The organism is Cryobacterium sp. TS_SC_7 (assembly GCF_056156285.1).
Genome location: NZ_CM149589.1, coordinates 3,198,164 through 3,310,792, shown reverse-complemented (window position 1 = coordinate 3,310,792; position 112,629 = coordinate 3,198,164). Strand labels below are relative to the sequence as shown.

Sequence of the window (112,629 nt, the reverse complement as noted above, 5' to 3'; positions counted from 1 at the left end):
AGTTCGACGACGAGTTCGGGTCGGAAGTTCAGGGCTTCCGAGACGGCCTGGGGGCCTTCCAGCAGGAACAGCCCCGTCTCAGAGCGAGCGGCTCGATTCGCCAGTTTCGCGACAGCCCGCACACGCGGAGAACGGGGATTATCTAACATGCCTCCAGCTTACTTGCCGAGGCCGCACCCGGGGCGCTCTGGCACGCGCCCTGGCACGCAAAACGGGAGCGGGCGCTGGGCCCGCTCCCGTGAAGAGTGCGTGATGGTGCCGGTGCCGGCGGAAAGCTACGCGGCGACCTTGGGTGCCGACGTGTCGGCGGGCAGTGCTGCCTTGGCGCTCTCGACGATGGCCGCGAACGTGGCGGGCTCGTTGACGGCCAGCTCGGCGAGCATGCGACGGTCGACCTGGATGCCGGCCAGGGCGAGGCCCTGGATCAGACGGTTGTAGGTCAGGCCGTTCGCACGGGACGCAGCGTTGATCCGCTGGATCCACAGGCGACGGAAGTCACCCTTGCGTGCACGACGGTCACGGTAGCTGTAGGTGAAGGAGTGAGTCAGCTGCTCCTTGGCCTTGGTTACCAGACGCGAGCGCTGGCCGCGGTAGCCCTTGGCGCGTTCGAGAATTACGCGACGACTCTTGTGGGCGTTGACGGCCCTCTTTACTCTTGCCATTTTCTTAGTTCCTTACGGGGTACGGGTCTAGCGACCGAGAAGCTTCTTGATGACCTTGGTGTCGGCCTTGGCCAGCACCTGGTCGTGGTTCAGGCGGGACTTGCGCTGGGTGCTCTTGACCTCGAGGTTGTGGCGCAGGCCGGCCTGCTGCTTCATGATCTTGCCGGAACCGGTGACCTTGAAACGTTTCTTCGTCCCGGAGTGGGTCTTCATCTTAGGCATCTTTTTCCTCCAGTTTCGCTGCCTTATCAGCAACTTTGTCAGCCTTGTCGGCTACCTTTTCTGCCCGATCGGCAGCCTTGTGTGCGTTGATCTCAGCCTTGGCTTCCGCTTTGTTCTTCAGCGGGCCAACGACCATGACCATGTTTCGACCGTCGATGGTCGGGCTCGATTCCACGGAACCGAACTCGGCGACATCCTCGGCAAATTTTTGGAGCAGACGTACGCCCTGGTCGGGACGGGACTGTTCACGGCCACGGAACAGAATCATGGCCTTGACCTTGTCGCCGGCCTTCAGGAAGCCTTCGGCGCGTTTGCGCTTGGTCTCGTAGTCGTGCTTATCGATCTTGAGACGAAAACGAACCTCTTTCAGGATCGTGTTCGCCTGGTTGCGCCGGGCTTCTTTCGCCTTCTGCGCAGCTTCGTACTTGAACTTGCCGTAGTCCATGATCTTGGCAACTGGCGGCTTGGAGGTCGGTGCAACCTCAACGAGGTCAAGGTCGGCCTCCTGTGCAAGGCGCAGCGCAACATCGATGGCCACGACCCCTACCTGTTCGCCGTTGGGACCAACGAGACGAACTTCGGGGACGCGGATACGGTCATTTGTACGGGGATCGCTGATGCGTCTCTCCTCTTCTCATGCATCGTGGCTACAGCCAGGTGACGGATGTCGCCCGGAGACGAAGAGAGGAAGATCGCGTCTGGATTGCCGAGGATTTCTCCTCGTACATCACAGACGACACCCTGTCTACCTTCACGAACCGGACTCCTGTCGGAGTCCAGCGCCGCGAAGGCGGAGTGCAACTACCCGGTAACCTTGATGAAGCGGTATGCGCGGGTGGGAGATTATCCACTTTCGTACCGAGACTTGCATCTCGGAGCCCGGACGAGTCTAACAGAGGAATGCAGTGAGCAATAGCAACGACCAGGATGCCGCCCAGGCGACACGCGATATCGCCGATGTGCCGGCCGTGGAGATCATCACGACGGCCTCCGTCCACCTGATGAGCGCCGCCGCGGTCAAGGTCGGCCTCGCCGACGACCCGGACAACCAGATCGACCTGGACGAGGCGCGCAAGCTGATCACGGCCCTGGCCGGACTGATCACCGCCGCCGCCCCGGACATCGCCGACATGCATGCGCGCAGCCTCCGCGACGGCCTGCGGTCGCTGCAGCTGGCGTTCCGCGAGGCCTCGGCCATCCCCGACGCGATCGGCCAGGGCCCGGGCGAGAAGTTCACCGGCCCGGTCAACTAGCCCCCTCACTCAGAAACCCGGCGAACCGACAGCTTCGGGGGGTGCGGATGTCTCCGCACCCCCCTTTCTTGTCGGTTCGGCGGGTTTCTTCAGGTCTGGCAGCGGGGGCACCAGGCGGTCACCCGCAGCTCGAGGTCCGAGCGGCCGAGGAGTCCGCGCTGGATGGTGCTGCCGCAGCGCCGGCAGGGCTGGCCGGCACGGCCGAAGACCCAGCTCTGCATGCCCCGGCGGCCGTTGCCGGTCGTGATCCGGTCCGTCCGGTCGCGGTTCGCCAGGATCAGGCGACGGGCCAGGGCCACCAGGCCCGGCACATCCGTCACCTCGCCGACCGGTCGGGTCGGCAGCAGGCCGCGCAGGAAGCACAGTTCGGTGACGTACTCGTTGCCGAGTCCGGCCAGGTTGCCCTGGTCGGCCAGCGCGACGGCGACGGGCCGGTCGGGCCGGCTCTCGACGCGCCGAACCGCCTCCTCTGCGTGCCAGTCAGGGCCGAGCAGGTCAGGCCCGAGGTAGTCCAGCAGACCGGCTTCGGCGGAGATCGGCACCACCTCGAGCAGCCCGAGCTCGAAGCCCACCGCAACCCACTCCGCCGTCTCGAGCACGATGCGGGCCTGGAATGCGGGGCGGCGCCACGTGCTCCCCGGGCGGTAGACGTGCCACGACCCCTCCATCTTCAGATGCGAGTGGATGCTGGCCTCCCCCACGCGCATCAGCAGATGCTTGCCGCGACTGAGAACCTCGTGCACGGTCTCCCCGGTCAGGTCGACGGTGGCGAAGGCCGGCACCCGCACATCGCAGCGGGTGAGCCGGGCACCGGCGAGGGCTCGGTGGAGGTTCTGGGCGCTGCGGTAGACGGTGTCGCCCTCAGGCATGGCGGTTCTCAGGCATGCAGTTTCAGCCCCCGCGGGGTGACGTCGAAGCCGGCCGCCTGCAGGGCGGTGCCCACCGGGGTTCCGATCACGAACACCCCGTTGACGGTTTCGACGCCGATCTTCGCGACCCGCCCGGCGGTGACCGTGCGGGCGAGGGATGCGGCGGCGGCGGACACCGTGGCATCCGTTTCGGCGGCCGGTTCCGCACCTCCGTCCGGCGCGGCCGGGTCGGCTGCGACGTCGAAGGCGAGCACGGTCTTGCCGCCGCGCTCGACGTAGAGCACCAACGCGCCGTCGACTAGCACGACCAGCGCACCGGCCTTGCGCCCAGGGCGGTGCCCGGTTCCGGTCGGCAGCGGCGGCCAGGGCAGCACGGAGCCGTACGGGTTGGCCGGGTCGGTGGCGGCCAGGGTGACGGCGGCGTGCTGCGGATGCTGCCCCTCGGCCACGAAGGACCGCAGCCGGTCGATCGTGCCGACCGTGGCGAACTGGGCGGCGCCGAGCCCCTCGATGAAGTAGCCGCGCCGGCACCGGCCCATCTCCTCGAAGCCGCTGAGGGTGCGGTAGGCGAGCGCGAACCCGCCGGTCACGCCCTCACCCATCACCGCGCCGCGCGTGACGACGCCGTAGCGTTCAAGCAACGTCTCGCCGAGGGCGTGCGCCCGCCGGGTGGGTGAGTCGTCGGCGACGGGCACGATCGACCAGCGGCCGGACACGGTGGGCGGCCCGGTGCGGGAGGGCAGGGTGCCCCGCGCCGGGATCCGCCCGCCGTGCAAGCGTGCCCGCGGGGCCGGCCGGCGGGTGCTGTGCGCCGCACGCCCGCCGGAGAGCAGGGCGCGCACGGGGGCGAACGTGTCGTTGCCCACCAACCCCGCCCAGACCAGGTCCCAGAGGGCGGCGGCAAGGGCGGCGTCGTCCTGGCTGCCGACGGCATCCGCCAGCTGCCGGAAGAAGAACCCTCCCCCACCGGCCAGGGTCGACAGGATCTCCTGCTGCAGCGCCGTGGTCTCCAACGGGGTGGGCAGCGGCAGGGTGAGCGGCGCTGTGTCGCGCAGGTGCAGGCTGACCCAGCCGTCGTTGCCGGCCAGCGTGCCGGCGCCTGCCCAGAGCACCTCGCCCGTATTGGTGAGCTCGTCGAGCAGGGCCGGCCGGTAGTCGGAGACGCGGGACGGCAGCACGAGGCTCTCCCAAGCCGACGCGGGAATGCGCGCGCCCTCCAACTGCTCGATGACGGATGCGACGCCGTCGATTCCGCGCAGGCGCCCGCCCACGTGCTGCCAGGCCGGCAGGAACCGGCCCATGGTGACCTGGTCGACCGGCTCCACCTCGTGCCGGAGCGCGGCCAGGGACCGACGGCGGAGGCGCCGCAGAACCTCGGCGTCGCACCACTCCGGCCCGGACCCGTGCGGACGGAATTCGCCCTCCATGAGGCGGCGGGCTCCGCCGAGACGTCGGAGGGCGACAAGGGCGACCGCCGGGCCGAGTCCGAACCGCGCGGCCACCTCGGCGAGGGTGAACGGCCCGTGGGTGCGGGCGTAGCGGCTGATCAAGTCGCCGAGCGGGTCGGGCACCGGCTCGGTGAACACCGCCGGAACCCCCTGCGGCAGGGGAACCCCGAGCGCGTCACGGAGCCGGGCGGAGTCTTCGATGGCCGCCCACCACTGCTGGCCGGCGAATCCGACCGAGATGATGCGGCGGGTGCCGACAAGGACCTGCAGGCCCTCGGCTGCTCCCGGGGCAACGGCCGGGTCGAGGCGGGCGGCCACCTCTGCCTCGGTGAGCGGTCCGAGGCCGCGAAGCAGGTCGGCGATGCCTTCCACGCCGCGCGCCTTCCGATCGGGGGCGAGCCGTTGCAGTTCCAGGTCGGTCTGTTCGATCACGGCCGGGTCGAGCAGCTCCCGCAGCTCCACCCGGCCGAGGAGCTCCGCCAGCAGGCTGGAGTCGAGCGAGAGCGCGGTGGCGCGTCGCTCGGCGAGCGGGGAATCCCCCTCGTACATGAACGCGGCCACGTAGCCGAAGAGGAGGGTGCTCGCGAAGGGGCTGGCGGCATCCGTCTGGGTCTCGACCAGGCGCAGTGCCCGACTGTCGATGCGACGGGTGAGGGCCAGCAGCGCGGGCAGATCGTAGACGTCCTGCAGGCACTCGCGCACGGTCTCGAGAATGATCGGGAAGGTGGGGAAGGCGCGGGCCACGTCGAGCAGTTGGGCGGCCTTCTGCCGCTGCTGCCACAACGGCGACCGGCGACCCGGGTTGTAGCGCGGGAGCAGTAGGGCCCGGGCGGCGCACTCGCGGAACCGTGCGGCGAACAGAGCCGATCCGCCGACCTCGTCGGTGACCAGCTGTTCGAGCTCGGCCGGGTCGAAAACGAAGAGGGAGCTGCCGGGCGGGTCGGACTCGGTGTCGGGGATGCGAACGACGATGCCGTCGTCGCTGGCGACGCAGGCCCCGTCGAGCCCGTAGCGCTCCCGCACGCGGGCGCCCACGGCGAGGGCCCAGGGGGCGTGCACCTGCAGCCCGAACGGAGAGTGCAGCACCACCCGCCAGTCGCCGAGTTCGTCGCGGAAGCGCTCGACGACGAGGGTGTGATCCGTCGGAAGGTGGCCGGTCGCGGCGCGCTGCTCCGCCAGGAAGGCCAGCAGGTTGTTGCCGGCCCGCTCGTCGAGGCCGCCCGCTCGGCAGCGAATCCGTGCCTCGTCGGCGGGGAGCGCCGACAGCTCCCGCAGGAACGCGCCGATCGCCTCGCCGAGCTCGGCCGGCCGCCCCAGGCCGTCGCCCTTCCAGAACGGGAGCCGTCCCGGTTCGCCGAACGCGGGGAGAACCAAGACCCGGTCGTGGGTGATCTCCTGGATGCGCCAGCTGGTCGTGCCGAGGGCGAAGACGTCGCCGACCCGGGACTCGTAGACCATCTCTTCGTCGAGTTCTCCGACCCGGCGGCCGGTGGTCTCGTCGCCGCCGACCATGAAGACGCCGAACAGGCCTCGGTCGGGGATGGTGCCGCCGCTGGTCACGGCCAGACGCTGGGCGCCGGGACGGCCCGTGAGGATGCCGGTGTCCCGGTCCCAGACGATGCGCGGGCGCAGTTCGGCGAACTGGTCGGACGGGTACCGGCCGGCGAGCAGGTCGAGGGTGGCCTCGTAAGCAGACCGCGGGAGCGAGTGAAAGGGTGCGGCGCGACGGACGGTGTCGAACCATTCCTCGGCGTGGATGGGTTCCAGGGCGGTGGCTGCCACGGTCTGCTGGGCGAGGATGTCGAGCGGGTTGGACGGCACCTGGAGCGATTCGATCAGGCCGGCGGCCATGCGCTCGGCGGCGACGGCCGCATGGATGAGATCGGCCCGGTGCTTGGGGAAGATCACGCCGCGGGAGACCTCGCCCACCTGGTGCCCGGCCCGGCCGATGCGTTGCAGTCCGCTCGCCACCGACGGCGGGGACTCCACCTGCACGACCAGGTCGACGGCACCCATGTCGATGCCGAGCTCCAGGCTGGACGTGGCCACCACGCACCGCAGACGCCCGGCTTTGAGGTCGTCTTCGATCAGGGCCCGCTGCTCCTTGCTCACGGAGCCGTGGTGGGCTCGGGCGAGCAGCGGCTCGGCTCCGTCGCTGTGGCCGCTCGCGCCCATGAGGGCGGCCGGCGCGCGGGACGCCGCTACGCCGACCGGCACCAGCGCCGGCTCCAGAGCATCTTCCAGGCGCTGTGCATAGATCTCGTTGAAGCGAGCGGTCAGTCGTTCGGCCAGCCGGCGGGAGTTCGCGAAGACGATCGAGGAGGTGTGCGCCAGCACCTCGTCGACGATGGCCTCCTCCACATGCGGCCAGATGGATCCGGTCTGCGGGGCGGCCGCGGCCGTGGCCCCCTCCCGCACCGGCACCGGGCCGACCTGGCTCATATCGTCGACGGGTACGACCACGCTGAGGTCGAATCGTTTCGTCGACACCGGCGCCACGATCTCCACGGCCGCGGACCCGCCGAGGAACCGGGCGACCTCGGCCGCCGGTCGCACGGTGGCCGACAATCCGATGCGCTGCGCCGGATGCTCCAACAGGTCGTCGAGGCGTTCCAGGGAGACGGCCAGGTGCGCGCCGCGCTTGCTCGCCGCGACCGCGTGAACCTCGTCGATGATGACCGTGTCGACGCCGCGCAGGGATTCGCGCGCGGCCGAGGTGAGCATGAGGAACAGCGATTCGGGGGTCGTGATGAGGATGTCCGGCGGCGTTTTGACCAGGCTGCGGCGCTCGGCGGCCGGGGTGTCCCCCGACCGCACCCCGACGGTCACCTGAGGAGGTGCGAATCCGAGTCTCTCGGCAGCCTGGACGATGCCCACCAGTGGCGCACGCAGGTTGCGTTCCACGTCGACGCCGAGCGCCTTGAGCGGCGAGATGTAGAGCACGCGGGTGCGCGGGGGTGCCGGGACATCCGTGACCTTCGTGGCCTTCAGAGCACCCGTGACCTTCGAGGCAGCCGGAGCAGCTGCTGTAGTCGCAGCATCCGCGGCCAACCGGTCGATGGCCCAGAGGAACGCGGCGAGCGTCTTGCCGGACCCGGTGGGAGCCACGACCAGCGCGTGGGCGCCGCGGGAGATCGCATCCCACGCCCCGAGCTGCGCCTCGGTGGGTGCGGCGAAGGCCTGCGCGAACCAGGCCCGGGTCGCCGGTGTGAATCGGTGCAGAACCTCGTTCATGTGTCCATCCTCGCCGATACGTCTGACATCACCCACCGCGCCCGCTCGAACAAATTCGACGGAGATTTCGAGTCAAACACGCGATTTTGACGACAAACGGGGCGTTTTGGGCAAAATCTCCGTCGAATTCGTCAGGAGCAGGGATGCGGTCGACTACTTGGAGGCGACGAGCTGCACGGTGAGCGAGTCGACCTGCGTGGCGATCAGGTCGCTCGCCGACCAGCGGGCGGCGAGCCGGGCAAGGGTCGCGTCGAGTTCGGTGCGGGTCAGGCCGTCCACGAGTTCGAGGCGCACGACCAGTTCCGGGCCGGCGAGCCGGGCGGCCGGGTCGCCCGGGGCCAGCTCCACTCCGAGCACGCTCAGTTCGGTGGCGACGGACTCGGCGAAGGCATCCGCGACGGGCCGGCTGGCGTAACTGGGCGTCCAGGGCAGGGACTGCGCGATGGCCCACAGGGCGGGCCGGCGCACGACGAACTCGGTCGGCGCGGTCGGGTCGAGCACGACCAGGTCGGTGTCGTCCTGGGCCGCGGCCAGCGCCACCCGGATGCCGTCGGACGGCACGGGACGAGCCTGCGTGTTCCAGGCCGACATCGCGGCAACGGAGGAGAACACCGGCAACACCGTGCGTCCGTCGGGTCCGGCGACGGTGATGATCGAGAGTTCCTGGGTCTTGTCGACGACGAGACCGGCGTCAGTGGTGCCCGAGTCGCCGAGCGCGGTGACCAGGGGGATGAGCAGACGGGCCGTGCGCAGGGCGTCGACGACCGTCTCCTCGCCTGCCTCCCGGGAGTGGAACCGGTGCAGCGCCTCGAGCAGGAACTCCGGTGCCAGCCCATCGTCGTCGGAGTGCAGGCTGGGCGAGAACGTGCGCCCGGCCCACGGCTGCCCCGCGGAATCGCCGCCGCCGGGACCGGGGCCGCCGGGCAGGCCGGTGGAGCCGAGGTTACGCGCCCGCGACATCCAGCGCCTCGCCCAGGGTGAACGCCCCCGCGTAGAGGGCCTTGCCGACGATGGCACCCTCGAGGCCGAGCGGCACCAGTTCGCGCAGCGCGCGGAGGTCGTCGAGGCTGGAGATGCCGCCGGAGGCGACGACCGGGCGGTCGGTGCGCTCCATCACCTGGCGGAGCAGGTCGATGTTCGGGCCCTGCAGTGTGCCGTCCTTGGTCACGTCGGTGACGACGTAGCGGGAGCAGCCGGCCTCTTCGAGGCGGGCGAGCACCTGCCAGAGGTCGCCGCCCTCCTTGGTCCAGCCGCGGGCGGCGAGGGTCGTTCCGCGCACGTCGAGGCCGACAGCGACGGCGTCCCCGTGCCGGGCGATGACCTGGGCGGCCCACTCCGGGTCTTCCAGGGCGGCGGTGCCGAGGTTGATCCGGCTGACGCCCGCATTCAGCGCAGCGTCCAGCGACGCATCGTCGCGGATGCCGCCGGACAGCTCGATCTTCACGCCCGTGACCTCCCGGATCACGGTGCGGATGACATCCGTGTTGTTACCGCGGCCGAACGCGGCGTCGAGGTCGACGAGGTGGATCCACTCCGCACCCTGGCGAGCCCAGTCCCGGGCCGCGTCGACGGGGTCACCGTAGTTGGTCTCGGTACCGGCCTCACCCTGGGTCAAGCGCACGGCTTTGCCGTCGGCGACGTCGACGGCGGGCAGCAGAACGAGACGGGGGGCAGGGTTGTTCTCAGTCATGGGTGTCCTCGGTTGGGAGTGGTCGCGGCGACCGGTTCAGTCAGGAAAGGGGAAGCTAGTCGTGGAGGGTGCCCAGCCAGTTGCTGAGCAGACGGATGCCGGCCTCACCGGATTTCTCCGGGTGGAACTGGGTGGCTGTGAGCGGTCCGTTCTCGATGGCGGCCAGGAACGGCCGACCGTGCTCGGACCAGGTGAGGATCGGCTTCGGGAACGGCGGCATGACGTCGAGGGTCCAGTCCTGGGCGGCATAGGAGTGCACGAAGTAGAACCGCTCCTGCTCGATGCCGCGGAAGAGGGCTGACCCTTCCCCCGGCGTGACCGTGTCCCAGCCCATGTGCGGCAGAACGGGCGCGTCCAGCCGGGTCACGGTGCCCGGCCATTCGCCGAGGCCTTCCGTGTCGATTCCGCGTTCGACGCCGTGCTCGAACATGACCTGCATGCCCACGCAGATGCCGAGCACCGGGCGTCCGCCCGCGATCCGCCGGTCGATGATCTCATCGCCCCGCACGGCGGTCAGCGCCTGCATCACGGCGCTGAACGCCCCCACACCGGGCACGACCAGGCCGTCGGCCTCGAGCGCTTCACGGCGATCGCTGGTCAGCGTGACGACAGCCCCGGCCAGCTCGAGAGCCTTGACTGCCGAGTGCACGTTTCCCGTGCCGTAGTCGAAGACGACGACGTTGGTCACAGTGCACCCTTGGTGGACGGGATGCCCGACACCAGCGGGTCGAGCGCCTTGGCCTGCCGGAAGGCACGGGCGAAGGCCTTGAACTCGGCTTCGGCGATGTGGTGCGGGTCGCGACCGCCCTGCACCGTGACGTGCACGGTGAGGCCGGCGTTGAAGGCCACGGCCTCGAACACGTGGCGCACCATCGATCCGGTGAAGTGGCCTCCGATCAGGTGGAATTCGAAACCCGCCGGTTCTCCCTGGTGCACGAGATACGGGCGTCCGGAGATGTCGACGACGGCCTGCACGAGCGCCTCGTCGAGCGGCACCAGGGCGTCGCCGTACCGGGAGATGCCGGATTTGTCCCCGAGGGCCTGCTTGATGGCCTGCCCGAGCAGGATTCCGACGTCTTCGACGGTGTGGTGCACGTCGATCTCGATGTCACCGCGCGCCCGCACCGTGAGGTCGGTCAGCGAGTGTTTCGCGAACGCGGTCAATAGGTGGTCGTAGAACGGGACCGAGGTCTGAATGTCGGACTCACCGGTGCCGTCGAGGTTGAGCGACAGGTCGATGCTCGACTCGCTCGTCTCACGCTGCAGGTGGGCGAAACGGGGCGGAGTGGACGCTGAAGAGAAGCTCATACGCCTAGTTTATTGGCCTGATCCGGTCACGGCTGCCCGAGCGCTTCGATGGCGGTGAGGAAGGCGGTCGTCTCCGCTTCGGTGCCGGCGCTGACTCGCAGGTGGCCGGGGATGCCGACGTCCCGCACGAGGACGCCGTCGGCCAGCAGGGCTTCGAACGTGGCCCGCGGGTCTTCGACCCCGCCGAACAGCACGAAGTTGCTCGCACTGCGCAGCGGCGAGTACCCGAGGCAGGTCAGTTCGGCCGAGATGCGGTCGCGCTGGGAGCGGATGTCGTCGACCATCGCGAGCATCGCCGGCGTGTGGGCGAGGGCGGCGACTGCGGCCGCCTGGGTGAGCGCCGACAGGTGGTACGGCAGGCGCACGAGGCGCAGCGCATCCGTCACGGCCGGGTCGGCGGCCAGATACCCGACGCGGGCTCCGGCGAAGGCGAACGCCTTGCTCATGGTGCGGGAGACCAGCAGACGCTCCCGGCCGGGCAGCAGGCTGAGCGCACTCGGCGCGTCGGTCGGGCCGAACTCGTAATAGGCCTCGTCGACGACGACGACACCGTCGGTCGCGTCGTAGACGGCCGCGATGGTGTCCAGGGACAGCGGTGTGCCGGTGGGGTTGTTCGGCGAGCAGAGGAAGACGAGGTCGGGGGCGACCCGGTTGACCCAGTCGACGGCCGTGGCCGGGCTGAGCTCGAAGTCGGCGTCGCGCCCGCCGGCGATCCAGCGGGTGCCGGTTCCGGAGGCGAGCAGCGGGTACATCGAGTATGTCGGTGCAAACCCGAGCACGGACCGCCCGGGACCACCGAAGGCCTGAAGCACCTGCTGCAGCACCTCGTTGGACCCGTTCGCCGCCCAGATGTTCTTGCGGGTCAGCCCATGGCCGAGGTATCGGGCGAGGGAATCGCGCAGTTCTGTGAATTCCCGATCGGGATACCGGTTGACGGTTTTCACCGCGACCGCCAGCGCAGAGACGATGTCCTGCGCCACCTCGTCCGGGATTCCGTGTGTGTTCTCATTCACATTGAGGGCCACCGGCACATGCAGTTGGGGGGCCCCGTAGGGAGTGAGTCCGCGCAGATTATCGCGGAGGGGCAGGTCGCTGAGACTGGTCACTTCCCCCATATTACCGGCGGACGTATCGCGCGAACGGGTTCGGCCGAATCAGGGCCCGCTGGACCAGGACTGAGTGAATCAAAACTCGTTCGGCAGGGCGAGCCTCTGTCCGGGCTGCACGCTGTCGGACGGGAGCTGGTTGAGGCTCACGATCTCGGCGATGACGTCGCGCGGGTCGGACGTCGGGGCGATGGTCTCGGCGAGTTGCCAGAGCGACTGCCCCGATTGAATGGTCACGTAGTCGAAGGCCGTGGCCACACGGCCGACCGTCGAGCTCTCGGCGGCTGCCAGTCCGCCGTTCAGAACGACGACGAATGCCGCGGCCACGAGCGGAAGGCCCGCCAGCGCCGTGAAAACAACGCGACCGCGCCGGGTCAGACGCAGTCGGCTGCGCCCTGTCGCGATGGGGGCGCCAAGATCAAGTGCAGTGCTCATATCCAACCTCCTGTAAGAAGACGCATCCGGCTCTCGGCCGGGAGAGCCGGATGCGAACTTATGTTCCGAATGTATATTCGATATTTCGAACAATCAAGCCCTATTCGGTACTTTCTGAAAAGATTTTTCCGACACACTCGAATACATGTTTGTTTTCTGAGCGTGAGATGGATACAGTTTCGATTGTCTGTTTGAAACTCAATCAGGCACCCCCGACATTCGCGTGAAACGGTCGCCGTCACGGCTGCTGCCAGCGCACCACTCAACACGAGGAGCGACGAACGTGGCACAAGACACCAGCGGTCCCCGCGACAAGGGCGGCACCAGACGGCGCAAGAGCCTGAGCGAGAAACAGCTCGCCATCCTCGACGTGATCCAGCGCTCGGTCAGCCAGCGCGGTTATCCGCCGAGCATGCGCGAGATCGGCGACGCCGTCGGGCTCGCCTCCCTGTCGAGCGTCACCCACCAGCTCAACCAGCTTGAACTGAGCGGTTATCTGCGCCGCGACCCGAATCGTCCCCGCGCCCTCGAAGTTCTGATCGAGATTCCGCAGTCGCCCGAAGACGCCACGTCCGGCACGGAGAGTTTCCACACCGGGGTCCAGGTCGGTGATGCCGCGATGGTGCCGCTCGTCGGCCGCATTGCGGCCGGAATTCCGATCACCGCCGAACAGCAGATCGACGAGATCTTCCCGCTCCCCCGCCAGCTCGTCGGTAAGGGCGATCTCTTCATGCTCAAGGTGACGGGCGAGTCCATGATCGACGCGGCCATCATGGATGGTGACTGGGTCGTCGTTCGGCAGCAGAAGACCGCGGAGAACGGCGAGATCGTCGCGGCCATGCTCGACAACGAGGCCACCGTGAAGGTGTTCCGCCAGCGCGACGGACACACCTGGCTGCTCCCCCGCAACACGAACTTCGAACCGATCGTCGGCGACCACGCCGAGATTCTCGGCAAGGTCGTGGCGGTGCTGCGCTCGGTGTAGGCCGGATCACGGCTCGGGGTCTCGCGGTCTCGACAGGCTCGACCAGCGTCGTGGAGACTCTGATTTGTCGGGTCACCACAGGGTTCAGGAGGCCGGGCACGAACACCGTTTTTCGGTGTCGTGCCCGGCCTTCTGCGTGGGTGCGGCCGGCGCGGACTACGCGGGAACGGCCAGGCGCGTGCGCACGGCGCGGGTGGCGGCGAGCATGTTCCGCAGAGACTGCACCGTCTCGGCATAGCCCCGGGTTTTCAGGCCGCAATCCGGGTTCACCCAGATCTGGCCGGACGGGATGGCCCGGGCGGCCCGCTCGAGCAGGTCGGTCAGCTCGGCGACACTGGGAACCCGCGGCGAGTGGATGTCCCACACACCCGGGCCGATCCCGTGGTCGAAGCCGGAGGTCTGGATATCCCCGACGACCTCCATGCGCGACCGTGCCGCCTCAATGCTGGTCACGTCGGCGTCCAGATTACGGATCGCGTCGATGACGACGCCGAATTCGGAATAACACAGGTGCGTGTGGATCTGCGTCGCCTCGGCCGCACCGGCGGTGGCCAGGCGGAACGAGCCCACCGACCAGTCGAGGTATTCTGCGTGGTCCTCCTTCTTCAGCGGCAGCAGTTCTCGCAGTGCGGGCTCGTCGACCTGGACGATCTGAATTCCCGCTCTCTCGAGGTCGGCGATTTCATCGCGGAGCGCCAGGGCCACCTGCCGGGCCGTGTCGCCGAGCGGCTGGTCATCGCGCACGAACGACCACGCGAGGATCGTCACCGGGCCGGTGAGCATCCCCTTCACCGGTTTGAGCGTCAGACCCTGGGCGTACGCCGACCACTCGACCGTGATCGGCTGCGGCCGGGACACATCTCCCCAGAGGATCGAGGGGCGCACGCACCGGCTGCCGTACGACTGCACCCAGCCGTTCTCGGTGACGGCGAACCCGTCGAGATTCTCGGCGAAGTACTGCACCATGTCGTTGCGCTCCGGCTCGCCGTGCACCAGCACGTCGAGGCCGATTTCTTCCTGCACCGTGACCACGCGCGCTATCTCGGCCCGCATCAGGTCTCGATAGTCAACGGTGCTCAGCGACCCCTTGAGTAATTGCGCCCGGGCCCGACGGATGTCCCCGGTCTGCGGGAACGATCCGATCGTGGTCGTCGGCAGGAACGGCAGATTCAGGGTGGCCTCCTGGGCCGCCACCCGTGCGGCGTAGTCCACGCGGGTGAAGTCGGTCGGGGTGAGGGCCTCCGTGCGCACGCGTACGGCGCCGTCGTGCACGCCGGGCGCGACCCGTCTCGCGTCGAGGGCTGCGGAGGCTGCCGCGAGGTCGGCGGCGATGGCAGCACGCCCCTCGGAGAGCCCCCGGGCGATCGTGGCCACCTGGGTGACCTTCTGGTCGGCGAAGGCCAGCCAACTCTTCAACTCGTCGCTCAGCGCCGATTCGTCGTCGACGTCGTGCGGCACGTGCAGCAGCGACGTCGAGGTGGAGACCGTGACCCGGGGTGAGAGCCGCTCCAGACCGGCCACGGTCTCGAAGGCCGTCGCTAGGTCACCGCGCCAAATGTTGTGGCCGTCGATGACGCCGGCAACCAGCGTCGTCGTCTCCAGCCCGGCCGTCACGGCCGGCACTTTTCCCCGCACCAGGTCGAGCCCGATGGCTTCCACCGCGGTCGCTGCGAGAACGGGCAGGGCGTCGTCGAGGCTGCCGTAAGGTGCTGCGACAAAGATGGAGGGGCGCTCGGCAAGGCCCCCGAGCGTGGTGTACGCGGAGTGAACGGCGGTCAGGGCATCCGCTCTCGGGATGTCGATGCTCTCGCTGACGAGGGCAGGTTCGTCCAGTTGCACCCATTCGGCGCCGGCGGCGCGCAGCCGCTGCAGCAAGGCCGCGTAGACGGGCACGAGGTCGTCGAGGCGTTCCAGCGGGCTGAAGCCGGCGGGAGCCGCGTCGCTCGGCTTGCTGAGCAGCAGGAACGTGACCGGGCCGACGATGACCGGACGGGTCAGGAATCCGGCTGCCTTCGCCTCCACGAACTCCTGCACGAGACGGTCACTGGCGAGGGAGAACGCGGTCTCAGGACCGATTTCCGGCACCAGGTAGTGATAGTTGGAGTCGAACCATTTGGTCATCTCGAGCGGCAGATGGTCGCCGGCACCGCGGGCGAGGGTGAAATACCCGGCCAGGTCGAGGCGTCCGTCGGCATCCTGGAGATGAGCGAACCGGGCCGGGACGGCGCCCACCGTGCACAGGGCGTCCAGAACCTGGTCGTAATACGAGAACGATTCCGGGATGGAGGAGTCGTCCCGGCCGAGTCCGAGCCGCACGAGGCGCTCCCGGGTACTCCCGCGCAGGGCAGCAGCGGTGGTTTCGAGCTCCCCCGCGGTGACCGATCCGGCCCAGAACGCTTCGACGGCCCTTTTCAGTTGACGGCGCGGACCGATGCGGGGATAGCCGAGGATGGTGCCGGCGGGGAACGCGGGGAACGTGGTCATGAGTACTCCTTGGCGGGGGCAGAGACAGAAGGGGCAGGGACGAGAAGACCGCAGCCGTCCAGAACGGAGAGCACGGTCTCGTGCTGGTTGAAGGCGTACAGGTGCAGACCGGGGGCGCCGCCGGCGATGAGTTCCCGGGCCAGTTCGGTGGCCTGACGGATGCCGATGTCACGCTGGCCCTCTTTGGTCGGCTCCACCTCGAGCGCGATCGCAAGCTCGGACGGAAGTTCCTCGCCGGACAACTCCAGGATGCGGCGCAGCCGGGCCGGACTCGTGACCGGCATGATCCCGGGCAGGATCGGGAACTCGACCCCGGCGGCCCTGGCCCGTTGGATGAAGCTGAGGTAGTGGTCGGCATGGAAGAACAGCTGGGTGATCGCCAGGTTCGCGCCGGCGGCCTGCTTGGCCAGCAGCGTGTCGATGTCCTGGGCCGTCGACCGGGAACGCGGGTGCCCGTTCGGGAAGGCCGCCACGGCGATGCGCACCTTTGTCCGGTCGCGCTTGATCGAGCGTGCTGCGGGGAGTCCGGGGATGACGGATTCGCGGTACGGCTCCCGCTCGGCCTGCACCCGGTGGATCAGCTGCACCAGTTCCGCCGCACTGCCCAGGTCGCCGAGGAAGGCCTCCCCCTCACGAACGCCCTCCGGCGGATCACCGCGCAGGGCCAGGAAGCTCCGCACCCCGGCGTCCAGGAATTCCCGGATCAGCTGGCTGGCTTCCGCGTTCGACGATCCCACACAGGTGAGGTGGGCCAGCGGGTCCACCGTGGTGGTGCGCAGGATGTGGGTGAGCACGTCCAGGGAGGATCGCCGGGAGGAGCCGTTCGCGCCGTAGGTGACCGAGATGAACTCGGGGCCCGCAGCGGCGAGCCGCTCGATGGTGGCGTGCAGCGCGGACGTGGCGGCATCCGATTTGGGCGGATACAGCTCGAACGAGAACGGGACGTTCCCGCAGTCAGGGTCCGAGGTGTTGGACATTGCTCCTCATTCGACAGTTGCCAGTGGCGGGCACTGGGGCCGGGCGGCCGCGGACCGCCAGTCAGGACAGGCGGGTTTTCGCGGGCGGGTGCCGGGCTCGGCTGTCGCTCCATGCCGCCGGCCGGAAGGCCCGCGGCAACGATTGAGAAGACTCTAACAAGCACGCCGCACGGGAGGCAGGCCTGTGACCGAATGTGTCACGAGACCAGACCTCAGCGGCACCGGCGAGCAGGCACGGCGCGGAAACGAGCGCAACGAGACGCGTTCTGTTACGGCGAGGCCTGACCGGAGTCGGTGCGGAACGGCAGCGAAGATCAGCCGGCGACGGCCGGCCGAACAGCGAACGGCTCGAACTGGGCCTGGATCTCCTCGGTCACCAGCGCCGTCACCTCGGTGCCCGTCTCGGCATAGTCGGTGGAGAGAACGGTTCCCTGCTCGTGCAGAACGGCGATCAGGTCGCCCCGCTCGTAGGGGATCAGCAGCTCGAGCTTGATCGACGGCCGCGGCAGCAGGTCGGCGGCGGTCGCGAGCAGTTCTTCGATCCCCTCACCGGTGCGGGCGGAGACGAAGATGCCCTTCGGCCAGAGTCCACGCAGCACGAGCCGGTCGTCCTCGCTGATCAGGTCGCTTTTGTTGAAGACGACGATTTCGGGGATCTCCCGGGCGCCGACCTCGGCGATCACCTCGCGCACGGTGGACAACTGGCTGGCCGGGTCTGGGTGCGAGCCGTCGACGACGTGCACGATGACGTCGGCGTCGGCGACCTCCTCGAGGGTGGAGCGGAACGCCTCCACCAACTGGTGCGGCAGGTTACGCACGAACCCGACCGTGTCGGTCAGCGTGTACAGCCGTCCGTCGGTCGTGGTGGACTTGCGCACCGTGGCGTCCAGGGTGGCGAAGAGGGAGTTCTCGACGAGAACGCCGGCTCGGGTGATGCGGTTGAGCAGGCTGGACTTACCGGCGTTGGTGTAACCGACGATGGCAACGGATGGCACGGCGTTGCGCTTGCGATTGGCCCGCTTGGCCTCGCGGGCGGGTTTCATTTCCAGGATCTGCTTGCGGAGCCGGGACATCCGGGTGTGGATGCGTCGGCGGTCCAGTTCGATCTTGGTCTCTCCGGGGCCGCGCGAACCCATGCCGGCACCGGCACCACCGACCTGGCCACCGGCCTGGCGGGACATCGAGTCACCCCAGCCGCGCAGGCGGGGCAGCAGGTACTCGAGCTGGGCGAGTTCGACCTGCGCCTTGCCCTCCCGACTCTTGGCGTGCTGGCTGAAGATATCGAGGATCACGGCGGTGCGGTCGATGACCTTGACCTTGACGACATCCTCGAGCGCGCGCCGCTGGCTGGGGGCGAGCTCGGTGTCGGCGATGACGGTGTCGGCGCCCATCATTTTGACGATGCCGGCGACTTCCTCGGCCTTGCCCTTGCCGAGGTAGGTGCTGGCGTCGGGCTTGGCCCGGCGCTGCATCAGGCCGTCGAGCACGGTGGCGCCGGCGGTCTCGGCCAACGCGGCGAGTTCGCGCATGGAGTTCTCGGCATCCGCCACGGTTCCGTGCGTGTACAGGCCGATCAGTACGACGTTCTCGAGCCGCAACTGACGGTATTCGACCTCGGTGACGTCCTCGAGTTCGGTGGAGAGGCTCGGCACCCGGCGCAGGGCGTTGCGGTCCTCACGGTCCTGCTGCGCTCCGTCGTGGCCCTCGTCGCCCGGCGACGGGGCAGACTCGGCCTGCAGCGCCTGGGCGGAGCCGCTGCGGAAGAGCGAATAGCCGGCGGCCTTGCTGTCGGCGCTGGCGAGAACGCGTGCGACCACGTCGTCGGTGTCGTCGGTGTCGATTGACTCAGTCATTCCTTTAACACTAGTTCCTCGATGCTTGGTAAGTTCCCTCTATGCCTTCCGACCACTACTTCACCCCGGCGCCCGACAACACCCTGAAACTGCGCCAGGTGACCGTGCAACTCGGCGGCCAGACCCGCGAACTGACCACCGCCAATTCGGTGTTCAGTCCCGACCACATCGACACCGGTACGCAGGTGCTGCTGAACAGCGCGCCCACCCCTCCGCCCGGCGGTGACTTCCTCGACCTGGGCTGCGGCTGGGGCCCGATCAGCCTGCACCTGGCTCTCGCCTCCCCGCGGGCCACGATCTGGGCCGTGGACGTGAACGAGCGCGCCCTCGACCTGGTGCGGTTGAACGCCGAGAAGCTCGGCCTCACCAACGTCACCGCGGTGCTGCCCGAGCAGGTGCCCGCCCATGTCACTTTCCGCACCATCTGGTCGAACCCGCCCATCCGGGTGGGCAAGACCGAACTGCACACCATGCTGCGCACCTGGCTGCCGCGCCTGGAGCCGGGTTCGGATGCCTGGCTCGTCGTGCAGCGCAACCTCGGCTCCGATTCCCTGCAGCGCTGGCTCGACGGTGACCTTCCCGACGAGTTCAGCACCTCTCGCCACTCCATCAGCAAGGGCTTCCGGGTGCTGCGGGTCGACCGCAAGGGCTAGCTAGCCCGCCCCGCGGACCTGCGCGGCGGTCGGCGCGGCTCAGCCGAGGTGGAAGACCCCGTCGAAGACGAGTTCCGCCGGGCCGGAGAGGGACACGTGTTCGCCGTCTTCGGTCGGGAACATGCGCACCCCCAGCGTTCCGCCGGTGACCTCGACCTGCCATTGATTGGGGGCGCCCGCGCCGGCCCAGTGCCGGGTGGCGAGGGCCGCGGCGGCCGCGCCGGTGCCGCAGGAGAGGGTTTCACCGCTGCCGCGCTCGTGCACCCGCATCCGGATGCGGCCGACGCCGTTGACGATCAGCGGGTCGTGCGGCAGCACGAATTCCACGTTCGCTCCGGCGGCCGGGTTCGGGTCGAGCTGGGGCACGAAGGTGAGGTCGACGCCGGCGAGTTCGTCGTCGTCGGCCAGGGCCACGACCACATGCGGGTTGCCCACGTTGATGCCGAGGCCGGGTCGGGCCACGGGCAGGTTCTTCGCCCGCACGAGCGGTTCGCCCCCATCGAGCCGCCACCGGCCGAGGTCGACCTGGTAGCCGGCCGCGCCGCGCTGCACGTCGCGCACGCCGCCGCGGGTGCCGATGCTGAGGGTTTCACCCCGGTCCAGGGTGGCCAGCCCCTGCTCGACCAGGAAACGCGTGTAGACCCGGATGCCGTTGCCGCACATCTCGGACACGGTGCCGTCGGCGTTCCAGTAGTCCATGAACCAGTCGGCACCGTCGTCTTCGGCGAGGGCGGCCGCACCGGCGGCCAGGTTCTTGGAGCGCACCGCGCGGATGATGCCGTCGGCGCCGATTCCGAAACGTCGGTCGCAGACCGCTCGGATCTGGCTCGGGGTGAGGTCGATCTGCCCGTCCGGGTCGGAGAAAAGCACGAAATCGTTGCCGGTGCCGTGGCCCTTGGTGAATAGCAGATCAATACCCATGGAATCAGTTTAGGAGGCCGGGCCGGGCGTCCAGTGTTCGGCCGGCTGGGCAGGGTCGGCGAGACGGGCCAGCGCCAGGGCGACCCGGTCCGGGGCGCCGGCGTCGATCCAGTGCGTGTCTGCGGAGCGCTTGAACCAGCTCACCTGACGCCGGGCGTACCGGCGGGTGATCTGTTGCGTCTCCTCGATTGCCTGCGCCTGACTGATCGTTCCCGCCAGTTGGCCGAGCGCCTGGGCGTAGCCGATGGCCCGGCTGGCGGTGACGCCGCTTTCGATCCCGTCCGGGATCAGGCCGCGCACCTCCTCGACGAGCCCGCGGGCCCACATCCCCTCCACCCGGGCGTCGAGGCGGGGGGTGAGCTCGGCGCGCTGCACGCGAAGGCCCACGGTGACCGCGGGCATCCAGTAGACGGGTTCGTCGGGCAGAGCGGCGGTATGGGGTGCCCCGGTCAGTTCCACCACCTCGAGGGCACGCACCAGGCGACGCCCGTTGCTGGCGCCGATGCGAGCCGCCGCGACGGGGTCCACGGCCTTGAGCCGGGCGTAGAGCGCGCCGGGGCCCTGTTCGGTCAACTCCGCCTCGAGTCGGGCGCGCAGCGCGGCGTCCGTGCCGGGGAACTGGAAGTCGTAGACCACGGAGGACACGTAGAGGCCGGATCCTCCGACCAGAATGGGCACGCCGCCGCGGGAGAGCACATCGGTGATCGCCGCACGGGCCTCCGTCTGGAACCGGGCGACGGTGGCCTCGTCGGTCACCGCGAGCACGTCGAGCAGGTGGTGCGGGATGCCGCGGCGTTCCGCCACGCTCAACTTGGCCGTACCGATGTCCATGCCGCGGTAGAGCTGCATGGCGTCGGCGTTGATGATCTCCGCCGCACGCCCGTCCCCGGCCAGGCGTGCGGCGAGGTCGAGCGAGAGATCGGACTTTCCGGTGCCGGTCGGCCCGACGATGACGACGAGCGTCGGCTCGGCGCCGATCGGTCCGGGAGCAGCGACCGCCGGCTTCGGAGCGGGCACCGGCCTAGCGCTCCCCGTCGGTGACGTCGTAGATCGGAGTGGTGCTGGAGGCGCTCGTGACCGGCGACCCCACGCGCAGGGTGGGGAGTCCGAGGGACACCGCTCCGGGCGCACCGACTGGACCACCGTGGCTGGGCACGCCGCAGGACTCAGCCTCGAGGCGGTCCCACGCATCGCCGGCGATCGTGCGGCGGATGCGCAGCGGCGCCCCGTCGACGGAGTCGGCGATCAGGTGGAACGGGGCGGCCTGCGTCACGGTGACGGTGACCAGGTCGCCGGGCCGGGGCTGTTCGGATCCTGCCGGCACGTCGAAGTGCACGAGCCGGCTGTCGGGTGCCCGGCCACTGAGCCGGTGTGTGTCGGCATCCTTGCGGCCCTCGCCGTTGGCGACGAGGAGTTCGACCTCGCGACCGACCAGGGTCTGGTTCTCCTCCCAGGAGATGCGCTCCTGCAGCACCGCGAGGCGCTCGTAACGGTCCTGAACGATCTCTTTGGGGACCTGATCGGGCATCGTGGCCGCGGGAGTCCCAGGACGGATGGAGTATTGGAAGGTGAAGGCGGTCGCGAACCGGGCCAGTTCGACAACCCGCAGGGTCTCCTGGAAGTCCTCCTCGGTCTCCCCCGGGAAACCCACGATGATGTCGGTGCTGATCGCGGCGTGCGGCATCTGCGCGCGTACCCGGTCGAGGATGCCGAGGAACCGCGCCGACCGGTAGGAGCGACGCATGGCCTTGAGGATCCGGTCCGACCCGGACTGCAGCGGCATGTGCAGCTGCGGCATGACCGAGGGGGTCTCGGCCATGGCGTCGATCACGTCGTCGGTGAAGGCGGCCGGGTGCGGGCTGGTGAAACGGATGCGTTCCAGTCCCTTGATCTGGCCGACCGCGCGCAACAGCTTGCCGAACGCGAGCCGGTCTCCGAATTCCACCCCGTAGGAGTTGACGTTCTGGCCGAGCAGAGTGACCTCGATGGCCCCGTCATCGACCAGGGACTGCACCTCGGCGAGGATCTCGCTGGGCCGACGGTCCTTCTCCTTGCCGCGCAGCGCGGGCACGATGCAGAACGTGCAGGTGTTGTTACAGCCGACCGAGATGGAGACCCAACCGCTGTAGCTCGAATCGCGTTTGGTGGGCAGGGTGGACGGGAACGTCTCGAGGGAATCCAGGATTTCCAGCTGGGCCTCGCCGTTGTGCCGGGCTCGCTCGAGCATGCTCGGCAGGGATCCCATGTTGTGCGTGCCGAAGACGACGTCGACCCAGGGGGCCTTCTTCAGGATGACGTCTTTGTCCTTCTGGGCCAGGCAACCGCCGACGGCGATCTGCATGCCGTCGTGGCGACGCTTGACCGAGGCCAGTTGACCGAGGTTGCCGTAGAGCTTGTTGTCGGCGTTCTCGCGCACCGCGCAGGTGTTCAGCACGACGATGTCGGCTTCCGCGCCGTTGGCGGGCACATAGCCGGCCGCCTCGAGCGAGCCACTGAGCCGCTCGGAATCGTGCACGTTCATCTGACAGCCGAAAGTGCGCACCTCGTAGGTGCGCGTGCGTCCCTCTGAGTCGTGCGCCGCCGACGACGGAGCAATCAGGGTCGGTGCGCTGAGGCTGGGTGAGGGGGGCGTGGCGGTGCTGCTGGTCATAGTGACTCCAGCTTACGCGGGGGACCTGCGAAACCGGGCCGTGGTCGGTTCTGCGTCCGGAGCCGGCCCCGACCCCGGGACCACGGACTACTGGAACCGGACGCGCGACGTCGATCCGCCGCGGGAGTCCATGGCCGCCTTGACCGCGACGCGCACGATGGACGAGTTGTACCCCTTGCGCATCAGGAACGCGTTCAGCCGGCGATCGATGGTCTGGTCATCGAGCCGGCTGAGCTGACCCACCCGTTTGCACGCGATCTCGATGGCCCGTTCCGTCTCGTCGTCGGGCATCTCGTCGAGCTTCTCGACGATCAGCTCCGAGTCGAGTCCGCGGCGGCGCATCTCGGCCTGCACCCCGGAGCGGCCCAGTCCCTTGCGCTCGTGGTGGCTGTGCACGATCTGGTCGGCGAGTCGCCCCTCGTCGATGTAGCCGAGTTCGATGAAGCGCTCGATGACCTCTTCGATCTCGTGCGGGTCGATCTCGGTTCCGGCCAGAACCGCGCGGGCCTCGGATGCCGACAGTGACCGTGCACGCAGACGCAGCAGCAGAACCGCTTCGGCACGCTCACGGTCGACCACGGCCCGCGCCGCAGCGCTCTCCGGGGTTTCTTCCTCTTCGTCACCATCAGCCTCATCCGCGCCGTCGACGCCGTACGGGACGGCGTACGGAGCATCGCTGTCGGGCGGGCCGACGTGGGGAGCGGAAGCGACCGGGGCGAGGGTCGCCGGCGCGGCACCGCCGAGGTAGGCGACGGGCGCCAGGCGTTCCCCGCTGGGTTCGGCCACTCCGGGCTCGGCCGAATGTGCCGCGGAAGCCCGCCCCGCGCTGGTGCCGCGGGCCGCGCTCTTGCGGCGTGCTGCGCTCAGCGATGCGACTTCGTCGGCCGGCTCGAAGTGGACCATGCGCTACGCCCCCTTGCGGGCGGCGAGACGCGCCTGAACGGCCTCGGCCTTGGCGGCGGCGGCTTCCTTGGCGGCCGCCGCGGTCACCAGCGCCGCCGCGGCGTCGATTGCCGCCTGAGCCTTCTTGGCTGCCGCACCCTCCGGGCTGATCCCGAGCTTGAAGAGGATCTTCTGCTCGATCTCGTTGGCCATGTCCGCCTCGCGCAGCAGGAAGTTGCGCGAATTCTCCTTGCCCTGGCCCAGCTGGTCGCCGTCGTAGGTGTACCAGGCGCCGGACTTCTTGACGATGCCGTGGTCCACACCGAAGTCGATCAGGCTGCCCTCCCGGGAGATGCCGATGCCGTAGATGATGTCGAATTCGGCCTGCTTGAAGGGCGGTGCCATCTTGTTCTTGACGACCTTGACCCTGGTGCGGTTACCGACGGCCTCGGTGCCGTCTTTCAGGGTCTCGATCCGACGGATGTCGAGGCGCACCGACGCGTAGAACTTGAGCGCCTTGCCGCCCGCGGTGGTCTCGGGGCTGCCGAAGAAGACACCGATCTTCTCGCGCAGCTGGTTGATGAAGATCATGGTGGTGTTGGTCTGGCTCAGTCCACCGGTGAGCTTGCGCAGGGCCTGCGACATCAGCCGGGCCTGGAGGCCGACGTGCGAGTCGCCCATCTCGCCCTCGATCTCGGCGCGCGGCACCAGGGCGGCGACGGAGTCGATCACGATCAGGTCGATGGACCCGCTTCGCACCAGCATGTCGGCGATTTCCAGGGCCTGCTCACCCGTGTCGGGCTGCGAGACGAGGAGGGCGTCGATGTCGACGCCGAGCTTGCGGGCGTATTCGGGGTCGAGGGCGTGCTCGGCGTCGATGAACGCGGCGATGCCGCCGTTTTTCTGAGCGTTGGCGATGGCGTGCAGGGTGAGGGTGGTCTTACCCGAGGACTCCGGCCCGTAGATCTCGACGATCCGGCCGCGGGGCAGGCCGCCTATGCCGAGAGCCACGTCCAACGCAATCGACCCGGTGGAGATAGTTTCGACGGGGGCGCGTTCGTCGCTGCCCAAACGCATGATCGAACCCTTGCCGAACTGGCGGTCGATGGCCGCGAGGGCGGTGTCGAGTGCCTTTTCGCGATCTGCTGATGATGCCATGAGTGGTCTCCTTCGGTCGTGCGTTTCGGCGCCTATAGGCTGTCGAACCTGGCTGCCGGGAGGACCCCGGCACCCGCTCTCAACAAGGCATGTGCTCTCTGTCGATGACAACCCCGACTGTACGTGGCGCCACCGACACTTGATCGGGGGCTGCCGCGGAAGTGGATGGATCGAATGCGACTCCTGCTGTTGAGGAGCCTATCAAAAGCGAACACGCATTCGAGCAACCCATGAATCTGGTCAGCGGCGTGTCGAAACCCCCGGCGACCGCATCGCAGGGTGGCGGTTCAGTAATCCAGCTCCGGCCATCGCGCCGCCCAGGACTGGAGCCAGCCCTCCATGTCGGCAGCCGGCATCGGGCGCGCGATGAAATACCCCTGGGCAAGGTCGCATTTCGTTCGGCGCACCAGATCCCAGTCGACGCGGTCCTCCACTCCTTCGGCCACGACCGTCATGCCCAGCTGCTTCCCCAGGCCGAGGCTGGCGCCGTACATCGCCCGCGCTGTCTTGTCATGCGAGGCCTGGTGAACGAAGTTCCGATCGATTTTGAGTTCGTCAAAGCGAATGTCGCGCATTTGGGCCAGCGAGGAGTGACCGGTCCCGAAGTCATCGATCGAGAGCTGGAAGCGCTTCAGGCGAAACCGCGTCAGGATCTCCAACGGCGCGCGCTGGTCCAGCATGAGCCGGCTCTCCGTCACCTCGAGAATGACATCCTGCGGTGCGACGTCGGTCGCCGCCGCCGCATCGAGAACCTTCTGGACGAAATCCACTGACTTCAGGTTGTCCATCGAAATATTGATGGCCACACGCAGTTTTATGCCCAGTTGCCGCCAGGCAGCTGCCTGCGCCAGCGCACCGACCAGCACCACACGGGTCAGCTCGTCAATGAGTCCATGCTGTTCGGCAACACCAATGAATCGGTCGGGGAAGATCAGGCCATCAGTCGGATGGCGCCAGCGCACGAGCGTCTCGACACCGATAAGGTCGCCGGTCACGACGTCGACCTGGGGCTGGTAGTGGTTCTCCAGCTCGCCGTTCGCGAGGGCGGACCGCAGCTCGTCCGGGCCGTACGACTTGGATTCGCGGGGGGCGGGGGGCGGCGACCAGGAGTTCACCATCGTGGCCAGCACCGCCGGTGAGATGGGCTTCGTCATCTGGCCGAGGACCGAGATCCCGTGCGCGTGCACCAGGGCAGCCGCCATGCGCAGAACGCTTTCGTCTTCGCAGCTGATCAGGATGAGGCTGCCCACGTAGTCGCGCTCGACCAGTTCGCGAACGAATTCGATTCCGTCCATCCCCGGCATGTTCAGATCCAGAAGGATCAGGTTCGGCGGGAACGGGGCCTCCACCAATTCCAGCGCGGCCGGACCGTTCTCGCATGCCCGCACCGAGTCATAGCCCAGCTCGGCGAGCATATGTGTGTGCAGTTTGTTCATGAAGGGCTCGTCGTCGAGCACAAGGATGCGGACGGGCGATTCAGGCATCGTCACTCGTCGCCGGACTGCAGAGTTGATCCACGAGAGCAATCACGGCGTCGAATTCGTGTCCGAACAGAGGAAGCATCTCACTGAGCGTCCCGGTCCGACCGGCTTGCCCCGCCGACGCCATGTCCGCGCACAGGTCGGCGAGCGAATGCGCGCCCACGACGCGCGCCGACGACTGGAGCTTGTGAGCCTGCTCACCCGCCTCGAATGCCCGGCCCTGAATGCTGGCTTCCTGCAGGTCCTGCGCAATGCGGACCGCGCCCGTCCTGAACTCGGCCAGGAACTCGAGTACGACGACCGGGTCGTTCCCGACGAGGTTCTCGAGCGCGCTCACATCCAAGGGGCCGGACCGAATCAGCGGTTCTGCCTCGGCCGCCGGCTCGGAGGGCGGTGCCGACGTCGCAGGGTCGGCCTGTCCCTGACCGGGGGGGCCTCCGGCCATGAGGAGGGCCTCGATGACCTGGGTCAACTCCGCGTAGCGCAGCGGCTTGGAGATGTAGGCGTCGCACCCGGCGAGTCGGGCCCGCTCCTCGTCGGCCTTCATCGCCATCGCGGTCAGCGCGATGACGGGGATGCCGGCGGTGACCGGATCCTGCTTCAGCAGGGCAGTCGCGGCCAGTCCGTCCATGCCGGGCAGCTGGATGTCCATCAGGATAAGATCCGGCCGTTCACGGCGGGCCATCGCCAGGCCGGCCTCCGCGTCGACAGCTTGCAGCACGGTGTAGCCGGCACTGCTCAGAAGGAGAGCGCTCAACTTCATATTCGTTGCGTTGTCTTCGACGATCAGCGTCCGGACCATGATGCCCCCCTTGTGTCAGTGCCAAGCCCTCTACTTCGGCACCAGTGCGCGAGCGACTTCGTCCACGAAATGGGTGCCATCAAAGCCCGTTTTGTACACAATACCGATAATCCTGACCACCGCGCCGTTGAGCGCCAGGTGCTCCCCCGGCGAGACCGGCTGGGCAGTCACGATCAGGATTGGAATGTGCGCCGTCGCGGGGTCCCGCCCCAACGCGTCGATGACGTCGAACCCGGTGACGTCAGGCATGACCAGGTCGAGCACAACCAGGTCAGGCCGGAACCGAAGCGCCAGCGTGATCGCCTCACGTCCTCCGTAGGCGCGCACGACCTCGTGACCGGGGGCCGGGAGGAGAGCGGCCATCACTTCGACCGCGCGGGGGTCCTCGTCGACGATCAGCACCCGGTGGGAGCTCGAGGCAGGACGGCTGAGCACGGTGGGAGAAGGCGGGAGGTCGCCGACTGCCTCCGTTCCCTCGACGGACACACCAGAGGTCACGGCCGCTGTCGGCAGCGCCAACCACACCGCGAAGAGCGCGCCCTCGCCTTCCGCGCTGGCCAGGGCAACGGTTCCCCGGTGTAATCCTGCAAGCTGTTTCACCATGGCAAGGCCGAGGCCGGTGCCCTCGAATTTTCTGGCCAGCGTGCTGTCGATCTGATGGAAAGCCTGAAAGAGCGTGGCCATGCCGGCCTTGGAGATACCGATGCCGCTGTCGCCCACGCAGATTTCCAGGAATTCCTGGCAATCGCTCTCGGGCAAAGGGAAGTCCTGCACCGGCCAGGATCCCGGCATCGTGCCGACGACGCTGCGCGGAACCCGGCGGGCGCGCAGTGTCACGCATCCTCCGGCGGCGGTGAACTTGACCGCATTCGAGAGCAGGTTGTACACAATTTGCTTGGTTTTACGCAGATCCAGTCGCAGCGCCCCCAGGTCGTCACCTGTTTCAATTTCCAACCGGATACGCTGAGCCGCCGCCTGCCCCCGGACGACGGAGAGACTGTTCACAAGCAAGCCGCCCAGGTCGACCTGCTCCAGCTCGAGCTTCATCATCCCTGCCTCCACCTTGGACAGATCGAGGATGTCATTGATCAAGGACAGCAGATGCTCCCCGCTGGTGAGGATATCGCCGATGTACTCGGACTGGGTGTCGCTCATGGCACCGACGAGGCCGTCTTTGAGAGCCTCGGAGAATCCGATGATGGCGTTCAGCGGCGTGCGGAGTTCGTGCGACATGGTGGCGAGGAAGGCGGACTTCATTCGGCTGGCATGCCGCAACTCGGCGTTGGTCTCCTGGAGGGCACGCTCGAATCGCTGGCGCTCGGTTACGTCTCGCGCCGACGCGACGACTCCCTGCACGATGTCGTCGCGGTCGCGGTATGTCGCCGCGTTGTAGGACACTTCCGTTTCGTCGCCGTTCCGAGAGCGGACGGTCAGCTCGTAGTTGCTCAGCTTGTTTTCGGCGAGAACCCGCTCTATGGCGGCATCCGCCCGGACCGGATCGGTGAAGAAGTTCCGGCAGGGGGCGCCGAGCAACTCGTCGAGCGTGCGCCCGGTGAGCGTGAGCATCTGCTGGTTCACATCCGTGATGATGCCGTGGGGGTCGGTCGTCATGAGCGCGTCGATATTTGACTCGATCAACGAACGCGTGTAGAACTGCTGGTCACGCAGGCGCTGGTCGAGCAGTGCCTGCGTGGCCTCGACCTGTTTGCGGTCTGTGTTGTCGGTACCGATCAGCAGGTAGCCGATGATGGCTTCCGACGCATCCCGCAGTGCTGCGACCGACACAATCGCGGGGAAACGACTCCCGTCCTTGCGAACGTAGGTCAGCTCGTAGATGTCTTCAATTCCTCGGGACGCCTTGAACACCAGGGCCTCAAAGCCCGCCGTGATCGGCGTGTCCAGTTCGTCGCTCAGGGCGCTTGCCCGGGAGATCAGTTCTGCAGGATCCGAGATGTCGGCCGGTGTGATCCGGTTGACGACGTCCGCTGCCGTGTATCCGAGCATGCGTTCAGCTCCGACGTTGAAAATCTGGATGACGCCGTGCTCGTCCGTCGCGATGCTCGAGAAGTTGGCACTGTTGAAGATCGCATCCTGCAGCGCCCCCCTCTGCAGCGATGTCACCCGACGACGTACTTTTTTGAGCGCCCGATCCCCGCTGCCTGGGTGTGCGACGTCTTCGTTTTTCGTCATTCTGCCCTCCGCCCCTGTCAGAATCCGACTGGACCCGCCAGAGCCTCACCAGTATGGCGGATGCCGTGCGCGGTCAGGGACGTGCGTAACGCTTACGCCCGGGCGGCGGGAAGGCCGGCGCCGTACCAGCGGGCCTTCGGGACATCCGTCTCGGCACAGAGGGCCAGCCAGACGTCGCGCGCCGAAGCACCGCCGGCCAGAGCCTGGTCGGCGGTGCATCCGAACGGGGTCAGGATGAGATCGCGAGTGAGGACGCGGCCGTAGCCGTCGCCGAACTCGTCGCTCAGAGCCTGTCGGAACTCGCTAAGACGCATGCGGTGGAACTAGCGCACCATCATGCCGTCGTAGGTGGCCACGAGTTCGTCGGGCACGGTGTCGGGGAATCGATCGATTCCCTCGATGACGGCGAGCCGATCGCCGACTTCGCGCATGATGACCGAGATCGGGGTCTCCAACGCCTCTGCAACGGATGCCAGAATCTCCGAAGAGGCTTCTTTCTGGCCACGCTCCACCTCACTCAGATATCCGAGGGCCACGCTGGCCTTGCTCGCTACCTGACGGAGTGTGCGCCCTTTCTGCAGGCGGAAGTCCCTGAGCACATCGCCGATTTCCTGTCGAACAAGAATCATCGGAACCTCCTTCTCGTACTGATTCGTCGTGCGTATCGAGTACTGCTTGATACTTCTGGCGCCCACTCAACCGGGAGGTTTCGTGTGTTGGATCGCAAGAGTACTACAACCTTCAACACCCTGACACTACCGACAACGACTGGGCTTTTCTTGTGAATACGCTCGTTGTAACCGCCGAATTCGGGGAACTATTCCACCGGTTCACGGGCTATCAGCTGGTACACAGCTTCGATGGCAGCGGCCGCTGAAGCCGCTCGGATAGCGGCCCGGTCGCCGTGCAGCCGGAGCGGGATGACCGACGTCTCCCCCTCCCGGGAGAGGCCGACGAAGACGGTTCCCGGAACCTGAGCGCCCTGGGAGTCGGGACCGGCCACGCCCGTGGTCGCCACGCCGATATCAGCCGGCCGACCGTCGACGGCCAGGCAGGTGCGCACCCCCGCGGCCATTTGAGCGGCCACCTGCGGATGCACGGGTCCATGTTCGTCGAGCAGGGCCCGGTCTACTCCGAGGAGGGTGTGCTTCAGGGCGGTCTGGTAGGCCACGACTCCCCCGTTGACGACGACGGATGCGCCGGGGATGCGGATCAGTTCGGCCGTCAGGCCTCCGCCGGTGAGGGACTCGGCGACGGCGATGGTGAGGCCGCGACGGGTGAGCTCGGCGATGAGTTGCGCCGTGGCATCCGTGGGTGTCGGGTGGTCAGTCATGGTCGTGGTGGCGGCGATTCTCGCGCCGCGCGGCCACGAGGTAGTCGATGCCGGTGATCACCGTGAGGATCAGGGCGAGCGCCATCGCGGTCCAGTTGACCCAGTAGATCCACTCGCCGAAGACGAGCCAGAGCGGCAGGAGCGCAAGCGAGATGGCCACGGACTGCAACAGGGTCTTGAGTTTGCCGCCCCGGGACGCCGGGATCACCCGGTCCCGCAGCATGACGAACCGGAACACGGTGATGCCGATCTCCCGGACCAGGATGACGATGGTCACCCACCACCACAGCTCGCCGAGTATGGACAGGCAGACCAGTGCGCTGCCGGTGAGCACCTTGTCGGCGATCGGATCCAGGATCTTGCCGAGGTCGGTGACCAGGTTGTGCCGGCGCGCGATGGCCCCGTCGATCCCGTCGGTGGCGATGGCCACGATGAAGAGGGCGGCCGCCCACCAGCGGAGCGCGCCGTCCTGGCCGGCGTCGGCGAGAAGCATCCAGATGAAGAGCGGGGCGAGCAGGATGCGCACGACCGTGATCAGGTTCGGGAGGTTCCAGTTGCTGGGCCGGACAACCGGCGTGGATGGTGTGGCCATGGGTCAGTCCCTGTCGGTCAGTTGCCAGGCGTCTTCATCGGGGGAAGCGTCCTCTTCAGGGTACCCCTCCGACATTTTGGCGACCGGGTCGTCGGCGTAGCGCGGATCCGGCGGGCCGGGCGTCTGGTGGGCAGCGGATGCCTGTGCGCTGGCGGTGGCGGCGTGGTGTTCGGCATCGGAGCCGCGCAGCAGGGCCAGCACGCCGGGCAGCTGCTCCACGGAGACGAGCACGTCGCGCGCCTTCGATCCCTCGGACGGACCGACGATCTCACGGGACTCGAGCAGGTCCATCAATCGACCGGCCTTGGCGAAGCCGACACGGAGCTTGCGCTGCAGCATCGAGGTGGAGCCGAACTGGGTCGACACCACCAGTTCCGCCGCGGCGAGGAGCACCTCGAGGTCGTCGCCGATGTCGGAGTCGATCTCCTTGCGGGGGGCAACCATGGAGACATCCGGGCGGTAGTCGGGTCGGGCCTGCAGGGTGACGTGCTTGACGACGCGCTCGATCTCGGCCTCGTTCACCCAGGCACCCTGCACCCGGATGGCCTTGGACGCGCCCATCGGCAGGAACAGGGCGTCGCCCTGGCCGATCAGCTTGTCTGCGCCCGGCTGGTCGAGGATGACCCGGGAGTCGGTGACGCTGGTCACGGCGAAAGCGAGACGGGACGGCACGTTGGCCTTGATCAGACCGGTGACGACGTCGACGCTGGGGCGCTGGGTGGCGAGGACGAGGTGGATGCCGGAGGCGCGCGCCAGCTGGGTGATGCGCACGATCGAGTCCTCGACGTCGCGCGGGGCGACCATCATCAGGTCGGCCAGCTCGTCGACCACGACCAGTAGGTAGGGGTAGGGCTTGAGGCTGCGCAGACTGCCGGCCGGGAGCACGATCTCGTTGTTCACGACGGCCTTGTTGAAGTCGTCGATGTGGCGGAATCCGAAGCTGGCCAGGTCGTCGTACCGCATGTCCATCTCTTTCACCACCCACTGCAGGGCCTCGGCGGCCTTTTTCGGGCTGGTGATGATGGGGGTGATCAGGTGCGGGACGCCCGCGTAGGCGGCCAGTTCCACCCGCTTGGGGTCGATCAGCACCATGCGCACATCGCTCGGTTTGGCGCGCATGAGCAGGCTGGTGATCATCGAGTTGACGAAGCTGGACTTACCCGATCCGGTGGATCCCGCGACCAGGAGGTGAGGCATCTTGGCGAGGTTCGCGAGCACGAAGCCGCCGCCGACGTCTTTTCCGACGCCGATGGTCATCGGGTGGGTGCTGTTCGCGGCGGCCGGAGAGCGGAGCACGTCACCGAGGGTGACGATCTCGCGGTCCGTGTTGGGGATCTCGATGCCGATGGCGCTCTTGCCGGGGATGGGCGAGAGGATGCGCACCTCGTTGGAGGCGACGGCGTAGGAGAGGTTCTTGCTCAGTGCGGTGACCCGCTCCACCTTGACGCCGGGCCCGAGCTGGATCTCGTACTGGGTGACGGTGGGTCCCCGGGAGAACCCCGTGACCTTCGCGTCGACCTGGAACTGGTTCAGCACCTCGGTGATGGACTTGACGATCTCGTCGTTGGCCGCCGAGCGGGCCTTGGCGGGCGGGCCCTTGGTCAGGGTCGTGTCCGAGGGCAGCACATAGGGGACGGCAGGTTGGTCGGCAGCCGGGGAGGCCGGGGGCACAAGGGACAACGGCACGTCGGTCGAATCGGCGCCGGCACCGGTCGCGGCCGGGTTGAGCGCACCGAAGCCGGGCAGGACCTCGGTCAGTCCCGTCTGGTCGTCGGCCAGGAGCCCGGTCGACGAGCCGTGGGGCAGGTCGATCGCACCGGTGAACCGTTTGATGGCGTCTTCGGCCCGCAGCAGGTCTTCGAGGACCTCGGTGCCGTAGTGATCTTTGTTGGGGCCGACGGCCGGTGGGGTCGTCTCGAGGGCGGTGTCGAAACTCCCCCGTTTATCGCCTCCGAGCAGAGTGTGGAGCGGGTCCGCCCCATGCGGGCCGGCCGCGCCGGGGTCGTCGGTCCCCGACCCGGAGCCGTGCTCCGTGCTGAGTGCCCCGCCGAAGTCGGGGTCTTCCTCACGCTTGCTCGTGTTGCGCCGCCACCAGGGCAAGGCTCCGGGGTCTTCATCGGTGTCGTCGACGCCGTCCAGTTCGACCTGCACGGCTTTCTCGTGCTTGGCCTCCCGGGCCGCGGCACGCTCCTCGGGATCGGGGAGTTGGGCGCCGAAGAGCCACGCGTACAGTTCCCGGCTGCGTTCGCCGATGCGGTTGGGCGGGGTCTTGGTGATGATGAACAGGCTCAGGACCAGCAGCAGGATGACGACGATGGTGGCACCGATCGACGTCGTCAGGTAGATCAGCGGTGCGGCGATCATCCAGCCGATGACGCCGCCGGCCAGCGCGAGGGTCTCCATGCCGTCGCTCGGGGCCGGTTGCCCGCCGAAGATGTGGCAGAGGCCCGACACGGAGACGAGCAGCAGGGACAGGCCGATTCCGATGCGCCCGTTGTCGTGCACCGAACTGGGTTTGCGGAACAACCAGAGCGCGAAGAGCAGCATGATCACGGGCAGGGCGAATGCGACGCGGCCGAACAGCCCGCCGAAGCTCCACGCGTCGAGGGTCTGGGCCACGGGGTTGTTGATCAGGAACCACTCGATCACGGCGCCCGCGATCGACAGGAGCACGAGGAAGAAGGGCAGGCCGTCGCGGCGCTCCTCCTTGGAGAGCTGCTCGGGGCCGAGTGCGCGGGCGGCACCGCCGGTGACGTGGGCCAGGGCCATCCAGGACCGCACGAACAGGCTGGGTTTCACCTCGACCGCGGTGAACTTGACGGTTTTCTGGGCGCTGGTGCGGGCTGCGGGCTTGCGCGCCGGAGTGCCCCGCGCAGGCGTGCTGCGGGCGCGACCGTTCGACTTAGTGCTCGTAGCCATGCAACTACGGTACTTCGAACCCCCGACATTGGGGTGCAGGCACGCCAGAATGCCGACGGCGTCGCGGCATCCGTCGCCCCGGCCGGGTCAGGCCTCGATCACCAGGGGGACGATCATCGGGCGGCGGCGGAACGCGGTGTTCACCCATCGGCCGACCGTGCGGCGCACGATCTGCTGCAGGGCGACGGGGTCGCGCACCCCGTGCTCGGCGGCCTCGGCCAGGGCTGCCGCGATCTTCGGCCGCACGGCGTCGAACACGGAGTCGTCTTCGGCGAAGCCCTTCGCGTGGATCTCCGGCCCGACGATCACCTTGCCCGTGGCCGCGTCGACCACGATGATGATCGAGATGAAGCCCTCCTCGGCGAGGGTGCGGCGGTCCTTGAGGTCGGCTTCGGTGATCTCGCCGACGGTGGACCCGTCGACGTAGACGTAGCCGAGGTCGAGCTGGCCGACCTTCGTCGCCACGCCGTCCCGCAGGTCGATGACGGTGCCGTCCTCGGCGAGGAGCACGTTCGCCTCCGGCACGCCGGTCTCGATCGCCAGCTTCGCGTTGGCCACGAGGTGCCGGTATTCGCCGTGCACGGGCAGCACGTTCTTCGGCTTCAGGATGTTGTAGCAGTAGGTCAGTTCCCCGGCGGCGGCGTGCCCGGAGACGTGCACCTTGGCGTTGCCCTTGTGCACGACGGCTGCGCCGAGCTTGGTCAGCCCGTCGATGATGCGATAGACCGCATTCTCGTTGCCGGGGATCAGGCTCGACGCCAGGATGACGGTGTCCCCGGGGCCGACCTCGATTTGGTGGTCCTGGTTGACCATCCGGCTGAGCACGGCCATCGGCTCACCCTGTGAGCCCGTGGACATGTACACGATTTTTTCCGCGGGGATGTTACCGGCCTTCTTGAAGTCCACCAGCACGCCCTCCGGTACCTTCAGGTGGCCGAGGTCGGCGGCGATGGTCATGTTGCGCACCATCGAACGGCCCAGGAGCGCGACCTTGCGCCCGTTGGCGTGGGCGGCGTCGAGAACCTGCTGCACCCGGTGCACGTGGCTGGAGAAGCTGGCCACGATCACGCGGCGGGGAGCCCGCGCCAAGACACCGTCGAGCACGGGGCCGATGGAACGCTCCGTGGGGGTGAAGCCCGGGACATCCGCGTTCGTGGAATCGACCAGGAACAGGTCGACGCCCTCGGTGCCGAGGCGCGCGAACTCGCGCAGGTCGGTCAGGCGGTTGTCCAGCGGCAGCTGGTCCATCTTGAAATCGCCGGTGTGCAGCACCGTGCCCCCGGCGGTCTTGATGGCCACGGCCAGCGCGTCGGGGATGGAATGGTTGACGGCGACGAATTCGAGGTTGAACGGCCCGAGCCGTTCCGTCTGACCCTCCTTGACCTGCAGCGTGTACGGCGTGATCCGGTGTTCCTTGAGCTTCGCCTCGATGAAGGCAAGGGTCAGAGCGGATCCGATCAGCGGGATGTCCGCGCGCAGCTTCAGAAGGTAGGGGACGGCACCGATGTGGTCCTCGTGGCCGTGCGTGAGCACAACCGCGAGGATGTCGTCGAGGCGGTCCCGGATCGGGCTGAAGTCGGGCAGGATCAGGTCGACGCCCGGCTGGTGCTCCTCGGGGAACAGCACCCCGCAGTCGACGATCAGTAGTTTGCCGTCGATCTCGAAGGTGGTCATGTTGCGGCCGATTTCGCCCAGGCCGCCGATCGGCGTCACGCGGAGGGTTCCCGCCGTCAGGGGGGCCGGGTCGTACACGTCGATGGGCACAGGCCCTCCTCAGGGTTCGGTGGTTCGGTGCTGCGGTTAGCGTGTCGTTCCGGCGACCTTCGGCAGGGCGCCGCCGGCTGCGGCGTTGCGGTCCGGGCGGAAGTTGGAGAAGTCCACCCCGGGGATGTTCTTGACCAGGTCGATTTCGTCTTCGATCTGAGCAGCTTCCCACTCTTCCGGCCCGACGAGAGGGAGGCGCACGCGCGGGCTGTTGATGCGGCCGAGGCCGTGCAGGATGTACTTGACCGCCACGGTTCCGGGAACGTGCGTCATGCAGGCCCGCACCAGAGGTTCGAGCTGCCGGTGCGCGGCGGTGGCCGCCTTCAGGTCTCCCGCGTTGACGGCGTCGACCATCTGGCGGTACGGGGTGGCGGCGATGTTCGCCGTGACGCCGATCAGCCCGGTCGCGCCGATCGACAGGTGCGGCAGCACGTTGGGGTCGTCGCCGGAGAAGTACATCAGATCGGTCTGGTTGAGCACCCGGCTGACCTGGGCAAGGTCGCCCTTGGCGTCTTTGACGGCGAGGATGTTCGGGTGTTTAGCGGCACGCAGGATCGTCTTGTAGTCGATCGGGATGCCGGTGCGCCCCGGGATGTCGTACAGGATCACCGGCAGGTCGGTGGCGTCCGCGATCATGCGGAAATGGGTGAGCACGCCGGCCTGGGTGGGCTTGTTGTAGTACGGCGTGACGATCATGTTGCCGTCGGCGCCCGCCTTCTCGCTCTGCTTGGCGAGCTGCATGGCGTGGGCGGTCTCATTGGACCCGCCGCCGGTGATGATCTTCGCGCGCCCGCCCGAGACGTCCTTGCCGACCTCGACCAGGCGGATCTTCTCCGCGTCGGTGAGGGTGGACGTCTCACCGGTGGTGCCCGTGACGACGATGCCGTCGGCTCCGGCGTTGATGACGTCGTCGATGTGCTTCGCCACCCCCGGCCAGTCGACTTCGCCGTCGGCGGTGAAGGGAGTCACCAGGGCAACGAGGACCTGGCCGAAGGGATTCTGAGACATAGACACGAGAGACAGGCTACCGGTCAGCGTTCGCCCGTGCAGCGCAGCGGCGTCACGTTACGGGGCGACGCGCCCGTTCTTGTTGAAGGCGGCGTAGGTGAGCGGCATCAGGAGCGCGAACTGGTCTTCCATCTTCTCGGCGCACATCTCGATCTCGCGCTGCGGGAACGACGGGAAGTGGGTTCCCTCCCGCTTGGTGCGCAGGCTGAGAAAGTTCATCAGCGCCCGGGCGTTCATGGTCACGTACATCGAGGAGAAGATGTTGAGCGGGAGCACGATGCGGGCGACCTCGCGGGCAACGCCGGCGTCGAGCATCCGCTGGTACGACGCATAGGCGTGTGCGGAGGCCTCGCGGGTCGACTGGTCGACCAGGGCGGCCTGTTCGGCGGTGCCGGGCAGGAAGTCGTAGGCGCCGGGCTTGCCGACCTGCACGAGGTTGCGAGTGGGGGCCGGAACGTAGAAGACCGGGTTCAGCTCGCGGTAGCGGCCCGATTCCTCGTTGTAGGAGGCGATGCGGTGCCGCATGAATTCGCGGAACACGAAGATCGGCGCCTGCACGTAGAAGGTCATCGAGTTGTGCTCGAACGGGGAGCCGTGGCGGTCACGCATCAGGTAGTTGATCAGACCTGCGTCGCCCTTGCTCGCTCCGGCGTCGTCCGATTCCTCGAGAAGGGCCTTGGTCAGGGTCTGCTCCCCCTGCGTCGACACCCGTGCGGCGAACAGCACATCGGAGTCGTGGGCGCTGGCACGCACCAGCTCAACGGTTACATCGCTGCGAAACTCGATTTCAGGCACGGCTAAACGATACCTGCTCCCCACGTAACGTGTCGTCACACACCGGCGACCGGCCGGGAAGCCGGATAACGTCTTTGCATGGACCCGATCATCGCGCTCAGCCTCGTGCTGGCCCTCGTCGCCGGAGCCACCGTGCTCGGCCTGGTCTGGCGGGCCCGTCAGGGGCGCGCCGCCGTGGTCGCGCCGGGCGCGACGGCCGCGCAGGACACACCGCTCACGCCGGCGGATGTCGCCAGCCGGCTTCCGTTCGGCGCGAACGGCACGCTCGTGCAGTTCTCCACCGATCACTGTGCGCGCTGCCCCGGCACCCACGTGTTGCTGGCCGGCCTGGCCGGGCAGCGTCCCGGCGTCGCGCACGTCGACGTGGACCTCACCCACCGGCGCGACCTCGCGAACCGTTTCGGGATCCTGCAGACCCCGACCACGCTCGTGCTGGACGGATCGGGCCGGGTGCGCGCCCGGATCGGCGGCGTGCCGAACAGGTCCGACCTCCTCCAGCAGCTCGACCACCTCACCGGGAGCACCCATGACCAGCTCACCCCTGTCGCCCGCTGACACTCGGCCGGACCTCGACCCGCGCGGGCCGCGCTTCGGTGCCGCGATCACCGCCGGGCTGCTCCTGGTGGTGGTGTTCCTGTCGTTGACCGGCGCATCCGTCGCCGCTCTCGTCGGCCTGGCCGGACTCGCGGCCCTCTTCGCCTGGGGCGCGTTCGCCGGCGCTGGGCGCCACCCGTACAGCATGTTGTTCAAGAGGTTCTTGCGCCCGCGACTGAACCCGCCGGTGGCGCTGGAGAGCGCTGCGCCGCCCACGTTCGCGCAGGGCGTGGGGCTGCTGGTCACGCTGACCGGAGTGGTGCTCGGACTGGTCGGGGTGGCGCCGGCGGTCGGCGTGTGCGCGGCCATCGCCTTCGTCGCGGCGTTCCTCAACGCTGTGTTCGACTACTGCCTCGGCTGCCAGATGTACCTGCTCCTGGTTCGGGCCGGACTCCTCGGTCGCCCCGTAGCCTGATCATTCGCTGGGAGGCACCCCCACGTGGCCCGAGCCTCCGGTTAGGCTGAAGCTCCACTTTCAGGAGGCAACACCATGGCACTCACCAGCGAAGCAACCACCGTCTGGACCGGCGATCTGAAGTCCGGCAGCGGTACCGTCACCCTCGACTCCTCCAAGACCGCCGAGTTCCCCGTCACCTGGCAGGCGCGGTCGGTCGGCACCCCCAACACGACCAATCCCGAAGAGCTGCTCGGCGCCGCCCACGCGGCCTGCTTCTCAATGGCCCTCGCCAACGGTCTCAGCGCCGGCGGTCACACCCCGGAGAGCATCCAGACCACCGCGGCCGTGACGTTCGAAGCGGGCGTCGGCGTCGTGGGCAGCCACCTGCTGGTCAGCGCCACGATTCCCGGCCTGACCGAGGAGGAGTTCGCGGTGTACGCCGAGGACGCCAAAGCCAACTGCCCGATCTCGAAGGCGCTGGCCGGCATCCCGATCACCATCGAAGCCGAACTGGCCTAGGGCCGGCCCGCCCTTCATGCGAGTTCTCGTTTCCGGCGCGTCCGGACTGATCGGCACGGAACTGTGCGCCCAGCTGGGTGCCGCCGGCCACACCGTGGCCCGACTGGTGCGCCGCGCTCCGCATGGGTCCGACGAATTCCGCTGGGACCCGGCCGCGCTGAGCCTGGACGAGAGCGCGCTCGAGGGCGTCGACGCCGTGATCAACCTGTCCGGGGCCTCCATCGCCCGCCTGCCCTGGACGAAGGCCTACCGCCGGGAGATCCTCGACTCGCGCGTGCAGGCCACGCGCACGCTGACGGATGCGATGCGTCGCCGGGCGACGCCCCCCGCCGTGCTGCTCAACGCGTCGGCGGTGGGCATCTACGGCGACCGCCCGAACGAGGTCCTCACGGAGGACTCCCCCGCCGGCACCGACTTCCTGGCGAAGGTCACACTCGCGTGGGAAGCGGAGGCCCACCGCGCCCCCGAGGCAACCCGGGTCGTCACGGTCCGCACCGGGCTGGTCATCGCCCGGGGCGGCGCCCTGAAACCGTTGCTGCCGATCGTCAAGCTCGGCCTGGGCGGGCCGCTCGGCCGCGGAACGCAGCACTGGCCGTGGATCAGCCTGCACGACGAGGCCGCAGCCATCGTGCACCTGCTCACCTCGACCCTGTCGGGCCCGGTCAACCTGGTCGGCCCGACCCCGGCCACGGCGAACGACGTGATCCGGGCGGTTTCCGCCGGGCTGCACCGTCCGTTCCTGGTTCCGGTGCCGGAATTCGTGCTCACCCTGGCGTTGCAGGAGGCCGCTCGGGCACTCCTGCTCGCCGACCAAAGGATCGTCCCCGACCGGCTGCAGAAAGACGGCTTCGTCTTCGCCCACCGCACCGCGGGCGAGTCCGTGCACTGGATGCTCAGCCGCCCGTAGCGCTGAGCCTTCGGGTGGCTTCGACCTCACACGGAGCCGGGCGAGGGCATCCGTCATCACTCAACTTCGGAGAAAATCGCGGCACGCCGCGTTCACCGGCCGCCGGGCCGGCGTGTCGCGAAAAACTCCGAAGTTGGCGACGGCCGGATGCCGGCGAGCCGGTTCGATGGTCGGGCGCCGGGTTTCGACAGGCTCAACCACCGGTTCGAGGGTCGGGCGCCGGGTTTCGACAGGCTCAACCACCGGTTCGAGGGTCGGGCGCCGGGGTCAGGCTCGTTCGAGGGCGATGGCGGTGCGGATGGCGCCGCGCGCCCGACGCCGGTCTCCCGCCGAGTTGTAGGCCAGGCCGAGCCGGAACCAGGCCCGCCAGTCGTTGGGGTGCGCGTCGACGGCCGCGCGGTACATCGGGAATTCGGCGTCGGCCGCGTCGCGCAGGGGGCGTCCGCTGGGCCGGATCGGCAGCTCCTCCACGGGGAGTCCGCCCTCGGCCTCCAGCCGCCGCACGAGTCGCTCGGAGTTCCGGCCGAATCGGAGTTCGGCGACCAGAGCCCACACTCCGATCAGTGGCAGCACGAGCAGCGCCACACCGATGAGGATGCCCGCGGCTTCCCCGCTCTGCAGGAACAACACCGCCCGCCACCCCACGAGAACCAGGTAGAAGACGAGGAGCAGCGCCATCAGGCCGGCGGCGACGCGGCCCTTCATTTGGAAGCCTCACTCGTCTGGGACGTGCGCAGGCTGAGGTCGACGATCTGATCGAGCCCGACCGTGACGCCGACCGCGGTGCGAGCGGCGGCCAGGGCGAGCAGGATGCCCCGCTCATAGGACGCCGCCGACAGGGTGTTGTGGCTGATGGTGAGGGTCTCCCCCGCTCCGCCGAAGATCACGTCCTGGCGTGCCAGCAGGCCGTCGAGGCGCAGGCTGTGCACCGGGATGCTCGACACCTGCTGCCCGCGGGCGCGCTGGTCGATGTGCGGCGCCGACACCGGCCCGATCTCGGCCCTGGCCCGCCCGATCAGTTCGGCGGTGCGCACGGCAGTGCCCGACGGGGAGTCGACCTTGCCGGCCTGGTGCGCCTCGACGATCTCGATGGAGTCGAAGAAGCGGGCCACCTGCACCGCGAGGCCGGTCGCGATGACCGACCCGATCGAGAAGTTGGGGATGATGACGACGCCCAGGTCGTCCCGGCCGGCAAGACGGCTTGCGAGGGCGTCGATACGGACCTGCGACCAGCCGGAGGTGCCCACCAGCACCCGCAGTCCGTGATCGACCGCGAAATCGACCACACTCTGGCTGACCCCGGGCAGGGTCAGGTCGATGACGACCTCCGCGCCGAGCATCTCGGACAGCTCGCTCCGCGAGTTCAAACCGGCAACGAGGTCGTAGTCGCCGGACTCCTCGACCAGCCGCGAGACCAGGCGACCCATCGTTCCCGTAACGCCGACGATGGCCACCCGTGTTTTCATGAGTCCAATCTACCAATCACGGCCGGGACTCTGCAGCGGCCGGTCATCGAGTTAGCCTTGGGCCATGTCTGACTCTCCCACCCTGGCCTTCAGCGACGTGTCGGTGACGGATGCCGGTTCCATCGCGCTCCTCACGCAGTACTTCAGCGACCGGGAGTCGAGCTTCCCCGCCGCCCAGGGTGAGTACCGCACCACCTTCCCGACGCCGGAACACTTCCTGCCGCCGCGCGGCGTTTTTCTCTTGGTCAGCGATCATAAGGGTCCAGCCGAGCGCGCCTTCGTGGGGTGTGGGGGCATCCGTCGGCTGGAGGATTCCCCGACCGGCGACGTTCGATTCGAGATCAAGCACCTCTGGCTGCAGCCGCAGGTGCGGGGGCGGGGCTGGGGCCGCGCCCTGCTCGGCGAGCTCGAGCGACGCGCCCGGGCGTTCGGTGCCGGCGAGGTGGTGCTCGACACGAACGCGAGCCTCACCGCCGCCGGCGCGCTCTATGCGCAATCGGGCTACGAGCCGTGCGCGCCGTACAACGACAACCCGAACGCCACGAACTGGTACCGCAAGCGCCTGGGCTAGCAACCGTGCCGAGAGCGGTGGGGCGCACCGAGGAACGCGGCTAGAACAGGAGCGGATCAGGCAGTCCGGTGCGCAGTTCGACCGGAAGGTGGCCGGTGTCGTTGTGGGTGAGCAGGGTCCACGGGCGCCCCGGCTTCTGGTGCAGCACGGTGAGGCCGCAGTTGGCCTGATTGATGCTGATCCAACGCCAGTCGGGAGCGCCGAGCACCTCGCGCACGAACCAGGCGATGACGAAGTTATGGGTGATCAGCAGATCGTGGCGTTCGCCTCGGCGCGGCTGCAGGAACTCGGCGACGGCGTCGCCCATCTGTGCGCTGCCGGCCTCGATGTCAGCCTCCGTCACTCCGCCGAAGAACGGCGCGTACGCGGACGGCGTCTCCGGTGCCTTGCCGGACGGAATGCAGTCGAAGAGCAGGGGGCTGGGCACCGGGGTCAGCGCGGGCAGGCGCTGAGCGATGATCTTCGCCGTTTCGGCGGCGCGCTGCAGCGGGGAATGCCAGGCGTCCGTGAACGGGACACCGCCGAGACGCTCGGCGATCAGCTGCGCCTGCCGGGTGCCGCGGGCGGACAGCGGACCGTCGGGCAGACCGTGTTCGGCATCCTGCTGCTCACCGTGGCGAACGAGGTAAATGTAGTGGTGCAACGTTGTCTCCCTCATTCGGGCTCGGCACACCATCGTGCGGCCCGGCTCGTCTCGGTGGAAAGGTCAGGAAGGGACGGCGGCCGGCAGGATGGCATCGAAGACGTCGTCGTCGAGGGCGCCGACCGCGGAAATGGACAGCGGCCCGGCCGCCAGTTCGGCGGCGAGGCTTTGCACGTCGTCGGCGGTGACGAGCGCGAGCCGACCGAGTGCCTCGTCGAGGTCGATGAACTCGCCCAGGGTGATCTCGGACCGGCCGAGCCGGGACATCCGGGTGTCGGAGTCTTCGAGAGCGAGGGCGGATGCGCCGGACAGCTGCCCCGCAGCCCGCTTCATCTCGTCGGGCGTGACCCCGTGCTCGGCGAGGCGGTGCAGCTCGCCGAGCATCAGCTCGGCCACCTGGCCGGCCTTCGCGGGCGTGCAACCCGCATACATGCCGAACAGGCCCGCATCGGAGTAGCCGGGAGCGAAGGAGTAGACCGAGTAGGCCAGGCCGCGCTTCTCGCGCACCTCCTGGAACAGCCTCGAGGACATTCCGCCGCCGAAGACCGAATTGAGCACACTCATGGTCACCCGGCGGTCGTCGGTGGCCAGCAGGCCGGGGAAGCCCATCAGGATGTTCGCCTGCTCCAGCGGGCGGCGCACGATGCTGACCGGAGCACCCTGGGCCAGCGTGGCCGGCACCCCGGAACGGCGACCGACCGGCGGGGCCAAGACGCTGAGGTCCCACCCGGAGAGCGCCAGCGACCGGGTGACGGCCGCGACGAGCACGTCGTGGTCGACCGCGCCGGCAACCGTGACGACGAGGTCCTGCGGGCGGTAGTTCGCTCGGTAGTGCTCCTGAACGGCCGCGTGGGTGGCCGCCCGGATGGTGTCGGGACTGCCGCCGATCGGACGCCCAAGCGGGTGGTGGCCCATGACCGCTTCGAAGAACCGTTCGTTGGCCACGTCGGACGGGTCATCGTCGGCCATCGCCAGCTCTTCGAGGATGACGCCGCGCTCGTTCTCGAACTCGTCCGGGTCGAGCAGGGACGAGGTGAGCATGTCGGTGAGTACCTCGACCGCCATCGGCAGGTCCCGGTCCTGCACCTTGGCGTAGTAGCAGGTGTATTCCTTGGCGGTCATCGCGTTGTGCTCGCCGCCGACGGAGTCGAAGGCGATCGCGATGTCGAGGGCGGTGCGCTTGGCGGTGCCCTTGAACAGAAGGTGTTCCAGAAAGTGGGTGGAGCCGAAGTGGCCGGGCTCCTCATCGCGGGACCCGACGGCGACCCAATAACCGATGGTCAGACTGCGACTGCCGGGGACGTGTTCCGACACGATGCGCACGCCGCTCGGCAGCACGCTGCGGCGCACAAGGGAGTCACCCGCCGCTCGGAACGAGAGCTCGGGCAGATCCAGGGGAAATTCGACAGCACCGTTCATGACACCCCCACCTTACGGCACCGCCCGGTGAAGGCCAGGTGGCGCAGGGCCAGGTCGCGGCCGGTTCAGGGCCGGTTCACGGCGGGCCGTTTCGTCAGGCCGACACGCGGTCGAGGTCCACCATGTCGCCGCGGGTCAGACGGATGCCGGCGGCCGCGACGAGGGCGTCCACGTGCTCGGGGCGGCTGGCGCCGGCCACCGGGGCCACGACCGGGCCGCGGGCCAGCAGCCACGCGATCGCGATCGCGGCCGGAGCGGCCTCGTGTTCCTCCGCGATCCGGTCCAGAACGCTGAGCACGCGCAGCCCGTTGCGGTTGAGGTATTTGGCGCCGCGGGAGCTGCGGGTGGTCTTCTCCAGATCAGCTTTGGACCGGTACCGGCCGGCCAGAAAGCCGTGCGCGAGTGCGAAGTACGGCAGCACCCCCATGCCCTGAGCCCGGGTGACGACGCCGAGGGAGGATTCGAAGGCGGTGCGGTGCAGGAGGCTGTACTGCGTTTGCAGGGCCACGAAGCGCGGCAGCCCGTTGGCCGCGAGCACCCGCGCCTCCATCAGTCGTTCGGCGGAGAAGTTGGACGCGGCGAGATAGCGCACGAGCCCACCGCGCATGAGCACGTCGACGGCGCCGAGGCTCTCTTCCAGTGGCACGGTCGGGTCGTCGAAGTGGAAGTGCAGCAGGTCGATGTAATCGGTTCCGAGCCGGTCCAGGGACGCGTGCACGGCGCCGATGATGCTGCGGGAGGAGAGCCCGGGGTTGTCGAGGTTCTTGCCGATCTTGGTGGCGATCACGGTGCTGTCACGGGTTCGGCGCGAGCGCAGCCAGGAACCGATGATCACCTCGCTGCGGCCCGAGGTGTAGCTGTCCGCCGTGTCGAGGAAGTTGCCGGCGAGGTCGCGGTGGCGGTCCAGGATGCGGTGGCTCGTGGCATTGTCGGCGGTCCACCCGAACACGCTCGTGCCCAGGGCCAGCGGGTGCACCGTGAGTTCGGTGTCCGCGATGGTGCGGCGGAGGGCGAGCGGGGCGGACAGGTGCGGAAGCGTGGGGTCCGGGAGCGGCAGGGGCCCCGCCGCCGGGGCCGTGGGGATGGGCTGGGACAGAGGGGACGGGCCCTGTTCGGTCGGCTGGGTGGTCTGGGTGGAGGTGCGGGTGGTCGCGCGGTGGGCGCCGTGCATGCTCGGACGCGGCATCCGTTGTCTCCCTCCGACTGAGCCGAGAGTATCCCCGGTGCCGAACGATGCAAAGGACATGCCCGGACCGTTACCAAACCGTGCGCGTGGGCGCCCGAAACCCCGTTGATAGCCTTGCGCCATGCCCTTTCTGAGCCCTCTGACCCTGACGGGGAACCTCGTCACCCTGGAGCCGCTGACCGCTCTGCACCACGACGACCTGGTGGCCGCCAGCCGCGACGGCGAGCTCTGGAACCTCTGGTACACCTCGGTTCCCCGGCCCGAGGAGATGCGCGCCGAGATCGAGCGCCGGCTTCGGCTGCAGACCGAGCAGAGCATGCTTCCGTTCACGGTGCGCCGCTCCGCCACGGGCGTGATCTGCGGCATGACCACGTTCATGGCAGCGGATGCCGTCAATCGCCGCGTCGAGATCGGCTCCACGTGGACCGCTGCCGGCGTGCACCGGACGGGCATCAACACCGAAAGCAAGCTGCTGCTCCTCACTCATGCCTTTGAATCGTTGGACTGCATCGCCGTGGAATTCCGCACCCACTGGATGAACCGGCAGTCCCGGGCCGCGATCGCCGGCCTCGGCGCCAAACAGGACGGTGTGCTGCGGAACCACGCGAAGTCCGCGGACGGGGCACTGCGGGACACCGTCGTGTTCTCGGTGATCCAATCGGAATGGCCGACCGTGAGGAAGGACCTCCGGCACAAGCTGGAGCAGGGGCTGCGCCACCGGACGGACGCGAACCGCGCTCCCAGCGTCTGAAGTTACAATTGAGGCGAAACGATTCTTGTGTAGCGGTCGCCCAGGCTTTTCCCCGCGCCTGCCCGAATCATCCGCGAAAGAAGGATCCATGACGCAGCTCGCCGGCGTGTCCACGCCCGAGGTACTGACCGAAGCCCTCCGGCGGCGCACGTTCGCCGTGATCTCGCACCCCGACGCGGGCAAGTCGACGCTCACCGAAGCACTGCTGCTGCACGCCCGCGCCATCACCACGGCCGGTGCGACGCACGGCAAGGCCGGCCGGCGTGGCACCGTGTCCGACTGGATGGCGATGGAGCAGGCTCGCGGGATCTCCGTGACCAGCGCGGCGATCCAGTTCGAGTACCGCGACGCCGTGATCAACCTGGTGGACACCCCCGGTCACGCCGACTTCTCCGAGGACACCTTCCGCGTGCTTTCCGCCGTCGACGCCGCGGTGATGCTCGTGGACGCCAGCAAGGGTCTCGAAGTGCAGACCATGAAGCTCTTCGAAGTCTGCAAGCAGCGTGGCCTCCCCGTGATCACCGTGATCAACAAGTGGGACCGTCCGGGCGCCGAGGCACTGGACCTGATGGACGAGATCCGGGAGCGCACCGGCCTCCTGCCCACCCCCCTGACCTGGCCCGTCGGGATCGCCGGCGACTTCCGCGGTGTGATCGACCGTGCCTCGCACGAATTCATCCGTTTCCACCGCACCGCCGGCGGGGCGAAGACCGCGGAGCCCGAGCGCCTGAGCGCGGCCGTCGCGGCCGCCGAAGAGGGTGCCGCCTGGGTCACCGCCACCGAGGAATCGGAACTGCTGGCGGAGGAGAGCCAGGACCACGACGAGGCCCGTTTCCTCGCGAACGAGACCACCCCGGTGCTCTTCGCAGCCGCCGTGCTCAACTTCGGCGTGCAGCACATTCTGGACACCCTCGTGGACTTCGCGCCGGCCGCGGAGGCCCGGGAGGACGCATCCGGTGGTCACCGCCCCGTGGACAGCGCCTTCTCCGGCTTCGTGTTCAAGGTGCAGTCCGGGATGAACGCCTCGCACCGCGACCATGTCGCCTTCGTGCGGGTCTGTTCGGGCCAGTTCAAACGGGGCATGATCGTCACCCACGCGGCCAGTGGCCGCCCGTTCGCCACCAAGTACGCCCAGCATCTGTTCGGGCGCGAGCGCGAGGTGGCCGACGAGGCCTGGCCCGGCGACATCGTCGGACTGGTCAACGCCTCCGCCCTCCGCGTGGGTGACACCATCTTCGAGACCGAAGCGGTCGAGTACCCGCCGCTGCCGATGTTCGCCCCGGAGCATTTCCGGGTGGTGCGTTCAGCGGACTCCAGCAAGCACAAGCAGTTCCGGCGCGGGATCGACCAGCTCGACCACGAGGGTGTCATCCAGGTGCTGCGCTCGGAGCTGCGCGGCGACCAGGCACCGGTGCTCGGCGCCGTCGGACCGATGCAGTTCGAGGTCGTGGAGGAACGGATGACGCACGACTTCGGCGCGGCCATCCGCACCGAGGCGCTGCCCTACCAGCTGGCGCGCCGCACCGACCGGGCCAGCGCCGAGATCCTCGGGCACGACCGCCAGGTCGAGGTGCTGATGCGCTCGGACGGCACGTTGCTCGCCCTGTTCAGCACCCCGTGGCGACTGCGGAACACCGTGCGCGACCACCCCGAGCTGATGCTCGAAGACCTGGCCACGGGCAGCAACGCGGTTCCGGCCGCGTACTAGGTGTACCGAGCCCGGTAACTGTTGCCCATCCGGACAACTGTTACCGGTGTGCGGGCAACAGTTGTCCGGTTCGGCAACATATGCGGGTAGCCGGACGTGCGGGGGGCCGGGAGGCTGTGGCCGGTCAGCGGACCAGGTCGCGGGGCGGCTCGGTGAACTCGTCGCCGCCGAACTTGGCGTTGGCGACGCTCATCATGTCGGGCCACATCCGGTGCCGGGCTTTGGCTGCCTGCCCACTCTCGAAGTACGTCTCCCGCTGGTCCTCACCGGCCCCGGACACGTTCACGACCCCCGCGATGGTGGCGACCTTGGTGCTGGCGCCGGCCATCCAGGTGTCCTTGTTCTCGTCGGTGGTGCCGGTCTTGCCGATCATCGGCACCTCCGGCTCGGTGTCGTAGTAGGAGGGAGTCCCGGATCCGCGGGTCATCACGCGCTGCATCGCGTAGGTCATCGCCGCCGCAACCTCCGAGGAGACGGACTGCGCGCACGTGGACTGCGGGGCCGGGAGCTCGGCTCCGCCGGGGCCGGTGATGCGGTCGATCACGATCGGCGAGCAGGTGACGCCGTTGTTGGCGATCCCCGCGTAGGCGGCCGCCATCGTCAGGGGCGCGATCTCGTTGGTGCCCAGAACCGCGGACGCGCCCTGCTCCAGCGCGGCACCGTCGGCCCGGTGCACCCCGAAGGCCTCGGCCGTCTTCCGGATGTTGCACAGGTCCAGTTCCTTGGCCATGCCGATGTAACCCGTGTTGATCGAGTCGATGGTCGATTCCAGCGCGGAGTAGTAGGAGTCATCGTCGGAGGATGAGTCGTTGCTGGGCGCGAAGTCGGTGCCGTAGTCCTGGGGTCCGTTGCAGCTGTCCTCGAACTCGCCCCAGTCCGAGCGTTCCCAGGAACTGGCCGTGTCGCCCAGGGAATTGCCCTGGTTCAGCCATTCGGCGAGGGTGAAGACCTTGTAGGTCGACCCGGTCTGGAACCCGTTGGAGCCGCCCTGGCCCAGATCGGTGTTGTAGTTGATCCCGGTGTAGTTCGCCCCGGTGGCCTGCACGGCCGGATCCTGGCTGTAATCCTTGTTCTGCGCCATGGCCAGCACCCGCCCGCTGCCCACGCCCACACTCGTGACGACTCCGCCGACGTCCCAATCGTCATACGTTGTGGGAACGTTCTCGGCGAGGGTGTCCAGGGCCGCCGTCTGCAGGTCCAGGTCAAGGGTCGTGTACACGTTGTAACCGCCGAGACGGAAGTTCGCCAGCCGGGTGTCGGCGTCCGCGCCGAACGCCGGGTCGTTGCGGAGCGTCTGCAGGACCAGGTCGCAGAAGAAGGCGCTGCCGCCCGCGGTCTGGCAGCCCGTGCTCGGTTCGGTGATCGTGGGCTCGATCGGCGCGGCGATCGCGGCCTCGTGATCGGCCGCGCTGATCTTCTTCAGCCTCAGCATCTCGTCGAGGATGTAGTCGCGGCGGTCCTTGTTGGCCGCGTACCCGTTGGCGGCCCCGTTCTCCGGGTTCTCCGGCACGTCGAGCTGGAACTTGACCGGGTTGTTGACGATGGCGACGAGGCTCGCTGCCTGCGGCAGGGTGAGGGCCGCCGCCGTGGTGTTGTAGTAGTAGTTGGCGGCCGCTTCGATGCCGTAAACAGACCCGCCGAAACCGGTGATGTTCAGGTACTGGCGCAGAATGTCGTCTTTGGAGTATTTCTTCTCCAGGCCGACCGCGAGGCTCATCTCCTTGAGTTTGCGATCGGGACTGGTCTCGGTGGCCGTGTCGTAACAGCTCATCCGTTCGTCGTCGTCGGAGAGCGCCTCACACTCCTGCACGAGCACGTTCTTCACGTACTGCTGCGTGATGGAGGAGCCGCCGCGCACCTCCCCCGTGAACAGGGTGGTCGCGGCGCCGGTGAGGGTGCCCATGATGTTGATGCCGCCGTGGTCGTAGAAGCCGGGGTCCTCGCCGGAGGTCGCGGCATCCTTCACGTACTGGCTGATCGCATCCGAGCTCACTTCGACCCGGTTCTGGTCGTAGAACGAGGCCAGCAGGGTGGGCGTGCCGTCGCCGGCGGTGGCGTAGATGTTGCTCTTCTGCGACAGGCGGCCGATCGTGAGATCGTCCGGCAGACTCACGACGACGACGACGACCGCCGTCGCCAGCAGGGCGATGACGATTCCGAGCGCGATCAGAACCCGTGACCGACGACGGGAACGACGAGCGGTCTTTCTACCGGACAATTCTTGGGTCATGGGCGCGCCGAGTCGTTTCTGGTTGCGGGGAAAGCGGGAGGGCCGCCGGGCCGGGATGGCCCGGCGGCCCGGCGGCATTCGATCAGGCGTCGACGACGACCGAGGTGATCACCGGGATGCGACGGTACTTGCGCTGCATCCAGCGGGTCAGGCTCTGGGTGAAGATGTCTTCGAGCTCTGCGCCGTTGACGATCTTGACCTTGTTCGCGGCGCGCAGGGCGTCATCGATGGACTTCGTCGCACCCTGGATCCACTCGTTGTCCTGCACGAAGCCGCGGGCGATGAACTCGACCGGCTCGGTGAGCAGGCCGGTGCGGGTGTCGAGGATGCCGAGGATGGTGACGGCACCGTCGTTGGAGAGCTGCACGCGGTCGGCGAGAGCCTCTTCCGAGCCGCCGCCGCCCACGGTCATGCCGTGCACGAACACGAGCTCGGCAGCGACTCGGCCGGTGACCTTCGCGACGCCGTCGACGAGGTCGACGACCACGCCGTCCTCGACGACGAGAACCTGCTCCTCGGGGACACCCGTGCGGATGGCGAGGTCGGCGTTCGACTTGAGGTGGCGCCATTCACCGTGGTACGGCAGGACGTTCTTGGGCTTGACGATGTTGTAGACGTAGACGAGCTCGCCGGCCGACGCGTGGCCGGAGACGTGCACCTTGGCGTTGCCCTTGTGCACGACGTTGGCACCCCAGCGGGTGAGGCCGTTGATGACCCGGTAGATCGAGTTCTCGTTGCCGGGGATCAGCGAGCTGGCCAGCAGCACGGTGTCACCCTCGCCGATCTTGATGGTGTGCTCGCGGTTGGCCATCCGGGCCAGCGCCGCCATCGGCTCACCCTGCGAACCGGTGCAGATGAGCACGACCTTGTCGTCCTTCATGCGATCGAAGGCCTTGACGTCGACCAGGAGGCCCTTGGGCACCTGGAGGAAGCCGAGCTTCTCGGCGATGCCCATGTTGCGCACCATCGACCGGCCGACGAAGGCGACCTTGCGGTTGTGGCGGGCGGCAGCGTCGATGACCTGCTGGATGCGGTGCACGTGGCTCGCGAAGCTGGAGACGATGATGCGGCGCGGCGCGGTGCGGAAGACGGCGTCGATGGCCGGGCGGATGTCCTCTTCGGTCACCGTGAATCCGGGCACCTCGGCGTTGGTGGAGTCGGTCAGGAAGAGGTCGACACCCTCTTCGCCGAGCCGGGCGAAGCCGGGGAGGTCGGTGAGGCGCTTGTCGAGGGGGAACTGGTCCATCTTGAAGTCGCCGGTGACGAGGACCAGGCCGGCCTCGGTGCGAATCGCGACGGCAACCCCGTCGGGGATCGAGTGGTTCACGGCGAGGAACTCCAGGTCGAACGGGCCGGCCTTGCGGCGCTGGCCTTCCTCGATCTCGATCAGGCGGGGCGTGATGCGGTGCTCTTCGAGCTTGGCGCTGATGAAGGCCAGGGTCAGTTCCGTCCCGATGATCGGGATGTCCTTGCGCTCGCGCAGCAGGTACGGAACCCCGCCGATGTGGTCCTCGTGGCCGTGGGTGAGCACGATGGCCTCGATGTCCTGGAGGCGGTCGCGAATGGAAGAGAAGTCGGGCAGGATCACGTTGATGCCGGGCTGGGTCTCTTCCGGGAAGAGAACGCCGCAGTCCACGATCAGGAGCTTGCCCTTGTGTTCGAAGACGGTCATGTTGCGGCCGATTTCGCCGAGACCGCCGAGCGGGGTGACGCGGAGGCCGCGGCTGGGCAGTTTCGGCGGTGTGGACAGGTCGAGCGGGTGCTTGGTCAAAGAAACTCATTTCTCAATGTGAAACCGCGCGCGTCGCGGGCGTGTCTCGCGTAGTGGACCGTTGTCTGGTCCGGGTGAACGGATGTCTGGTGATCAGATCGTGCAAAGTTTGGTTTCGGGCTTCCTCGCCCGCAGCGAACACGAGTGTCCGATCGGGTCGGAGTCGAGGCTGAGTCCGAAGGCGATGGCGTCAGGACCGTGGAGTCGTCGACACGGTGGTCGAGAGGGCACGGATGATGCTCATGACTCCCCATTCTACCGCAGGCCGGTCGGCCGCTGGGCCGCATCCGCTGCCCAGCCTTCTTGAAGCCGGTTCCGCTACTCTCAACCCCATGTCAGCCTCAGTGCTCCCCTCGACCCCGCTCACCCTCATCGACGGCACGGAAACGACCTTCGACCACTTCGCCGGCAAGGCGGTCCTGGTCGTGAACGTCGCCTCCAAATGCGGGTTCACCCCGCAGTACGCCGGCCTCGAAGCCCTGTACGCGAAGTACAAGGACGAGGGCCTCGTGGTGCTCGGTCTGCCCTGCAACCAGTTCATGGGCCAGGAGCCGGGCGCCGAGGCGGACATCGAGTCGTTCTGCCAGATGAACTACGGCGTCACCTTCCCGCTGACCGTGAAGGCCGACGTGCGCGGCAAGCACCAGCACCCCCTGTACGCCCAGCTGACCAAGTTCAAGAGCGGACTGCTGCCGGGCCTGGTGAAATGGAACTTCGAGAAGTTCCTGGTGAATCCGCAGGGCGAGATCGTCGACCGTTTCGCGTCGACCGTCGAACCGGAATCCGACGAGATCGTGCGCGCGATCGAAAAGACCCTCGCGGCCGACGCCGCTTAGTAGTCGACCGCGTCGGTCGGAGCCGGGCCGGGGGCAGCCCCGGGTTCCGGACGGCTCGCCTCCGCGCGCCGCAGCACGGCCTCGGCATGGCGGAGCAGGGGCGCGTCGATCATGCGTCCCTGATAGGCGAACACACCCTCCTCCCCCGCGGCCGCCTCCAGGATCTGCCACGCCGCCGAAACCTCGGCCGGCGCGGGCCGGAAGGCCGCCCGGATGACGGGCACCTGGCTGGGGTGGATGCAGGCGGTGGCGCGGAACCCGCTCGCGACGGCATCCGTCACCTCGGCATCGAGCCCCTCGAGGTCGGGGATGGCCAGAAACACGCCGTCCACGGCCGCCTTGCCGTGGGCACCGGCCGCCAGCAGCACCGCGGACCGGGCGTGGCGGGCGATGGCCCGGTAGCTGCCGTCGGGGAACCGGCTCGAGCTGCCGCCGAGCGACGCCACCAGATCATCGGCCCCCCACATCAGTGCGATCACGTTGGGTTCGGCCGCGATCGACGGGGCGGCGAGCACGCCCGCGGCGGTCTCGCAGAGCGCGATCACCTCGAACCGGCCCAGGGACGCGAGGTGCGCGGCGTTCACGGCCTTCGGCAGCATCACGTAGCGGTACAGGGTGTCGTCGAGGGCGGCGAGGTCGAGCTCGAAGTCGGGCGTGCCGACCGGGTTGACCCGCACGATGGTGCGTTCGGGGTCGAGCGGATGGCTGACCAGCATGCCGCGCGCCCGGGCCCGGTTGCCGGGCAGGAGCGCGTCTTCCAGGTCGAGGATCACCGCGTCCGCCCGCTCGGCCGCCTTACGGTAGCGGTCGGCGCGGTCGGCCGGGCAGAACAGCAGGGCAGGTCCGAGGTCGAAGCTCATCGCATGGCCTCCCGGCACCAGACCAGCACGGTGCGCTGGGCCGTGGCCACCACGTCACCCTGCTGGTTCCGCCCGGTGTGCAGCAACGTGACCAGACCCTGGCCCGGCCGGGACCCCGACAGCCGGCGGGCGGTGACGATCGTGTCGGAGTAGAGGGTGTCGCCGTGGAAGAGCGGATGCGGAAACGTCACCTGCCCGAAGCCGAGGTTCGCCACGATCGTGCCCTGGGTCAGTTGCGCCACCGAGCTGCCCACAAGGGTCGACAGGGTGAACATCGAGTTGACCAGGCGCTGCCCGAACGGCTGCGTCGCCGCCCACGCCGCGTCGAGGTGCAGCGCCTGCGAGTTCATGGTCAGGGTGCTGAAGAGCACGTTGTCGGCCTCGGTGACCGTGCGGCCGGGGCTGTGCCGGTAGCGGGCGCCCTCGTCGAACTCCTCGTAGTACAGGCCGCGCTGATCGATGGTGCGTCGCTCGTCGTTCATGCTCCTCCTGCCTAACCGGTGAATCCGAGCGCCCGCGAGATGACCATCAGCTGCACCTCGGTGGTGCCCTCGCCCAGCTCGAGCACCTTCGAGTCGCGGTAGTGCCTGGCCACCGGGTTCTCGTTCAGGAAGCCGTAGCCGCCGAAGATCTGGGTGGCGTCGCGGGCGTTGTCCATGGCGGCTTCGCTCCCCACCATTTTGGCAATCGAGGCCTCCATTTTGAAGGGCCGTCCGTGCACCATCTTCTGGGCCGCGTCGTAGTAGGCGAGACGGGCGGTGTGCACGCGCGCCTGCATCCGTGCGATCTTGAACGCGATGTGCTGGTTGGAGCCGATCGACCGGCCGAACACATTGCGGCTGTTGGCGTAACGGATGGCCTCCTCGAGGCAGCCCTGCGCCGCGCCCGTGCAGAGCGCGGCGAAGGCGATACGCCCCTCGTCGAGGGTCTGCACGAAGTTGGCGAAGCCGCGGCCGCGGTCGCCGAGCAGGTTGGCCTCCGGCACGCGCACATTCTCGAAGCGCAGCGGATGCGTGTCGGAGGTGTGCCAGCCCACCTTGTCGTAGGCCGGCAGCGCCGTGAACCCGGGGGTCGGGGTGGGCACGAGGATGGCGGTGAGCTCCTTCTTGACCGAGCCGTCGGGTCGGCGCGATTCGCCCGTGACCGCGGTCACGGTGACCAGCCGGGTGATCTCGGATCCGGAGTTGGTGATGAACTGCTTGGTGCCGTTGATCACCCACTCGCCCGCGGAGAGTTCGGCGGTGGTCTTCGTGCCCGCCGCGTCGGAACCGGCGTCGGCCTCGGTCAGCCCGAAGGCGGCGAGCGCGCGCCCACTGGCCAGAAGCGGCACCCACTCCTGCTTCTGCGCCTCGGTGCCGCGCCGGTAGACGGGCATGATGCCCAGGCCCACGCCGGCCTCGAGCGTGACGGCGATGGACTGGTCGACACGGGCGAGCTGCTCGACGGCGAGACAGAGCGCGAAGTAGTCCTGGCCCTGGCCGCCGTACTCCTGGGGGAAGGGCAGGCCGAACAGGCCCAGCTCCCCCATCTGGGCGATGATGTCGTACGGCAGACTCCGCTTGGTGTCGTACTCGTAGGCGGCCGGCGCGACGACCGTGTCGGCGAAGTCGCGCACGGTGTCGCTGAGGCGGCGCTGGTAGTCGGTCAGGTCCTGGTTCACGTTGGGTCTCCCTTGACTGGCGTGGCGGGTGCTGCTGATGTTTCGGGTGGCGGGGTGGCCGGTGTGGTGGCCGGCGGGGTGGCGTTCACCACGGTGGCGACCGTGGCGACGATCTGGTCGAGGCGCACGAGGTCGCCCGGGCGCACGCTGACGGTGAGCCGGCCATCCGTTTCGGCCAGCAGATGGTGCTCCATCTTCATGGCCTCCACCGTCAGGATGCGCTGTCCGGCACGGACCAGGTCGCCCGTGGCGAGGTGCACGGCCACCACCGTGCCGGGCATCGGCGAGCGCACCTCGGGCCGGGCGCCCGCGGCCTCTCCGCCGGCCGGGTCTCGGCCGGCGAGGCGGTCGGCGAGCTGCTCGGCCCGGGAGCGGTGCACCAGGTCGAGCGTGAAACCGGTCTGGCCGAGCCAGAGGCGCGAACCGTCGGCCACGAGTTGCAGTACCTCGAGCCGGCCGCCCAGTTCGCAGGCGAAGGTACCCGGACGATCGGTGACGGGCGCGAGCCGGGCGGGGACGGGCATCCGGTCGTCGATGGCGACGCGGAGGCCGTCCGGCCCGGTCAGCACGGTGACGTCGACCGTGTCGGTGGCGCTGATTCGCAGGCTGTAGCGCACCGGCCGGTCGGGGCCGAGCCGCCAGCCGCTCGCACGGGCCCAGAGGCCGGTGGCGGCACCCGCGGTGGCCCGGTCGTGCAGGAACAGGGCGGCGGCGGCCGGAAAGTGGTCGGGCAGCGGTTGCCCGGGTGTGCCGCGCAGCCCGAGGCCCGGCAGGCTGCGCTCGATCAGGCCGGTGTCGAGGCGGCCGGCGACCACCTCGGGGGTGCGCAGCAGCAGCCGGAGGAACTCCAGGTTGGTGTGCACCCCGAGCACCACGGTGTCGGCGAGCGCCCGGTCGAGGCGGGCGAGGGCCTCGGCGCGGTCGGCACCCCAGGCGATCACCTTGGCGAGCATCGGATCGTAGACACCCGAGACGGGCAGGCCCGGCCTCAGCGAACTGTCCACCCGGATGCCCGCGCCCGCCGGTTCGGACAGGCTGCGCACGGTGCCCTGGCCGGGCAGGAAACCGCGGGCCGGGTTCTCCGCGTACAGGCGCGCCTCGATCGCGTGCCCGGTGAGCACCACCTCGGCCTGGGTCAGCGGCAGCGGCTCCCCCGCGGCGATCCGCAGCTGCCACTCGACCAGGTCGAGACCGGTGACCAGCTCGGTCACCGGGTGCTCCACCTGCAGCCGGGTGTTCATCTCCATGAAGAAGAACTCGTCCGGGGCCGCGTCCGAGACCAGGAACTCCACCGTGCCGGCGCCGGTGTAGCCGACGCTCCGGGCCGCCTGGCAGGCGGCCTCGCCGATGCGGGCGCGGGTCGCCGGGTCGAGCAGCGGCGAGGGAGCCTCCTCGATCACCTTCTGGTGGCGGCGCTGCAGGGAGCACTCGCGCTCGCCGAGGTGGATGACGGCGCCCGTACTGTCGGCGAGCACCTGCACCTCGATGTGGCGGGGACGGTCGATGAAACGTTCGAGCAGCAGCGTGTCGTCGCCGAACGCGCTCAGCGCCACGCGCCGGGCGGTGACGAGTGCCGCGGCGAGCTCGCCCGGGGCGTCCACCCGCAGCATCCCCTTGCCGCCGCCGCCCGCGGACGGTTTGATCAGCAGCGGGTAGCCCACCGTCTCGGCGGCGGCCACGAGCTGCTCGTCGCTCTGGCCGGGCAGGGAGAAGCCGGGGATGACGGGCACCCCGCTGTCGGCGACGTGGTTCTTGCCGCGGATCTTGTCGCCCATCACGGCGAGGGCGGTGAGGCCCGGCCCGACGAAGACCAGGCCGGCGGCGGCAGAGGCGCGGGCGAAGGCCTCGTTCTCGCTGAGGAACCCGTAGCCGGGGTGCACGGCGTCCGCGCCCGTGGCCGCCGCGGCGGCCAGGATCGCGGCGATGTTCAGGTAGCTCTCCCGGGGCGCGGCCGGACCGAGGCGCACCGCGGAATCCGCGAGGCTCACGTGCAGCGCGTCCCGGTCGGCGTCGCTGTACACGGCCACCGAACGGATGCCCATGGCGCGCAGGGTGCGGATGATGCGGCAGGCGATCTCGCCGCGGTTGGCGACCAGCACGGTCGTGAAGGGTGTCGGTGCGTTCGGGGTCATGGTGCGCCTCACATCCGGAAGAGACCGAAGGCGGTCTCGGGCAGGGGTGGCAGGGCGACGACGTCGAGGGCCAGGCCCAGCACGGTGCGGGTGTCGGCCGGGTCGATCACCCCGTCGTCCCAGAGCCTCGCGGTCGAATAGTAGGGGCTGCCCTGCCGCTCGTACTGGGCGGTGACGGGCGCGGTGACCTGGCTCTCGGCATCCGTCGGAAAGGGCAGGCCCGCCTTCTCCTGCTGCTCGCGTTTGACGGTGGCGAGCACGGAGGCGGCCTGCGGCCCGCCCATCACGGAGATGCGGCTGTTCGGCCACATCCAGAGGAAGCGGGGCGAGTAGGCGCGGCCGCACATGGAGTAGTTGCCGGCGCCGAAGGACCCGCCGATCACGACCGTGAGCTTGGGCACGCGCGCGGTGGCGACGGCCGTGACCATCTTCGCGCCGTGCTTGGCGATGCCGCCGGCCTCGGAGTCGCGGCCGACCATGAAGCCGGAGATGTTCTGCAGGAAGATCAGCGGCACGCCGCGCTGATCGCACAGCTCGATGAAATGCGCCCCCTTGAGCGCGGATTCGGAGAAGAGCACGCCGTTGTTGGCGACGATGCCGACGGGGTGGCCGTGCAGGTGCGCGAAGCCCGTGACCAGGGTGGTGCCGTACTCCCTCTTGAACTCGTGGAACTCGCTGCCGTCGACCAGCCGGCCGATCACCTCGCGCACGTCGTAGCGGCCCTGCGGGTCGGTGGGCACCGCGCCGTAGAGCTCGGCCGGGTCGGCGACCGGGGAGACGGCCGGTTGCCGCGGCCAGGCCGGTGGCGGGGGTGCGGGCAGGTAGCGCACGATGTCGCGCACGATCTGGAGGGCGTGCTCGTCGTCCTCGGCGAGATGGTCGGTCACCCCGGACGTCCGGGCGTGCAGTTCGCCGCCGCCGAGCTCCTCGGCCGTGACGATCTCGCCGATCGCGGCCTTCACCAGCGGTGGACCGCCGAGGAAGATGGTGCCCTGGCCGCGCACGATCACGGTCTCGTCGCTCATCGCCGGAACGTAGGCGCCACCGGCGGTGCAGGAGCCGAGCACGGCGGCGATCTGCGGGATCTTGGCCGCCGACATCCGGGCCTGGTTGAAGAAGATGCGGCCGAAATGGTCACGGTCGGGGAAGACCTCGTCCTGCAACGGCAGGAAGGCCCCGCCGGAGTCGACCAGGTACACGCACGGGAGCCGGTTCTCGAACGCGATCTCCTGGGCCCGGAGGTGCTTCTTGACCGTCATCGGGTAGTAGGTGCCGCCCTTGACGGTGGCGTCGTTGGAGATGACGAGCACGTGGCGGCCGTGGATCAGCCCGATCCCGGCGATCAGGCCGGCGCCGGGGCTCTCGTCGCCGTAGAGGCCGGTGGCGGCGAGGGGTGCGATCTCGAGGAAGGGGCTGCCGGCATCCAGCAGCCGGTCGATGCGTTCGCGCGGCAGCAGTTTGCCGCGGGCGAGATGACGCTGGCGGGAGGCCTCGGGACCGCCGAGGGCGACGACGGCGAGGCGGCGGCGCAGATCGGCGACGAGTTCGCGGTGGGCGGCGTCGTTCGCGGTGAAGGCCGGATTGGTCGAGTCGATCAGACTCGCGAGTGTCTCCATCGACAACGTCCCGCTTTCCGCGTGAGTGCTCAGCCGGTACAGTTAGCGTGTACTAACCGAAATTCAGGTTAGCGGTTCATAACTGAGTTGTCCAGAGTTTCGGACGGGACGGGGTGTCGATGGGTGTCCTGCCTTCCTCACCGACGGCCCGGAGCCAGGCCAAGGCCGACCGTCGGCAGGCATTGCTGGGCGCCGCCGCGACACTGTTTGCCCGGTCGGGCTACAACGGAGTGTCGATCGAGGACCTCGGGGCTGCTGTGGGCGTGAGCGGTCCGGCCGTCTACCGGCACTTCAGCGGCAAGCCGGCGGTGCTCGCCGCGCTGCTGGTGGAGGTCAGCGAGACGCTCGTGGCAGGCGGCCAGGCCGTGGTCGAGGGCGCTCCGGATGCCGCGGGCGCCCTGCGCGCGCTGGTGCGCTTCCACACCGACTTCGCCCTGTCGCATCCGAACGTCATCCGAGTGCAGGACCGGGACCTGGACAGCCTCGCCCCCGCGGACCGGCACCAGGTGCGCACCCTGCAGCGCACCTACGTGGAACTGTGGGTGCGCGTGCTCGGGCAGGTGCACCCCGGGGTGGATGCGCAGCTTCTGCGCATCCGTGCCCAGGCGACGTTCGGGCTGCTCAACTCGACCCCGCACACCCTGCCGGCGTCACCGAGCGTCGCCGTGCGGCCGCTGCTCGAGGAGATGGCGCTCGCGGCGCTCGGGATGCTCGGGGCCGCAGGCGTCGCGCCGGCGTGAGCCGGGAGGACAGGTCAGTACGCCGTGGTGCAGACGCAGAGTTCGTTGCCCTCGGGGTCGGCCAGCACCCACCAGTCCGGGGCGTGCTCGTCGGTGAGGAGGTCACCGCCGGCGGCGATCACGTCCTGCACCCGGGACTCGGCGTCATCGGTGGGCACGTACACATCGAGGTGGATGCGGTTGCGCTCGGTGCGGGCGATGTCCATGGTCTGGAACCACAGCCGCGGTCCCTGACCGGAGGGATCGACGAGTTCGACCTCTTCGTCGCTGACGACCTCCACATAGCCGAGGCCCACCCGCCAGAACGGGCGGATCGCCGCAGCGTCGGTGCAGTCGATCGCCACGTCGTAGCGGGCCGGCTGTGTCGGGGCGCGGTCGGCTCCCTGCGCATCCGCCAGCTCCTGGATGCGCAGGGCGAGCCGCAGGTCTCGATCGGTCACCCCGCCGGCGTCGTGGGATGACAGGCGGAAGCCGACCCGGCCGTAACCGAGCCGCACCTCCGGGTGGTGATTCATTGCATCCGCCGCCGCGGCCACCTGGTCGACCAGCCGCACGGCCGACGCGAAATCCCGGGTCGTGAACGAGCCGTGCAGGGTGCCGTCGAGGTGCACGAAGGCGCCGCCGGAGAGCACGGGTTCGGTGTCGACGGGGGTGAGGAGGGTGCCCGGTGGTTTCATGCCCTCACTCTGCTGCGCGGTCCGAACCTCGTCAAGGCGCGCCCGGCGGCATCCGGTGCGACCCGGCTCCCGCGCGGACTAGAGGAGGGCCAGGGCGCGCGCCGGGTTGGCGAGGAGACCGGCGACGTCGGTCAGGAAGCGGGCGGCCTGCTCCCCGTCCACGAGCCGGTGGTCGAAGGCGACGCTCAGGGTGACCACCTGCCGCAGCGCGATCTCGCCCCGGTACACCCACGGTCGCGGGGCGATCGCCCCGAGGGCCAGGATGACCGCCTCCCCCGGAGGCAGGATCGGCGTGCCCGCATCAATGCCGAACGAACCGATGTTGGTGATCGAGATCGTGCCGCCGCGCAGGGCCGCGGGGCGGGTCGCGCCTGCCCGGGCGGCGCTGGTCAGCTCGGCGAGCGCCGCGGCAAGGTCGACCAGGCTTAGCCGGTCGGCATCCGGGATGCTGGGCACGATGAGTCCCCGCGGGGTGGCTGCGGCGATGCCGAGGTTCACGTAGTGGAACTGCACGATCTCACCGGCTGCCTCGTCCCAGTGCGTGTTCACCTCGGGCGTGCGGGCGACCGCGAGGCAGAGCGCCTTCGCGACGACGGCCAGGATGCCGATGCGCGCCTCCGCGAAGACCCGGTCGCCGCGGAGCGCCTCGATCAGCTCGATCGCCGGGGTCACGTCCACGGTCAGGAATTCCGTGGCGTGCGGCGCGGTGAACGCGCTCTGTACCATGGCCGCCGCGGTGTGCTTGCGCACGCTCCGGATCGGGCTGCGGGTCTCCCGCACGCCGGCCACGGGTACCGCGGGCCCGGCCAACGCCTCCACGTCCTGCCGGGTGATGAGTCCGGTCGGACCGGTCCCGGTCACCTCGGCGAGGTCCACGCCCAGGGTGCGGGCCAGGGCACGCACCGGCGGCGTGGACCGCGGGCGCTCGGTCGCCACCGGCGGCTCCTCCCCCGCGATCGGCGGCGCAGGCACGGTGTCCGTGGCGACCAGACCTCCCGCATCCGTCGCCCCGATGCGAGCCCGGCGCTGCGGCCGCCCCCCGCGCTCGACGGCGGCGCCGTATCCCACCAGCACCGCCTCCCGTTCGGTCTCGCGAGAGCGCACTTTCTGCCCACTCGAAGCCGCTGAGGGGGCAGAAAGTGCGCTCTCGCGACCAGACGGGGAGTCGACCTCGAAGGAGACGATCGGGTCACCGACGCGCACGGTGGTGCCGGGCTGCTGGTGGAGCTCGGCGACCACCCCGGCGAACGGCGACGGCAGTTCCACCACGGCTTTGGCCGTCTCGACCTCGGCGATGAGCTGGTTGAGGGTCACGGTGTCGCCCGGCGCGACGCGCCAGGCCACGATCTCCGATTCGGTCAGTCCCTCGCCGAGGTCGGGCAGTGTGAAGACCTTGATCATCGTCGTCTCCCTAGTACGCGGTCGACGCCGTCGAGCATGCGGTCGAGGTCGGGCAGGTGGTGGCTCTCCAGCTTCGCCGGCGGGTAGGGGATGTCGAACCCGGTGACCCGCACCGGCGCGGCCTCGAGGTGGTCGAAGCAGCGCTCGGTGATCTCGGCGATGATCTCCCCGCCCAGCCCGCCCGAGCGGGCGGCCTCATGCGTCACCACGAGCCGGCCGGTCTTCCGAACGGATGCCTCGACGGTGTCGTAGTCGACGGGCGAGAGCGAGCGCAGGTCGATGACCTCGATCGACACGCCCTCGTCGGCGGCGGCGAGCGCGGCATCCGTCGCCGTGGATACCAGCGCGCCGTAGGCGAGCAGTGTGACGTCGGTGCCGGCGGCCACGACCCGGGCGCTCTCCAGCGGGGCGCCGAGCTCCGGGGACACCGGGCCGGCGACGTGGTAGCGGCGTTTGGGTTCGAAGTACAGCACCGGGTCGTCGGAGGCGATCGCCTGGCGGATCAGGCCGTAGGCGTCCTGCGGGTTCGAGACCGCGACCACCCGGAGTCCCGAGGTGTGCGTGAAGTAGGCCTCGGGCGATTCGGAATGGTGCTCGGCGGCGCCGATGCCACCGCCGAACGGGACCCGGATGGTGATGGGCATGCGCACGGCCCCCTGGGTGCGGTAGTGGAACCGGGCCACCTGGCTGACGATCTGGTCGAAGCCCGGGAAGATGAAACCGTCGAACTGGATCTCGCAGACCGGGCGGTAGCCCCGGTAGGCCAGCCCCACCGCCGTGCCGATGATGGCGGACTCGGCCAGCGGGGTGTCGATCACCCGGTTCGGCCCGAATTCGGCGAGCAGGTCGCTGGTCACCCGGAACACACCGCCCAGCGTGCCGATGTCCTCGCCCAGCAGCACCACCTTCGGGTCGCCGAGCATGGCGCGCCGCAGCCCGGCGTTGATCGCCTTGGCCAGGGTCAGGGTCTTCGTCTCGGTCAGCGGCACCGGCGCCTGGCCGTTCGCTGCGCCCGCCGAGGAGTTCTGCTCGGTGATCATGGTCATGCGTCCATCCCTCCGGTCGGATCGAAGCTCGCCAGGTAGGCCGCGTATTCCGCCCTCTGGCGGTCGAGGCCGGCGTGCGGGGTGGCATAGACGTTCGCCAGCACGGTCAACGGTTCCGGGTCCGGCAGGCCGATGCAGCCGGCACGCAGTTCGGCCGCGGTGGAGTCGGCCAGGGTCTGGGTCCCGGCCTCCAGCTCGGGCGTGAACAGGCCGAGGGAGTCGAGCAACCGCCGCAGGCGCAGGATCGGGTCTTTCTCCGCCCACTCCTCGAGTTCGTTCGCCGGCCGGTACCGGGTCGGGTCGTCCGCGGTCGTGTGCGGGCCCATCCGGTAGGTGACGGCCTCGATGAAGGTGGGGCCGCCCCCGGTGCGAGCCCGGTGCAGGGCCAGCCGGGTCACCGCCAGCACGGCCAGAACGTCGTTGCCGTCGACCCGGAGGCTGGGGATGCCGAACCCGGGTGCGCGGCCGGCGATGCCTGCCGGGGCCTGCAGGCCGACCGGTTCGGAGATGGCCCACTGGTTGTTCTGGCAGAAGAAGACCACCGGGGCCTGGAAACTGGCGGCGAACACCAGCGCCTCACTGACGTCGCCCTCGCTGGTCGCCCCGTCGCCGAAGTAGGCCACGGCCGCGGAGTCGGCGCCGTCGAAGCGGGCTCCCATCGCCCAGCCCGTGGCGTGCAGGGTCTGCGCGCCGATGATGATGCTCGGCGTCGCCATGCCGTGGGAGTAGGGATCCCAGCCGGATTGCGCCGTGCCGCGCCAGACCCGGAGGATGTCGGTGGGCGACACCCCCCGGCAGTACGCGACAGCGTTCTCGCGGTAGCTGGAGAAGACGAAGTCATCGGTGCGGAGGGCGCGTGCCGAGCCGATCTGCGCGGCCTCCTGGCCGAGCAGCGGCGGCCAGAGCCCCAGCTCGCCCTGACGCTGCAGGGCCGTGGCCTCGGCGTCGATGCGGCGCACGACCACCATGTCCCGGTAGAGGGCGGCGAGGTCGTCGGCCTCGATATCGGCCACCCACGGATCGAGTTCGGCGCTTCGCATGCGCATCCCGTCGGGGCTCAGCAGCTGCAGGGAAACGGCGGGGGTCTCCCCGGTATGGACAGTGTGCACAATGCGCTCCCAGCGTCGTTGCCGAAGTTGTTGAGAGCGTACGATTCCGCGACACACAGCACAACCATGTTGCATAATTTTGAGCATTTTGCCCTATTCATGGGGCACCCAGCCTGCTAACGTCGAGCATTATGCACAGTCTCGACAAAGTCGACTTACAACTGCTCCGTGCCCTGTGCGCCGACCCGCGCAGCACGTTCGTCGCGCTCGCCCAGCAGCTGCACCTCTCCCGCAACACGGTGCAGGCGCGCATGTCGAGGCTCGAGGAGTCGAGTGCGTTCCTCGCCTTCGACCGTCGCATCAACCCGGTCGCTCTCGGCTATCCGCTGACGGCCTTCATCGAGGTGCATGTGCAGCAGAAGCGGCTCGCGCAGATCGTGGCCGAGCTGGCCCGCATTCCCGAGATCGTGCAGGCGCACGGCATGAGCGGGTCGACCGACATCCTGGTGCGCGTGGTGTGCGCGGATGCCGACGACCTGTTCCGCATCGATGGCACCATCCTCGCCTGCGAGGGTGTCGAGCGCACCGAGACGTCACTGGCCATGGGCGAGCTGATCCCCTACCGGATCACTCCTCTATTGGAGCGCAGCGGCCGCCAGGGCGGCGCCGGCCCCGTCGCCTCCGGATCGGGCCCGTCCCTGTTCCCCGATGCGATGATCCCCTGATGCGGCCGGCCCGACGATGACGACCCCGCCGCAGTCCGTGCTCCCGATGTTCCCGCTCGGGTCGGTCCTGTTCCCGTATATGCCATTGCAGCTGCGCGTGTTCGAGGATCGGTACCTGGTCATGCTCTCCCGGATCCTCAAGGAGGAACCGGCCGAGTTCGGCGTGGTGCTGATCGAACGCGGCCAGGAAGTCGGCGGCGGCGAGCGGCGCTTCCAGTACGGCACGGTGGCCCAGATCACCGAGCTCGAGGCCTCCGAGGGATTCGTGGGTGTGACCGCCCAGGGCGAACGCCGGATCGAGATCATGGACTGGCTGAGCGAGGACCCGCACCCCCAGGCCACGGTGCGCAGCCTCGACGCCCTCGACTGGGACGACGACCTGCTGCCGCTGCGGGAACGGGCCGAGCAGGCCGTTCGCCGTGCCCTCGCCCTGGCCAGCGAATTCGCCGACCAGCTCTGGCCGTCCACGGTGGAACTGTCCCGCGACCCGACTGCGGCGGCCTGGCAGATCGCCGGAATCGCCCCCCTGGGCCCGCTGGATCAGATCACCCTGCTGCGGTCGACCTCGATGGAGCAGCTGCTCAACGGCGTGATCGAGCACACCCAGGAGGCCGTGGACGCCCTGAGCGCACCCTGGCCCGATGAATAAGCCGAATCTATTTGATAAAAACATCATATAGGTATATAAAGAAGTAATGATGTATCGTGCCTCCTGGAGCCTGAGTTGAGCGTCAAACGACTCACGAATCTCATCCGCACCAGTGGGCGCATCGCCGAAGCGGCCCCGCCGGCCCCGGCCCTGCTCCCCGGAGCCGAGGTCTTCGGAGGCAGCGTGCAGGTGCGCTTCATCAACGCCGGCAGCTGCAACGACTGCGCGATGGAGGTGCAGAGCGCATTCGGCCCGGTCTATGACGTGGAGCGCTACGGCATCCGCCTGGTCGCGTCCCCGCGTCACGCCGACGTGCTCGTCATCACGGGTGCAGTCACCCGCAACCTGATCGAGCCGCTGCTGCGCACGATCGACGCCACTCCCACTCCCCGCTTCGTGATCGCCGTCGGCGACTGCGCCATCACCGGCGGGATTTTCGCCGAGGGCTACGGGGTGGCCGGGCCGGTCTCCGATTTCGTGCAGGTCGACCTGACCGTGCCGGGCAATCCGCCCGAACCGGCCGTCATCGTCGAAGCGCTCCGACGGATGACCGGACGATGACCGCCCTCGAAGCAGGCCTGCTCGGCCAGCTCCTGCTGCTCGTGCTCGCCGTGGCCGCGGCCCTGCTCACCCCCACCCGCTGGCGCTCCCGGGTCAGCGGAACCGTCTGCACGCTGCTCGCCACGGCCGGCGTCGTCACCGGCGCGATCGCCCTCTCCGGCGGAACCGGGTCACTGACCATCCCCACCGCCCTGCCGCTGGACCCGCTCGTGCTCTCCCCCGACAAACTGGGCGGCCTCGTCATGATCGTCGTCTCCGCGGTCGGAGCCCTGGCCGCCCTGTTCGGGATCGGCTCGGCCCGCGTGGCCTCGGCATCCCGCACCGCCTGGCTGTCGATGGCCGTATTCCTCTTCGGCATGCAGCTGGTGCCGGCCGCCACCGACGTGGTGTCGTTCCTGCTGCTCTGGGAGATCATGACGCTCGGCTCCACGGCGCTGCTGCTGGCCCACCACGCCACCCGCGGCACGGTCGCCTCCGCCCTGGTCTGGTATTCAGCGATGTCGCAGCTGAGCTTCTTCTTCGTACTGGCCGGGTTCGCGATGCTCGCCGGCCTGGCCGGCGGGACCGGGTTCGACCTGCTCGCCACGGTCGACCCGTTCTCCTGGCAGGCGAGCGTGGCCTTCCTGCTGCTGCTGCTCGGCTTCGGCGGCAAGGCGGAACTCGTCCCCCTGCACGTCTGGGTTCCCCGGGTGCTGCCCGAGGCGCCCGGTCACGTCGCCGCCGCGATGAGCGGCGCGATGGTGAACATCGGCGTCTACGGCGCCCTTCTCGTCTTCGTTCGGATGCTGCCGAACGGCCCAGCCTGGTGGGGGGTTCTGATCATGGCGCTCGGCGGGGTCTCCGCGCTCTACGGGATCCTGCAGGCCTCCGTGGCGAGCAACCTCAAGGTGCTGCTGGCCTACTCCACGACCGAGAACATGGGTCTGGTGTTCCTGGGGCTCGGGGCATCCGTTCTGCTCCGCGCCGACAACGCGACGGCCGCGGCCGACGCCGCCCTCGTCGCCGCCCTGCTGCTCATGCTCAGCCACGCCGCGTTCAAGTCGACCCTGTTCCTCGGCGCCGGGGCCGTGGCCCGCGCGGCCGGTGAGATGAACCTCGACCGGCTCGGCGGCCTCGGCAGCCGCATGCCCTGGACCGCCGGTGCGTTCGGCGCGGCCGCCATGGGGGCCGCGGCCCTCCCGGTGACCAGCGGTTTCGTTGCCGAGTGGATGCTGCTGCAAGCGCTGATCCACGGATCCCGGGTCGACGGGGAGGTCGTCTCCGTCGCGGCATCCGTCGCCATGCCGCTCGCCGTCGCCGTGATCGCCCTGACCGCCGGGCTGGCCCTGCTCACCTTCGTCAAGGCCTACGGGATCGCCTTCCTGGCCCGCCCCCGCTCCCCGCAGGCCGAACAGGCTCGCGAGGTTCCCGTCATCATGCGCATCCCGCTCGTGATCGGCGCCCTGCTCGTCGTCGGGCTCGGCCTGCTGCCCGGACCCCTCGCCGTGGCCATCGGCGGGGCCGTGGGCCCGGAGTTCACTCCCGACGTGCGCATCATCGGCCTCGCCGGCGTCGACGCCCGAGGCATCGACGCCGTGCTCGACCCCACCACCTTCGTGGTGCTGGCCGGGCTGCTGCTGGCGCCCGTGCTGATCGCCGTATTCGTCTCCGCCCGGCGCCACCCCACCCGCATCTCACCGCTCCCCTGGGCCGGCGGCGGCTCACGGCTGCGGCCCAGGATGCAGTACACCGCCACCTCCTATGCCGAGCCTCTGGTGCGCGTCTTCGACGACGTGCTCCGGCCGTCCCGCGACGTGGAGGTCACCCATGTCGGTGAATCCCGCTACCTGGTGGAACGTGTGCATGTGGAACAGACGGTGTCCGACGTGGTCGAAACCCGGCTTTACCGCCCGGTGCTGAATCTGCTGCAGCGGTTCGGAATTCTGGCCCGGCGAGCGCAGAACGGCAGCATCCACCGCTACCTGTCCTACTCCTTCGTCGCCCTGCTGTCCGTTCTGATCGTGGTGTCCCTGTGACCGGCGCCGCGGCGATCGTGATCGCCCTCGTTCAGCTGGCGCTGTTCGTGTTCCTCGCCCCCGTGCTGATCGGCGTGATCCGCCAGGTGCGCGCCCGCCTCGAGGGCCGGGCCGGTTCCGGCATCTGGCAGCCGTGGCGCGATGTGCGCAAGCTGCTCACGAAGAACCCGGTGCGCGCCGCCGACAGCAGCTGGATGCTCGCCGCCGGCCCGGTCACGCTCCTGGTCTCCAGCCTGCTGCTCTGCGCCCTGCTGCCCCTGGTGGGCACGCTGCCGCTGCCGCTGATCCCCAGCGACCTGTTCGTGATCGTCTCCGTCATGCTGATCGGCGTGGTGGCCCTGGCCCTGGTCGGCCTCGACGCCGGCACCGCGTTCGGCGGGATGGGGTCCAGCCGGCACATGACCGTCGCCGCCCTGGTCGAGCCGACCCTGCTGCTCGCGGTCTACGCGCTCTCCATCCCGGCCGGCACCTCCACGCTGTCACTGATCGTGGAAACCCGGCTCGCGACTCCCGCCGTGATCATCTCCCCGGTCAGCCTGCTGGCCATGGTCGCGCTGGCGATCGCCATCATGGCCGAGACCAGCCGCCTGCCGGTCGACAACCCGTCGACCCACCTCGAACTGACCATGCTGCACGAGGCCATGGTGCTGGAGGCCTCCGGCCGCGACCTGGCCTGGCTCGAGCTCGGCTCCTGGCTCAAGCTCGCGGCCCTGCTCGGCCTGCTCAGCAACCTGATCGTGCCGTGGGGCATCGCGACCGAGTTCTCGGCGCTCGGCGTGATCGTCGGCGCGGGCACCGTCACCGTGAAGATCCTGCTGCTGGGCGTCCTGCTCAGCGTGGGTGAGGTCTTCCTGGCCAAAGCGCGGCTGTTCCGCGTGCCCGAGCTGCTGGCGGGGTCGTTCGCCCTGGCCCTGCTGGCCGTCACCGCTTCCTACCTGGTCGCTTAGGAGCATCCGTGTTCACCACCATTTACCCGCAGCTGATCGGCCTTTGCACCGGCGCCTTGCTGCTCACCAGCGCCCTGATGGTCTGGCGGCACTCGCTGCTGGCGTCGATCCGGCTGCTCAGTGTGCAGGGCGTCGCGCTGGCCGCGCTGGTCGCCGTGATCGGCGTGGAGGAGGGCGAAGTCGAGGTGATCCTCGTCTCGGTGCTCGTTCTGCTGGTCAAGGGCGTGGCCCTGCCCTGGGTGCTCGCCCGGGAGACGCACGCCACCACGCGAACGGATGAGGCGCCGCGTCTCAACCCCACGGCGGCGCTGTTGACCGTGGCGCTGCTGACCATCCTCAGCTACGTCGTGGCCAGCCGGCTGCTGGCCGGGGATACCAGCGTCTCGGCCCACGCGGCCCCGATCGGCCTCGCGATGGTGCTGATCGGCTTCCTGCTGCTGATCACCCGCCGGCAGGCGGGATCGCAGCTGATCGGCTTCCTGGTGCTCGACAACGGCATCGCCACGGTCGCCTTCCTCACGTCGGGCGGCGTGCCGTTGTTCCTCGAGCTCGGCATCTCCCTCGACGTGCTGCTGGTCGTCGTCATCCTGTACGTCTTCGCCGGCCGCATGCGCACCAAGTTCGGCAACACCGAGATCGATCAGCTCAGAAAGTTGCACGACTGATGTCATTCGCCCTCTGGACGCCTCTGGCCATCCCGGCTCTGCTCGCCGTGCTCAGCCTCGCCGTTCCCTCCCCCGTGCTGCGCCGGCTCAGCCCCGTGGCCGCCAGCGTCACCGTGCTCGGGTCGGGCCTGCTGCTGGTGAGCGCCGCACTCGCCGACCAGGTACCCACGCTCGGCGACGGGCTGCTCCGCGCGGACGCGCTGAGCGCCTACATGCTCACGGTCGTCGGCGCCGTCGGACTCGTCTCCACCTGGGGCGGGCTGGGCCACGCCAGCGCCGTGCCCGTCCGCTTCGCCGGCTCCTACGACGCCCTGATCTCGGTGTTCCTGGCCGCCATGAGCCTCGCGGTGCTCGCCGACAACATCGGCCTGATGTGGGCCGCCATCGAGGCCACCACCATCGCCACAGCCTTCCTGGTCGGCCATCACCGCACCCCCCGCTCGCTGGAAGCCGCCTGGAAGTACGTCATCCTCGGCTCCGTGGGCGTGGCCATCGCACTGCTCGGCATCGTGCTGATCTACGCCGCTTCGCGCGGCACGGGTGAGGCCACCCTGTCCTGGCTGGTGCTCAGCCAGGCCGACCTGCCGCTCGACCCCGCGCTGATCCGCGCCGGCGGCGCCCTCGCCGTGCTCGGCTTCGCCACCAAGGCCGGGCTCGCGCCCATGCACAGCTGGCTGCCCGACGCGCACAGCCAGGCCCCCGCGCCCGTCTCGGGGCTCATGTCGGGCGTGCTGCTCGCCGTGGCCCTCTACGCGATCCTGCGGATCCAGACCATCACCGACGCCGTGATCGGCCCGGACTTCCTGCGCGTGATGCTCAGCATCGGCGGGCTGCTCTCTCTCTTCGTGGCGGCGGCACTGTTGATCCGCCAGCGTGACTTCAAACGGATGCTGGCCTACTCCAGCATCGAGCACATGGGCATGATGGCCGTGGGCGCGGCCATCGGCGCAGCGGCCCTGCCGGCCGTGCTGCTGTATGTGCTCGGCCACGGGTTGACCAAAGCCACGCTGTTCGTGATCTCGGGGCGCATCCTCGAAGTCGAGGGCACGCCGAAGATCGACGATGTGCGCGCCCTGCTCGTACGCCGGCCCGGCCTGGCCGTGCCGTGGCTGATCGCCATGGCCGCCCTGATCGGGTTCCCGCCGTTCAGCATCTTCTTCTCCGAGGTCGGCATCATCATGGCCGGCTTTTCGACCGGCATGGGCGTCACGGTCGGCATCGCGCTGGTGCTGCTGCTCGTCATCTTCGCCAGCCTGACCCGGCTGACGGTGGCCATGACCATCGGAGCGCCGGCGTCCGCGGTTGCCGCGGCCGCCGCCGCTGCGGCCGCCGAGGCCGCGGTTCCGGTTGTACCCGCGGCGGCGCTCACCGGATTGATCCCCACGGTCGGCGCCGGCGCATCCGTCATCGTCGCCGACATCGAGCCGAACCCCGTCGAGCCGGTCGTGCCCGTCGAGCCGGTCGTGCCGGTCGTGCCGGACCGGTCGGGGCATGGGCCCATGCTTCCGCTGATCCTGGCGCTGGCTACCACCGCGGTGGTGGCCTTCATCGCCGATCCGGTCGGCACGCTCCTCACGCGTGCGGCCGAGGTACTGGGAGGTATCCAATGACGAACCCGAGCCCGCTGCCGGCCGCCACCCCCGAGGTACGCACGCTCAGCCGGGACGCACTGCGGGATGAAGCGGCCGCACTGCTCGCCGAGGGCAACCGGCTCGCGCTCATGGCCTGCCACGACGACGGCGACCGGCTGCGCGTGGTCTACTCCTTCGTGGCCGTCTACCCGCGGCGCCAGATCGATCTCGTCGTGCCGGTGCCCTACGACGACGCCTGGATTCCGAGCCTGGCCGATCTCTCGTACCCGGCCGGCAACTTCGAGCGCGGCACGCGGGACCTGTTCGGTGTGCGCCCGGCGGACCACCCCCAGCCCTACCGGCTCGTGCGGCACGGGCACTGGCCCCGCGGCTGGTATCCGATGCGGAAGGACGCCCGGGTCACCCCCGAGTTCGAACCCGACGTCGAGTCGTTCCCGTTCGTGGAGGTCGAGGGCCCCGGGGTCTACGAGATCGCGGTCGGCCCCATCCACGCCGGCATCATCGACCCCGGCCACTTCCGCTTCTCCGTGGTCGGCGAAACCATCGTGCGGATGGAAGCCCGCCAGTGGTACATGCACCGCGGCGTCGAGCGTTTGTTCGAGGGCCGCCTGCCCGGTGACGGCATCGCGCTGGCCGAGCAGATCGCCGGTGACACCGTGATCGGCCACACGCTGGCCTACCTGATGGCAATCGAAGCGGCCTCCGGCATAGAGGTCTCCGAACCCGACCGGATGTTGCGCGCCCTCCTGCTGGAACTCGAGCGCCTCTACAACCACGTCTCCGACCTCGGCTCGCTGGCCAACGACGTGGGATTCAGCGTCGTCAATTCGCACGCCCAGCGGCTGCGTGAGACGCTGCTGCGCATCAACAAGACCGTCACCGGACACCGCTTCCTGCGCGCGGCGCTGATGGTGGGCACTGTGAGCGTGCTCGCCCTGCCCGATCCCGACGACCTCCGCGCCGTGGCCGTGGACGTGCAGGAGATCATCGCCATCACCCTCGGCCACGCCATCGTGCGCGACCGGTTCACCGGCACGGCACCGCTTCCCACCGGCCTGGCCGAGGCCATGGGCACGCTGGGCTTTGTGGCGCGGGCATCCGGTGTCGACGTCGACGCCCGCCGCGACCACCCCTTCATCGACCTCGGCGAGCACTTCCATGTGGTCACCGACACCGGCGGCGACGTGCTCAGCCGCTACCGGGTGCGAGCCGGTGAGTTCGAGGTGTCCATCGCGGTGGCGATCGACCTGATCGGCCGGCTCGGTGCCCACCGCGGCGGCACGGTTGCCGCAACGGTTGCCCCGTCCACGGCTGCCCGCAGCGGCCTCGCCCTCGTCGAGGGCTGGCGCGGCACCATCTGCCACCGCGTCGAGCTGGGGGCCGACGGCACCATCAGCCGGCTCAAGGTCGTCGACCCGTCGTACTTCAACTGGCCGGCGCTGCCGGTGGCCCTGGCCGAGACGATCGTGCCGGACTTCCCACTCGTGAACAAGAGTTTCAACCAGTCCTACGCGGGCAACGACCTGTAGCTGCCGGCGGGGTTACTCCGTGTCCTGCTCGATGGTGCGGAGCAGGGCGTGGGAGTCCTCGAGACTGGTCACCAGCATCCGTTTGGCGATGGCCAGCAGATCGGCGACGTCCGGGTCGCGCAGGGCGTAGAAGATGGTGTTGCCGTCGCGCCGGGTGACGACCACCCCGGCACGGCGCAGGACCCCCAGCTGCTGGGACAGGTTCGACAGTTCGGCGCCGAGCACCTCGGCGAGGCTGCCGACCGAGCGTTCTCCGTCGACCAGCTGCTCCAGAACCTGGACCCGCAACGGATGCCCGAGAGCCTTGAAGAGGTCGGACTTCAATTGGGCCATGGGTAGTCCGGTCGTTGACACAGTGTGATCATATCGCTAACTTGTAATACTTTCAAATAGCCGATCTCTGGCGGTGCCGGCCTTGCTCGGGATGGCGTGGATCGTGCGCCCCACACGCAGGAAGCGCTCGCGGCCGCGTGGCCGCGAGCGCTTCCTGCCCGTCAGCGGCGCAGCAGGCCGTCGTTGGCCAGCGCCCGGTAGTAGCCGCCGGTGTTACCGAGCACGTTCGGGTGGAAGTTGCTCGGTGCCATCAGGTTCGACGGGTCGAAGGCGATGTAGGGCACGCGGGACCCGATACCGTGCCCGGCGAACTCGTCCGTCACGTCGACGAAGCGGATCCGGTCGACGCCGGCCGGCTCGGGGGTGACCCCGACGGCCGTCTGGATCACCCCGTTCAACGCGCCGGTTCCCTGGTTGACCAGGTCACCCAGGGGGGAGGCCCCGGGCTGGAACAACAGCGGGTAGCCCAGCACGGCGACGCGGGCATTCGGCAGGGTTGCCGCGATCTGGCCGTAGGTCGTGGCCAGGGCGGCCACGAAGGCCGGGTCTTGCAGGGTCGCCACGCTTGCCGCCACGGCCGCACCGCAGGCCCCACTCAGCGGATCCGGATTCGGAGCGCAAGCCCGAAGGATCTCGGTCGACCCGGCGTCGATGCCGCCGACCGTGAGGGTGACCAGCTTCGTCGACCCGCCGACGCCGACCAGCTGGGACGGGATATCGGCCAGGCGAGCCCCGGAGCACGCCTTGTTCGCGGTCAGGCGATAGGGGCTGACCAGCGAGATGATGACCGGATAGCTCTTGTACCGGCTGCGCAGGCAGGTCAGGTCGGAGTACGGCGGAGCGCCCTGGCCGGAGGTGAAGGAGTCGCCGAGGGCGACGTAGTCCAGCCGCGCGTAGGAGGTGTGGCTGGGCCGGGGCACATTCGAGCTCGCAACTACGACGGAGGTGACCGGGGCGGCGGCCGGGAGGGCGGCCGGGACGGCGGTGGCCGGGGCTGAAACAGCGCCGACGGCCAGGGCGACACTCAGGAGGGAGACGGCCCCGAGGCGCGACAGGAAACGCATGCGGTTCTCAGAATTCATCATGTGCGCACGCTAGCCCCGCGCCGACGGCGCCGCTAGCTGTACCCGGCGCCGACAACGTCACCCTCGAACCGGTGGTGATCCCGGTGTGCGGACGGCACGCCGGAGGCGCAAAAAACCCGCCCTGCCGTAGCAGGACGGGTTTTCCGTCTAGCCGACTAACCTGGCGAGAGGTTGTCGGTAGATCTAGCGGACTACGCCTCGGTCGAAACCGGTGCGTCCTCGGTGCCGGCCTCAGCCGACTCGTCGAGGACCGGGGCGAGCGACAGCTTGCCACGGTCGTCAATCTTGGTGATCTCCACGAGGACCTTCTGGCCCACGCCGAGCACGTCTTCGACGTTCTCGACCCGCTTGCCACCGGCGAGCTTGCGCACCTCGCTGATGTGCAGCAGTCCGTCCTTGCCCGGGAGCAGGGAGACGAAGGCGCCGAACGCGGCGATCTTGACGACGGTTCCGAGGAACTGCTCGCCGATCTCCGGGTTGGTCGGGTTCGCGATGGCGTTGACCTGGGCGCGAGCGGCCTCGGCCGACGGTCCGTCGACAGCGCCGATGTAGACCGTGCCGTCCTCCTCGATGGAGATGTCGGCGCCGGTCGTGTCCTGGATCGCGTTGATCGTCTTGCCCTTCGGGCCGATCAGCTCGCCGATCTTGTCGACGGGGATCTGCACGCTGATCACGCGGGGCGCGGTCGGTGCCATCTCGTCGGGACGGTCGATGGCGGCGTTCAGCACGGCCAGGATGGTCGCGCGAGCGTCCTTGGCCTGGGTGAGCGCGCCGGCGAGAACGGATGCCGGGATGCCGTCGAGCTTCGTGTCGAGCTGGATCGCGGTGACGAACTCGCTCGTGCCGGCGACCTTGAAGTCCATGTCGCCGAGGGCGTCTTCGGCACCGAGGATGTCGGTGAGAGCCGCGTAGCGGGTCTTGCCGTCAACGGTGTCGGAGATGAGGCCCATGGCGATTCCGGCAACGGGTGCGCGCAGCGGCACACCGGCGTTGAGCAGCGACAGGGTCGAGGCGCAAACGGAACCCATCGAGGTGGATCCGTTGGAGCTGAGCGCCTCGGAGACCTGACGGATGGCGTAGGGGAACTCCTCGCGCGTCGGCAGCACGGGGACCAGGGCACGCTCAGCGAGCGCTCCGTGGCCGATCTCGCGGCGCTTGGGCGTTCCGACGCGGCCGGTTTCACCGGTCGAGTAGGGCGGGAAGTTGTAGTTGTGCATGTAGCGCTTCTTGGTGACCGGGCTCAGGGAGTCGATCGTCTGCTCGAGCTTGAGCATGTTCAGCGTGGTGACACCCAGGATCTGGGTCTCGCCGCGCTGGAAGATCGCCGAACCGTGCACGCGCGGGATGATGGCAACCTCGGCGTCGAGCGGGCGGATGTCCGCGAGCCCACGGCCGTCGATGCGGATGCCCTCGTTGAGAACGCGTGAGCGCACGACGAGCTTGGTGACCGACTTGTACGCGGCGGAAACCTGGTTGTTCGCGCTCGCGTCGAGCTCGCCGGCGGCGACCTTGGCAGCGATGGCTTCCTTGACGGATGCCTTCAGCGCGTCATCCGCATTCTGGCGCTCGATCTTGTCGGCGATCTGGTAGACGCCCTTGAGCTGGTCGTACGCGAGAGCGGCGACGGCGTCGTAGGTGGCCGGCTGGTAGGACGGGAACACCTGGTAGGCGCCGGTCGGCTTGGCCGCCGAGGCGGCAACCTTCTGCTGCGCTTCGATGAGCTGCTTGATGAAGGGCTTCGAGGCTTCGATGCCCTCGGCGATGACCTCTTCGTTCGGCTTGATGGCGCCGCCCTTGATGAGGTCCCAGGCGTTGTCGGTGGCTTCGGCCTCGATCATCATGATCGCGACATCCTGCACGCCGTTGGCGTCGGTCACCACGCGGCCGGCGACGACCATGCTGAACACGGCGTCAACCATCTGCGAGTGCTTCGGGAAGGCAACCCACTGGCCGGAGCCGTTCGCGTCGGGGATGAGGGCGACGCGAACGCCACCGATCGGGCCCGAGAAGGGAAGGCCGGCGAGCTGGGTCGACATCGACGCCGCGTTGATCGCGAGCACGTCGTAGTACTCATCGGGCGCGATGGCCAGGACGGTGACGACAACCTGGATCTCGTTGCGGAGTCCGTCGACGAACGACGGGCGCAGCGGCCGGTCGATCAGACGGCAGGTGAGGATCGCCTCGGTCGACGGGCGACCCTCGCGACGGAAGAAGCTGCCCGGGATGCGACCGGCGGCGTACATGCGCTCTTCGACGTCAATGGTGAGGGGGAAGAAGTCGAAGTTTTCCTTCGGCTGCTTGCTGGCGCTCGTGGCGGAGAGCAGCATGGTCTCTTCGTCGATGTAGGCGGCGGCAGAGCCCTGCGCCTGCTGGGCGAGGCGCCCGGTTTCGAAACGGATGGTGCGCGTGCCGTACTTGCCGTTATCGATAACGGTTTCGGCGAACGTGATTTCTGGACCCTCCATATGGGGGTTCTCTCCTTTGGTTTTTTTGCTTCTCGCCATTCTGGCGACGAAGACTCGGTTGCCCGTATGGCGCGCGAGCTGGACGCGGAGGAGACGGCGCGAGTGCTGGCCACCAGTAGAAATTCACCAACTGCGGACGCGTTGTTCGAGTTGAGAAACCACCACCGAGGACCAGCGCGCTGCCGGTCTGCTCCGTATTGAGCGTGTTTCTGCGTGGCCGTTCGTAAGATTGACCTTCTCAAGCCTAACAGAAGACGTTCAGCCTGCCGCGTTGGCGCCCCCGGCGGCGGCGGTAAGCGGCAGCACGGCGTCGAACACCGGGCCGTCGACACAGACCAGCGGCCCCTCGACGGCGGGATCCGTGGCGACGGGCGCGGCGCAGCCGTGGCAGTAGCCGAGGCCGCAGGCCATGTGGGCCTCCAGCGAGACCTGCACCGGCACATCCCACTCGGAGCCGAGCTCGGCGGCGAGGCGGGCCAGCACGCCGGCGCCGCAGACCAGGATCACATCGGGCGGGGTGGCCGCGAAGAGCGCACGCAAGCGTTCGCCCAGCGCCGGCAGCGCGCTCGAGCCGTCGTCGTCGGTGACCGGGATGACGGTGGCGCCGAGTTCGGCGCAGTCGGCGAGGCCGATCAGGTTGGCCCGCGACCGGCCGCTGAGCACGACCGTGGCGCTGATGCCCTGGTCGGCGGCGTCTTCGACCGAGCCCATGATGGCGCAGACGCCGACGCCGCGGCCGATCATCAGCGCCGTGCGGGCCGGTTGCGGGCCGGGACCGGCCGACGGGGTCGCGGTCGGGAGGGCGGCATCCGGGAACTCGAAGCCGCGGCCCAGCGGCCCGGTGACCAGGAGGCTCTCGCCCACGACGACGTCGGCGAGCGCGGAGGTGCCGCGGCCGGCCACACCGTAGATGACCTCCACGGTGCCCTGCTCCGGGTGCCGGCGGTGAATGGCCATCGGGCGCGGGAGCAGGATGCGCTCCCCGCCCTTCGGCGGCACCGTGATCATCAGGAACTGTCCGGCGAGGGCGGTCGTCGCAATGGTGGCGGTTCTCAGCACGAGCCGGCGGTACCGCTCCCCCACCACCTCGTGCACGAGAACGGGGGCGTCGTCCCAGACCGGGTCGGGCCGGGGCACCCGGGCCGGCGGGCGCACCGCGATGAGGCCGTCGAGCGCGGCCTCGTCGGCGGCGGCGAACGCCTGCTGGCGGCGCAGGGCGGCGAGGGCGTCGCGGGCGGCGAGAACCGCGGGTGTCTCGGCGGGGGTTCCGGGCATCAGGCTCTCCAGATTTCGATCAGCCGGCCGATATCGGCGACCTCGGCGGCCAGACAGCGTTCCTGCAGGGCGCGAATGATTTCGACCATGGCGTACGGGCGTCCGAAGCTGGCCGTGCCCACCTGCACGGCGCGGGCGCCGACCGAGAAGTAGTCGAGGGCGTCGTCGGTGGTTTCGATGCCGCCGCAGGCGATCACCGGGATCTGCACCGCGCGGGAGGCCAGCCAGACCAGCCGCAGCACGATCGGGCGGATGTTCGGGCCCGACAGCCCGCCGATCACGTTGCCGAGCACAGGGCTGCGGGTGTCGGCCGTGAGCGGCAGGGCCGGGACGGAGTTGGCCACGCAGACCGCGTCGGCGCCGGCCGCCTCGGCGGCCTGGGCGCAGTCCGTGATCGAGGAGACGAGCACGGGCAGCTTGACGATCAGGGGTTTGTCGGTCTCCTGCCGTACCAGGCGCACGACCTTCTCGATGGCGTCGGGGTCGGAGCCGATGTCGGTGCCGTGGCGGTCGAGGTTCGGGCAGGACACGTTGAGTTCGTAGGCGTCGCCCGCGCCCCGCAGGTCCCGAACGACGGGGGCGTACTCACTGGACCGGTGGCCGCCGACGCTGACGATCACGGGCACGCCGAGCGCGAGGTAGAGCGGATGCTGTCCGGCCAGGTAGCCGTCCGCGCCGCGGCTCGGGATGCCGACGCTGTTGACCATGCCGGCCCGGATCTCGGTCAGCCGGTGCGCCGCGTTGCCGCCGCGCGGGGTGCCGAACACGGTCTTGGTGACCACGGCGCCGAGTTCGGTGACCGGGATCAGCCGGCCGAGCGAGGGACCGAAGCAGCCCGAGGCCGGCATCACCGGGTTGGCGAGGGTGAGGCTACCGATTCGCACCGAGAGGTCGACCGCCGCGGAATCGGCGGGGCGGGCGTCGAAGAAGGCGCGGCGCGCATCCGTCGGTGTCCGAGGCGGTGCGATGGTCATGGTGTCTGCTTCCACGGGACAGGTCAGGGCCGGGCGACGGATGCCGCAAGCCGTCCGGTCACGGCGGCGGCCTTCAGGGAGGCGTGCGTTGGCGCGTCGGGAACGTGGGCGGGCCGGTTCGCGGCCAGTTCGCGGCGGAGCACGGGCACCACCTCGCCGCCGAGGATGTCGAGCTGCTCGAGCACGGTCTTCAGCGGCAGTCCGGCGTGGTCCATCAGGAACAGCTGGCGCTGGTAGTCGCCGAAGTAGTCGCGCATGCCGGCGTAGCGGTCGATGATCTGCTGCGGGCTGCCGACGGTCAGCGGGGTCTGCTCGGTGAAGTCCTCGAGGCTCGGGCCGTGGCCGTAGACCGGGGCATTGTCGAAGTAGGGCCGGAATTCGTCCACGGCGTCCTGCGAATTCGTGCGCATGAACACCTGTCCGCCCAGACCCACGATCGCCTGGTCGGCGCGGCCGTGTCCGTAGTGCTCGAACCGGGCCCGGTAGAGGCTGATCAGCTTGAGGTAATGCTCCCGGGGCCAGAAGATGTTGTTGGCGAAGAACCCGTCTCCGTAGAAGGCGGCCTGCTCGGCGATTTCCGGGCTGCGGATGCTGCCGTGCCAGACGAAGGGCGGCACGCCGTCGAGCGGGCGCGGCGTCGACTGGAACCCCTGCAGCGAAGTGCGGAACTGGCCCTCCCAGTCCACGACGTCCTCGCGCCACAGCCGGCGCAACAGGGCGTAGTTCTCCAGCGCCAGAGGGATGCCCTGGCGGAGATCCTGGCCGAACCACGGGTAGACCGGGCCGGTGTTGCCGCGGCCGAGCATCAGGTCGACCCGGCCGCCGGAGAGGTGCTGCAGCATGGCGAAGTCTTCGGCGATCTTCACCGGGTCGTTGGTCGTGATCAGCGTCGTCGCCGTGGAGAGGATGATCCGCTCGGTCTTCGCCGCGATATAGCCGAGCAACGTCGTGGGCGAGGAGGGCACGAAAGGCGGATTGTGGTGCTCGCCGGCGGCGAAGACGTCGAGGCCGACCTCTTCCGCCTTCCGGGCGATGGCGACCATGGCCGTGATGCGCTCATGCTCGGTGGGGGTGTGACCGGTCGTGGGGTTGGCCGTGAGGTCACCCACGGTGAAGATCCCGAATTGCATGTGCAGCCTCCCACTCGCGCGGCGCGCACAGACGATTCTATTCGCTGGCAGGGGCAGGCAGACGGCCGAACGAGTGCTGGATGGCCACGGCCGCTGCCCCGCGGGCCCATGAGGAGACCCCACCGTCGTCGACGACGATGGTCAGCGCCGTCGCGGCCGGGTCGCGGTCGGCTCGGGCGGCGACGATGACGTCGTCGGATGCCAGAGCCCACAGGCCGATCCCCTCGCCGGAGAGCACGATCGTGTCGAGCATCCCGATGTTGGCGATCACCGCGATCAACCGGCCCAGGGCGCGTCCGGTGGCGGTGACGACGGATGCCGCAGCCCGGTTCCCCTCCGCCGCGAGCCGAAGCACCTCGTCGTAGTCGACCTCGCGGCCGAGGGCGACGCTGACCTGGGCGGACACGCTCTGACTCGTCAGCATGGCCCGCGAGCAGCCGCGGTGCCCTTCGGGGCAGAGCGGCCCGTTCGGGTCGAGCGGGATGTGCCCGGCGAGACCCAGGCCGCTGTCGACCGTCACGATCACCCGGTCGTCGACCACCAGCCCGTAGCCGACGCCGACACCGATGGTCAGAACCGCGAAGGTCGGCGTACCCCGGACCATCCCGAACCACTGTTCGGCGGAGGTGAGCGCGACGACGTCGTTCTCGATCGTGACCGGCAGCCCGAGCAGCCGTTCGAGCGTGGACGCCAGGTCGACGTCGTGCCAACCCAGAAAGGGTGCCTGGGTCACGACTCGAGCGTCGGCGACGTGCCCGCCCACGCAGACGCCGAGCGCAGACAGCCCGTCCGGTCCGCCGAGCTCGCGCACGACCTCCTCGATCCTGGCCACGACATGTTCGATCGTGTGGTCGGCGAGCCGCCGCCGGGCCGAGTGCAGCTCGTTGGCGCGCAGGTCGGTGAGCACTCCGAAGACGTCGTCACCGGTGAGCTTCACGCCGACGAACCGGCTGGCATCCACCCGCACGTCCAGCGGCCGGGCCGGGCGCCCGACGGTTCCGTCATGGTCTTCGCTGCCCTCGACGAACAGTCCATGGTCGAGGAACGGCTTGCTCAGCCGGGTGAGGCTGGCCGGCGACAGACCCAGGCGACGACCGAGGTCGCCGCGGGAGATCGGGCCGTGGATGAGGACCGCGCGCGCGAGTTCCCGGGCGGTCTCACTCGCCGTCGACGGTGCATCCGTGGTCATATCCGCTCCTGAGGTGCCATTTGTTCCATGATGGCATGAATCTGCGGCCTCCCACGGAATTTCCACCCCACAGCGTCACCGATTCCAGAAGTTGACGTCCTATTCTTTTTGCCGTAGAAAGATTCGGTAGTGATTTGACGGCCTAAGGAGCCCCGCAATGACGGATACGACGACGTACCAGGCACCCTCCCGGCGACGGCATCGGCCGAGGAGGCTGCGGACGCTGCGGCGATCCATGGCACTCGTCCTGGTCGGCGCTCTCGGCCTCGGCGCGCTCAGCGGCTGCGCCCCGAGCGGGAGCGACGTCGTCACCCTCGATTTTTTCCAGTTCAAGTCCGAGGCCATTGCTGACTTCGACGGCATCATCGCCGATTTCGAGGCCGAGAACCCCGGCATCCGGGTGACGCAGAACGCCGTCCCCGACGCGGACACCGCCATCCGCACCCTGCTCGTCAAGAACAAGGTGCCGGATGTGATCAGCCTGAACGGATCGGGCAACTTCGGCCAGCTCGCCCGGGCCGGCGTCTTCCACGATTTCACCGGCGACCCCGTTCTCGACCAGATCAACCCGGCCGTGCAGGACATCGTCGGCGCCCTCGGCACCTACGAGAACGAGGTGAACGCCCTCGGCTTCGTGAACAACGGCAACGGCGTGCTGTACAACCGCGAGATCTTCGCCGCGCAGGGCATCGCGATCCCCACCACCTGGGACGAGCTGATCGCCGCCTGCGACACCCTCCAGGCGGCCGGAATCGCCCCGTTCTACGGCACCGCGGCCGACGCGTGGACGATCCAATCCTCCCTGAACGGTATCGGCGCCCAACTCGGCGGCGACGATTTCTTCCCCGACCTCCGTGCGGAGGGTGCGGAGGTCGGTCCCGACTCCGCCGTCTCGTTCGCGAAGAACTACGACGAAACGCTGCAGAAGCTGCAGACGCTGTACTCCTACGCGCAGGACGGCTACCTCGGCCGCACCTACGAAGACGGCAACCTGGCCTTCGCGAATGGTGAATCGGCGATGCTGATGCAGGGGATCTGGGCCCTCAGCCCGATCCTGGCCAACAACCCCGACATCAGCGTCGGCGGTTTCCCGTACCCGGTGACGGATGACCCGGCCGACATCAAGCTCGTCTCCGGCGTCGACGTGGCCATCGCCATCGGCCGCGACACCCCGCACCTCGCCGAGTCGCGGCTGTTCGTGGACTTCCTCTTCCAGAAGGAGGTGCTCAACTCCTTCGCAGCCTCCCAGAACATGTTCTCGACGGCCCGGGACGCCGCAGAGAACACCAACCCGGCCCTGGCGGAACTGCAGCCGTACTTCCAGACCGGCCGGATCACCGGCTTCATCGATCACCAGATCCCGGCGAGCATCCCGCTCGGGCCGATCGTTCAGCAGTACCTGACCGACCAGAACAGCGCGAAAGCGCTGGCCACCCTCGACAACGAGTGGCGCAAGGTCGCATCACGCACCACCTCGACACGAAGCGGAGACTAACGATGGCTACTCCCGTCCTGACCCGGCCCCGGCCGGAGCGCGCACCCCGAACGACGGGGTCGAGCCGCGTGCGGCGACGCGTCGGAGCCACCCCGCGCGCCTTCTACTGGATGGTCGTCCCCGCGGTCGCCGTCTTCGCGCTGCTGCACACCGTCCCGGTGCTCATCGGCATCTTCTTCTCCTTCACCAACTACGCCGGCTTCGGTTCCTGGGACTTCGTCGGGTTCGGCAACTTCATCGCCCTGTTCCAGGACGACCGGGTACTGAAGGCCTACGGCTTCACCTTCGGCTTCGCCATCGTCGCCACCATCCTCACCAATGTGATCTCGCTGGCGATCGCGGTCGGGCTCAACGCCAAGATCGCGTTCCAGTCCACCTTCCGCGGCATCTTCTTCATCCCCTACGTGCTGGCGATCCTGGTCGTCGGCTACGTCTTCCAGTATTTCTTCGCCAACTCGCTCCCCCGGATCCTGTCCGGCATCCCGGTGTTCCGTGACAACATCCTGACCAACCCGGACTGGGCGTGGACAGCCATCGTCGCCCTGGCGGTCTGGCAGGCCTGCGCGTTCGCGATCATCCTCTACCTGGCCGGACTGCAGACGATCCCTCAGGAGCTCTACGAGGCATCCGCGATCGACGGCGCCACGCCGAGAAGGCAGTTCCGGTCGATCACCTTCCCCATGATCAGCGCCTTCTTCACCATCAACATGGTGCTGAGCCTGAAGGGATTCCTGCAAACCTTCGACCACATCGTCGCCCTCACCGCCGGTGGGCCGGGAACCTCGACCGAATCGATCACCCTGCTCATCTTCCGGGGCGGCTTCCAGGGCGGCGAGTTCGCCTATCAGTCCGCCAACGCGGTGCTCTTCGTCGTCGTCATCATGCTCGTCTCGTTTCTTCAGTTCCGAGTTCTTCAGCGCAAGGAGGCCGACTTCTAATGGCTATCACCATCGACGCCCCCGCGACGGTCGAACCTGCGTCCCCCAGACCCGCCCGGGACCCGCGCGCGATCCGGCGCATCAACGGCAACCGTGCCCGGATCAACTGGTGGGCCACCGCGCTGATCGCGGTCTGCGCGATCACCGTTCTGGTGCCGCTCTACTTCGCCGTGGTCACCGCGCTGAAGACCCCCGACCAGCTCGGCGGCACCGGATTCGAGCTGCCCACCAGTTTCCACTGGCAGAACTTCGTCGACGCCTGGACGCTGACCAGGTTCCCGCAGGCCTTGGTGAACACGGCCCTGATCACCGTCGGCGCCGTCGTGCTCACCCTGCTGACGAACTCGCTGGTGGCCTATGCCATCGCCCGCAATTTACACAAGCCGTTCTTCAAGGGTGTCTACTTCTACCTGCTGTCCGCCATCTTCATTCCGTTCCCGATCATCATGCTCCCGGTCGTGAAAGAGACGGCTCTGTTCGGCCTCGACAACCAGGTCGGACTGATCCTGCTCTACGCCGTGTTCGGGCTCTCGCTCAACGTTTTCATCTACGTCGCGTTCATCAAGTCGATCCCGATCGAGCTCGAGGAGGCGGCCTACACCGACGGGGCGACGACGTGGCGGGTGTACTGGCAGATCATCTTCCCGCTGCTGACCCCGATGAACGCAACCGTCGGCATCCTCACCTGTGTCTGGGCGTGGAACGACTTCATCCTGCCGCTCGTCGTGCTCTCGGACCCGGCGGCGCGCACCCTGCAGCTCTCCCAGTTCGTGTTCCAGGGCCAGTTCAACACCAACTACTCGGCTGCGTTCGCGTCGTACCTGATGGCCATGGCCCCGCTTCTGATTGTGTACATTTTTGCCCAGCGCTGGGTCATCTCCGGCGTGATGAGAGGATCGATCAAATGACAACCACCGCACCGACGGCCGACCCGAACGCCCCCGAGTCCACCCCCGAAACCGGAGCCCCCTGGTGGACCAGCGCCGTCGTCTACCAGGTGTACCCGCGCAGCTTCGCGGACTCCGACGGCGACGGGATCGGCGACCTCGGCGGCATCCGTTCGAAGCTCGACTACCTCGCCGAGCTGGGCGTCGACGCGGTCTGGCTCTCCCCCGTCTACCCGTCGCCGCAGCATGACAACGGCTATGACATCAGCGACTACCAGGACATCGAACCCGTCTTCGGCAGCCTGGCGGAATTCGACCTGCTGCTGGCCGAGGCCCACGAGCGCGGAATCAAGATCGTGATGGACCTGGTGGTCAACCACACCAGCGACGAGCACGCCTGGTTCCAGGAGTCACGCTCGTCGCTGACGAACCCGAAGCGCGACTGGTACTGGTGGCGGAAGCCGCAGGCCGACGGCGGACCGCCGAACGGCTGGGGCAGCGCCTTCAGCGGCCCGGCCTGGACCCTCGATCCGGCCACCGACGAGTACTACCTGCACCTGTTCGCGAAGCAGCAGCCCGACCTCAACTGGGAGAACCCCGAGGTGCGCCAGGCCGTCTACTCGATGATGAACTGGTGGTTGGACCGCGGCGTCGACGGCTTCCGGATGGACGTGATCAACTTCATCGCCAAGCAGGTCGAGCTGATCGACGGGCCGGCCCCGGCCACCGGCGGCGGCTCGCCGATGGGGGCGCAGATCCACGATTTCCTGCAGGAGATGCACCGGGAGGTGTTCGACGGGCGCACGGGCCGGCACCTCACCGTCGGCGAGATGCCCGGCGTGAGCACCGATGACGCCCTGCTGTTCACCGACCCGGCCCGGCGTGAAGTCGACATGATATTCCAGTTCGAGCATGTCGGCCTCGACCAGGGCGAGCACAAGTTCGACGTGCTCCCGCGCAGCCTGCCGGCGCTGAAGAAGAGCCTGTCCCGTTGGCAGGAGGGCCTCGCCGCCACCGGCTGGAACAGCCTCTACCTGAACAACCACGACCAGCCCCGGCTGGTGTCGCGTTTCGGGAACGACACCTCGTGGCGCTACGAGTCGGCGACGCTCTGGGCGCTGGTGCTGCACCTGCACCGCGGCACGCCCTACATCTATCAGGGCGAGGAGATCGGCATGACCAACGTGCGGTACGACTCCATCGACGACTACCGCGACCTCGAGTCCCTCAACCATTACCGTGAGGCGGTGGACGAGTTCGACCTCGACCCGGGCACCGTGCTCGCCGGCGTGCAGACCATGGGCCGTGACAACGCGCGCACACCCATGCAGTGGGACGCCTCCCCGCAGGCCGGTTTCACCACCGGCACACCGTGGCTGGCCGTGAACCCCAACAGCGACACGGTCAACGTGGCCGCCGACCGCGACAGCGAGCGGAGCGTGTTCCGCTTCTACCAGCGACTGATCGCACTGCGTCACAACAGCGCGGTGGTCGCGCTTGGTGACTTCGCCCTGCTCGAACCCGACCATGAGGCGCTGTACGCCTTCACACGCACCCGGGGCGAGGAAACACTCCTCGTGGTCGCCAACGCGTCGGATCTCCCGTTCACCGACCCGCTGCCGCTGGACGTCTCGGGTGCGGAACTGGTTCTGGCGAACTACCCGGCGCGGGCGGATGCCGCCGCATCCGCCACCCAGACGACCCTGCGCCCGTGGGAGGCGCGCCTCTACCGGCTGTAGGTCGGAGCGGCTCGCCTCGTCCGGGGGTCCTCACGGCGCACCAGCTTGAACGCCGTGAGGACCAGACCCGCGACGACCCCGAGCACGGCGCCGCTCCCGTTCGCGACCAGATCGCGCACATCCGGGAACCGGGTCGGCAGGAACTGCTGGGTGAACTCGATCGTGCCGGTGAGCAGGAGACCCAGGGCGATGGCCAACCACCAGAACCGGCGCCCGAACAGAAGCAGCAGGAACACCCCGATCGGGATGAACATGGCGATGTTGGCGGCGAATTCGACCCGCCCGTAGGTGATCCAGTCGGTGGAGTCGTGCCGGGCGAAGAACCCGAGCGCCCGCAGCAGCAGCCCGTTGTTGCTGCTGTAGAGCGGCTGCGGCCCCAGCGTCACCCAGCCCACGAACGCCAGATAGGCGAGCGTGATCAGGGACAGGAGCGGGTGACGGTGCAGCATGGCTCCATCCTCCCCGATCCCTGCTGGGGGTCTACCCCGTGCGCTCTCCGCGCGCAGGGGCCGTTCACCGAACGCGAAAGCGCACAATCTGCCCCTTCCCGAACACTGAGGGGGCAGATTGTGCGCTTTCGCGGGTCATGCAGGGGCTCTACTTGCTCAGCGCGGCCCGTTCCTCGGCGATGAGCTCCTCGCGGAGGGTGTCGTCGAAGACGCGCTTGGCTTCGATGCCGACCACCGAGTGGCGGCGGCCGTAGAGGAAGTACACCGCGATGCCGATCGCGAGCCAGACCGCGAAGCGCACCCAGGTCAGCGTCGTGAGGTTGAGCATGAGCCAGAAGCAGAGCACCGCCGACAGGATGGGCAGGTACGGCGAGAACGGAACTTTGAAGGCCCGGGGCAGGTCGGGGCGCTTCTTGCGGAGCACGACCACGGCGATGCTGACCAGCACGAAGGCGGACAGCGTGCCGATGTTGATCATTTCCTCGAGCACGCCCACGTCGGTGAACCCGGCGATCAGGGCCACGGCGGCACCGGAGATGATCTGCACCCGTGCGGGGGTGCCGCGCTTGGATGAGGTGACGCTCAGCCCACGCGGCAGCAGGCCGTCGCGGCTCATCGCGAAGAGCACGCGGGACAGGCCGAGGAGCAGCACCATGATCACGGTGGTGAGCCCCACCAGGATGCCGACCGAGATCACCTGAGCAGCCCAGCCGGCGCCGACTGAGATGAACGCCGTGGCGAGCGAGGCGTTGGGGTCGTCGGCAAGAACCGTGTACGGCACCATTCCGGTGAGCACGAGGCTGACACCGAGGTAGAGCACCGTGACGATGGCCAAACCGGCGAAGATTCCGCGCGGCAGCGTCTTCTGCGGGTTCTTGACCTCTTCGGCGCTGGTGGCGACCACGTCGAACCCGATGAACGCGAAGAAGACCAGTGAGGCACCGGCGAGCAGGCCGAACAGTCCGTACTGGGCCGGCTGGGCGCCGGTCATGAACGAGAAGAGCGACTGCATCCAGACGTCGCCGTCGCCGCCCGTGGACGGCACGGCCTCGGGGATGAACGGCGTGTAGTTCTTCGGGTTGATGAAGAAGGCGCCGACCACGATCACGAACAACACGATCGCGACCTTGAGGATGGTGAAGATGCTGGCGACCCGCGCGGAGAGCTTGGTGCCGAGCACCAGAAGGGTGGTGAAGATGGCGACGATCACGAAGGCGCCCCAGCTGACCTGCAGGCCGAAGACCGAGATCGTGGCCGGGACATCCCAGTTCCAGAGCTCGAACACCTCACTGAGGTAGATTCCCCAATACTTGGCGATCACGGCGGCGGCGGTGAGCATCTCGAGGATCAGGTCCCAGCCGATGATCCAGGCGAGCAGTTCACCGAGCGTCGCGTAGGTGAAGGTGTACGCCGAGCCGGCCACGGGAACCGCCGACGCGAACTCCGCGTAACACATGATGGCGAGGGCGCAGGTGATCGCGGCGAGCAGGAACGCCAGGGTGACGGATGGCCCGGCGTAGCTGCCGGCCGCCTTCGCACCGACCGAGAAGATACCGGCGCCCACGGCGACCGCCACCCCCATGATCATGAGGTCCCAGGTGCCCAGCGTGCGCTTGAGGCTGTGGCCCTTCTCGAGGGAGTCAGCCAGGGAGGCTTCGATGCTCTTGGTGCGCCAGACGCTCATAACTGGGTGTTTTCCGTTCCGTTGGGTACCGCTCAATATTAGGCCCCCGCCGGGGACCCCCCGCCGGTCAGGCGCTACGCAGCGGCCCGCCCGCCGACCCGCGACCGGCGCCTACCCCGTAGCATTGTGCGGTGCCTGCCGACCTTCGCCACTCCCCCGGAGTCAGGGTCGGCCTGTCGGTCGCGGTGGCCACCGGGCTCTACGGGATCTCGTTCGGCGCCCTGGCGGTGGCCTCGGGCCTCGACGTCTGGCAGACCGCGGTTCTGAGCCTGCTCCTGTTCTCGGGGGGCTCCCAGTTCGCATTCATCGGGGTGATCGCCGGCGGCGGCAGCGGGGCCGCGGCTGCCGGCGCGGCGGCGCTCCTCGGCATCCGAAATGCCGTCTATGGCATGCAATTGAACGCCCTGCTGCATCCGCAGGGCTGGCGCCGCTTCGCCGCGGCCCAGGTCACAATCGACGAATCGCTGGCCACCAGCACCGGGCAGACCGACCCCGTCGAGCAGAAGCGGGGTTTCTGGATGGCGGGCATGGGCATCTTCGTGCTCTGGAACGCCTTCACCCTGATCGGGGCGTTCGCCGGCGACGCCCTCGGTGACCCGAAACGGTGGGGTCTGGACGGGGCGGCCGTCGCGGCGTTCCTCGGATTGCTCTGGCCGCGGCTGCGATCCCGGGAGGCGGCGGCGATCGCCGTGGTGTGCGCCCTGGCCACCGTGCTGGCCGTGCCGTTCGTGCCGCCGGGCGTACCCATCCTGGTGGCGGCCGTCGCCGCCGCCGGCATCGGCTGGTTCGGCTTCCGGCACGGGCCGGACGGTGAGGGTCTCGAGCCCGACGTCGACCCCTATCCCGATCCCCGGGACCGGCCCGGCCAACGGCCCGGTCCACCGGATGCGGAGGCTCCCCGGTGAGCGTCTGGTTCTGGATCCTCGTGGCCTGTGCTGCCGGGTTCCTCACGAAGCTGCTCGGCTACCTCGTGCCGCGCAAGTGGCTCACCAACGCGCGCATCGCCCGGGTCGCCGGCACGCTCACGATCGGCCTGCTCGCCTCCCTGACGGTCGCGAACACCCTCTCCACCGGGCAGACGCTGGTCCTGGACGCCCGACTCGGCGCCCTCGCCGCCGCGGCGATCGCGCTCTGGCTGAGGGCCCCGTTCCTGGTGGTGGTCGTCGCGGGAGCGGCCGCGGCGGCCGGACTGCGCCTGCTCGGCGCCGCCTAGCACCGTGCCCCGGCCGCCCCGACCGTCGCCGCCCTGCCACTCATCTGTTCCCCGTGCGGACAACTGTTGCCGGCACGCGGGCAACAGTTGTCCGCACGGGCGACAGTTGCCGGTCGCGGTGCCGGGAGCGGTAGGGTTTTTCCAACGGCTAGCTGCCGACCATGTTTTTCAATGTTGAAGAAATGAGTGTGCCATGAGTGGAAAATACGAGCTCTACGCAGAACGATCCGGCGGATTCCAGTTTCGGCTGAAGGCCAACAACGGCGAAGTGATCGCAACCTCCGAGAGCTACCACTCCAAGGCGGAGGCCCTCAAGGGCATCGAGGCGCTGAAGACCCACGTCAAGTCGCACGTGGTCGACATGACGGAACCGGAAGACTGAGCCCGGAAACAGCCGGCTACCGGGGCGTGACCGCCCACCCGCACGCGCGCCGTTAGGCGGCGAGCTGCTCCCCGGTCAGCAATTCCGCGGCGAGCAGTTCGAGGGTGCGCTCCCGGGCCGGTGAGGCGAACGGGTCCGCATCCGTGTGAGCGGACGCGATCGGCTGCAGCATGACCTCGTCGGCCCCGAACTGCGCCGCGAGGGCACGGATGCGCGTTGCAGCACCGACGGGCTCGTCGATGATCCAGGCGGCGGCCATCCGTTCGACCATGCCGAGCAGTGCCGGCGTCATCGGTGCGGCGGCGGCCTCCTCGACCGTGGCGAGGGGTCCGAGCGGCAGGCCTGAGCGCAGGCGCGCCATCTGCTGCATCTGCGGCAGCGCGAGGGCGAGGGCCTCTGCTTTCGTGTCGGCGACCGCCACGTTCAGGGTGAGGATCGTGCGGGGTGCGTCGAGGGTCTCACTGGGCGTGAACCCGCGGCGGTACAGGTCGAGGGCCTGGGTGGTGCCGTCGCCGGCGAAGTGGTTGGCGAAGACGTAGGGCATGCCCTGCCGGGCCGCGAGCCGGGCCGAGTACTCGCTCGAGCCCAGCAGCCAGATGTCGGGCATCCCGGTGGCGGCGGGCGTCGCGTGCAGGGTGTACTCCTGGCCGGAGGTGAGGCTGAGCGAAGCCCCGTCGGGGTGCAGCAGCGCGGCGATGTCGGCGATGTTGCGCGGGAACGCGTCGACCTCGCTCACGGCGCCGCTCGAGCGGAGCAGCGCGGTGATCATCGGGTCGCTGCCGGGCGCACGGCCCAGCCCCAGGTCGATGCGACCGGGGAAGGCCGCCTCGAGGATGCCGAACTGCTCGGCGATGACGAGCGGCGAGTGGTTGGGCAGCATCACTCCCCCGGAGCCGACCCGGATGCGTTCGGTCCGCGCGGCGAGGATGCCGATCAGCACGGGAGGGTTCGTCGACGCCACCGCCTGCATATTGTGGTGCTCCGCGACCCAGTACCGGGTGTAGCCGAGGCGGTCGGCGCTCTGGGCGAGACGCACGGCTGCCGCGATCGCCTGAGCGGAGCTCTGGGGGGTGCGGACGGGAATCAGATCGAGCACGGACAGGCTCAGCGCGGAGGTAGACATCGCTGGGGAAAACCGCGCCGGGCCCGGGGATATTCCCGTTCCCCACTCCCGGACATACGAAACGGGCCGCCACCTTGAAGGTGACGGCCCGTTTGTAAGAAGATCGCGGTGTCTTCGAAAAGTGCCTTAGCGGCGCAGTCCGAGGCTGCCGATCAGCGTGCGGTACCGAGTGATGTCGACATCCGACAGGTAACCGAGCAGACGACGGCGCTGACCAACCATGAGAAGCAGGCCACGACGTGAGTGGTGGTCGTGCTTGTGCTCTTTCAGGTGCTCCGTGAGGTCCAGGATGCGCTGCGTGAGCATGGCAATCTGCACTTCGGGGGACCCGGTGTCGCCTGGGTGGGTAGCGTACTTTTCGATGATCGCCTTCTTTGCATTAGCTTCGAGTGCCATAGATGGGATCCCCTTTCTCTCACTGCGCGGTGCCCGGGGCCGAATGCCTGGGCTCTCTTGATCCGCGGCCGTCAAACGGCAACCCACCGAGTTTAGCAGAGTCGGGGCGGCCGGCAGCTCCGCGCGGCGATCCCGGCCGGGACGGCGAGCAGTTGGGGGGGCGTGCAGGGGCGCCGAGGATGTCCGGGCCCTAGGCAGGCACCGGCCGGTGCCGGAGTGAGAACTTGGCCCGCTTCGTGATCGACTCGTCGGGGCCGTCCCAGACCTTGATCATCGCCCAGCCCACGGCCACGAACGGCACCGCGAGCACGGCCCCGGCGATGCCGCCGAGGATGGTGCCCACGGTCAGGGCGATGAGGATCACCAGCGGATGCAGCTTCAACGAGCCCGCCATCACCACCGGGTTGAGCAGGTCGCCCTCGATCTGGTTGACCACGACCACGATGGCCACCACGATCAACGCCACGAGGGGACCGTTGGCCACCAGGGCCACCAGGGCGGCCAGGATGCCTGCGACGGTGGCCCCGATCAGCGGGATGAACGCCGTCAGGAACACGATCACGGCCAGTGGCAGGGCCAGCGGCACCTGCAGGATGGCCAGCCCGATGCCGATCAGTACGGCGTCGAAAAGGGCGATGATCGCAGTCCCTCGCACATACTGACCGAGCACCGTCGGGGTGACGTCACCGATCCGGTGTGCCCGCTCGAGCGGCCCGCCGTGCAGGAACCGGAGGAAGAACCCCCAGATCTGGCCGCCGTCCTTGAGGAAGAAGAACAGGATCACCAGCACCAGCAGGGCCCCGGTGACCAGTTCCACCGCGGCGGACACGCCCGCGAGGGCGCCGGTGCCGAATTGCGCGCTGGTCACGAAGCCCACGATCGCGTTCCGCACCGCGTTGAACTGCTCGGAGTCCAGCTCCAGCGGCCCGTCCACCAGAAGCCCCTGCAGCTCGTCGAGCCCGTCGCTGGCGGCCACCACCAGCGCACCCCACTGGTTGCGCACCGCGAAGACGATGAGCGTGACGATGCCGCCGAGGATGAGCGCCCCCGCCAGCAGGGTGATCCAGGTCGCGAGGATCCTCGGCAGGCCGCGCTTCCGCAGCCAGCCGACCAGCGGCGCCAGCGCCGAGGCCAGGATCAGCGCCACCAGCACGGGGATGACCACGAGTTTCACCTGGACCAGGGCGTAGACGGCGCCGCCCGCCAGAACGATGACGACGATGATCTGGGCAGAGCGCACGGCTATCCGGCCGAGTCGGTCGGTCAGCAGGGTCTGCAGAGGCTGGTGTGAGGTGTCGGCGGCGCGCATGCCTCCACCATAGGCACGTGTCCGGCGCCGGGATACGGCCCTGGAATCAGGGGCTCCTGAGCAGCAGCCGACCGCGCCTCAAACGTGGTTCCCGCATCGACGTCTGAGGCCCGCGCGTCGAAGGTCTACCGCGTCGCCGGCTCGACCTGTTCGACCTGTTCAACCTGCTCGACCGGCTCGACCGGCTCCGACTCGGTCAGGTTCGCCTGCTCGGCGACGTCCGATTCCGCGCGGGCGTGCTCCACCGGATGCTTGCGACGCCAGAGCTTCCACCGGCGCTGTTCCCCATCGGAGAGGGCCGCGGTGATCCGGTCGTCCATCTGGTCGCCGAAGTGGTCGTCGAAGTTCTGCTCCAGGTGGTCGGTGACCTTCTTGCTGATCCGTCCGGCCAGCTCTTCCCGGCGCTGGCGCCGTTCGAGGCGCACCAGCACCTGATGCTCCTCCTGGAAGGCCTTGTAGGTGGCGAAGCACATGCCGATCATCACCACGCTGACCGGGATGGCCGTGAGGATGGCTCCGGTCTGCAGTGCCGCGAGACCGCCGGCCAGCAGGAGGGCGATGGCGACGAGCCCGCCGAGGCCGGCCCAGAGGATGCGGCTCCACTTGGGTGGGTTGGTGTCGCCGCCGGAGGCGAGCATGTCGATGACCAGCGATCCGGAGTCGGCCGAGGTGATGAAGAAGATGGCGACCACGATCACGGCGAGCACCGAGAGCACTGCGCCGAACGGCAGTCCGGAGAGGAAGTCGAAGAGCACGTTCTCGGGGATGATGCCGACCTCCGGGTCGAACAGGCCACCGCCGCTGCCGTCCCAGGCCTGCTTGATGGCGCTGCCGCCCATCACCGCGAACCACGCGAACGTCACCAGGGTGGGCACCAGCAGCACGCCGGCCACGAACTCGCGCACCGTGCGGCCGCGGGAGATCCGGGCGATGAAGACGCCGACGAACGGCGCCCACGAGATCCACCAGCCCCAGTAGAAGACGGTCCAGGCACCCTGCCAGTCGAGGCCGGTCTGGCCGGTGAAGGAGCCGGCGTCGAACGTGAGCCCGACGACACCCTGCAGGTAGCCGCCGATGGATTCGACGAACACGCGCAGCAGGTAGAGCGTGGGGCCGAGGAGCAGAACGGCCACGAGCAGCAGCCCGGCCATGCCGAGGTTGATGTTCGAGAGCCACTTGATGCCCTTGCCCACACCGCTGACGACGGATGCCGTGGCGATCAGGGTGATCACGACGATGAGCCCCACGAGCAGGGTGTTGTCGACCTCGCCCACGACGCCCAGGTGGTGCAGGCCGGCGGCGATCTGCTTGACGCCCAGCCCGAGGGAGGTGGCCACGCCGAAGAGGGTTCCGACGATCGCGATCACGTCGATGGAGTCGCCGAGGCGCCCGCGCACCCGGTCTCCGAGAAGAGGTTCCAGGGCCCAGCGGATCGAGACGGGACGTCCCTTGCGGTGGATGGCGTAGGCCAGTGAGAGTCCGACGACGGCGTAGATGGCCCAGGCGTGGAAGCCCCAGTGCAGGAACGTCTGCGACATGGCGGCCGCGGCCAGTTCCTGGCTGCTGCCCGTGACGCCGGGCTTCGGGTCGGTGAAGTGGGTGAGCGGTTCGGCCGTGCCCCAGAACACGAGGCCGATGCCCATGCCGGCGGCGAAGAGCATCGAGAACCAGGACATGAGCCCGAACTCGGGCACGTCGTCGTCCTGGCCGAGTTTGATGTCACCGAACCGGCTCATCCCCATCCAGACCGCGAAGACCACGAACCCGGCGACGATGATCAGGTAGTACGGTCCCAGGCCGGCCACGACCCAGCCCTGTAGCAGGCTAAGGGTGTCGCCCGTGCGGGTGGGGAAGACGATGGCGATGACAACGATGGCCAGGATGATGATCAGGGCCGGGAAGAAGACCCGGGGCGCCGGCACGATCTTGCCGCGCTCGCGGTGGCGGGAATGGTCCGGGCGTCGATCGTCGGTTCGGTTCGGTACGGAGAGTGGTGCAGTCACGTCGTGCTTTCTGGATCGGGAGCATGGTCCGCGACCGGCAGGGAGAGGCCGGTGCGGAACGGAGAGCGTGTCAGCGCCTCGTCCACGAGGCCTGCAGCGAAAACGGGACCCGGGTCCAGAAGTGGAGGCGGGCGCCGGAGGGCGAATCCTCCAGACTACAGCCCGTGGGGCTTCGAGCTGACGGCTGCTCAGTATCTCCCGTGCTTCCGCTCAGGTCCTCAGCCGCCGCATCGCGGCCGGCATCTGCTCCAGAACGGCCTCCGATCCGGTGTAGACGCCGCTGCTGCGCGGCCAGTGGCAGATCACATCCGTGAAGCCGAGGGAAGCGGCGCGGCCGACGGCATCCTCGAAGGCGGCCATTCTCCGCAGCGAGTAGCTGCCGCCACTGTCGAGCGACAGGTACCGGTCGATTCCGGCCGGGTCACGGCCCAGGGCGAGCGCCGTATCGTCGAGCCGGTGCGCCAGGGCGGCGACCGAGGCCCACCAGGCGTCGCCCTCCGCCCCGTCGGCTCCCGTCGTCACCCAGCCGGAGCCGTGCGTCGCCACGAGGCGCAGCCCCCTGGGCCCGTTCGCGGCGATCACGAACGGAACCCGCGGCTGCTGGGCCGGCACGCCGACCATGCGGGCGGCGACCGCGCTCGCCCATTCGCCGCTGAAACTGATGCCGCCGCCACCCGGTTCTTCGTGGCGCAGCAACGCGTCGAGGTGCGTGACGAACTCCCTGAAGCGCTCCGAGCGCTGCTTCGGGGTGTACTCGGGCTGGCCGAGCACGGTGGCGTCGAACCCGGTCCCGCCCGATCCGACACCGAGCAGGAATCGCCCGCCCGCGATGTCATCGAGCGTGGCGATTTCCTTGGCGAAGGTCACCGGATGCCGGAAGTTCGGTGACGAGACCAAGGTGCCCAGCCGGATCCGGGAGGTGACGACCGCCGCCGCAGTCAGGGTCGGAATCGTCGCATGCCACGGCTGGTCGGCCAGGGACCGCCAGGACAGATGGTCGTAGGTCCAGGCGTGATCGAAACCGAGCCGCTCCGCCTCCTCCCAGCGGCGACGGGCAACGGGCCACGAGTCCTGCGGGAGAATGACGATTCCGAAGCGCATGCTGTGAGTCTACGGAGCGCCTTCGCACACGCCTTCTCGGCCGCAGGCGGTGGTGCTATTAATGATGCGCGACCGGCATTCTTTCCTCCTCAGGCAGCCGGTCCGCCAGCTGAGGACAGCAGACCCCCGCGGCGGCAAGCGGCCCACGTTCCGGATGCCGCCGCGGGCCTTCCCAGGCCGGGTCGGCCGCTCGCCGGGTCCAATCGGCCTCTTCCTGTGGTGCGCGTCACCGGCAGGTGCCACACTCGATCCATGACAGGCTCAACGCACAAGGCCACCCGGTGCGCGATCGTGCCGCCCTACCTCCTGGTGCGGCTGGCCCGGGTCGACGATCCCCGGCTCGCAGCAGCAGCCGAGGCAGCGAGGCGGTCGCTGATGCGGGACACGCCGATCCGCGACCTGCGCGCGGCGAAGCATCCGTCGCCGCCCCGCCCCGGCGTGAGCGGCGCCGCGCCGGTGCGCGGCCGTCTCGACCGGGCCGTGTCGGATGCCGGCAGCCTGGAGCGCCTGCCGGGCCGGCTGGTACGCCGCGAGGGGCAGCCGCCCGGGGCAGACCCGGCGGTGACCGAGGCCTGGGAGGGTCTCGGCGACACCCATTCCCTCTTCTGGAACGTGTTCGAGCGTGACTCGATCGATGACCGCGGTCTGACGCTGGAAGCGACCGTGCACTACGGCCGCAACTACGACAACGCGTTCTGGGACGGCGAACGCATGGTGTTCGGCGACGGCGACGGCCAGGTCTTCAACCGGTTCACGTCCTCGGTGACGGTGATCGGGCACGAACTCACGCACGGAGTCACCCAGTTCACGGCCGACCTTGCCTATGAGGGGCAATCCGGCGCGATCAACGAATCCCTGTCGGACGTTTTCGGGTCCCTGGTGGAGCAGCACGCGCGGGGCCAGTCCGCTGCCGAGGCCGGATGGCTGATCGGGGAGGGGCTCTTCACCGATCAGGTGCAGGGGGTCGCGTTGCGGTCGCTCAAGGCGCCCGGAACCGCCTACAACGACGATGTACTCGGTAAAGATCCGCAGCCGGCGCATCTGTCCGGCTACATCGAGACCGAAGACGACAACGGCGGGGTTCATCTGAACTCCGGCATCCCGAACCGGGCGTTCTACCTCGTGGCCACCGCGCTCGGCGGCAACGCGTGGGACACGGCCGGCCGAATCTGGTTCGACACGCTCACCTCCGGCACGCTCCCCCGCACAGTGGACTTCGCCGGGTTCGCCCGGGCAACCTCGCGGGCTGCAGTCACGCGCTACGGCGCCGGGTCCCGCGAGCACGACGCGGTCATCGCCGGGTGGAGCGAGGTCGGCCTGGGCGGCGGACTCGGTGCCGGCTGGGGCACCCGATCCGCGTCCCGACCGGGGAGTTCGCCGGTCGCCGGCCGCGCCTTCGTCGATCCCGGCATCCGACCGGAGTAACATCGGCCCCATGAAGGTCGTCGTCTCCAGAAGCGGTGGCTTCGCCGGCATCCGCACCACCTGGGAGGTCCAGGTGGACGAGCAACCCGACCGGTCCGCCTGGGCGGAACTTCTCGGCGGGCTGCCGTGGGACGCGGTCTCCGAGACCGCGCCGCAACCCGACCGGTATGTCTACCGCATCCGCTGCGCCCCGCACGAAGTCGTGCTCGGCGAGCAGCAGGTCTGCGGGCCCTGGAAAGAACTCATTGACCGGGTCAGAGGCGTGAATGACGCCCCCTGAACCATCCGTCGTCGCATCAGCCTGAGGATCCCCTGTTAGAGTGGCACTGATAAAGGGGGCTCGCCATCGCTAATCTGCCGGCTGTAAAATCTTCACGTTCTTTCTTCCGTCCTTCGGCATTGAACCACTCGATTGCGTTGGCACTGGGCCTCCTCCTCGCGGCGTTCGTCCTGAGCGCGTCGCCCCTGATGGCCGCCTCAGCTGCGCCGTCGTCACCGGACGTCAACCAGTGCAACGGCACCGACAACGTCGGAGGCCAGGCTGTGGTGTGTGATATCACCATCACCAACAACTACGACCTGGACGCCAACACGACCAGTTCGACCGTGACCACGAGAGAATGCCACGGCTTCGCCGGTGCTCCGCCATCGATCACCTGCGAGACCCTGACCGAGTCCTATCCGCAGCTCACGCTGACGGCCACGCAATGCAACGGCTCCGGCAACAACGGTGGCTCGAACGTCATCTGCAATGTCTCGATCATCAACAACATCACAGGCTCCTTCACCACCACCGCCGCGACCGTCAACCAGTGCCTCGAATCAGGTACCGGCGGCGGCACCCAGCCGACGGTGGACTGCGACCCGCTGCAGAACACCAACCTGGCCACCGCCACCATCGTCCAGTGCAACGGCTCCGGTAATGGCGGCGGCGGCACCGACCGGGTGAACTGCACCGTCGGCGCGTCAACCCAGACGTCCGCTCTTCCGCTGATCAAGGTCAATCAGTGTGTCGGTTCAGGCACCGGCGGCGGCGCGACCGTGGACTGCTCCACGCGCCTGACCAACAACGTCGTTCCTGCGGCCGAGATCCCCCCGGTCGACACTGAGACCGACACGCCAACCGAGTCCGAGACCGAAACAGATACCGTGATCGAGACGGAGACGGCGTCCCCGATGGTGGCTCCCATCGTCGCGGCCGCTCCCGAACTCGCCGCGACCGGCGTCGACTCGGCTCCACTGCTCATCTCCGTCGGCACAGGCTTCCTGCTCCTCGGAGTCGGTGCGCTCCTGGCCATGCGGCGCACCGTCGTGCGCCCGGTCCGACAGGACTGACCGGTTCGCTGAACAGCGCAAAACGCGCCCACCTTCCCGTCGGGAAGGTGGGCGCGTTTTTTTGGTGCCCGGCACCTGCTCGCGCCGGCCCGGACCGCGTGGGACTATGAGTCATGGAAACCAACGACCTGTATCCGGTTCAGAATCTCACCGAGGACGACTGCTGGGATCTCCTGATCTCGTCCAGTTTCGGGCGACTGGCGCTGAGCATCTCCGGTGAACCGGACATCTACCCGGTGAACTTCGTTGCCGTGGACAAGCGTCTGCTGTTCCGCACCGCCGAGGGCACGAAACTCCTCGAGCTCACGGTGAACAATCGGGTCGCCTTCGAGACGGACGGCGTCGGCCGGAGCGAGGCGTGGAGCGTCGTGGTGCGCGGCGAGGCCCGTGTCCTCGAGAAGGAAACCGAGATCGAGGCCGCAGACCAGCTGCCGCTGCGCCCGTTGATCCCGACCCTGAAGTACATCTACGTTGAGATCGTCCCGACAACGGTCACGGGCCGCCGGTTCCAACTCGGCCCGGAACCCGACCGATACTAGGCGCAGGTGTTTCGAGCCCAGGCTCGGTGTCGTCCTGATCAGCGTGCCGAGCTGGGCGGAGCCATCGGCCAGCCGTTCAACGTGCACCCCCGCCTCGGCGCAGGTTGTGGAAGGTGGCGCACGGTAGAACGTGCGCCGGCTTCCACAGGGTGCGCCGCGGCGCACCGGGGCCGGTCAGGCCGGAGAGTCGGCGGTGAGGCTGAGCAGGCGCAGGAGGGCGTCTGCGTAGGCGTCCGCGGGGTCAGCGGCGTCGAACGCTTCCGGTGAGCCGGCCAGGTCGACCGTGACCCGGTAGCGGTCCTCGCCCAGACGGGCCAGGGAGCGGAAGCTGGTGCGCAGCAGGTCGCGCAGCTGGTCCTCGCGGGGAAGCCAGAGCGCATCCTCGAGGGCCAGGGAGTCCAGAGCCCACTCGGTCGTGCCGTTGAAGCCGAGGATGGTGCCCGTGTCGAACTCGTGCGGCTCGATCGTCATGTCACTGACCGTGAACACATCGCTCTCGAAACCGGTGCGTTCGATTCGAAAGGCGTCTCCGGACAGGGGCCGCCAGCGCAGCCCGGCGTCGGCCAGGGCCCGAGCACTATCGATTGAGATCATGAGGCCGACTCCGCCCAGTAGCGTTTTGTGGAGAACGATGTTCCCGGGGCGCTGTCAGCAGCGGATGCGCGCAGTCGCCCCGAATAACGCACGCGCGAATCGACCACGATTCGGGACGATTCGCACGTGCGTGCATCAGCGTGAGGCCTAGCGGGTGCCGAGCAGGTCGATCACGAAGATCAGGGTCTGGCCGGAGAGACGGTGTCCTCCGCCGGCGGGACCGTAGGCCAGGTGCGGCGGGACGACGAGCTTGCGACGTCCGCCGACCTTCATCCCGGGGATACCCTGCTGCCAGCCGGCGATGAGCTGGCCAAGCGGGAAGTTGATCGACTGGCCGCGGCTCCAGGAGGAGTCGAACTCGTCGCCGGTGTCGTATTCGACACCCAGGTAGTGCACGTTGACGGTGGCGCCGGGGGTTGCCTCGGCTCCCTCGCCCACCACGATGTCGGTAATGGTCAGTTCCACGGGGGCCGGGCCCTCGGGAGCGTCGAGTTCGGGCTTGGTATTCAGATCAGTCATCCCCCTATCCAATCGGATTCGGCGCCCGCACGCACGTCGAGAATTCCCCCTTGCGCGAACGCACGTACGAGGCGCACCATGTCAGTAGAACTCGCTGCACCGGGAGAGTTGTCGGCAGTGCCACACCACCGGGGCGGCGAGTCCTTTTGCCCTCACACCGGTCCGATCACACCGGCCCGATCACACCGGCCCGATCCCGCTGGATCAGGCCCAGCAGCTCGGACTCGTCGGCCCGGTCGACGTTGACGAAGGTTCCGTTCAGCATCCGTTGCCGGGCGAAGGCGAGGCGGGTGGAATTCTGGATGAAATCACGCATCGCCTGTTTGCGGGCCGGTGGCTGCCGGGCTGCCCAGGCACGGGCCTGCCGACGGCCGCCGCGGGTGGCCAGCATGCCCACCTCGGCGAGGCTGAACCAGCCTGCCGCCGCGTACTCCCGGAGCCGGAGCGCAGTGACGCGTTCCTCCTGGCGTCGGAGCACGATCACGACGGCGATCGCGGCCAGGAACAGGGGAACCTGCACGACCAGGTAGTAGACCACGAGCGACTCGCCGGCCACGAGGTAGAAGGCGCCGTTCCAGACGAAGTGAAGGAACATCGCCGAGACGAACCCCAGCACGATCGTTCCGACGGCCGCCGCCGGGCGCATCCGGGACGCCAGTCCGCAGGCGATCCCGATGCAGGCGGTGAACATGACGTGCGCGAACGGGGACAGCACGCCGCGCACCAGGAACGTGAAGCCCAGGTTCGCGGCGCCGCCCTCGATCATCGCCACCCCGAAGTACTGGATGTTCTCGGAGAAGGCGAATCCGGCGGCGATCGTCGCGGCGTAGACGACTCCGTCGACGGGCCCGTCGAAACGGTGACGGAACACCCAGAAGATCAGCAGCACCCCGGCGCCCTTGGCTGCCTCCTCGACGAGGGGCGCTTGAACGACGGCCGCGGCGAAACCGCCATCCGTTTCGCTGAACCCGGTGCCGGCCCGGGCCAGTTGCACGCCCAGGTCGAAAAGCAGGGCGGTCACGACGGACACCCCGGCACCCCAGAGGAAGGCGAACCAGAGGGCCGGTCGCGGTTCCGGTTCCCAGCGGTCGATCCAACGCACCGCGAGCAGGATGCCCAGCAGCGGGATGAGCGCCAGAATCAGGCCGACCAGCAGCGTGCCGGCACCCAGGAAGGTGGCCAGGTACACGAAAACCAGGAACAGCGCGGCCGCCGCGATGACGATGCCGACGATCGCCAGCGCGACGAGGCCGGGACGGGTGCGGCGCACCGGGGCGGTCCAGACCGGACGCACCGGCTGGGCGGCCGGCTGCACGGCCGCCGGCGCGGGGCCGGCCGGATGCTCGTGCGGGGCGGCGGAGTGCGCCGCAGGAGGCTCGTGGGTCATGCCCACCAGACTATCGGCGCGCTCAGACCTCGAACATCGTGCCGGGGTTGAGGATGCCGAGCGGGTCGAATACGGCCTTGATCTGGCGTTGCAGTGCAAAGCTCTGGTCGCCGAGCTCCTCGGCCAGCCAGCGGCGCTTCAGCTGCCCGACCCCGTGCTCGCCCGTGAGGGTGCCACCCAGTTCGAGGGCGGCACGGAAGAGCTCACCGGCCGCGGCCCACACCGCCTCGGGCACGACCGGCTCCGCGTTGCCCCGGTGCGGGTCGACGGGAATCACGAAGTTGGGGTGCAGGTTACCGTCGCCGGCATGAGCCACGGTGGGGATCGGGATGCCCGTGCGGGCGCTGATCTCGGCGATCCGCCCGAACATGTCGGCGAGCCGGGATCTGGGCACGCAGACATCCTCGATCAGAACCTCGCCGTGGGCGGCGAGCGCCGGGTGCGCTGCCCGGCGCACCGCCAACAGACGATCGGCGGATGCGGCATCACTGGACACGCGCACCTCCCCGCCCGCAGCGCGCAGCACGGCCACGGCTTGCTGCGCCTCGGCCTGGCTCGCCGGGCCATCCGTCTGCACCAGCAGGAACGCACCTCCCGCCGGGACTCCGTCCGTGAGCTCGGGGCCGAGGTAGGCCACGATCAGGGCCAGGGCCACCGGATCGATCAGTTCCATCACGGCCGGGCGAAGCCGGGCCGCCGTGACGAGAGCGGATGCCGCGGCCGCCTGCGCCACGTCGGGGAACACGGCGCCGATCGTGACGGTCTCGCCCGCGGGCACGGCCCGTGCCCGCACGGTGGCCTCGACGATCACGCCGAGAGTGCCCTCCGAGCCGGTCAGCAGGGCGGTCAGGTCGTAACCCGTGACGCCCTTGACGGTGGCTCGCCCGGTCTTCAGCAGGCTGCCGTCGGCGAGCACCACCGTGAGCGCCAGCACCGCCTCCCGGGTCACGCCGTATTTGGCGCAGAGCAACCCGCCCGCGTTCGTGGCGATGTTGCCGCCCACCGTGGAGATCGCCCGGCTCGCCGGGTCGGGCGCGAACCACAGTCCGTGGGCGGCGAGGGCGGCGTTGAGGTCGCCGTTCAGCACGCCCGGTTCGACCACGGCCAACTCGTCCTCCGGCCGGATCAGGACGATCCGGTTCATTCGCGCGAGGCTCAGCACGATGCTTCCGTTCGTGCCGCACGCTCCCCCGGCCAAACCCGTACCCGCACCGCGGGTGATCACCGGGATGCGGTCTTCGGCTGCGATGCGCAGCGTGGCCTGCACGTGCCGGGCGGATGCCGCGTGCACGATCGCGAGCGGCATCCCCGGGGCCACCCATCCCGACTTGTCGGTGCGCGTGGCGGCGAGCTCCGCCGGATCGACGCTGACGTGGGTGCCGAGCTCGGCCTGTAGGCGCTCCAGTGCGGTCATGGGCCCACAGTACCGGCAGCGACACCGGCACCGCGCCGAGGGTCGGCCGTGGCCGATTCCCGCTGGTGCGCATCCGTCGACGGTGTCAGGCTGGACCGGTGACCAGCACCCGCCCCGCCGTGCCCGACCCGGCCTTCGCCGAACGGTACCGTGCCATGTCCTCCCGGGACTCCCGCTTCGACGGGCAGTTCATCACGGGCGTGCACTCCACCGGGATCTACTGCCGGCCCAGCTGCCCGGCCGCCACGCCGAAGCCGTCGAATGTGTCGTTCTACCTGACCAGCGCGGCCGCGCACGAGGCCGGCCTGCGGGCTTGCAAACGCTGCCTGCCCGACGCCGTCCCCGGGTCGCCGGAATGGGACATCCGTGACGACCTGGCGGCCCGGGCCATGCGGCTGATCGGAGACGGCCTGGTCGAACGGGAGGGCGTACCCGGGCTCGCCCGTCGCCTCGGCTACAGCGAGCGCCACCTCACCCGCGTGCTCGTCTCCGAACTCGGCGCCGGGCCGCTCGCACTCGCCCGGGCGCACCGCGCGCAGACCGCCCGGATGCTGTTGGTCGGCACGGATGTCCCGATCACCGACGTGGCCTTCGCCGCCGGGTTCGGCAGCGTGCGCCAGTTCAACGACACCATCGCCGCCGTCTATGAGCGCACCCCGACCGAGTTGCGCCGCGCCTACTCCCCCGCGAAGCCCCCCGGCCGCGAGAGCGCACTATCTGCCCCCTCAGCGTCCCCGAAGGGGCAGATAGTGCGCTCTCGCGAGGTGGTGGACGGCGGGGGCGGGACGGGGGGCGGGACGGGGATCAGTTTGCAGCTGGTGGCCCGGGCTCCGTTCGACGGGGTGGGGGTGCTGCGCTTTTTGGCCGCACGGGCGCTCGCCGGGGTGGAGCAGGCGACGGATGCCCGCTACGCGCGCACGCTGCGCCTGCCGGCCGGCCCCGCGACGGTGGAGCTGGCCCTGACGGGGCCGCCGTCCGCACCGGGCGTCACCTGCCGTGCCCGTCTGACCAGCCTCGCCGACCTGGCCCCGCTCGTCAGCCGGGTGCGCCGGCTCCTGGACCTGGACGCGGATTCGCAGGCGATCGACCGGGCGCTGTCCGGGGACCCGCACCTCGCGGCCGGGGTCGCGGCCACGCCCGGGATGCGCGTGCCCGGCAGCCTCGACCCGGAGGAAACGCTGTTTCGCGCACTGATCGGCCAGCAGGTGTCCGTGGCCGCCGCCCGCACGGTGCTGACCCGGCTGGCCGAGGCGCTCGGCGAGCCGTTCCCCGGCGCGGACACGGCCGACAGCGCGACCGACAGCGCGGCCGACGGCGCAGCCGACCGTGACGCACACACCGCCGGCAGCGCCCAGGCCGGGCACTCCGCACCTCTCACCCGGTTGTTCCCGACCGCCGAGCGGATCGCGGCCGAGGGACGCACCGTGCTGCGCGGCCCGGCCAGCCGGGTCGACGCGATCATCCGGGTGGCGGAGGCGCTCCGCACGGGGGACCTGGTGCTCTCGTTCGGTCAGAGCCGGGAAGACCTCGAGAGCCGGCTGATGGCTCTGGCCGGGATCGGGCCGTGGACGGCCGGCTACGTGGCCCTGCGCGTGCTGGGGACCCCGGACATCCTGCTGACCAGCGACCTGGCCCTGCGGCAGGGGGCCGGGCGGCTCGGCCTGCCTGCGGATGCCCGCCACCTCGCCCGTCACGGGGCCGCCTGGGCACCGTGGCGCAGCTATGCCGGCATGCACCTGTGGCGCGCGGCGAGCGCAACGACGAGCGCCACGACGAGCGCCGCGAACCGGGACCTCTCCCCGGCCAGCTAGCCTGAAGAGGTGAAATTCGCCCACCTCAGAGTTGAAGGTCAATCCACTCCGCGTCTCGCCGCCGTTTTCGACGAGGCTGCCCTGTTCCTCGACGAGATCATGGACGAGGCCCCCCGCGACCTGCAGGACCTGATCGAAAAGGGCTCCGACGAGTACGACCGGGTGCGTGCCCTGAGCCAGAACGCCGCAGCGCAGGGAGCCACCCTCACCCCGCTCAGCGAACTGCGCTACTCGTCCGCCGTGCTGCGCCCGCCGCAGATCATCGCGATCGGCGCGAACTACGCCGCCCACTCCTCCGAGCTGAAACTGCGCGTCGAGACGGCCGCGACCGTGTTCTCGCTCTGGCCCAACTCCCTCACCGGGCATGAAGCCACGATCACGTGGCCGACCGACCTGACCGGCCAGGTCGACTACGAGGCCGAACTCGGCGTGATCATCGGCACGGCCGCCCACCACGTGTCGGTGGCGGACGCCCTCGATCACGTCTTCGGCTACACGGTCGTCAACGACATCACGGCGCGCGACCTGCAGTTCTCCGAAGCGCAGTGGTCACGGTGCAAGTCATTCGACGGCTTCACTCCCACCGGGCCGGTCGTCATCACGGCCGACCAGATCGCCGACCCGCAGGACCTGTGGCTCACCACCCACGTCGACGGCCGCGTCCTGCAGGATGCCTCGAGCGGTGACATGGTGCGCTCGGTCGCCGAGATCATCTCCTACCTCTCCAGCACCGCCACCCTGCTGCCGGGCACGCTGATCTCCACCGGCAGCCCGGGTGGCGCGGGCTACAGCCGCAAGCCGCCGGTCTTCCTGCGCGACGGCTCGACCGTGACGATCACGATCGACAAGATCGGATTCCTGACCACGCACTGCCGCGCGATCTGACCGGGCGCACAATGTCCGAACAGCACGACAGCTGCGCTCCCACGCGAAGGAAAGCAGGCCGGATGACGATATCCGTTGTGATCCCCTGCTACAACGACGCGGTTTTCCTGGAGAAGTGCCTCGACGCCCTGGCTCGGCAGGACCGCTCGCCCGACGAGGTGATCGTCGTCGACAATGCGAGCACGGATGCCTCGGCGGAGATCGCACTCTCCGCCGGCGCCCGGGTCGTGCGTCTACCGCAGCGGGGCATCTGGCCGGCGGCGGCGGCCGGCTACGACGCGGCAACGGGTGACGTGATCGCCCGGCTCGACGCCGACTCCGTGCCGCCGGCTGACTGGCTGGCACGGATCGAGTCTGCCCTGGTGGACTCCCCCCGGACGGACCTGGTCACCGGACCCGGTGATTTCTACGATTGCAGCCCGCTCGTGGCCTGGCTGGGCGGCACCTTCTATATCGGCGGCTACTTCTTCTGGACGCTGTTCTGGCTGGGCCACCGCCCGGTTTTCGGCTCGAATTTCGCCATGCGCCGGGCTGTCTGGCTGGAGGCCCGCCTGCGGGTCCACCGCGACCGTGACGACATCCACGACGACCTCGACCTGAGCCTGAACCTGAGTCCGATGGTGAAGGTGCGGTACGACCCCACGCTGCGGGTCGCCATCTCCGGCCGCCCCTTCGACACCTGGAGCGGCTTCGCCCGCCGGGCACGATGGGGCGGCCGCACGTTCCTGCAGGACTGGCCGGCGGACAACCCGTGGCGCCGGCACGCAACCCGGTCCGCGATGCGGCTGCACCGGGCGGGGCTCAACCGGGTCCAGCGCCCCCGGGTCGGCCGCTGACCGTTCCCCGTCTGGTCAGCCCGGCGATCTGCCGCGGCGGGAGCACCCGGGGTGCCCGGGTCGCCGAGCGACCATCACCCCGGGTTACGGCGCGGTCGAGTCGTCCCGGCCGTCGAGAGCCAGTAGTTGCTCCTCCACTGTGCCGCCGTACCCTTCCTTCTGCGGGTCGCCGTGCAGGCCGCCGGACACCGCGTACTCCTCCTCCGGAGAGAGCACGAGGCGCTTGCGCCCGTAGAGCGCGAAGATCAGCAGCATGACCACGTAGACCACGGCCACCGCCGCGATCGCCGGGCGGGCCGGCTCATTGATGAAGAACCCGAAGAAGATGGCCAGGGAGAGGATGCCGGCGATCACGGCCCCGGGAACACCCCACGGGCTGCGGTACGGCCGGTTCGCGTTCGGGTACTTCTTGCGCAGCACGACGAACGAGATCATCTGCAGGATGTAGGCGATCACGGCCCCCCAGACGGCGATGTTCAGCACGATCGCCCCGGCGACGCCGCCGGTGCCGCCGAGCGCGTCGACGAGGATCAGGGCCACGAAGCCGATCAGGGCCCCCACGAGCAGCGCCACGGCGGGGGTCTGGCGGCGGCCGGTCAGGGAGAGGAACTTCGGGTAGTAGCCGGCCCGCGAGAGGGAGTACATGTTGCGTCCGTAGGCGAACATGATTCCCTGCAGGGAGGCCAGCAGTCCGACCAGTGCGAACAGGGCGAGCACGGCGGCGGCCTCGTCGCCGACCATCGCCCGGAAGCCGTCGAGCAGAGGCTCCCCGGCGGTGGCGATGTTCGACGCCCCGACGATTCCGGTGTTGAGCACCAGCACGAGGATGCCGGTGACGATGAGGGTCGAACGGGCGATGAGACCAGCTCGCGGGATGTCCCGCACCGGGTCGTGCGCCTCCTCCGCGGCCAGCGGGAGCTCCTCGATGCCGAGGAAGAACCACATGGCGTAGGGCAGCGCGAACAGGATCGGCACCACACCGAACGGCAGGAATTCGGACTGGCCGGCCTCCGGGGCGATATCGAACAGGTTGTCGACGCTGAACAGGCCGGAGAAGGCCGCCATCACGGAGAACACCAGCAGGATGCCGATGGAGACGATCGAGACCACGATCGCGAACCGGAACGAGATCGCGGCGCCGGCCGCGTTCAGGCCGATGAACACGGCATAGAGGATGGCCCACCACGCCCAGGCAGGCAACGAGACTCCGAGCAACTCACTCGTGATGCCGTCGGCGTAGGACGCCGAGAAGTACACGATCACGGCGGTGGTCGCGACATATTCGATGGTCTCGGCCAGCCCGGTGACGAAGCCGCCCCACGGCCCGAGTGCCGCCCGGGCGAAGGAGTAGGCCCCGCCCGTGTGCGGCATCGCCGATGCCATCTCACCGATCGCGAAGATCATGCCGTAGTACATGACGATCAACAGGGCGAAGGCGATCAGCATCCCGCCGAAGCCGGCGAAGTCGATGCCGAAGTTCCAGCCCGAGAAGTCTCCGGAGATGACCGCGGCGACAGCCAGGCCCCACAATCCCCAGATGCCGGCGGTGCGCTTGAGCTTGCGTTTCTCGAAGTAGCCTGCCTCAGCCGTCGTGTAGGTCACGCCCGAGACGTTCAAGGTGTCTTTGGACATCCTGGTTTCCTTTGCGCTCTGGTTGCGCGCCTCGGCAGACGAGCGGCAACGCCGTGAGTTTTCTTGGCATGACTATAGGGCTCCAATGGTGGTGTGTACATACCTTTATGGTCCCGTTTCCGGCGGGATCGTACGGATAAATTGGCCGTGGCCGCGTGCGCGATGTGTGGTCTAATGGTCGGAAGTTCTCGATTTGACCGCCTCGATGAGGAGAAGTTGATGACACTCAGTTCCGGAAATCTCACGCTCGAAGACCTCACGGCACTGGTGCGGGCCGGTGAAATCGACACGATCGTCGTTGCCTTCACCGACATGCAGGGGCGGCTGGTGGGCAAGCGGGTCTCGGCGCGGCTCTTCCTGGAAGACGTGGCGAGCCACGGCGCGGAATGCTGCAACTACCTGCTCGCGGTCGACGTGGAGATGAACACGGTGGACGGCTATGAGATGTCGAGCTGGCGGCGCGGCTACGGCGACATGGCCATGATCCCCGACCTCGGCACGTTGCGCCGGGCGCCGTGGCTGCCCGGTGCCGCCCTCGTCACGGCCGACCTGCAGTGGCTCGACAAGACCCCGGTCGTGGCGTCCCCGCGCCAGATCCTGAAGGCGCAGCTGGCGCGCCTGGCGGATCGCGGGCTCGTTCCCTACGTGGGCACCGAGCTGGAGTTCATCGTCTTCGACGACGGTTATCGCGAGGCCTGGAAGAAGGGTTACCGCGACCTGACCCCGGCCAGCGACTACAACATCGACTACGCCCTGCTCGGCTCCACCCGGATGGAGCCGTTGCTGCGGGACATCCGTAACGCCATGGACGGCGCCGGCATGTACTGCGAGGGCGTCAAAGGCGAATGCAACCTGGGCCAGCAGGAGATCGCGTTCCGGTACACCGACGCCCTGGCCACCTGCGACAACCACTCGATCTACAAGAACGGGGCCAAGGAGATCGCGGACGCCCACGGCAAGAGCCTGACCTTCATGGCCAAGTTCAACGAGCGGGAGGGCAACAGCTGCCACATCCACATCAGCCTGCGCGGCACCGACGGGTCCGCCGTCTTCGCCGAGAAGGATGCCGATTACGGCATGTCTCCGTTGTTCCGCCACTTCCTCGCCGGTCAGCTCGCGGTGATGCGTGAGCTGACCCTCTTCTCAGCACCGAACATCAACTCGTACAAGCGCTACGTCAGCGGCAGCTTCGCACCGACCGCCATCGCCTGGGGAATCGACAACCGCACCTGTGCCCTGCGCGTGGTCGGTGCCGGCCTCGGCCTGCGGGTGGAGAACCGGGTTCCGGGCGGCGACGTGAACCAGTACCTGGCCGTGGCCGCCCTCATCGCGGCCGGCCTCTACGGCATCGAGAACGAACTCGAACTGGACGACGTCTTCGTCGGAAACGCCTACGAGAGCGACGCGGAACGCGTGCCGGCCTCACTGCGGGAGGCCGCCGCTCTGTTCGCAACCTCGGTGGTCGCCCGGGAGGCGTTCGGCGATGAGGTCGTCGACCACTATCTCAACAACGCCCGGATCGAGCTGGAGGCCTACGACGCGGCGGTCACCGACTGGGAGCGGGTGCGCGGTTTTGAACGCCTCTGATCCCGGGAACGTCTCTGAACCCCGCTCATCTCGCCCCATCATCGGCCTGACCACCTATCTGGAGCAGTCCCGGACCGGTGTCTGGGACGTGCCCGCTGCCTTCCTGCCTCGGGTCTACTTCGACTCCGTCATCCAGGCGGGCGGCATCGCTGTGCTGCTGCCGCCTCAACCCGTGGACGCGGCCATCGCCGACCGGGTGCTCGACGGCCTTGACGGGCTGGTGATCACCGGCGGCAAGGATGTCGACCCGGCCCGCTACGGCCAGGCGGCGCACGTGGCCACGGATGAGCCCCGGCCGGACCGTGACGCGTGGGAACACGAGCTGATCCACCGGGCCATCGCCCGGGAGCTGCCGCTGCTCGGCATCTGCCGCGGCGCCCAGATGCTCAACATCGCGCAGGGCGGCACCCTGCACCAGCACCTGCCCGACGTCATCGGCCATGGTGACTACCAGACCGGCAACGGCGTGTTCACGATTGTGGACGTGCACGTTGAACCGCACTCGAAGCTGCACGGGCTGCTGGACGCCGTCGATGTGCCGCTGCCCGTTCCCGTCTACCACCACCAGTCCATCGACCGGGTCGGCGCCGGCCTCTCCGTGACCGCACGCACCGGGGACGGAGTGGTGCAGGCCGTGGAACTCACCGGCGTTCCGTTCGGGGTGGCCGTGCAGTGGCATCCGGAGCAGCACGAGGACCTGCGCATCTTCGCGGGCCTCGTCGACGCGGCGGCCCGCTACCGGACCGACCGGGAACAGTCGAACCGCCAGGAAAGGGACCACCCGTGAGCAGCTACACCGTCATCAATCCGGCCGACGAGACACCGGGAGCCGTGGTCGAACACCTCGACACGGATGCGACCGACGAGGCGGTCGTGCGGGCGGTGGCCGCGCAACGGCTCTGGGCCCGGGTGGCCCCCGCCGACAAGGCCGCCGTGCTGCGCCGCTTCGCGGAGGCCGTGGACGGGGACCGGGAGAACCTGGCCCGCATCGAAATGGCCAACTCGGGGCATCCGATCAGCCAGGCCCGCTGGGAGGCCGGCCATGTGCGCGACGTGCTCACCTACTACTCCGCCGCCCCCGAGCGCCTGTTCGGCCGCCAGATCCCGGTGTCCGGCGGGCTCGACCTCACCTTCCAGGAGCCGTTGGGTGTGGTCGGCATCATCACCCCATGGAACTTCCCGATGACCATCGCGGCCTGGGGATTCGCCCCCGCCCTCGCGGCCGGCAACGCCGTGCTGCTGAAGCCGGCGGAATGGACGCCGCTCTCCAGCATCCGTCTGGGCGAACTGGCCCGGGAGGCCGGCCTGCCGGAGGGTTTGTTCCAGGTGCTGCCCGGCCGCGGTTCGGTGGTCGGCGAACGGTTCGTGACCCACCCCCAGGTGCGGAAGGTCGTGTTCACCGGGTCGACCGCTGTGGGCAAGCGGATCATGGCCGGCTGCGCCGCCCAGGTCAAACGGGTCACCCTGGAACTCGGCGGCAAGAGCGCCAACATCGTCTTCGCCGACTCCGACCTGGAGAAGGCCGCCGCCGCGGCGCCGTCCGGGGTGTTCGAGAACGCCGGCCAGGACTGCTGCGCCCGCAGCCGCATCCTGGTGGAACGACGCGTCTATGACCGGTTCCTGGAACTGCTCGAACCGGCCGTCGCCGCCGTGCGCGTGGGCGATCCCGCCGACGAGGGCACCGAGATGGGGCCGCTCGTCTCGGCCGCGCACCACGCTGCGGTCTCGGCCTATGTTCCGGAGGGCTCTCCCGTCGCGTTCCGCGGCAGCGCTCCGACCGGCCCGGGCTTCTGGTTCCCGCCGACCGTGCTCACGCCGGACTCCCGTACCGACCGCTCGGTCACCGACGAGATCTTCGGACCCGTCGTCACCGTGCTGCCCTTCGACGGGGAAGAGGATGCCGTGAGTCTCGCCAATGACACCGACTACGGTCTCTCCGGCTCGATCTGGACGCGGGACGTGGGCCGGGCGATCCGGGTGGCCCGAGCCGTGGAGTCCGGGAACCTGTCGGTCAACTCGCACTCCTCGGTGCGCTACTCCACCCCGTTCGGCGGATTCAAGCAGTCGGGCCTCGGCCGGGAACTGGGCCCGGACGCCCCGCTCTCGTTCACCGAGACCAAGAACGTCTTCATCGCCGTCGACTGAGCCCGCATCCTCGTCACCCCCCCCCCCCGATCCCCGATTTCATTCAAGGAGTCAGCATGAGCAGCCTCACCCCCATCGACCTCACCCAGCGGCTCGCGGGCCGCGTCGCCGTGATCACCGGCGGCGCCAGCGGCATCGGCCTGGCCACCGCGAAGCGGTTCGCCGCGGAAGGAGCGACGGTCGTGATCGGCGACCTCGACGAGACAGCCGGGCTCGCGGCCGCCGACCTGCTCGACTGCCTCTTCGTGAAGGTGGACGTGACCGACGAGGACGAGGTCAACGCACTCTTCGATACCGCGTACCTCACCTACGGCGCCGTCGACGTGGCATTCAACAATGCCGGCATCTCCCCACCCGACGACGACTCGATCGAGACGACCGAGCTGCCCGCCTGGCAGCGGGTGCAGGACGTCAACCTGAAGTCGGTGTACCTGTGCTGCCGGTCCGCCCTGCGCTACATGGTGAAGCAGGGGCGAGGGTCGATCATCAACACCGCCTCGTTCGTGGCCGTGCTCGGCTCCGCCACCAGCCAGATCTCGTACACCGCCTCGAAGGGCGGAGTGCTCGCGCTCAGCCGCGAGCTGGGTGTGCAATTCGCGCGCCAGGGCATCCGGGTCAACGCCCTCTGCCCCGGCCCGGTGAACACCCCGCTGCTGCAGGAACTGTTCGCGAAAGACCCGGAACGCGCTGCCCGCCGCCTGGTGCACATCCCGGTCGGGCGATTCGCGGAACCCGAGGAGCTCGCGGCCGCGGTGGCCTTCCTGGCCAGCGACGACTCGTCATTCATCACGGGCTCCACGTTCCTGGTCGACGG

General features: G+C 68.8%; 104 protein-coding genes (2 of these 104 only partly in view). 38 read left to right on the top strand and 66 right to left on the bottom strand.

Going from position 1 to position 112,629, the window contains the following annotated elements; translation table 11 throughout:
• From AC0J5J_RS15210 to infC, 4 genes are all read right to left on the bottom strand, one after another.
• Positions 1-149, bottom strand: partial view of a TrmH family RNA methyltransferase gene (locus AC0J5J_RS15210; protein WP_474898783.1) — the 5' end (the start) only. Its footprint begins 652 nt before the window's first position; only the first 149 of its 801 coding nucleotides appear in the window; its start codon is at positions 147-149; its stop codon lies beyond the left edge, outside the window.
• Between the two features lie 126 nt (positions 150-275).
• The gene (rplT, locus tag AC0J5J_RS15205; protein ID WP_134369906.1) at positions 276-662 is read right to left on the bottom strand and encodes a 50S ribosomal protein L20; all 387 of its coding nucleotides are present in this window, start codon (positions 660-662) and stop codon (positions 276-278) included.
• A gap of 27 nt (positions 663-689) precedes the next feature.
• Positions 690-884 carry a 50S ribosomal protein L35 gene (rpmI, locus tag AC0J5J_RS15200; RefSeq protein WP_104101228.1) on the bottom strand — a complete coding sequence of 65 codons (195 nt, stop codon included), beginning with the start codon at positions 882-884 and terminating at the stop codon, positions 690-692.
• A complete protein-coding gene (infC, locus tag AC0J5J_RS15195; protein WP_104101226.1) occupies positions 877-1,503 on the bottom strand; it encodes a translation initiation factor IF-3 in 627 nt (208 codons plus the stop codon). The genes rpmI and infC overlap by 8 nt, the downstream gene beginning before the upstream one ends.
• Positions 1,504-1,789: 286 nt before the next feature.
• On the opposite strand from infC, the gene AC0J5J_RS15190 reads away from it, so the two are divergent.
• Positions 1,790-2,137, top strand: coding sequence for a DUF1844 domain-containing protein (locus AC0J5J_RS15190; protein WP_134425606.1), 348 nt, complete (start codon positions 1,790-1,792; stop codon positions 2,135-2,137).
• 89 nt (positions 2,138-2,226) lie between these two features.
• Here the strand turns inward: AC0J5J_RS15190 and AC0J5J_RS15185 are convergent, their stop codons facing one another.
• The 8 genes from AC0J5J_RS15185 to AC0J5J_RS15150 form a co-directional block, all read right to left on the bottom strand.
• Positions 2,227-3,006 (bottom strand): DNA-formamidopyrimidine glycosylase family protein, encoded by a 780-nt coding sequence (locus AC0J5J_RS15185; RefSeq protein WP_474898781.1) that lies wholly within the window; start codon positions 3,004-3,006, stop codon positions 2,227-2,229.
• Positions 3,007-3,014: 8 nt separating this feature from the next.
• On the bottom strand, positions 3,015-7,688 hold the full coding sequence (locus tag AC0J5J_RS15180; protein ID WP_474898779.1) for an ATP-dependent helicase: 4,674 nt from the start codon (positions 7,686-7,688) through the stop codon (positions 3,015-3,017).
• 153 nt (positions 7,689-7,841) lie between these two features.
• Positions 7,842-8,648 carry an SseB family protein gene (locus AC0J5J_RS15175; RefSeq protein ID WP_474898777.1) on the bottom strand — a complete coding sequence of 269 codons (807 nt, stop codon included), beginning with the start codon at positions 8,646-8,648 and terminating at the stop codon, positions 7,842-7,844.
• A complete protein-coding gene (priA, locus tag AC0J5J_RS15170) occupies positions 8,632-9,378 on the bottom strand; it encodes a bifunctional 1-(5-phosphoribosyl)-5-((5-phosphoribosylamino)methylideneamino)imidazole-4-carboxamide isomerase/phosphoribosylanthranilate isomerase PriA (RefSeq protein WP_134425610.1) in 747 nt (248 codons plus the stop codon). The genes AC0J5J_RS15175 and priA overlap by 17 nt, the downstream gene beginning before the upstream one ends.
• 55 nt (positions 9,379-9,433) lie before the next feature.
• Positions 9,434-10,066 (bottom strand): imidazole glycerol phosphate synthase subunit HisH, encoded by a 633-nt coding sequence (gene hisH, locus AC0J5J_RS15165; RefSeq protein ID WP_134425611.1) that lies wholly within the window; start codon positions 10,064-10,066, stop codon positions 9,434-9,436.
• Positions 10,063-10,686, bottom strand: coding sequence for an imidazoleglycerol-phosphate dehydratase HisB (gene hisB / locus AC0J5J_RS15160; RefSeq protein ID WP_474898776.1), 624 nt, complete (start codon positions 10,684-10,686; stop codon positions 10,063-10,065). Before hisB ends, hisH begins: the two co-directional genes overlap by 4 nt.
• A gap of 26 nt (positions 10,687-10,712) precedes the next feature.
• Positions 10,713-11,801 carry a histidinol-phosphate transaminase gene (locus AC0J5J_RS15155; protein WP_474898774.1) on the bottom strand — a complete coding sequence of 363 codons (1,089 nt, stop codon included), beginning with the start codon at positions 11,799-11,801 and terminating at the stop codon, positions 10,713-10,715.
• A 69-nt stretch (positions 11,802-11,870) separates the two neighbouring features.
• On the bottom strand, positions 11,871-12,227 hold the full coding sequence (locus AC0J5J_RS15150) for a LysM peptidoglycan-binding domain-containing protein (RefSeq protein ID WP_474898773.1): 357 nt from the start codon (positions 12,225-12,227) through the stop codon (positions 11,871-11,873).
• Positions 12,228-12,510: 283 nt separating this feature from the next.
• On the opposite strand from AC0J5J_RS15150, the gene lexA reads away from it, so the two are divergent.
• Positions 12,511-13,212 carry a transcriptional repressor LexA gene (lexA, locus tag AC0J5J_RS15145; RefSeq protein WP_134425615.1) on the top strand — a complete coding sequence of 234 codons (702 nt, stop codon included), beginning with the start codon at positions 12,511-12,513 and terminating at the stop codon, positions 13,210-13,212.
• Between the two features lie 156 nt (positions 13,213-13,368).
• On the opposite strand, the gene metE is transcribed toward lexA, so the two are convergent.
• The 3 genes from metE to hflX all read right to left on the bottom strand — a co-directional run bounded on the left by metE (position 13,369) and on the right by hflX (position 18,526).
• Positions 13,369-15,696 carry a 5-methyltetrahydropteroyltriglutamate--homocysteine S-methyltransferase gene (metE, locus tag AC0J5J_RS15140; protein ID WP_474898771.1) on the bottom strand — a complete coding sequence of 776 codons (2,328 nt, stop codon included), beginning with the start codon at positions 15,694-15,696 and terminating at the stop codon, positions 13,369-13,371.
• Positions 15,693-16,673, bottom strand: a complete 981-nt coding sequence (locus AC0J5J_RS15135; protein WP_474898769.1) for a methylenetetrahydrofolate reductase — start codon at positions 16,671-16,673, stop codon at positions 15,693-15,695. Before AC0J5J_RS15135 ends, metE begins: the two co-directional genes overlap by 4 nt.
• A gap of 314 nt (positions 16,674-16,987) precedes the next feature.
• The gene (gene hflX, locus AC0J5J_RS15130) at positions 16,988-18,526 is read right to left on the bottom strand and encodes a GTPase HflX (RefSeq protein ID WP_474898767.1); all 1,539 of its coding nucleotides are present in this window, start codon (positions 18,524-18,526) and stop codon (positions 16,988-16,990) included.
• A 41-nt stretch (positions 18,527-18,567) separates the two neighbouring features.
• Here hflX and AC0J5J_RS15125 point away from each other — a divergent pair, with 41 nt between their 5' ends.
• The gene (locus AC0J5J_RS15125; protein ID WP_474898765.1) at positions 18,568-19,179 is read left to right on the top strand and encodes a class I SAM-dependent methyltransferase; all 612 of its coding nucleotides are present in this window, start codon (positions 18,568-18,570) and stop codon (positions 19,177-19,179) included.
• Positions 19,180-19,218: 39 nt separating this feature from the next.
• Here the strand turns inward: AC0J5J_RS15125 and dapF are convergent, their stop codons facing one another.
• The 16 genes from dapF to thyX form a co-directional block, all read right to left on the bottom strand.
• Complete coding sequence (gene dapF, locus AC0J5J_RS15120) at positions 19,219-20,100, bottom strand: diaminopimelate epimerase (RefSeq protein ID WP_474898764.1); 882 nt, start codon at positions 20,098-20,100, stop codon at positions 19,219-19,221.
• Positions 20,101-20,109: 9 nt separating this feature from the next.
• Positions 20,110-21,117 (bottom strand): tRNA (adenosine(37)-N6)-dimethylallyltransferase MiaA, encoded by a 1,008-nt coding sequence (gene miaA, locus AC0J5J_RS15115; RefSeq protein WP_474898762.1) that lies wholly within the window; start codon positions 21,115-21,117, stop codon positions 20,110-20,112.
• 4 nt (positions 21,118-21,121) lie between these two features.
• Positions 21,122-22,750 carry a tRNA (N6-isopentenyl adenosine(37)-C2)-methylthiotransferase MiaB gene (gene miaB, locus AC0J5J_RS15110; protein WP_474898760.1) on the bottom strand — a complete coding sequence of 543 codons (1,629 nt, stop codon included), beginning with the start codon at positions 22,748-22,750 and terminating at the stop codon, positions 21,122-21,124.
• A gap of 87 nt (positions 22,751-22,837) precedes the next feature.
• Positions 22,838-23,653: a regulatory protein RecX gene (locus tag AC0J5J_RS15105; RefSeq protein WP_474898759.1), complete on the bottom strand. Its 816-nt coding sequence runs from the start codon at positions 23,651-23,653 to the stop codon at positions 22,838-22,840.
• A gap of 3 nt (positions 23,654-23,656) precedes the next feature.
• A complete protein-coding gene (recA, locus tag AC0J5J_RS15100; RefSeq protein WP_134425623.1) occupies positions 23,657-24,790 on the bottom strand; it encodes a recombinase RecA in 1,134 nt (377 codons plus the stop codon).
• Positions 24,791-25,077: 287 nt separating this feature from the next.
• Entirely contained in the window at positions 25,078-26,274 is a 1,197-nt protein-coding gene (locus AC0J5J_RS15095) for an EAL domain-containing response regulator (protein WP_474898757.1), read from the bottom strand.
• Complete coding sequence (locus AC0J5J_RS15090; protein ID WP_474898755.1) at positions 26,267-27,073, bottom strand: response regulator; 807 nt, start codon at positions 27,071-27,073, stop codon at positions 26,267-26,269. Before AC0J5J_RS15090 ends, AC0J5J_RS15095 begins: the two co-directional genes overlap by 8 nt.
• A 30-nt stretch (positions 27,074-27,103) precedes the next feature.
• A complete protein-coding gene (locus AC0J5J_RS15085; RefSeq protein ID WP_474898753.1) occupies positions 27,104-29,263 on the bottom strand; it encodes a hybrid sensor histidine kinase/response regulator in 2,160 nt (719 codons plus the stop codon).
• A gap of 92 nt (positions 29,264-29,355) precedes the next feature.
• Positions 29,356-29,577, bottom strand: coding sequence for a DUF3046 domain-containing protein (locus AC0J5J_RS15080; protein ID WP_474898751.1), 222 nt, complete (start codon positions 29,575-29,577; stop codon positions 29,356-29,358).
• A gap of 9 nt (positions 29,578-29,586) precedes the next feature.
• Positions 29,587-29,892 (bottom strand): helix-turn-helix domain-containing protein, encoded by a 306-nt coding sequence (locus AC0J5J_RS15075; RefSeq protein WP_134425625.1) that lies wholly within the window; start codon positions 29,890-29,892, stop codon positions 29,587-29,589.
• A gap of 188 nt (positions 29,893-30,080) precedes the next feature.
• Positions 30,081-30,596 (bottom strand): CinA family protein, encoded by a 516-nt coding sequence (locus tag AC0J5J_RS15070; RefSeq protein ID WP_474898749.1) that lies wholly within the window; start codon positions 30,594-30,596, stop codon positions 30,081-30,083.
• Positions 30,589-31,188, bottom strand: coding sequence for a CDP-diacylglycerol--glycerol-3-phosphate 3-phosphatidyltransferase (pgsA, locus tag AC0J5J_RS15065; protein ID WP_474898747.1), 600 nt, complete (start codon positions 31,186-31,188; stop codon positions 30,589-30,591). The genes AC0J5J_RS15070 and pgsA overlap by 8 nt, the downstream gene beginning before the upstream one ends.
• A gap of 3 nt (positions 31,189-31,191) precedes the next feature.
• On the bottom strand, positions 31,192-34,107 hold the full coding sequence (locus AC0J5J_RS15060; protein WP_474898745.1) for an FtsK/SpoIIIE family DNA translocase: 2,916 nt from the start codon (positions 34,105-34,107) through the stop codon (positions 31,192-31,194).
• 87 nt (positions 34,108-34,194) lie between these two features.
• Positions 34,195-35,871, bottom strand: coding sequence for a ribonuclease J (locus tag AC0J5J_RS15055; RefSeq protein ID WP_474898743.1), 1,677 nt, complete (start codon positions 35,869-35,871; stop codon positions 34,195-34,197).
• Positions 35,872-35,907: 36 nt separating this feature from the next.
• Positions 35,908-36,885, bottom strand: a complete 978-nt coding sequence (dapA, locus tag AC0J5J_RS15050; protein WP_134425630.1) for a 4-hydroxy-tetrahydrodipicolinate synthase — start codon at positions 36,883-36,885, stop codon at positions 35,908-35,910.
• A 51-nt stretch (positions 36,886-36,936) separates the two neighbouring features.
• Positions 36,937-37,674, bottom strand: a complete 738-nt coding sequence (gene thyX / locus AC0J5J_RS15045; protein ID WP_474898742.1) for an FAD-dependent thymidylate synthase — start codon at positions 37,672-37,674, stop codon at positions 36,937-36,939.
• 78 nt (positions 37,675-37,752) lie between these two features.
• On the opposite strand from thyX, the gene AC0J5J_RS15040 reads away from it, so the two are divergent.
• The 4 genes from AC0J5J_RS15040 (at position 37,753) to AC0J5J_RS15025 (ending at position 40,091) form a co-directional block, all read left to right on the top strand.
• Positions 37,753-38,229 carry a TlpA family protein disulfide reductase gene (locus AC0J5J_RS15040; protein WP_474898740.1) on the top strand — a complete coding sequence of 159 codons (477 nt, stop codon included), beginning with the start codon at positions 37,753-37,755 and terminating at the stop codon, positions 38,227-38,229.
• A complete protein-coding gene (locus tag AC0J5J_RS15035; RefSeq protein WP_474898738.1) occupies positions 38,201-38,683 on the top strand; it encodes a DUF4395 domain-containing protein in 483 nt (160 codons plus the stop codon). The genes AC0J5J_RS15040 and AC0J5J_RS15035 overlap by 29 nt, the downstream gene beginning before the upstream one ends.
• 75 nt (positions 38,684-38,758) lie before the next feature.
• Positions 38,759-39,184 carry an OsmC family peroxiredoxin gene (locus AC0J5J_RS15030; RefSeq protein ID WP_134425634.1) on the top strand — a complete coding sequence of 142 codons (426 nt, stop codon included), beginning with the start codon at positions 38,759-38,761 and terminating at the stop codon, positions 39,182-39,184.
• 16 nt (positions 39,185-39,200) lie between these two features.
• Positions 39,201-40,091, top strand: a complete 891-nt coding sequence (locus AC0J5J_RS15025; RefSeq protein ID WP_474898736.1) for a TIGR01777 family oxidoreductase — start codon at positions 39,201-39,203, stop codon at positions 40,089-40,091.
• A 267-nt stretch (positions 40,092-40,358) separates the two neighbouring features.
• Here AC0J5J_RS15025 and AC0J5J_RS15020 read toward each other — a convergent pair whose 3' ends face one another.
• Both AC0J5J_RS15020 and dapB read right to left on the bottom strand, forming a co-directional pair.
• Positions 40,359-40,796 (bottom strand): hypothetical protein, encoded by a 438-nt coding sequence (locus AC0J5J_RS15020; protein WP_474898734.1) that lies wholly within the window; start codon positions 40,794-40,796, stop codon positions 40,359-40,361.
• Positions 40,793-41,557, bottom strand: coding sequence for a 4-hydroxy-tetrahydrodipicolinate reductase (gene dapB, locus AC0J5J_RS15015; RefSeq protein WP_134425637.1), 765 nt, complete (start codon positions 41,555-41,557; stop codon positions 40,793-40,795). Before dapB ends, AC0J5J_RS15020 begins: the two co-directional genes overlap by 4 nt.
• Before the next feature lie 64 nt (positions 41,558-41,621).
• Between dapB and AC0J5J_RS15010 the strand changes: the two genes are divergently transcribed.
• Entirely contained in the window at positions 41,622-42,128 is a 507-nt protein-coding gene (locus AC0J5J_RS15010) for a GNAT family N-acetyltransferase (RefSeq protein WP_474898732.1), read from the top strand.
• 40 nt (positions 42,129-42,168) lie between these two features.
• Here the strand turns inward: AC0J5J_RS15010 and AC0J5J_RS15005 are convergent, their stop codons facing one another.
• The 3 genes from AC0J5J_RS15005 to AC0J5J_RS14995 all read right to left on the bottom strand — a co-directional run bounded on the left by AC0J5J_RS15005 (position 42,169) and on the right by AC0J5J_RS14995 (position 45,376).
• Positions 42,169-42,771, bottom strand: a complete 603-nt coding sequence (locus AC0J5J_RS15005) for a histidine phosphatase family protein (protein ID WP_134425757.1) — start codon at positions 42,769-42,771, stop codon at positions 42,169-42,171.
• A 63-nt stretch (positions 42,772-42,834) separates the two neighbouring features.
• Positions 42,835-44,190 carry a M16 family metallopeptidase gene (locus AC0J5J_RS15000; protein WP_474898731.1) on the bottom strand — a complete coding sequence of 452 codons (1,356 nt, stop codon included), beginning with the start codon at positions 44,188-44,190 and terminating at the stop codon, positions 42,835-42,837.
• Between the two features lie 94 nt (positions 44,191-44,284).
• Positions 44,285-45,376, bottom strand: a complete 1,092-nt coding sequence (locus AC0J5J_RS14995) for an aldo/keto reductase (protein WP_474898730.1) — start codon at positions 45,374-45,376, stop codon at positions 44,285-44,287.
• 121 nt (positions 45,377-45,497) lie between these two features.
• On the opposite strand from AC0J5J_RS14995, the gene AC0J5J_RS14990 reads away from it, so the two are divergent.
• Positions 45,498-46,127 (top strand): GNAT family N-acetyltransferase, encoded by a 630-nt coding sequence (locus AC0J5J_RS14990; RefSeq protein WP_474898729.1) that lies wholly within the window; start codon positions 45,498-45,500, stop codon positions 46,125-46,127.
• Between the two features lie 88 nt (positions 46,128-46,215).
• A complete protein-coding gene (locus AC0J5J_RS14985) occupies positions 46,216-47,835 on the top strand; it encodes a peptide chain release factor 3 (protein ID WP_474898728.1) in 1,620 nt (539 codons plus the stop codon).
• Between the two features lie 124 nt (positions 47,836-47,959).
• Here the strand turns inward: AC0J5J_RS14985 and AC0J5J_RS14980 are convergent, their stop codons facing one another.
• Positions 47,960-50,065, bottom strand: a complete 2,106-nt coding sequence (locus AC0J5J_RS14980; protein ID WP_166785574.1) for a transglycosylase domain-containing protein — start codon at positions 50,063-50,065, stop codon at positions 47,960-47,962.
• A gap of 82 nt (positions 50,066-50,147) precedes the next feature.
• A complete protein-coding gene (locus AC0J5J_RS14975) occupies positions 50,148-51,836 on the bottom strand; it encodes a ribonuclease J (RefSeq protein ID WP_241972845.1) in 1,689 nt (562 codons plus the stop codon).
• Between the two features lie 332 nt (positions 51,837-52,168).
• Between AC0J5J_RS14975 and AC0J5J_RS14970 the strand changes: the two genes are divergently transcribed.
• Entirely contained in the window at positions 52,169-52,672 is a 504-nt protein-coding gene (locus AC0J5J_RS14970; protein ID WP_134425643.1) for a glutathione peroxidase, read from the top strand.
• On the opposite strand, the gene AC0J5J_RS14965 is transcribed toward AC0J5J_RS14970, so the two are convergent.
• From AC0J5J_RS14965 to AC0J5J_RS14945, 5 genes are read right to left on the bottom strand one after another with little or no spacing between them, the layout of a single operon-like run.
• A complete protein-coding gene (locus AC0J5J_RS14965) occupies positions 52,669-53,532 on the bottom strand; it encodes an HpcH/HpaI aldolase/citrate lyase family protein (RefSeq protein ID WP_134425644.1) in 864 nt (287 codons plus the stop codon). The two genes, AC0J5J_RS14970 and AC0J5J_RS14965, sit on opposite strands and share 4 nt — an antisense overlap.
• Positions 53,529-54,014 carry a MaoC family dehydratase gene (locus AC0J5J_RS14960; protein WP_134425645.1) on the bottom strand — a complete coding sequence of 162 codons (486 nt, stop codon included), beginning with the start codon at positions 54,012-54,014 and terminating at the stop codon, positions 53,529-53,531. The genes AC0J5J_RS14965 and AC0J5J_RS14960 overlap by 4 nt, the downstream gene beginning before the upstream one ends.
• Positions 54,015-54,025: 11 nt before the next feature.
• Positions 54,026-55,192 (bottom strand): acyl-CoA dehydrogenase family protein, encoded by a 1,167-nt coding sequence (locus AC0J5J_RS14955; protein ID WP_134425646.1) that lies wholly within the window; start codon positions 55,190-55,192, stop codon positions 54,026-54,028.
• A complete protein-coding gene (locus AC0J5J_RS14950) occupies positions 55,189-57,324 on the bottom strand; it encodes an acetyl/propionyl/methylcrotonyl-CoA carboxylase subunit alpha (RefSeq protein ID WP_474898727.1) in 2,136 nt (711 codons plus the stop codon). Before AC0J5J_RS14950 ends, AC0J5J_RS14955 begins: the two co-directional genes overlap by 4 nt.
• Positions 57,325-57,332: 8 nt before the next feature.
• The gene (locus AC0J5J_RS14945; protein WP_134425648.1) at positions 57,333-58,940 is read right to left on the bottom strand and encodes a carboxyl transferase domain-containing protein; all 1,608 of its coding nucleotides are present in this window, start codon (positions 58,938-58,940) and stop codon (positions 57,333-57,335) included.
• Between the two features lie 119 nt (positions 58,941-59,059).
• Here AC0J5J_RS14945 and AC0J5J_RS14940 point away from each other — a divergent pair, with 119 nt between their 5' ends.
• Positions 59,060-59,680, top strand: coding sequence for an SACE_7040 family transcriptional regulator (locus tag AC0J5J_RS14940; protein WP_474898725.1), 621 nt, complete (start codon positions 59,060-59,062; stop codon positions 59,678-59,680).
• A 14-nt stretch (positions 59,681-59,694) separates the two neighbouring features.
• Here the strand turns inward: AC0J5J_RS14940 and AC0J5J_RS14935 are convergent, their stop codons facing one another.
• From AC0J5J_RS14935 to pdhA, 4 genes are all read right to left on the bottom strand, one after another.
• Positions 59,695-60,357, bottom strand: coding sequence for a VOC family protein (locus AC0J5J_RS14935; RefSeq protein WP_134425650.1), 663 nt, complete (start codon positions 60,355-60,357; stop codon positions 59,695-59,697).
• Between the two features lie 78 nt (positions 60,358-60,435).
• Positions 60,436-61,758: a dihydrolipoamide acetyltransferase family protein gene (locus AC0J5J_RS14930; RefSeq protein WP_474898724.1), complete on the bottom strand. Its 1,323-nt coding sequence runs from the start codon at positions 61,756-61,758 to the stop codon at positions 60,436-60,438.
• Positions 61,755-62,717: an alpha-ketoacid dehydrogenase subunit beta gene (locus AC0J5J_RS14925; RefSeq protein ID WP_474900244.1), complete on the bottom strand. Its 963-nt coding sequence runs from the start codon at positions 62,715-62,717 to the stop codon at positions 61,755-61,757. Before AC0J5J_RS14925 ends, AC0J5J_RS14930 begins: the two co-directional genes overlap by 4 nt.
• Positions 62,718-62,800: 83 nt before the next feature.
• Entirely contained in the window at positions 62,801-63,913 is a 1,113-nt protein-coding gene (pdhA, locus tag AC0J5J_RS14920) for a pyruvate dehydrogenase (acetyl-transferring) E1 component subunit alpha (protein ID WP_474898722.1), read from the bottom strand.
• A gap of 131 nt (positions 63,914-64,044) precedes the next feature.
• Between pdhA and AC0J5J_RS14915 the strand changes: the two genes are divergently transcribed.
• From AC0J5J_RS14915 to AC0J5J_RS14880, 8 genes are all read left to right on the top strand, one after another.
• Complete coding sequence (locus AC0J5J_RS14915) at positions 64,045-64,578, top strand: Lrp/AsnC family transcriptional regulator (protein WP_134425653.1); 534 nt, start codon at positions 64,045-64,047, stop codon at positions 64,576-64,578.
• 16 nt (positions 64,579-64,594) lie between these two features.
• A complete protein-coding gene (locus AC0J5J_RS14910) occupies positions 64,595-65,227 on the top strand; it encodes an LON peptidase substrate-binding domain-containing protein (protein ID WP_474898719.1) in 633 nt (210 codons plus the stop codon).
• Between the two features lie 75 nt (positions 65,228-65,302).
• Positions 65,303-65,788, top strand: a complete 486-nt coding sequence (locus AC0J5J_RS14905; RefSeq protein ID WP_134425654.1) for an NADH-quinone oxidoreductase subunit B family protein — start codon at positions 65,303-65,305, stop codon at positions 65,786-65,788.
• On the top strand, positions 65,785-67,803 hold the full coding sequence (locus AC0J5J_RS14900) for a proton-conducting transporter transmembrane domain-containing protein (protein ID WP_134425655.1): 2,019 nt from the start codon (positions 65,785-65,787) through the stop codon (positions 67,801-67,803). Before AC0J5J_RS14905 ends, AC0J5J_RS14900 begins: the two co-directional genes overlap by 4 nt.
• The gene (locus AC0J5J_RS14895; RefSeq protein ID WP_474898718.1) at positions 67,800-68,750 is read left to right on the top strand and encodes a respiratory chain complex I subunit 1 family protein; all 951 of its coding nucleotides are present in this window, start codon (positions 67,800-67,802) and stop codon (positions 68,748-68,750) included. The genes AC0J5J_RS14900 and AC0J5J_RS14895 overlap by 4 nt, the downstream gene beginning before the upstream one ends.
• Before the next feature lie 8 nt (positions 68,751-68,758).
• Positions 68,759-69,415 carry a hypothetical protein gene (locus tag AC0J5J_RS14890; protein ID WP_134425657.1) on the top strand — a complete coding sequence of 219 codons (657 nt, stop codon included), beginning with the start codon at positions 68,759-68,761 and terminating at the stop codon, positions 69,413-69,415.
• Complete coding sequence (locus tag AC0J5J_RS14885; RefSeq protein ID WP_474898716.1) at positions 69,415-71,025, top strand: proton-conducting transporter transmembrane domain-containing protein; 1,611 nt, start codon at positions 69,415-69,417, stop codon at positions 71,023-71,025. Before AC0J5J_RS14890 ends, AC0J5J_RS14885 begins: the two co-directional genes overlap by 1 nt.
• Positions 71,022-72,536 (top strand): hydrogenase large subunit, encoded by a 1,515-nt coding sequence (locus tag AC0J5J_RS14880; RefSeq protein ID WP_474898714.1) that lies wholly within the window; start codon positions 71,022-71,024, stop codon positions 72,534-72,536. Before AC0J5J_RS14885 ends, AC0J5J_RS14880 begins: the two co-directional genes overlap by 4 nt.
• 12 nt (positions 72,537-72,548) lie before the next feature.
• On the opposite strand, the gene AC0J5J_RS14875 is transcribed toward AC0J5J_RS14880, so the two are convergent.
• The 7 genes from AC0J5J_RS14875 to AC0J5J_RS14845 form a co-directional block, all read right to left on the bottom strand.
• Positions 72,549-72,890: an ArsR/SmtB family transcription factor gene (locus AC0J5J_RS14875; protein WP_241972848.1), complete on the bottom strand. Its 342-nt coding sequence runs from the start codon at positions 72,888-72,890 to the stop codon at positions 72,549-72,551.
• A 140-nt stretch (positions 72,891-73,030) separates the two neighbouring features.
• Positions 73,031-73,954 (bottom strand): SGNH/GDSL hydrolase family protein, encoded by a 924-nt coding sequence (locus tag AC0J5J_RS14870; RefSeq protein ID WP_474898712.1) that lies wholly within the window; start codon positions 73,952-73,954, stop codon positions 73,031-73,033.
• 191 nt (positions 73,955-74,145) lie between these two features.
• Positions 74,146-76,419, bottom strand: a complete 2,274-nt coding sequence (locus AC0J5J_RS14865; RefSeq protein ID WP_134425661.1) for a polyribonucleotide nucleotidyltransferase — start codon at positions 76,417-76,419, stop codon at positions 74,146-74,148.
• A 258-nt stretch (positions 76,420-76,677) separates the two neighbouring features.
• Positions 76,678-77,694: an iron-sulfur cluster-binding protein gene (locus tag AC0J5J_RS14860; protein WP_474898710.1), complete on the bottom strand. Its 1,017-nt coding sequence runs from the start codon at positions 77,692-77,694 to the stop codon at positions 76,678-76,680.
• On the bottom strand, positions 77,694-78,668 hold the full coding sequence (locus AC0J5J_RS14855; protein ID WP_474898708.1) for a dihydroorotate dehydrogenase: 975 nt from the start codon (positions 78,666-78,668) through the stop codon (positions 77,694-77,696). The genes AC0J5J_RS14860 and AC0J5J_RS14855 overlap by 1 nt, the downstream gene beginning before the upstream one ends.
• A 23-nt stretch (positions 78,669-78,691) precedes the next feature.
• Positions 78,692-79,798 (bottom strand): LLM class flavin-dependent oxidoreductase, encoded by a 1,107-nt coding sequence (locus AC0J5J_RS14850; protein WP_474898706.1) that lies wholly within the window; start codon positions 79,796-79,798, stop codon positions 78,692-78,694.
• A 37-nt stretch (positions 79,799-79,835) separates the two neighbouring features.
• Complete coding sequence (locus tag AC0J5J_RS14845) at positions 79,836-80,987, bottom strand: ROK family protein (RefSeq protein ID WP_474898704.1); 1,152 nt, start codon at positions 80,985-80,987, stop codon at positions 79,836-79,838.
• Positions 80,988-81,222: 235 nt separating this feature from the next.
• Between AC0J5J_RS14845 and AC0J5J_RS14840 the strand changes: the two genes are divergently transcribed.
• The 4 genes from AC0J5J_RS14840 to AC0J5J_RS14825 are packed head-to-tail and all read left to right on the top strand — an operon-like array spanning position 81,223 to position 86,046.
• Positions 81,223-82,482 carry an ABC transporter substrate-binding protein gene (locus tag AC0J5J_RS14840; RefSeq protein ID WP_474898702.1) on the top strand — a complete coding sequence of 420 codons (1,260 nt, stop codon included), beginning with the start codon at positions 81,223-81,225 and terminating at the stop codon, positions 82,480-82,482.
• Positions 82,483-82,484: 2 nt separating this feature from the next.
• On the top strand, positions 82,485-83,420 hold the full coding sequence (locus AC0J5J_RS14835) for a carbohydrate ABC transporter permease (protein WP_474898700.1): 936 nt from the start codon (positions 82,485-82,487) through the stop codon (positions 83,418-83,420).
• Entirely contained in the window at positions 83,420-84,328 is a 909-nt protein-coding gene (locus AC0J5J_RS14830; RefSeq protein ID WP_474898698.1) for a carbohydrate ABC transporter permease, read from the top strand. The genes AC0J5J_RS14835 and AC0J5J_RS14830 overlap by 1 nt, the downstream gene beginning before the upstream one ends.
• Complete coding sequence (locus tag AC0J5J_RS14825; protein ID WP_474898696.1) at positions 84,325-86,046, top strand: glycoside hydrolase family 13 protein; 1,722 nt, start codon at positions 84,325-84,327, stop codon at positions 86,044-86,046. The genes AC0J5J_RS14830 and AC0J5J_RS14825 overlap by 4 nt, the downstream gene beginning before the upstream one ends.
• Here AC0J5J_RS14825 and AC0J5J_RS14820 read toward each other — a convergent pair.
• Positions 86,034-86,495 carry a VanZ family protein gene (locus tag AC0J5J_RS14820; RefSeq protein ID WP_474898694.1) on the bottom strand — a complete coding sequence of 154 codons (462 nt, stop codon included), beginning with the start codon at positions 86,493-86,495 and terminating at the stop codon, positions 86,034-86,036. The two genes, AC0J5J_RS14825 and AC0J5J_RS14820, sit on opposite strands and share 13 nt — an antisense overlap.
• Before the next feature lie 148 nt (positions 86,496-86,643).
• Positions 86,644-88,179 carry an amino acid permease gene (locus AC0J5J_RS14815; protein WP_134425671.1) on the bottom strand — a complete coding sequence of 512 codons (1,536 nt, stop codon included), beginning with the start codon at positions 88,177-88,179 and terminating at the stop codon, positions 86,644-86,646.
• 131 nt (positions 88,180-88,310) lie between these two features.
• On the opposite strand from AC0J5J_RS14815, the gene AC0J5J_RS14810 reads away from it, so the two are divergent.
• From AC0J5J_RS14810 to AC0J5J_RS14800, 3 genes are all read left to right on the top strand, one after another.
• The gene (locus tag AC0J5J_RS14810; RefSeq protein ID WP_474898692.1) at positions 88,311-89,084 is read left to right on the top strand and encodes an AzlC family ABC transporter permease; all 774 of its coding nucleotides are present in this window, start codon (positions 88,311-88,313) and stop codon (positions 89,082-89,084) included.
• Complete coding sequence (locus tag AC0J5J_RS14805) at positions 89,081-89,392, top strand: AzlD domain-containing protein (protein ID WP_134425673.1); 312 nt, start codon at positions 89,081-89,083, stop codon at positions 89,390-89,392. Before AC0J5J_RS14810 ends, AC0J5J_RS14805 begins: the two co-directional genes overlap by 4 nt.
• 193 nt (positions 89,393-89,585) lie before the next feature.
• Positions 89,586-89,774: a YegP family protein gene (locus tag AC0J5J_RS14800; RefSeq protein WP_134425674.1), complete on the top strand. Its 189-nt coding sequence runs from the start codon at positions 89,586-89,588 to the stop codon at positions 89,772-89,774.
• 52 nt (positions 89,775-89,826) lie between these two features.
• Here the strand turns inward: AC0J5J_RS14800 and AC0J5J_RS14795 are convergent, their stop codons facing one another.
• The 5 genes from AC0J5J_RS14795 to AC0J5J_RS14775 all read right to left on the bottom strand — a co-directional run bounded on the left by AC0J5J_RS14795 (position 89,827) and on the right by AC0J5J_RS14775 (position 95,706).
• Complete coding sequence (locus AC0J5J_RS14795) at positions 89,827-90,897, bottom strand: LLM class flavin-dependent oxidoreductase (RefSeq protein WP_474898690.1); 1,071 nt, start codon at positions 90,895-90,897, stop codon at positions 89,827-89,829.
• A 126-nt stretch (positions 90,898-91,023) separates the two neighbouring features.
• Complete coding sequence (rpsO, locus tag AC0J5J_RS14790; protein ID WP_104101100.1) at positions 91,024-91,293, bottom strand: 30S ribosomal protein S15; 270 nt, start codon at positions 91,291-91,293, stop codon at positions 91,024-91,026.
• A gap of 190 nt (positions 91,294-91,483) precedes the next feature.
• Positions 91,484-92,602 carry an AI-2E family transporter gene (locus tag AC0J5J_RS14785; protein ID WP_134425676.1) on the bottom strand — a complete coding sequence of 373 codons (1,119 nt, stop codon included), beginning with the start codon at positions 92,600-92,602 and terminating at the stop codon, positions 91,484-91,486.
• A 125-nt stretch (positions 92,603-92,727) separates the two neighbouring features.
• Entirely contained in the window at positions 92,728-94,605 is a 1,878-nt protein-coding gene (locus tag AC0J5J_RS14780; RefSeq protein WP_474898688.1) for a BCCT family transporter, read from the bottom strand.
• A gap of 210 nt (positions 94,606-94,815) precedes the next feature.
• Positions 94,816-95,706: an LLM class flavin-dependent oxidoreductase gene (locus AC0J5J_RS14775; protein WP_474898686.1), complete on the bottom strand. Its 891-nt coding sequence runs from the start codon at positions 95,704-95,706 to the stop codon at positions 94,816-94,818.
• 252 nt (positions 95,707-95,958) lie between these two features.
• Between AC0J5J_RS14775 and AC0J5J_RS14770 the strand changes: the two genes are divergently transcribed.
• From AC0J5J_RS14770 to AC0J5J_RS14755, 4 genes are all read left to right on the top strand, one after another.
• Positions 95,959-97,131, top strand: coding sequence for a M4 family metallopeptidase (locus AC0J5J_RS14770; RefSeq protein ID WP_134425679.1), 1,173 nt, complete (start codon positions 95,959-95,961; stop codon positions 97,129-97,131).
• A gap of 10 nt (positions 97,132-97,141) precedes the next feature.
• On the top strand, positions 97,142-97,411 hold the full coding sequence (locus AC0J5J_RS14765; RefSeq protein ID WP_474898685.1) for a protealysin inhibitor emfourin: 270 nt from the start codon (positions 97,142-97,144) through the stop codon (positions 97,409-97,411).
• Between the two features lie 119 nt (positions 97,412-97,530).
• Positions 97,531-98,466 carry a hypothetical protein gene (locus tag AC0J5J_RS14760; RefSeq protein WP_474898683.1) on the top strand — a complete coding sequence of 312 codons (936 nt, stop codon included), beginning with the start codon at positions 97,531-97,533 and terminating at the stop codon, positions 98,464-98,466.
• Between the two features lie 113 nt (positions 98,467-98,579).
• Positions 98,580-99,005: a pyridoxamine 5'-phosphate oxidase family protein gene (locus tag AC0J5J_RS14755; protein ID WP_134425682.1), complete on the top strand. Its 426-nt coding sequence runs from the start codon at positions 98,580-98,582 to the stop codon at positions 99,003-99,005.
• A gap of 174 nt (positions 99,006-99,179) precedes the next feature.
• Here AC0J5J_RS14755 and AC0J5J_RS14750 read toward each other — a convergent pair whose 3' ends face one another.
• From AC0J5J_RS14750 to AC0J5J_RS14735, 4 genes are all read right to left on the bottom strand, one after another.
• On the bottom strand, positions 99,180-99,599 hold the full coding sequence (locus AC0J5J_RS14750) for a hypothetical protein (RefSeq protein WP_474898681.1): 420 nt from the start codon (positions 99,597-99,599) through the stop codon (positions 99,180-99,182).
• Between the two features lie 147 nt (positions 99,600-99,746).
• Complete coding sequence (locus AC0J5J_RS14745) at positions 99,747-100,118, bottom strand: FKBP-type peptidyl-prolyl cis-trans isomerase (RefSeq protein ID WP_198414267.1); 372 nt, start codon at positions 100,116-100,118, stop codon at positions 99,747-99,749.
• A 166-nt stretch (positions 100,119-100,284) separates the two neighbouring features.
• Positions 100,285-101,505, bottom strand: coding sequence for a PrsW family intramembrane metalloprotease (locus AC0J5J_RS14740; protein WP_474898679.1), 1,221 nt, complete (start codon positions 101,503-101,505; stop codon positions 100,285-100,287).
• A gap of 22 nt (positions 101,506-101,527) precedes the next feature.
• Positions 101,528-102,919, bottom strand: a complete 1,392-nt coding sequence (locus AC0J5J_RS14735) for an FAD-binding oxidoreductase (protein ID WP_474898677.1) — start codon at positions 102,917-102,919, stop codon at positions 101,528-101,530.
• A gap of 155 nt (positions 102,920-103,074) precedes the next feature.
• Here AC0J5J_RS14735 and AC0J5J_RS14730 point away from each other — a divergent pair, with 155 nt between their 5' ends.
• From AC0J5J_RS14730 to AC0J5J_RS14720, 3 genes are all read left to right on the top strand, one after another.
• Positions 103,075-104,730, top strand: a complete 1,656-nt coding sequence (locus tag AC0J5J_RS14730; RefSeq protein WP_474900243.1) for a DNA-3-methyladenine glycosylase 2 family protein — start codon at positions 103,075-103,077, stop codon at positions 104,728-104,730.
• Between the two features lie 9 nt (positions 104,731-104,739).
• A complete protein-coding gene (locus tag AC0J5J_RS14725) occupies positions 104,740-105,615 on the top strand; it encodes a fumarylacetoacetate hydrolase family protein (RefSeq protein WP_241972850.1) in 876 nt (291 codons plus the stop codon).
• 62 nt (positions 105,616-105,677) lie between these two features.
• Positions 105,678-106,451 carry a glycosyltransferase family A protein gene (locus AC0J5J_RS14720; RefSeq protein ID WP_474898676.1) on the top strand — a complete coding sequence of 258 codons (774 nt, stop codon included), beginning with the start codon at positions 105,678-105,680 and terminating at the stop codon, positions 106,449-106,451.
• A gap of 84 nt (positions 106,452-106,535) precedes the next feature.
• On the opposite strand, the gene AC0J5J_RS14715 is transcribed toward AC0J5J_RS14720, so the two are convergent.
• Positions 106,536-108,083 (bottom strand): amino acid permease, encoded by a 1,548-nt coding sequence (locus tag AC0J5J_RS14715; protein WP_134425687.1) that lies wholly within the window; start codon positions 108,081-108,083, stop codon positions 106,536-106,538.
• 219 nt (positions 108,084-108,302) lie between these two features.
• Between AC0J5J_RS14715 and AC0J5J_RS14710 the strand changes: the two genes are divergently transcribed.
• The 4 genes in view from AC0J5J_RS14710 to AC0J5J_RS14695 are tightly spaced (at most 56 nt apart) and all read left to right on the top strand, a layout consistent with a single transcriptional unit that may run on beyond the window.
• Positions 108,303-109,670: a glutamine synthetase family protein gene (locus AC0J5J_RS14710; protein ID WP_474898674.1), complete on the top strand. Its 1,368-nt coding sequence runs from the start codon at positions 108,303-108,305 to the stop codon at positions 109,668-109,670.
• Complete coding sequence (locus tag AC0J5J_RS14705; RefSeq protein ID WP_474898673.1) at positions 109,657-110,457, top strand: gamma-glutamyl-gamma-aminobutyrate hydrolase family protein; 801 nt, start codon at positions 109,657-109,659, stop codon at positions 110,455-110,457. Before AC0J5J_RS14710 ends, AC0J5J_RS14705 begins: the two co-directional genes overlap by 14 nt.
• On the top strand, positions 110,454-111,815 hold the full coding sequence (locus tag AC0J5J_RS14700; RefSeq protein WP_474898672.1) for an aldehyde dehydrogenase family protein: 1,362 nt from the start codon (positions 110,454-110,456) through the stop codon (positions 111,813-111,815). Before AC0J5J_RS14705 ends, AC0J5J_RS14700 begins: the two co-directional genes overlap by 4 nt.
• A 56-nt stretch (positions 111,816-111,871) precedes the next feature.
• On the top strand, positions 111,872-112,629 hold the 5' portion of the coding sequence (locus AC0J5J_RS14695) for a 3-oxoacyl-ACP reductase (protein ID WP_166785575.1). Its footprint extends 34 nt past the window's final position; 758 of the gene's 792 nt are visible here — the first part of the coding sequence; the start codon lies at positions 111,872-111,874; its stop codon lies off the right edge, out of view.

What these genes read in the sequence shown, in the direction of transcription:
- AC0J5J_RS14950 (WP_474898727.1), bottom strand. Translation starts at nt 57,324, where the DNA reads ATGACCCCGAACGCACCGACACCCTTCACGACCGTGCTGGTCGCCAAC.
- AC0J5J_RS14770 (WP_134425679.1), top strand. Translation starts at nt 95,959, where the DNA reads ATGACAGGCTCAACGCACAAGGCCACCCGGTGCGCGATCGTGCCGCCC.
- AC0J5J_RS14900 (WP_134425655.1), top strand. Translation starts at nt 65,785, where the DNA reads ATGACCGCCCTCGAAGCAGGCCTGCTCGGCCAGCTCCTGCTGCTCGTG.
- AC0J5J_RS14795 (WP_474898690.1), bottom strand. Translation starts at nt 90,897, where the DNA reads ATGTCTACCTCCGCGCTGAGCCTGTCCGTGCTCGATCTGATTCCCGTC.
- AC0J5J_RS14730 (WP_474900243.1), top strand. Translation starts at nt 103,075, where the DNA reads ATGTCCTCCCGGGACTCCCGCTTCGACGGGCAGTTCATCACGGGCGTG.
- AC0J5J_RS15175 (WP_474898777.1), bottom strand. Translation starts at nt 8,648, where the DNA reads ATGTCGCGGGCGCGTAACCTCGGCTCCACCGGCCTGCCCGGCGGCCCC.
- AC0J5J_RS14980 (WP_166785574.1), bottom strand. Translation starts at nt 50,065, where the DNA reads ATGACCCAAGAATTGTCCGGTAGAAAGACCGCTCGTCGTTCCCGTCGT.
- AC0J5J_RS14960 (WP_134425645.1), bottom strand. Translation starts at nt 54,014, where the DNA reads ATGAACGACGAGCGACGCACCATCGATCAGCGCGGCCTGTACTACGAG.
- AC0J5J_RS14990 (WP_474898729.1), top strand. Translation starts at nt 45,498, where the DNA reads ATGCCCTTTCTGAGCCCTCTGACCCTGACGGGGAACCTCGTCACCCTG.
- AC0J5J_RS14865 (WP_134425661.1), bottom strand. Translation starts at nt 76,419, where the DNA reads ATGGAGGGTCCAGAAATCACGTTCGCCGAAACCGTTATCGATAACGGC.
- AC0J5J_RS15030 (WP_134425634.1), top strand. Translation starts at nt 38,759, where the DNA reads ATGGCACTCACCAGCGAAGCAACCACCGTCTGGACCGGCGATCTGAAG.
- AC0J5J_RS14820 (WP_474898694.1), bottom strand. Translation starts at nt 86,495, where the DNA reads ATGCTGCACCGTCACCCGCTCCTGTCCCTGATCACGCTCGCCTATCTG.
- AC0J5J_RS15095 (WP_474898757.1), bottom strand. Translation starts at nt 26,274, where the DNA reads ATGCCTGAATCGCCCGTCCGCATCCTTGTGCTCGACGACGAGCCCTTC.
- dapB (WP_134425637.1), bottom strand. Translation starts at nt 41,557, where the DNA reads ATGAAAACACGGGTGGCCATCGTCGGCGTTACGGGAACGATGGGTCGC.
- AC0J5J_RS14745 (WP_198414267.1), bottom strand. Translation starts at nt 100,118, where the DNA reads ATGACTGATCTGAATACCAAGCCCGAACTCGACGCTCCCGAGGGCCCG.
- hisB (WP_474898776.1), bottom strand. Translation starts at nt 10,686, where the DNA reads ATGAGCTTCTCTTCAGCGTCCACTCCGCCCCGTTTCGCCCACCTGCAG.
- AC0J5J_RS14940 (WP_474898725.1), top strand. Translation starts at nt 59,060, where the DNA reads ATGGGTGTCCTGCCTTCCTCACCGACGGCCCGGAGCCAGGCCAAGGCC.
- AC0J5J_RS14945 (WP_134425648.1), bottom strand. Translation starts at nt 58,940, where the DNA reads ATGGAGACACTCGCGAGTCTGATCGACTCGACCAATCCGGCCTTCACC.
- AC0J5J_RS15150 (WP_474898773.1), bottom strand. Translation starts at nt 12,227, where the DNA reads ATGAGCACTGCACTTGATCTTGGCGCCCCCATCGCGACAGGGCGCAGC.
- AC0J5J_RS14915 (WP_134425653.1), top strand. Translation starts at nt 64,045, where the DNA reads ATGCACAGTCTCGACAAAGTCGACTTACAACTGCTCCGTGCCCTGTGC.
- AC0J5J_RS14755 (WP_134425682.1), top strand. Translation starts at nt 98,580, where the DNA reads ATGGAAACCAACGACCTGTATCCGGTTCAGAATCTCACCGAGGACGAC.
- AC0J5J_RS14720 (WP_474898676.1), top strand. Translation starts at nt 105,678, where the DNA reads ATGACGATATCCGTTGTGATCCCCTGCTACAACGACGCGGTTTTCCTG.
- AC0J5J_RS14970 (WP_134425643.1), top strand. Translation starts at nt 52,169, where the DNA reads ATGTCAGCCTCAGTGCTCCCCTCGACCCCGCTCACCCTCATCGACGGC.
- AC0J5J_RS14735 (WP_474898677.1), bottom strand. Translation starts at nt 102,919, where the DNA reads ATGACCGCACTGGAGCGCCTACAGGCCGAGCTCGGCACCCACGTCAGC.
- AC0J5J_RS14740 (WP_474898679.1), bottom strand. Translation starts at nt 101,505, where the DNA reads ATGACCCACGAGCCTCCTGCGGCGCACTCCGCCGCCCCGCACGAGCAT.
- rpsO (WP_104101100.1), bottom strand. Translation starts at nt 91,293, where the DNA reads ATGGCACTCGAAGCTAATGCAAAGAAGGCGATCATCGAAAAGTACGCT.
- AC0J5J_RS14870 (WP_474898712.1), bottom strand. Translation starts at nt 73,954, where the DNA reads ATGATGAATTCTGAGAACCGCATGCGTTTCCTGTCGCGCCTCGGGGCC.
- rpmI (WP_104101228.1), bottom strand. Translation starts at nt 884, where the DNA reads ATGCCTAAGATGAAGACCCACTCCGGGACGAAGAAACGTTTCAAGGTC.
- AC0J5J_RS15090 (WP_474898755.1), bottom strand. Translation starts at nt 27,073, where the DNA reads ATGGTCCGGACGCTGATCGTCGAAGACAACGCAACGAATATGAAGTTG.
- AC0J5J_RS15040 (WP_474898740.1), top strand. Translation starts at nt 37,753, where the DNA reads ATGGACCCGATCATCGCGCTCAGCCTCGTGCTGGCCCTCGTCGCCGGA.
- AC0J5J_RS14825 (WP_474898696.1), top strand. Translation starts at nt 84,325, where the DNA reads ATGACAACCACCGCACCGACGGCCGACCCGAACGCCCCCGAGTCCACC.
- recA (WP_134425623.1), bottom strand. Translation starts at nt 24,790, where the DNA reads ATGGCATCATCAGCAGATCGCGAAAAGGCACTCGACACCGCCCTCGCG.
- AC0J5J_RS15025 (WP_474898736.1), top strand. Translation starts at nt 39,201, where the DNA reads ATGCGAGTTCTCGTTTCCGGCGCGTCCGGACTGATCGGCACGGAACTG.
- AC0J5J_RS15180 (WP_474898779.1), bottom strand. Translation starts at nt 7,688, where the DNA reads ATGAACGAGGTTCTGCACCGATTCACACCGGCGACCCGGGCCTGGTTC.
- miaB (WP_474898760.1), bottom strand. Translation starts at nt 22,750, where the DNA reads ATGACCAGCAGCACCGCCACGCCCCCCTCACCCAGCCTCAGCGCACCG.
- pgsA (WP_474898747.1), bottom strand. Translation starts at nt 31,188, where the DNA reads ATGGCCACACCATCCACGCCGGTTGTCCGGCCCAGCAACTGGAACCTC.
- AC0J5J_RS15155 (WP_474898774.1), bottom strand. Translation starts at nt 11,801, where the DNA reads ATGGGGGAAGTGACCAGTCTCAGCGACCTGCCCCTCCGCGATAATCTG.
- AC0J5J_RS15085 (WP_474898753.1), bottom strand. Translation starts at nt 29,263, where the DNA reads ATGACGAAAAACGAAGACGTCGCACACCCAGGCAGCGGGGATCGGGCG.
- priA (WP_134425610.1), bottom strand. Translation starts at nt 9,378, where the DNA reads ATGACTGAGAACAACCCTGCCCCCCGTCTCGTTCTGCTGCCCGCCGTC.
- AC0J5J_RS14855 (WP_474898708.1), bottom strand. Translation starts at nt 78,668, where the DNA reads ATGACCATCGCACCGCCTCGGACACCGACGGATGCGCGCCGCGCCTTC.
- AC0J5J_RS14850 (WP_474898706.1), bottom strand. Translation starts at nt 79,798, where the DNA reads ATGCAATTCGGGATCTTCACCGTGGGTGACCTCACGGCCAACCCCACG.
- AC0J5J_RS14785 (WP_134425676.1), bottom strand. Translation starts at nt 92,602, where the DNA reads ATGCGCGCCGCCGACACCTCACACCAGCCTCTGCAGACCCTGCTGACC.
- AC0J5J_RS14995 (WP_474898730.1), bottom strand. Translation starts at nt 45,376, where the DNA reads ATGCCGCGTCCGAGCATGCACGGCGCCCACCGCGCGACCACCCGCACC.
- hflX (WP_474898767.1), bottom strand. Translation starts at nt 18,526, where the DNA reads ATGACTGAGTCAATCGACACCGACGACACCGACGACGTGGTCGCACGC.
- AC0J5J_RS14860 (WP_474898710.1), bottom strand. Translation starts at nt 77,694, where the DNA reads ATGCCCGGAACCCCCGCCGAGACACCCGCGGTTCTCGCCGCCCGCGAC.
- AC0J5J_RS15135 (WP_474898769.1), bottom strand. Translation starts at nt 16,673, where the DNA reads ATGTCCAACACCTCGGACCCTGACTGCGGGAACGTCCCGTTCTCGTTC.
- AC0J5J_RS14885 (WP_474898716.1), top strand. Translation starts at nt 69,415, where the DNA reads ATGTCATTCGCCCTCTGGACGCCTCTGGCCATCCCGGCTCTGCTCGCC.
- AC0J5J_RS14845 (WP_474898704.1), bottom strand. Translation starts at nt 80,987, where the DNA reads ATGACCACGGATGCACCGTCGACGGCGAGTGAGACCGCCCGGGAACTC.
- AC0J5J_RS15125 (WP_474898765.1), top strand. Translation starts at nt 18,568, where the DNA reads ATGCCTTCCGACCACTACTTCACCCCGGCGCCCGACAACACCCTGAAA.
- AC0J5J_RS14880 (WP_474898714.1), top strand. Translation starts at nt 71,022, where the DNA reads ATGACGAACCCGAGCCCGCTGCCGGCCGCCACCCCCGAGGTACGCACG.
- AC0J5J_RS14815 (WP_134425671.1), bottom strand. Translation starts at nt 88,179, where the DNA reads ATGAGCGTCTGGCGCACCAAGAGCATCGAAGCCTCCCTGGCTGACTCC.
- AC0J5J_RS14840 (WP_474898702.1), top strand. Translation starts at nt 81,223, where the DNA reads ATGGCACTCGTCCTGGTCGGCGCTCTCGGCCTCGGCGCGCTCAGCGGC.
- dapF (WP_474898764.1), bottom strand. Translation starts at nt 20,100, where the DNA reads ATGGGTATTGATCTGCTATTCACCAAGGGCCACGGCACCGGCAACGAT.
- metE (WP_474898771.1), bottom strand. Translation starts at nt 15,696, where the DNA reads ATGACCACGTTCCCCGCGTTCCCCGCCGGCACCATCCTCGGCTATCCC.
- AC0J5J_RS15035 (WP_474898738.1), top strand. Translation starts at nt 38,201, where the DNA reads ATGACCAGCTCACCCCTGTCGCCCGCTGACACTCGGCCGGACCTCGAC.
- AC0J5J_RS15185 (WP_474898781.1), bottom strand. Translation starts at nt 3,006, where the DNA reads ATGCCTGAGGGCGACACCGTCTACCGCAGCGCCCAGAACCTCCACCGA.
- AC0J5J_RS14835 (WP_474898700.1), top strand. Translation starts at nt 82,485, where the DNA reads ATGGCTACTCCCGTCCTGACCCGGCCCCGGCCGGAGCGCGCACCCCGA.
- AC0J5J_RS15000 (WP_474898731.1), bottom strand. Translation starts at nt 44,190, where the DNA reads ATGAACGGTGCTGTCGAATTTCCCCTGGATCTGCCCGAGCTCTCGTTC.
- AC0J5J_RS15070 (WP_474898749.1), bottom strand. Translation starts at nt 30,596, where the DNA reads ATGACTGACCACCCGACACCCACGGATGCCACGGCGCAACTCATCGCC.
- AC0J5J_RS15080 (WP_474898751.1), bottom strand. Translation starts at nt 29,577, where the DNA reads ATGCGTCTTAGCGAGTTCCGACAGGCTCTGAGCGACGAGTTCGGCGAC.
- AC0J5J_RS14800 (WP_134425674.1), top strand. Translation starts at nt 89,586, where the DNA reads ATGAGTGGAAAATACGAGCTCTACGCAGAACGATCCGGCGGATTCCAG.
- AC0J5J_RS15020 (WP_474898734.1), bottom strand. Translation starts at nt 40,796, where the DNA reads ATGAAGGGCCGCGTCGCCGCCGGCCTGATGGCGCTGCTCCTCGTCTTC.
- AC0J5J_RS14965 (WP_134425644.1), bottom strand. Translation starts at nt 53,532, where the DNA reads ATGAGCTTCGACCTCGGACCTGCCCTGCTGTTCTGCCCGGCCGACCGC.
- rplT (WP_134369906.1), bottom strand. Translation starts at nt 662, where the DNA reads ATGGCAAGAGTAAAGAGGGCCGTCAACGCCCACAAGAGTCGTCGCGTA.
- AC0J5J_RS14765 (WP_474898685.1), top strand. Translation starts at nt 97,142, where the DNA reads ATGAAGGTCGTCGTCTCCAGAAGCGGTGGCTTCGCCGGCATCCGCACC.
- AC0J5J_RS14985 (WP_474898728.1), top strand. Translation starts at nt 46,216, where the DNA reads ATGACGCAGCTCGCCGGCGTGTCCACGCCCGAGGTACTGACCGAAGCC.
- AC0J5J_RS14930 (WP_474898724.1), bottom strand. Translation starts at nt 61,758, where the DNA reads ATGATCAAGGTCTTCACACTGCCCGACCTCGGCGAGGGACTGACCGAA.
- AC0J5J_RS14935 (WP_134425650.1), bottom strand. Translation starts at nt 60,357, where the DNA reads ATGAAACCACCGGGCACCCTCCTCACCCCCGTCGACACCGAACCCGTG.
- AC0J5J_RS14710 (WP_474898674.1), top strand. Translation starts at nt 108,303, where the DNA reads ATGACACTCAGTTCCGGAAATCTCACGCTCGAAGACCTCACGGCACTG.
- AC0J5J_RS14750 (WP_474898681.1), bottom strand. Translation starts at nt 99,599, where the DNA reads ATGATCTCAATCGATAGTGCTCGGGCCCTGGCCGACGCCGGGCTGCGC.
- AC0J5J_RS14830 (WP_474898698.1), top strand. Translation starts at nt 83,420, where the DNA reads ATGGCTATCACCATCGACGCCCCCGCGACGGTCGAACCTGCGTCCCCC.
- AC0J5J_RS15075 (WP_134425625.1), bottom strand. Translation starts at nt 29,892, where the DNA reads ATGATTCTTGTTCGACAGGAAATCGGCGATGTGCTCAGGGACTTCCGC.
- AC0J5J_RS15060 (WP_474898745.1), bottom strand. Translation starts at nt 34,107, where the DNA reads ATGGCTACGAGCACTAAGTCGAACGGTCGCGCCCGCAGCACGCCTGCG.
- AC0J5J_RS15010 (WP_474898732.1), top strand. Translation starts at nt 41,622, where the DNA reads ATGTCTGACTCTCCCACCCTGGCCTTCAGCGACGTGTCGGTGACGGAT.
- AC0J5J_RS15105 (WP_474898759.1), bottom strand. Translation starts at nt 23,653, where the DNA reads ATGGTCCACTTCGAGCCGGCCGACGAAGTCGCATCGCTGAGCGCAGCA.
- AC0J5J_RS14715 (WP_134425687.1), bottom strand. Translation starts at nt 108,083, where the DNA reads ATGTCCAAAGACACCTTGAACGTCTCGGGCGTGACCTACACGACGGCT.
- AC0J5J_RS14775 (WP_474898686.1), bottom strand. Translation starts at nt 95,706, where the DNA reads ATGCGCTTCGGAATCGTCATTCTCCCGCAGGACTCGTGGCCCGTTGCC.
- AC0J5J_RS14910 (WP_474898719.1), top strand. Translation starts at nt 64,595, where the DNA reads ATGACGACCCCGCCGCAGTCCGTGCTCCCGATGTTCCCGCTCGGGTCG.